Source organism: Pedobacter kyungheensis, assembly GCF_000812965.1.
In the GTDB taxonomy this organism is placed as follows: domain Bacteria; phylum Bacteroidota; class Bacteroidia; order Sphingobacteriales; family Sphingobacteriaceae; genus Pedobacter; species Pedobacter kyungheensis.
Genome location: NZ_JSYN01000010.1, coordinates 57672 through 173014, shown reverse-complemented (window position 1 = coordinate 173014; position 115343 = coordinate 57672). Strand labels below are relative to the sequence as shown.

110 protein-coding genes (2 of these 110 cut by a window edge) are annotated in these 115343 nt (G+C 39.8%); 84 read left to right on the top strand and 26 right to left on the bottom strand.

Annotated elements, in window-relative coordinates; genetic code table 11:
- On the bottom strand, positions 1–1591 hold the 5' portion of the coding sequence (gene mutL / locus OC25_RS10415) for a DNA mismatch repair endonuclease MutL (protein ID WP_039475353.1). It extends 248 nt beyond the left edge of the window; the window shows 1591 of its 1839 coding nt (coding positions 1–1591); it begins with the start codon at positions 1589–1591; the stop codon falls past the left edge of the window.
- A gap of 1554 nt (positions 1592–3145) precedes the next feature.
- On the opposite strand from mutL, the gene OC25_RS10405 reads away from it, so the two are divergent.
- From OC25_RS10405 to OC25_RS10395, 3 genes are all read left to right on the top strand, one after another.
- The gene (locus tag OC25_RS10405) at positions 3146–4780 is read left to right on the top strand and encodes an amidohydrolase (protein ID WP_039475350.1); all 1635 of its coding nucleotides are present in this window, start codon (positions 3146–3148) and stop codon (positions 4778–4780) included.
- Positions 4767–6584, top strand: a complete 1818-nt coding sequence (locus tag OC25_RS10400; RefSeq protein ID WP_039475347.1) for a serine hydrolase domain-containing protein — start codon at positions 4767–4769, stop codon at positions 6582–6584. The genes OC25_RS10405 and OC25_RS10400 overlap by 14 nt, the downstream gene beginning before the upstream one ends.
- A gap of 62 nt (positions 6585–6646) precedes the next feature.
- Positions 6647–7168 (top strand): hypothetical protein, encoded by a 522-nt coding sequence (locus OC25_RS10395; RefSeq protein ID WP_039475345.1) that lies wholly within the window; start codon positions 6647–6649, stop codon positions 7166–7168.
- A gap of 49 nt (positions 7169–7217) precedes the next feature.
- On the opposite strand, the gene OC25_RS10390 is transcribed toward OC25_RS10395, so the two are convergent.
- The 4 genes from OC25_RS10390 to OC25_RS10375 all read right to left on the bottom strand — a co-directional run bounded on the left by OC25_RS10390 (position 7218) and on the right by OC25_RS10375 (position 12076).
- Positions 7218–8642 (bottom strand): FAD-binding protein, encoded by a 1425-nt coding sequence (locus OC25_RS10390; RefSeq protein WP_039475342.1) that lies wholly within the window; start codon positions 8640–8642, stop codon positions 7218–7220.
- A gap of 311 nt (positions 8643–8953) precedes the next feature.
- Positions 8954–10216 (bottom strand): hypothetical protein, encoded by a 1263-nt coding sequence (locus OC25_RS10385; RefSeq protein WP_039475341.1) that lies wholly within the window; start codon positions 10214–10216, stop codon positions 8954–8956.
- Positions 10217–10291: 75 nt separating this feature from the next.
- Complete coding sequence (locus tag OC25_RS10380) at positions 10292–10879, bottom strand: Crp/Fnr family transcriptional regulator (RefSeq protein WP_039475339.1); 588 nt, start codon at positions 10877–10879, stop codon at positions 10292–10294.
- Positions 10880–11113: 234 nt separating this feature from the next.
- On the bottom strand, positions 11114–12076 hold the full coding sequence (locus OC25_RS10375; RefSeq protein ID WP_039475334.1) for an isopenicillin N synthase family dioxygenase: 963 nt from the start codon (positions 12074–12076) through the stop codon (positions 11114–11116).
- A gap of 265 nt (positions 12077–12341) precedes the next feature.
- On the opposite strand from OC25_RS10375, the gene msrA reads away from it, so the two are divergent.
- The 3 genes from msrA (at position 12342) to OC25_RS10360 (ending at position 15174) form a co-directional block, all read left to right on the top strand.
- Positions 12342–12941: a peptide-methionine (S)-S-oxide reductase MsrA gene (gene msrA, locus OC25_RS10370; RefSeq protein ID WP_082018570.1), complete on the top strand. Its 600-nt coding sequence runs from the start codon at positions 12342–12344 to the stop codon at positions 12939–12941.
- 15 nt (positions 12942–12956) lie between these two features.
- Positions 12957–13310, top strand: a complete 354-nt coding sequence (locus OC25_RS10365; protein WP_039475331.1) for a VOC family protein — start codon at positions 12957–12959, stop codon at positions 13308–13310.
- Positions 13311–13656: 346 nt separating this feature from the next.
- Entirely contained in the window at positions 13657–15174 is a 1518-nt protein-coding gene (locus OC25_RS10360; protein ID WP_039475328.1) for a malate:quinone oxidoreductase, read from the top strand.
- A gap of 313 nt (positions 15175–15487) precedes the next feature.
- On the opposite strand, the gene ytxJ is transcribed toward OC25_RS10360, so the two are convergent.
- The 3 genes from ytxJ to ribH all read right to left on the bottom strand — a co-directional run bounded on the left by ytxJ (position 15488) and on the right by ribH (position 16631).
- Positions 15488–15820, bottom strand: a complete 333-nt coding sequence (gene ytxJ, locus OC25_RS10350) for a bacillithiol system redox-active protein YtxJ (RefSeq protein WP_039475324.1) — start codon at positions 15818–15820, stop codon at positions 15488–15490.
- An 86-nt stretch (positions 15821–15906) separates the two neighbouring features.
- Positions 15907–16029 carry a hypothetical protein gene (locus OC25_RS28460; RefSeq protein ID WP_255420130.1) on the bottom strand — a complete coding sequence of 41 codons (123 nt, stop codon included), beginning with the start codon at positions 16027–16029 and terminating at the stop codon, positions 15907–15909.
- Between the two features lie 110 nt (positions 16030–16139).
- Entirely contained in the window at positions 16140–16631 is a 492-nt protein-coding gene (ribH, locus tag OC25_RS10345) for a 6,7-dimethyl-8-ribityllumazine synthase (protein WP_039475321.1), read from the bottom strand.
- 163 nt (positions 16632–16794) lie between these two features.
- Here ribH and OC25_RS26865 point away from each other — a divergent pair, with 163 nt between their 5' ends.
- Positions 16795–23130, top strand: a complete 6336-nt coding sequence (locus tag OC25_RS26865; RefSeq protein ID WP_052266114.1) for an alpha-2-macroglobulin family protein — start codon at positions 16795–16797, stop codon at positions 23128–23130.
- 1 nt (position 23131) lies between these two features.
- Here OC25_RS26865 and OC25_RS10335 read toward each other — a convergent pair whose 3' ends face one another.
- The 3 genes from OC25_RS10335 to OC25_RS27325 form a co-directional block, all read right to left on the bottom strand.
- Entirely contained in the window at positions 23132–23806 is a 675-nt protein-coding gene (locus tag OC25_RS10335; RefSeq protein ID WP_039475318.1) for a LytR/AlgR family response regulator transcription factor, read from the bottom strand.
- A gap of 37 nt (positions 23807–23843) precedes the next feature.
- Complete coding sequence (locus OC25_RS28365) at positions 23844–24077, bottom strand: GIY-YIG nuclease family protein (protein WP_245221956.1); 234 nt, start codon at positions 24075–24077, stop codon at positions 23844–23846.
- Positions 24078–24351: 274 nt separating this feature from the next.
- Positions 24352–25890, bottom strand: a complete 1539-nt coding sequence (locus tag OC25_RS27325) for a sensor histidine kinase (protein ID WP_039475315.1) — start codon at positions 25888–25890, stop codon at positions 24352–24354.
- A gap of 369 nt (positions 25891–26259) precedes the next feature.
- On the opposite strand from OC25_RS27325, the gene OC25_RS10325 reads away from it, so the two are divergent.
- From OC25_RS10325 to OC25_RS10255, 16 genes are all read left to right on the top strand, one after another.
- Positions 26260–26607 carry a Spx/MgsR family RNA polymerase-binding regulatory protein gene (locus tag OC25_RS10325; protein WP_039475312.1) on the top strand — a complete coding sequence of 116 codons (348 nt, stop codon included), beginning with the start codon at positions 26260–26262 and terminating at the stop codon, positions 26605–26607.
- Positions 26608–26676: 69 nt separating this feature from the next.
- Positions 26677–27420: a carboxypeptidase-like regulatory domain-containing protein gene (locus OC25_RS10320; protein WP_039475309.1), complete on the top strand. Its 744-nt coding sequence runs from the start codon at positions 26677–26679 to the stop codon at positions 27418–27420.
- Positions 27421–27520: 100 nt separating this feature from the next.
- On the top strand, positions 27521–29500 hold the full coding sequence (locus OC25_RS10315) for a M1 family metallopeptidase (protein ID WP_052266113.1): 1980 nt from the start codon (positions 27521–27523) through the stop codon (positions 29498–29500).
- Between the two features lie 115 nt (positions 29501–29615).
- Complete coding sequence (locus tag OC25_RS10310) at positions 29616–30023, top strand: RidA family protein (RefSeq protein WP_039475302.1); 408 nt, start codon at positions 29616–29618, stop codon at positions 30021–30023.
- A gap of 3 nt (positions 30024–30026) precedes the next feature.
- On the top strand, positions 30027–30638 hold the full coding sequence (locus tag OC25_RS10305) for a class I SAM-dependent methyltransferase (RefSeq protein ID WP_039475299.1): 612 nt from the start codon (positions 30027–30029) through the stop codon (positions 30636–30638).
- A gap of 20 nt (positions 30639–30658) precedes the next feature.
- On the top strand, positions 30659–30877 hold the full coding sequence (locus OC25_RS10300; protein WP_039475296.1) for a VF530 family protein: 219 nt from the start codon (positions 30659–30661) through the stop codon (positions 30875–30877).
- Between the two features lie 98 nt (positions 30878–30975).
- Complete coding sequence (locus tag OC25_RS10295) at positions 30976–31374, top strand: MmpS family transport accessory protein (RefSeq protein WP_167335385.1); 399 nt, start codon at positions 30976–30978, stop codon at positions 31372–31374.
- A 78-nt stretch (positions 31375–31452) separates the two neighbouring features.
- Positions 31453–31623, top strand: a complete 171-nt coding sequence (locus tag OC25_RS27885) for a hypothetical protein (protein WP_156131446.1) — start codon at positions 31453–31455, stop codon at positions 31621–31623.
- A gap of 447 nt (positions 31624–32070) precedes the next feature.
- Positions 32071–33303: a chromate efflux transporter gene (gene chrA, locus OC25_RS10290; RefSeq protein ID WP_039475289.1), complete on the top strand. Its 1233-nt coding sequence runs from the start codon at positions 32071–32073 to the stop codon at positions 33301–33303.
- On the top strand, positions 33300–34331 hold the full coding sequence (locus OC25_RS10285) for a sulfotransferase family protein (protein WP_039475285.1): 1032 nt from the start codon (positions 33300–33302) through the stop codon (positions 34329–34331). The genes chrA and OC25_RS10285 overlap by 4 nt, the downstream gene beginning before the upstream one ends.
- The gene (gene cysQ, locus OC25_RS10280; protein ID WP_039475281.1) at positions 34321–35094 is read left to right on the top strand and encodes a 3'(2'),5'-bisphosphate nucleotidase CysQ; all 774 of its coding nucleotides are present in this window, start codon (positions 34321–34323) and stop codon (positions 35092–35094) included. Before OC25_RS10285 ends, cysQ begins: the two co-directional genes overlap by 11 nt.
- 25 nt (positions 35095–35119) lie before the next feature.
- A complete protein-coding gene (gene cysC, locus OC25_RS10275; protein ID WP_052266112.1) occupies positions 35120–35695 on the top strand; it encodes an adenylyl-sulfate kinase in 576 nt (191 codons plus the stop codon).
- Positions 35696–35994: 299 nt separating this feature from the next.
- On the top strand, positions 35995–38988 hold the full coding sequence (locus OC25_RS10270) for a SusC/RagA family TonB-linked outer membrane protein (RefSeq protein ID WP_167335384.1): 2994 nt from the start codon (positions 35995–35997) through the stop codon (positions 38986–38988).
- 36 nt (positions 38989–39024) lie between these two features.
- Positions 39025–40542 carry a RagB/SusD family nutrient uptake outer membrane protein gene (locus OC25_RS10265; RefSeq protein WP_039475276.1) on the top strand — a complete coding sequence of 506 codons (1518 nt, stop codon included), beginning with the start codon at positions 39025–39027 and terminating at the stop codon, positions 40540–40542.
- Positions 40543–40643: 101 nt separating this feature from the next.
- The gene (locus tag OC25_RS10260) at positions 40644–42044 is read left to right on the top strand and encodes an aryl-sulfate sulfotransferase (protein WP_039475477.1); all 1401 of its coding nucleotides are present in this window, start codon (positions 40644–40646) and stop codon (positions 42042–42044) included.
- A 38-nt stretch (positions 42045–42082) separates the two neighbouring features.
- Entirely contained in the window at positions 42083–42538 is a 456-nt protein-coding gene (locus OC25_RS10255) for a hypothetical protein (protein WP_039475274.1), read from the top strand.
- On the opposite strand, the gene OC25_RS10250 is transcribed toward OC25_RS10255, so the two are convergent.
- Entirely contained in the window at positions 42522–43460 is a 939-nt protein-coding gene (locus OC25_RS10250; protein ID WP_039475270.1) for a DUF6438 domain-containing protein, read from the bottom strand. The genes OC25_RS10255 and OC25_RS10250 overlap by 17 nt on opposite strands.
- Positions 43461–43797: 337 nt before the next feature.
- Here OC25_RS10250 and rpsL point away from each other — a divergent pair, with 337 nt between their 5' ends.
- The 5 genes from rpsL (at position 43798) to OC25_RS10225 (ending at position 47730) form a co-directional block, all read left to right on the top strand.
- On the top strand, positions 43798–44211 hold the full coding sequence (rpsL, locus tag OC25_RS10245; protein WP_008244597.1) for a 30S ribosomal protein S12: 414 nt from the start codon (positions 43798–43800) through the stop codon (positions 44209–44211).
- A gap of 17 nt (positions 44212–44228) precedes the next feature.
- Entirely contained in the window at positions 44229–44696 is a 468-nt protein-coding gene (gene rpsG / locus OC25_RS10240; protein WP_025145241.1) for a 30S ribosomal protein S7, read from the top strand.
- Positions 44697–44825: 129 nt separating this feature from the next.
- The gene (gene fusA, locus OC25_RS10235; protein ID WP_039475266.1) at positions 44826–46940 is read left to right on the top strand and encodes an elongation factor G; all 2115 of its coding nucleotides are present in this window, start codon (positions 44826–44828) and stop codon (positions 46938–46940) included.
- A gap of 141 nt (positions 46941–47081) precedes the next feature.
- Complete coding sequence (gene rpsJ, locus OC25_RS10230; RefSeq protein ID WP_008244591.1) at positions 47082–47387, top strand: 30S ribosomal protein S10; 306 nt, start codon at positions 47082–47084, stop codon at positions 47385–47387.
- A 97-nt stretch (positions 47388–47484) separates the two neighbouring features.
- Positions 47485–47730 carry a hypothetical protein gene (locus OC25_RS10225; protein ID WP_156131445.1) on the top strand — a complete coding sequence of 82 codons (246 nt, stop codon included), beginning with the start codon at positions 47485–47487 and terminating at the stop codon, positions 47728–47730.
- A gap of 315 nt (positions 47731–48045) precedes the next feature.
- On the opposite strand, the gene OC25_RS10220 is transcribed toward OC25_RS10225, so the two are convergent.
- Positions 48046–48240: a hypothetical protein gene (locus OC25_RS10220; RefSeq protein WP_039475258.1), complete on the bottom strand. Its 195-nt coding sequence runs from the start codon at positions 48238–48240 to the stop codon at positions 48046–48048.
- Positions 48241–48251: 11 nt separating this feature from the next.
- Positions 48252–48632, bottom strand: a complete 381-nt coding sequence (locus OC25_RS10215) for a hypothetical protein (RefSeq protein WP_156131444.1) — start codon at positions 48630–48632, stop codon at positions 48252–48254.
- A 152-nt stretch (positions 48633–48784) separates the two neighbouring features.
- Between OC25_RS10215 and OC25_RS10210 the strand changes: the two genes are divergently transcribed.
- From OC25_RS10210 to OC25_RS10165, 6 genes are all read left to right on the top strand, one after another.
- On the top strand, positions 48785–51394 hold the full coding sequence (locus tag OC25_RS10210; protein ID WP_039475252.1) for an MGH1-like glycoside hydrolase domain-containing protein: 2610 nt from the start codon (positions 48785–48787) through the stop codon (positions 51392–51394).
- A gap of 17 nt (positions 51395–51411) precedes the next feature.
- Complete coding sequence (locus OC25_RS10205; protein ID WP_039475249.1) at positions 51412–52182, top strand: SDR family NAD(P)-dependent oxidoreductase; 771 nt, start codon at positions 51412–51414, stop codon at positions 52180–52182.
- 97 nt (positions 52183–52279) lie between these two features.
- A complete protein-coding gene (gene dgt, locus OC25_RS10200; protein ID WP_039475247.1) occupies positions 52280–53623 on the top strand; it encodes a dGTP triphosphohydrolase in 1344 nt (447 codons plus the stop codon).
- Positions 53624–53902: 279 nt separating this feature from the next.
- Positions 53903–56383 carry a hypothetical protein gene (locus OC25_RS28455; protein WP_052266110.1) on the top strand — a complete coding sequence of 827 codons (2481 nt, stop codon included), beginning with the start codon at positions 53903–53905 and terminating at the stop codon, positions 56381–56383.
- Positions 56384–56388: 5 nt separating this feature from the next.
- On the top strand, positions 56389–56892 hold the full coding sequence (locus OC25_RS10170) for a T9SS type B sorting domain-containing protein (RefSeq protein ID WP_039475245.1): 504 nt from the start codon (positions 56389–56391) through the stop codon (positions 56890–56892).
- A gap of 4 nt (positions 56893–56896) precedes the next feature.
- On the top strand, positions 56897–57784 hold the full coding sequence (locus OC25_RS10165) for a PorP/SprF family type IX secretion system membrane protein (RefSeq protein ID WP_082018568.1): 888 nt from the start codon (positions 56897–56899) through the stop codon (positions 57782–57784).
- Positions 57785–58067: 283 nt separating this feature from the next.
- Here the strand turns inward: OC25_RS10165 and OC25_RS10160 are convergent, their stop codons facing one another.
- Positions 58068–58679, bottom strand: a complete 612-nt coding sequence (locus OC25_RS10160; protein ID WP_039475242.1) for a hypothetical protein — start codon at positions 58677–58679, stop codon at positions 58068–58070.
- Between the two features lie 171 nt (positions 58680–58850).
- On the opposite strand from OC25_RS10160, the gene OC25_RS10155 reads away from it, so the two are divergent.
- From OC25_RS10155 to OC25_RS09985, 36 genes are all read left to right on the top strand, one after another.
- A complete protein-coding gene (locus OC25_RS10155) occupies positions 58851–60107 on the top strand; it encodes a prephenate dehydrogenase (protein ID WP_039475239.1) in 1257 nt (418 codons plus the stop codon).
- 60 nt (positions 60108–60167) lie between these two features.
- Positions 60168–60479, top strand: coding sequence for a hypothetical protein (locus OC25_RS10150; protein ID WP_039475236.1), 312 nt, complete (start codon positions 60168–60170; stop codon positions 60477–60479).
- 121 nt (positions 60480–60600) lie between these two features.
- On the top strand, positions 60601–60807 hold the full coding sequence (locus OC25_RS10145) for a hypothetical protein (protein WP_039475232.1): 207 nt from the start codon (positions 60601–60603) through the stop codon (positions 60805–60807).
- The gene (locus tag OC25_RS10140; protein ID WP_039475229.1) at positions 60801–61091 is read left to right on the top strand and encodes a type II toxin-antitoxin system RelE/ParE family toxin; all 291 of its coding nucleotides are present in this window, start codon (positions 60801–60803) and stop codon (positions 61089–61091) included. The genes OC25_RS10145 and OC25_RS10140 overlap by 7 nt, the downstream gene beginning before the upstream one ends.
- A 107-nt stretch (positions 61092–61198) precedes the next feature.
- Positions 61199–62032: a sulfite exporter TauE/SafE family protein gene (locus OC25_RS10135; RefSeq protein ID WP_039475227.1), complete on the top strand. Its 834-nt coding sequence runs from the start codon at positions 61199–61201 to the stop codon at positions 62030–62032.
- Positions 62032–62427: a DUF1634 domain-containing protein gene (locus OC25_RS10130; protein ID WP_039475223.1), complete on the top strand. Its 396-nt coding sequence runs from the start codon at positions 62032–62034 to the stop codon at positions 62425–62427. The genes OC25_RS10135 and OC25_RS10130 overlap by 1 nt, the downstream gene beginning before the upstream one ends.
- A 172-nt stretch (positions 62428–62599) precedes the next feature.
- On the top strand, positions 62600–63217 hold the full coding sequence (gene rplC / locus OC25_RS10125; RefSeq protein WP_039475454.1) for a 50S ribosomal protein L3: 618 nt from the start codon (positions 62600–62602) through the stop codon (positions 63215–63217).
- 4 nt (positions 63218–63221) lie between these two features.
- Entirely contained in the window at positions 63222–63851 is a 630-nt protein-coding gene (gene rplD / locus OC25_RS10120; protein WP_039475219.1) for a 50S ribosomal protein L4, read from the top strand.
- 1 nt (position 63852) lies between these two features.
- Positions 63853–64143: a 50S ribosomal protein L23 gene (gene rplW / locus OC25_RS10115; protein ID WP_025145221.1), complete on the top strand. Its 291-nt coding sequence runs from the start codon at positions 63853–63855 to the stop codon at positions 64141–64143.
- 20 nt (positions 64144–64163) lie between these two features.
- On the top strand, positions 64164–64988 hold the full coding sequence (gene rplB / locus OC25_RS10110) for a 50S ribosomal protein L2 (RefSeq protein WP_039475216.1): 825 nt from the start codon (positions 64164–64166) through the stop codon (positions 64986–64988).
- Positions 64988–65254 carry a 30S ribosomal protein S19 gene (rpsS, locus tag OC25_RS10105; RefSeq protein WP_010599906.1) on the top strand — a complete coding sequence of 89 codons (267 nt, stop codon included), beginning with the start codon at positions 64988–64990 and terminating at the stop codon, positions 65252–65254. The genes rplB and rpsS overlap by 1 nt, the downstream gene beginning before the upstream one ends.
- A gap of 7 nt (positions 65255–65261) precedes the next feature.
- Positions 65262–65624 (top strand): 50S ribosomal protein L22, encoded by a 363-nt coding sequence (gene rplV, locus OC25_RS10100; RefSeq protein WP_039475213.1) that lies wholly within the window; start codon positions 65262–65264, stop codon positions 65622–65624.
- Between the two features lie 7 nt (positions 65625–65631).
- Entirely contained in the window at positions 65632–66468 is an 837-nt protein-coding gene (rpsC, locus tag OC25_RS10095) for a 30S ribosomal protein S3 (RefSeq protein WP_039475210.1), read from the top strand.
- A 40-nt stretch (positions 66469–66508) separates the two neighbouring features.
- Positions 66509–66931, top strand: a complete 423-nt coding sequence (gene rplP, locus OC25_RS10090) for a 50S ribosomal protein L16 (protein WP_010599903.1) — start codon at positions 66509–66511, stop codon at positions 66929–66931.
- Positions 66932–67003: 72 nt separating this feature from the next.
- Entirely contained in the window at positions 67004–67216 is a 213-nt protein-coding gene (rpmC, locus tag OC25_RS10085; protein ID WP_039475207.1) for a 50S ribosomal protein L29, read from the top strand.
- 13 nt (positions 67217–67229) lie between these two features.
- Complete coding sequence (gene rpsQ / locus OC25_RS10080) at positions 67230–67484, top strand: 30S ribosomal protein S17 (RefSeq protein ID WP_010599901.1); 255 nt, start codon at positions 67230–67232, stop codon at positions 67482–67484.
- A gap of 1 nt (position 67485) precedes the next feature.
- A complete protein-coding gene (rplN, locus tag OC25_RS10075) occupies positions 67486–67854 on the top strand; it encodes a 50S ribosomal protein L14 (RefSeq protein WP_008244575.1) in 369 nt (122 codons plus the stop codon).
- A gap of 1 nt (position 67855) precedes the next feature.
- Entirely contained in the window at positions 67856–68194 is a 339-nt protein-coding gene (gene rplX / locus OC25_RS10070; RefSeq protein ID WP_039475195.1) for a 50S ribosomal protein L24, read from the top strand.
- Positions 68191–68757 carry a 50S ribosomal protein L5 gene (gene rplE, locus OC25_RS10065; protein WP_086003386.1) on the top strand — a complete coding sequence of 189 codons (567 nt, stop codon included), beginning with the start codon at positions 68191–68193 and terminating at the stop codon, positions 68755–68757. Before rplX ends, rplE begins: the two co-directional genes overlap by 4 nt.
- A complete protein-coding gene (rpsN, locus tag OC25_RS10060) occupies positions 68757–69026 on the top strand; it encodes a 30S ribosomal protein S14 (protein WP_039475193.1) in 270 nt (89 codons plus the stop codon). The genes rplE and rpsN overlap by 1 nt, the downstream gene beginning before the upstream one ends.
- A 152-nt stretch (positions 69027–69178) precedes the next feature.
- Complete coding sequence (gene rpsH / locus OC25_RS10055; RefSeq protein WP_039475190.1) at positions 69179–69577, top strand: 30S ribosomal protein S8; 399 nt, start codon at positions 69179–69181, stop codon at positions 69575–69577.
- A gap of 19 nt (positions 69578–69596) precedes the next feature.
- On the top strand, positions 69597–70154 hold the full coding sequence (gene rplF / locus OC25_RS10050; RefSeq protein WP_039475188.1) for a 50S ribosomal protein L6: 558 nt from the start codon (positions 69597–69599) through the stop codon (positions 70152–70154).
- A 5-nt stretch (positions 70155–70159) separates the two neighbouring features.
- Positions 70160–70513, top strand: a complete 354-nt coding sequence (rplR, locus tag OC25_RS10045) for a 50S ribosomal protein L18 (RefSeq protein WP_039475186.1) — start codon at positions 70160–70162, stop codon at positions 70511–70513.
- Between the two features lie 17 nt (positions 70514–70530).
- The gene (gene rpsE / locus OC25_RS10040) at positions 70531–71049 is read left to right on the top strand and encodes a 30S ribosomal protein S5 (RefSeq protein WP_039475184.1); all 519 of its coding nucleotides are present in this window, start codon (positions 70531–70533) and stop codon (positions 71047–71049) included.
- A gap of 4 nt (positions 71050–71053) precedes the next feature.
- A complete protein-coding gene (rpmD, locus tag OC25_RS10035) occupies positions 71054–71233 on the top strand; it encodes a 50S ribosomal protein L30 (protein ID WP_039475181.1) in 180 nt (59 codons plus the stop codon).
- A gap of 105 nt (positions 71234–71338) precedes the next feature.
- Complete coding sequence (gene rplO / locus OC25_RS10030) at positions 71339–71785, top strand: 50S ribosomal protein L15 (RefSeq protein ID WP_039475451.1); 447 nt, start codon at positions 71339–71341, stop codon at positions 71783–71785.
- 7 nt (positions 71786–71792) lie between these two features.
- Positions 71793–73133 carry a preprotein translocase subunit SecY gene (gene secY / locus OC25_RS10025; RefSeq protein ID WP_039475179.1) on the top strand — a complete coding sequence of 447 codons (1341 nt, stop codon included), beginning with the start codon at positions 71793–71795 and terminating at the stop codon, positions 73131–73133.
- An 8-nt stretch (positions 73134–73141) separates the two neighbouring features.
- Positions 73142–73927 carry a type I methionyl aminopeptidase gene (gene map / locus OC25_RS10020; protein WP_039475178.1) on the top strand — a complete coding sequence of 262 codons (786 nt, stop codon included), beginning with the start codon at positions 73142–73144 and terminating at the stop codon, positions 73925–73927.
- Between the two features lie 71 nt (positions 73928–73998).
- Positions 73999–74217 carry a translation initiation factor IF-1 gene (infA, locus tag OC25_RS10015; RefSeq protein ID WP_010599888.1) on the top strand — a complete coding sequence of 73 codons (219 nt, stop codon included), beginning with the start codon at positions 73999–74001 and terminating at the stop codon, positions 74215–74217.
- A gap of 1 nt (position 74218) precedes the next feature.
- The gene (rpmJ, locus tag OC25_RS27320; protein ID WP_010599887.1) at positions 74219–74335 is read left to right on the top strand and encodes a 50S ribosomal protein L36; all 117 of its coding nucleotides are present in this window, start codon (positions 74219–74221) and stop codon (positions 74333–74335) included.
- Between the two features lie 70 nt (positions 74336–74405).
- On the top strand, positions 74406–74783 hold the full coding sequence (gene rpsM, locus OC25_RS10010; RefSeq protein WP_010599886.1) for a 30S ribosomal protein S13: 378 nt from the start codon (positions 74406–74408) through the stop codon (positions 74781–74783).
- 151 nt (positions 74784–74934) lie between these two features.
- On the top strand, positions 74935–75324 hold the full coding sequence (rpsK, locus tag OC25_RS10005) for a 30S ribosomal protein S11 (protein WP_039475175.1): 390 nt from the start codon (positions 74935–74937) through the stop codon (positions 75322–75324).
- Positions 75325–75386: 62 nt separating this feature from the next.
- Positions 75387–75995 (top strand): 30S ribosomal protein S4, encoded by a 609-nt coding sequence (gene rpsD, locus OC25_RS10000; RefSeq protein ID WP_039475172.1) that lies wholly within the window; start codon positions 75387–75389, stop codon positions 75993–75995.
- An 85-nt stretch (positions 75996–76080) separates the two neighbouring features.
- Positions 76081–77073, top strand: a complete 993-nt coding sequence (locus tag OC25_RS09995) for a DNA-directed RNA polymerase subunit alpha (RefSeq protein ID WP_025145205.1) — start codon at positions 76081–76083, stop codon at positions 77071–77073.
- 104 nt (positions 77074–77177) lie between these two features.
- The gene (rplQ, locus tag OC25_RS09990; RefSeq protein ID WP_039475167.1) at positions 77178–77717 is read left to right on the top strand and encodes a 50S ribosomal protein L17; all 540 of its coding nucleotides are present in this window, start codon (positions 77178–77180) and stop codon (positions 77715–77717) included.
- Between the two features lie 278 nt (positions 77718–77995).
- Positions 77996–80965, top strand: coding sequence for a glycoside hydrolase domain-containing protein (locus OC25_RS09985; protein WP_052266118.1), 2970 nt, complete (start codon positions 77996–77998; stop codon positions 80963–80965).
- 134 nt (positions 80966–81099) lie between these two features.
- On the opposite strand, the gene OC25_RS09980 is transcribed toward OC25_RS09985, so the two are convergent.
- Both OC25_RS09980 and OC25_RS09975 read right to left on the bottom strand, forming a co-directional pair.
- The gene (locus OC25_RS09980; RefSeq protein WP_039475164.1) at positions 81100–81732 is read right to left on the bottom strand and encodes a gluconate 2-dehydrogenase subunit 3 family protein; all 633 of its coding nucleotides are present in this window, start codon (positions 81730–81732) and stop codon (positions 81100–81102) included.
- A 12-nt stretch (positions 81733–81744) separates the two neighbouring features.
- Positions 81745–83481 carry a GMC family oxidoreductase gene (locus OC25_RS09975; RefSeq protein ID WP_039475159.1) on the bottom strand — a complete coding sequence of 579 codons (1737 nt, stop codon included), beginning with the start codon at positions 83479–83481 and terminating at the stop codon, positions 81745–81747.
- 289 nt (positions 83482–83770) lie between these two features.
- Between OC25_RS09975 and OC25_RS09970 the strand changes: the two genes are divergently transcribed.
- Positions 83771–84958 (top strand): class I SAM-dependent methyltransferase, encoded by a 1188-nt coding sequence (locus OC25_RS09970; protein WP_039475155.1) that lies wholly within the window; start codon positions 83771–83773, stop codon positions 84956–84958.
- A gap of 70 nt (positions 84959–85028) precedes the next feature.
- Here OC25_RS09970 and OC25_RS09965 read toward each other — a convergent pair whose 3' ends face one another.
- Entirely contained in the window at positions 85029–85604 is a 576-nt protein-coding gene (locus OC25_RS09965) for a murein L,D-transpeptidase catalytic domain-containing protein (RefSeq protein WP_039475152.1), read from the bottom strand.
- A 66-nt stretch (positions 85605–85670) separates the two neighbouring features.
- Positions 85671–86030 carry a DUF1304 domain-containing protein gene (locus OC25_RS09960; RefSeq protein WP_039475149.1) on the bottom strand — a complete coding sequence of 120 codons (360 nt, stop codon included), beginning with the start codon at positions 86028–86030 and terminating at the stop codon, positions 85671–85673.
- A 411-nt stretch (positions 86031–86441) separates the two neighbouring features.
- Between OC25_RS09960 and OC25_RS26850 the strand changes: the two genes are divergently transcribed.
- The 10 genes from OC25_RS26850 to dnaK all read left to right on the top strand — a co-directional run bounded on the left by OC25_RS26850 (position 86442) and on the right by dnaK (position 103695).
- Positions 86442–87506, top strand: a complete 1065-nt coding sequence (locus tag OC25_RS26850; RefSeq protein ID WP_052266109.1) for a glycerophosphodiester phosphodiesterase family protein — start codon at positions 86442–86444, stop codon at positions 87504–87506.
- 20 nt (positions 87507–87526) lie between these two features.
- Positions 87527–90547: an RICIN domain-containing protein gene (locus tag OC25_RS09950; RefSeq protein ID WP_167335383.1), complete on the top strand. Its 3021-nt coding sequence runs from the start codon at positions 87527–87529 to the stop codon at positions 90545–90547.
- An 8-nt stretch (positions 90548–90555) separates the two neighbouring features.
- Positions 90556–91473 carry a PorP/SprF family type IX secretion system membrane protein gene (locus tag OC25_RS09945; protein WP_167335382.1) on the top strand — a complete coding sequence of 306 codons (918 nt, stop codon included), beginning with the start codon at positions 90556–90558 and terminating at the stop codon, positions 91471–91473.
- A gap of 164 nt (positions 91474–91637) precedes the next feature.
- On the top strand, positions 91638–92201 hold the full coding sequence (locus OC25_RS09940) for an RNA polymerase sigma factor (protein WP_039475437.1): 564 nt from the start codon (positions 91638–91640) through the stop codon (positions 92199–92201).
- A 163-nt stretch (positions 92202–92364) separates the two neighbouring features.
- On the top strand, positions 92365–93486 hold the full coding sequence (locus OC25_RS09935) for a FecR family protein (protein WP_052266106.1): 1122 nt from the start codon (positions 92365–92367) through the stop codon (positions 93484–93486).
- A gap of 173 nt (positions 93487–93659) precedes the next feature.
- Positions 93660–97052, top strand: a complete 3393-nt coding sequence (locus OC25_RS09930) for a TonB-dependent receptor (RefSeq protein ID WP_167335381.1) — start codon at positions 93660–93662, stop codon at positions 97050–97052.
- 91 nt (positions 97053–97143) lie between these two features.
- The gene (locus OC25_RS09925) at positions 97144–98466 is read left to right on the top strand and encodes a RagB/SusD family nutrient uptake outer membrane protein (RefSeq protein ID WP_052266104.1); all 1323 of its coding nucleotides are present in this window, start codon (positions 97144–97146) and stop codon (positions 98464–98466) included.
- 5 nt (positions 98467–98471) lie between these two features.
- Complete coding sequence (locus OC25_RS09920) at positions 98472–99722, top strand: ComEC/Rec2 family competence protein (RefSeq protein WP_156131443.1); 1251 nt, start codon at positions 98472–98474, stop codon at positions 99720–99722.
- 63 nt (positions 99723–99785) lie between these two features.
- Positions 99786–101426, top strand: a complete 1641-nt coding sequence (gene pafA / locus OC25_RS09915) for an alkaline phosphatase PafA (RefSeq protein ID WP_039475428.1) — start codon at positions 99786–99788, stop codon at positions 101424–101426.
- 361 nt (positions 101427–101787) lie between these two features.
- Complete coding sequence (gene dnaK, locus OC25_RS09910) at positions 101788–103695, top strand: molecular chaperone DnaK (RefSeq protein WP_039475136.1); 1908 nt, start codon at positions 101788–101790, stop codon at positions 103693–103695.
- Positions 103696–104107: 412 nt separating this feature from the next.
- Here the strand turns inward: dnaK and OC25_RS09905 are convergent, their stop codons facing one another.
- From OC25_RS09905 to OC25_RS09875, 7 genes are all read right to left on the bottom strand, one after another.
- Positions 104108–105184: a phosphotransferase enzyme family protein gene (locus OC25_RS09905; protein WP_039475133.1), complete on the bottom strand. Its 1077-nt coding sequence runs from the start codon at positions 105182–105184 to the stop codon at positions 104108–104110.
- Positions 105175–106074 (bottom strand): nucleotidyltransferase family protein, encoded by a 900-nt coding sequence (locus tag OC25_RS09900; RefSeq protein WP_039475130.1) that lies wholly within the window; start codon positions 106072–106074, stop codon positions 105175–105177. The genes OC25_RS09905 and OC25_RS09900 overlap by 10 nt, the downstream gene beginning before the upstream one ends.
- 111 nt (positions 106075–106185) lie before the next feature.
- Positions 106186–107760, bottom strand: a complete 1575-nt coding sequence (locus OC25_RS09895; RefSeq protein ID WP_039475126.1) for a helicase HerA-like domain-containing protein — start codon at positions 107758–107760, stop codon at positions 106186–106188.
- 95 nt (positions 107761–107855) lie between these two features.
- Complete coding sequence (locus OC25_RS09890; RefSeq protein ID WP_052266103.1) at positions 107856–108161, bottom strand: chaperone modulator CbpM; 306 nt, start codon at positions 108159–108161, stop codon at positions 107856–107858.
- Positions 108162–108166: 5 nt separating this feature from the next.
- On the bottom strand, positions 108167–109060 hold the full coding sequence (locus OC25_RS09885) for a DnaJ C-terminal domain-containing protein (RefSeq protein WP_039475120.1): 894 nt from the start codon (positions 109058–109060) through the stop codon (positions 108167–108169).
- A gap of 284 nt (positions 109061–109344) precedes the next feature.
- A complete protein-coding gene (locus OC25_RS09880; protein WP_039475116.1) occupies positions 109345–111762 on the bottom strand; it encodes an alpha/beta hydrolase family protein in 2418 nt (805 codons plus the stop codon).
- Between the two features lie 132 nt (positions 111763–111894).
- Positions 111895–112311 carry a DUF1801 domain-containing protein gene (locus OC25_RS09875; RefSeq protein WP_039475113.1) on the bottom strand — a complete coding sequence of 139 codons (417 nt, stop codon included), beginning with the start codon at positions 112309–112311 and terminating at the stop codon, positions 111895–111897.
- A 281-nt stretch (positions 112312–112592) separates the two neighbouring features.
- On the opposite strand from OC25_RS09875, the gene OC25_RS09870 reads away from it, so the two are divergent.
- From OC25_RS09870 to OC25_RS09860, 3 genes are all read left to right on the top strand, one after another.
- Positions 112593–113018 carry a helix-turn-helix domain-containing protein gene (locus OC25_RS09870; protein ID WP_156131442.1) on the top strand — a complete coding sequence of 142 codons (426 nt, stop codon included), beginning with the start codon at positions 112593–112595 and terminating at the stop codon, positions 113016–113018.
- Between the two features lie 165 nt (positions 113019–113183).
- Positions 113184–114305, top strand: coding sequence for a Gfo/Idh/MocA family protein (locus OC25_RS09865; protein WP_039475110.1), 1122 nt, complete (start codon positions 113184–113186; stop codon positions 114303–114305).
- 336 nt (positions 114306–114641) lie between these two features.
- Positions 114642–115343: the 5' portion of a PAS domain-containing sensor histidine kinase gene (locus OC25_RS09860; protein WP_039475107.1), read on the top strand. The gene runs 375 nt beyond the window's last position; only the first 702 of its 1077 coding nucleotides appear in the window; its start codon is at positions 114642–114644; its stop codon lies beyond the right edge, outside the window.

The following is a 115343-nucleotide window of genomic DNA, read 5'->3' as shown; positions in this document are numbered from 1 at the left end:
ATTGGGTTTCGTTAATGTTACTGCTACCTAAATCAACCGGAACACCTTCTACCACCAGGGTATTTTTACCAAATTCGCGTACATCGAAACCTAAGCTCTTAATATCATCTAACAAGCTTTTGGCCAGTTCAAAATCCTGTGCATTCAGCGTAATGGTTTGTGGAAACAAACTTTGCTGTGAAGCACCTTTGCGATCGTCGAGATGTACGAGGAAACGCTCGTAAAGGATTCGCTCATGTGCCATTTGTTGATCGATAACCATTAAACCCGATTTAATCTGCGAAACAATATAACGGTTGTGCAACTGCATATATTGCTTTTGCTTGGTCTCTAAAACGGCATCGTCAGCCTCGTAAAAGCTGGTTTGTTCTACTACAGGTTGTTCGGTAATATCGTAAAGTGTACCCCAGTTTTTAGCACTGGGCTTGGCATCGTAATTTCTTGGCGAAGAAGCATAACCCGAAGTAGAACTTTTGTCGCTGGCAAAAGGGTTAAAATCGGGATTAAAATTAATGCTCGGTGGCACAATGTCTTCAACCGCTTTATGCGTAATCATATTGCTAAAACCTGTTTCCTGATCAAAATCAAGGGTAGGGGCAATGTTATACCGGCCAATGGAACGTTTAACCGCCGATTTTAGAATGGCATAGATCGATTTCTCGTCGAGGTATTTAATTTCGGTTTTAGTCGGGTGAACGTTCACATCTATTTTTGCCGGATCAATTTCGATAAACAGTACGTATAGGGGGTAACTGTCTTCCGGTAAAAGATCTTCGAAAGCCGTGCTTACCGCATGGTTTAAATACGGATCTTTAATAAAACGGTTGTTTACAAAGAAGAACTGCTCGCCCCGGGTTTTCTTGGCAAAGGCAGGCTTCCCAATATATCCTTTCAGGTTAATGATGCTGGTTTCTTCTTCTACAGGTACCAGGCGTTCGTTATAATTGTTGCCGAAAAGATGGATTATGCGTTGTTTTAAATTACCCTTAGGCAGGTTAAAAATTTCTACGCCATCATGGTGCAGGCTAAAAAATACCTCAGGATGTGCCAGGGCCACACGTTGAAACTCATCGAGGATGTGGCGCATTTCTACCGGATTACTCTTTAAGAAATTTCTTCGCGCCGGCGTGTTAAAAAACAGGTTTTTAATCGCAATCTGTGTGCCCGGCGAAGTAGCAACTGGCTCTTGTGCAATTACCTGTGCACCTTCAATCGAAATACAGGTACCAATTTCATCTTCGTGCCTGCGGGTTTTCATTTCTACCTGTGCAATGGCAGCGATAGAGGCCATGGCCTCGCCACGGAAACCCATGGTGCGGATGGCAAATAAATCTTCGGCCTTTTTTACCTTTGAGGTGGCATGACGCTCGAAACACATGCGCGCATCGGTAACGCTCATTCCACAGCCATTATCGATAATCTGAATCAGGGCTTTACCTGCATCTTTTACCACCAGTTGAATTTTATCTGCACCGGCATCTATCGAATTTTCGAGCAATTCTTTTACTGCAGAGGCAGGTCGTTGAACAACTTCTCCGGCAGCAATCTGATTGGCAACAGCATCAGGCAATAAGTGAATAATATCAGTCATGTATAAGGGCAAAGTGAATTCGCTAAATTATGCAAAATAAGCTTAAAGAACCGGAATTGTTTAAAACTCAACATGTAAATGACTGTAGGTAAATGGGATTAATTGGTTCACTGGTCATTAGTTCATTTGTTTAATCGGTTAACTGTTTGAATCGGTTAACCGGGCATCGTCATCTGTAAATATGTCGAAATCTGTTATAAAGTGGGATGGTTTTAGGAAAGTGGGCTATCCTTTCTACTTTTTGGTATTCGGAACGAAATCGCCGGGGTTGGAAAAGTCGGAGGTCAGAGGTCGGGAGTCCGAAGTCTGGGTGTCTAATCATCGTTCGCTGCTTAGGTGTGCTTAGGTGTCTGAGGTGGTTGAGCGAGTTTGGAGTTTGGAGCTTGGAGTTTGGAGTCGGAGGTTTGGTAGTATAGAGGATGGAAGTGTAAAATGGACAATGGAATGAAGCACCCCGCTCTGCGTCCTCTGCGTCTTTTCCCTTTGCGTGCTTTGTGGTTAAAAAAGTCGGAGGTCGGGAGTCAGGAGTCCGAAGTCTCGATGCCCAATCTATCGCCCGCTACTTAGGTGTGCTTAGGTGTCTGAGGTGGTGAAAAAGCTTAAAGCTTAAAGACTAAAGCGAAAAGCTTGGGTGTCTGAGGTGGTCGAGCGAGTTTGGAGTTGAGAATTTGGAGTTTGGGAGGGGAAAAGATGGAAAATGTAAAATGGAGGATGGAATGAAACGCCCAACTCTGCGTCCTCTGCGTCTTTTCCCTTTGCGTGCTTTGTGGTTAAAAAAGTCGGAGGTCGGGAGTTGCAAAAAGGTCGCCGGGGTTCGGAACGAGGTCATCGGGGTTCGGAACGAGGTCGTTGGTGTTGGGAACATTGCCGTTGGAGTTCGGAACGAGGTTGCCGCCATTAAAATTCATCCCCCAACCCCCTTCAAAGGGGAACGTGATTTCCAACGGGTAAATGCCGCTTTGATTTCGATTAGCATCTGCATTAAAGTAGATCTTTCCCCCTTTGAAGGGGGCAGGGGGATGATAATTGAAATAATAAAGTTAAGGAGTGGTACACAAAGTTACCTCCGAACAGAGTCGCCGGGGTTGGGAAAGTTTGGTGTTTAGAGTTTAGAGTTGGGAGTTTGGAGTCTGAGGGGGATGTCGCTTGGTACTCACGTGTTCTTAGATGTCTGAGGTGGTTGAGCGAGTTTGGAGTTGGAAGTTTGGAGTTGGAGGTCTGGTAGTATAGAGGATGGAAGATGTAAAATGGACGATGGAATGAAACGCCCAACTCTGTGTCCTCTGCGTGTTTTCCTCTGTGTGCTTTGTGGTTAAAAAAGTCGGAGGTCGGGAGTCAGGAGTCCGAAGTCTCGATGCCCAATCTATCGCCCGCTACTCAGGTGTTCTTAGGTGTCTGAGGTGGTGAAAAAGCTTAAAGACTAAAGCGAAAAGCTTGGGTGTCGCCGGGGTTCTGGACCCAGCCATTTTCTAAACCTTTAATTACCCCGGATTTTGATCAATGACGCCTCACTTCCGGCTGAATACTTCCAACTAAAACACTATCTTTATCAGCATGAAATCTATGCTATGCGGCCTTTTTCTGGCTTTGTTGTTTGCCTCCTGCACCAAAAAAGAAGCAGTAGATGTAATGGTGTACAATGCAAAAGTGTATACTGTTAACGCCGGTTTTGATACGGTTGAAGCTTTTGCGGTGAAAGATGGTAAAATTTTAAACCTGGGCAAAACCAGCGAAATCCGCGATAAGTACCAGGCCAAAACAGAAATTAATGCCGAAGGCAAGGTTGTTTACCCGGGCTTTATTGATGCACATGCCCATTTTTTTGGTTACGGGCAAAGTCTGCAGACGGCCGATTTACGCGAAACCAAATCGTGGGATGATGTATTAAACCGTTTAGTGACTTTTGCCAAAACCCATCCCGATGGCTGGTTAATCGGTAATGGCTGGGATCAGAACGATTGGGAGAACAAAGCTTTCCCAACCAATCAAAAACTAACCGAACTGTTCCCGGATCGGCCAGTGTTTTTAAACCGCATTGATGGTCATGCCGCTATTGCCAACCAGAAAGCGTTTGATGATGCGGGGATCAAAACTGCTCAGAAACTAACCGGTGGCGATATGCTGACTGAAAACGACAAGCTAACCGGTGTTTTAATCGATAATGCCGTAGCCCTTGTTGAAAGTAAAATCCCTTCGCCAGATGCCAAACAGGCCGAGAAAATTTTTACAGATGCCCAGCGGAATTGTTTTGCAGCAGGTTTAACCACAATTGATGATTGCGGACTGAGTTACCTGGCTGTTGAATTTATAGAAAAACTGCAAAAGGAGCAGAAGCTCAAAATGAGGTTATATGTAATGCTTTCTGATGCACCCGAAAATTATAAATACCTTTTTGCCCGCGGCCCCATTAAAACCGACAGATTGAATGTGCGCGCATTTAAAGTTTATGCTGATGGAGCTTTAGGCTCGAGAGGAGCTTGTTTATTACATCCTTACAGCGATATGCCCAATAAAACAGGCTTCCTGTTAAGCAATCAGAAACATTTTGAAGAGGTTGCTGCCAAAATAGCCGCCAATAACTTTCAGATGTGTACCCACGCTATCGGCGATTCGGCCAACCGCGTAATGCTGAATATTTATAATAAAATTTTAAAAGGCAAAAATGATAAGCGCTGGCGCATTGAACATGCACAGGTGGTAAACGCCAGCGATTTTAATCTCTTTGGTAAAGCCAGTATTGTACCATCTGTACAGCCTACACATGCTACATCAGATATGTATTGGGCCGGACAACGCTTAGGTGCCGAAAGGTTAAAAGGTGCCTATGCCTACAAACAATTGTTGAAACAGAATGGCTGGATTCCTTTGGGAACAGATTTCCCTGTCGAAAACATTAATCCATTATTAACGTTTTATGCTGCAACAGTGAGAGCAGATACAAAAGGTTTTCCGAAAGGTGGTTTTCAGAAAGAAAATGCCTTAACACCAGAAGAAGCTTTACGCGGAATGACCATTTGGGCCGCTAAAGCCAATTTTGAAGAACAGGAAAAAGGAAGTCTGGAAAAGGGCAAATTGGCCGATTTTGTCATCCTCGATCACGATATTTTAAAAACAACACCACAAAACATATTAAAAACCAAAGTTTTAAAAACCTACCTGAACGGAGAGAAAGTATATGAAGCGAAGTAAATTGTATATCCTGGCTGCGGCAAGTTTCTTTAATGTTTTATGTTTAGCGGCCTGTGCACAAGAGCATGCCGTAAACGAGAAAAAACTCGCCATTGCCAACAGTATAACCAGTACAACTGTATTATTAAACAATCAGGATGCGGTTGTGCCGTTAAAATCGCTCGATAAAAAGAATATTGCATCGGTAAGCCTGGGCTTTGCTTACAGTACCGCTTTTGATAGTTTGGCCAATAAGTACACCAAGGTTACTTCATTTTCGGCCGATGAGTATAAAGACAGCTTAAATCTTAATAACCTGGAGGATGACCTGAAATACTTCAATACCATTTTAATTACCATTGACGATCAGCATGTAAACCAGGCCAAATACATTAATTTTATTAACAGCATCAGTAAAAGCAAACAGGTTGTCATTTCCTTTTTCGGCAACGGACCGGGCTTAAAATCTTTCGATTTATTGCAATCGCCGCTAATCTGGACGGCACAAAACAATGCCGATGCAGCCAACCTTCTACCACAGTATATTTTTGGAGGAATTGCCGCTACCAATAAATTAACCACAGCCTATTCTGCACGTTATACCATGGGGTCGGGTTTTACCACCGCCGTTACCCGTTTAAAATATACCGTGCCCGAAGATGCCGGTTTAAACTCTAATAATTTAAAGGAAATTGATGCCATTGCTGCAGAAGCCATTTCACAGCGGGCAACACCGGGGCTGGTGGTTCTGGTAGCTAAAGACGGGAAGGTAATTTTTAATAAAGCATACGGTACACATACTTACGATACCCAGCTGCCCGATAAAGTAACCGATATTTTCGATCTGGCTTCGGTAACCAAAGTTACGGCTACAACGCCTGCCGTAATGCGTTTATTTGAGGAAGGCAAACTGAAACTCGATACCAATATCGGGGCCTATATTCCCCGGGCACGTACCACGCCAATGAACAATATTCAGGTACGCGAGGTGATGTTGCACCAGGCCGGTTTCATCCCTTATATTCCCTTTCACGATTATGTGAAAACCGGCGATTACAGCAGGGATTCATCGGCAGCTTACCCCACTAAAGTAGCCGATAACTACTACATTAAAAAAGGTTTCTTTAAGGATTTTATGTGGCCAAAAATGCTCAATTCGCCTATTAAAACCCGTGGTAAATATGTGTACAGCGATATCAGCATGTATGTAATGAAAGATATTGTAGAGCACATCAGCGAAGAACCTTTAAACCAGTATACCTACGAAAATTTTTATAAACCACTGGGTATGCAAACAGCTGGTTTTCTGCCACGCAACCGGTTTAAACCCGAGCAGATTATCCCGACTGAAGATGATAAATACTTCAGAAAAACTTTACTGGTAGGTTATGTTCACGATCAGGGGGCGGCTTTGGCTGGGGGGATTTCTGGTCATGCGGGATTATTTGCCAGTGCAAACGATCTGGCCATTATTTACCAGATGCTGTTAAATCGCGGAACTTATGGCGGCGAAACCTATTTCAAAAATGCAACGGTTGATATGTTTACCTCGAAACAATCGAATGTGAGCCGCAGGGGCCTGGGTTTCGATCGCTGGGATCCTGATACCACCAAACATTATCCTTCTGATCTGGCTTCGCCGCAAACTTATGGCCATACCGGTTACACCGGTACCTGCGTTTGGGTAGATCCTTCGCGCGGTTTGGTTTATGTGTTTTTATCTAACCGCGTAAATCCAACCGTTACGGATAAGCTGTCGAATTTAAAAATCAGGGGCCGTATAGAAGATGTGGTGAATAAAGCAATTGATGATTCGAGGAAATAGCAGGATGTAAGTCTGATTATTATTTGTAAATTCAGCGCATAAACCTAAAAAAACAAATTAATATGAAATGGACTAAAACACTGGCCCTTCTGCTGCTTTTTTGTGGAACGACAGCTATCGTTAAAGCACAGCAGATTAAAGATGGAGAAACCGTAAACGTAAATGGTATTGCCGTAACCTATACCATCGTGAACAAAGAAAAGATAAATATCAAAGACCAGGACTTTGATCGTTATAAAGTACTGGCTTCAGTAAAAAACAATAGTGGCAAATCGTTTAATATTCGTCTGGCTAGTTCGCTTGATTTATCTGGCATATCCAATTCAAAAATAGTGGAGTTAGATTGTACCAATGCTACGGGCGCGAGGTTAACCTCAAAAAAGCTACAGGTTGGCATGAAAACGCATTTAATTAATGTAACCTATTACACTAAAGATAAAGATGGAAAATCAATCAGTGCGGTGATGCCGGTTACCGCCGGGTATTATTTCGATCAGGGCCAGGTAATAGAAAATGATGCTATTTTTATTGTGCCAGCTGGCGAAACCCCACAGGTTGCAGTAAGAAGTTTGTTGAAGAATTAAAAAGAGTACGGTCTGGCTTTACTGGTGTTGGATCAGTAAAGCCAGCTGTTTATTTTTGTTTATCCTGATGGTAATAAGCATCGAAAAGCTTATTCCTGAACTTATATTCCGGATCGTACTTTTGTTTTATTTTAAAAAACTGGCTTGCGTTTGGATATACCTTGTTGAACTGTTCTGTAGTGGCATTAATTTGATAAGGCAGATAGTACGAACCTTGTTCAGCTAGCGCAGCGTTAATCAAATCGCGTGTCCATTTTTTTACCGCTGCTTTCGCTGCTGTAGAAACATCTTGTTTGTAATAAATCACAAAAGCAAACACCTCTGTCTTGGCCCAAGCCAGGTAACTGCCCTCATCTTTATTGGCATGTCTGATTGAAATGTTGAGTACATTAACTTTATTGTTTTTTAAGATCTTAATCATTTTAGGTGTAAAAGCATCGAAATGTTCGACTGGAATAAAATACTCTTGCAATACATAGGTTGAATTTTTCCTTGATTTTGGTTCCAGTTCGGCAACATCGTAAGTAGCTTCGTAGTTGCGCCATTCCACAATCTCTGTATGGTAATGTATGGGGTCGAATATTTTTTTTCTGATCCACTTCCCAAAATCTGATCCCGAAGCAACTTTTACGGCAAATCTATTTACAGCATAATTTCCTGTATTGGGTTTAATCCGTTCGGTAATGGTTAAAGCTTTATTTGTTTTAACGTACGATACCGCCCTCACTTCGCTAAAATCATTGGGGTAAATATCTGCGTTGTGAAAAACAACATGAGATTGGTTCCGTATTTTTGAAACAAAAAATTTGCTGTAGCCAGAAAGTTTCATCACGCTGTCTTTTCTTTCTACCTTTTCGTTATCTGTTAACAGGAGGGTAACTTCGGTTATAACACCCACACCTCCATAACCCCCAATCGTAGCATAAAAGATGTCCATGTTTTCGTTGCGACTGGCGTTTATTAGTGCGCCATCGGCTAAAATAATTTTAAAGCTTTTTACTGATGAAATAATAGGTCCCTGGCCTACATAGCGGCCATGTACATTTACACTTAACGAACCGCCCACAGTAAAGTTGGCGTAGGTTTGCATAACCCTGACCGATAGATTGTATTTATCAATGTATTGAATGAGCTCGCGCCATCTGATTCCGGGCTGCACGGTAATTTCTTTGTCGGCTTTCGAAAAGCTGATGACACGGTTAAACTTCCGCATATCAATCTGCAATGCATTTTCCGTAGCCGTTTGTCCACCCTGACTAAATCTGCCTCCGCCGATCGAAATAGGCCCCTGATGTGTTTTAATAGCCAATGCAATTTCGGTATTGCTGGTTGGCGTAATAATTTTAGAAACTTTTATAGGGTTGAGCTGGGTAACATCGTTAACAACATTAAGAGGAGTATTGGGCTTGTTTGGATGGCAGGCTGAAAGTAAAAAAAGGAATAGTATGCAGAATTTGAGTGGGCTAATTTTCATATCAAAACAAGTTGAAAGTTAAGAATTATCAATAACCACCTTGATTTATCATTGGCATCAATACTATCAGAGCTTTAGATGACTTAAAAGAAATGAGCTCAATAATAGTGAGCTCATATTCCAGTTTTTTTAAGTTTATTTTTGAGGGGTATCTACCCGTTTAGTAATTGATACTAGAAATTAATTTCTAGTATATCTTTTAAAAGCCTTTATAAGAAAGTATATTATTAAGGCAAGAATGATTGCAATTAGTATTTTAAGAGCTAATATTTCCCATATAAAATGAGTAACTTCCATGTCTTTCATAATGTTTAATTAAATGATTTTACTTTAGTAGCTACAAATTCCCCTGATCGATGGTTAATGTCAATAATAAATGTTATTCTCATGCTATAAAGTCGACCTATATCTTTTAAAATTAGATTCAAACTTAAGTATCCTAATACTTCTACTCTAGTTATATCTCCATTAGCATTTTGACTAAAATCACTCTGCTTCCAATCCATGAATGGAGCAAATCCCCAAATATCAGAAGTGACATTTTCAACTTTATATTGTGAACTTTCGGCATTATTTAACTTAATACTAACGTCAATTCCAGAAATGCCGTCTACATTATATCTGATTCTTCCAGTTTTTTCAATGATTGCATTCTTTGAGATTTCATTTCGAATTTGTTCTAAGTAAACATTTAATTCCTCTATGGAAGAAATCTTTTTTGCTTTTTCTTTATCAATATTATCATTATTGACAAATTTATCCCCATCTTTCATGTTAACTGACGCACTTTCTCCACTTCCAACACCACCTCCCCCAGGGCCCCCACCACCAGCGTCATTTCCTCCAGGTTTGTCACATGCATAATATTCAGATAATACACTTAATATGTGCATCCGAAGCATTGCACAAGATTCGGGAGTACCACTAGTATAAAACTCATCATAAAGTCTAATTAATTCTTTTAAAACTCTGTATTTGCAAATATCTGAAGCTTCTGTCGAGCCAGTATACATAATCAAGATATATCTTGCTGCTTCTGGTGAATCTGCGAATGCTTGCAAATCATCGGGTATTTCACATGCAGTAAAATTAACGTCCTCGAAACTCCCGCCTACAGTCATTAATTTTTCCTTTTTTACGTTAGGTCTGGCCTCAGCTAAATAATTTTTCCATTTTCCGGTATCTAGTGTTGGTAGTTTATAGTTAGCATCTTTTTTGGACATATTATAAACCGACTGCAAGTGTCTGCTACTTATACTATCAAGCTCAGCTACAGTTCCCCCCAGTTGAAGCCATTGTTTTTTAATGGTGTTTTGTGCTTTACCTAATATTATGGTATTATTTAAAAAAGGTGTTATCAGGTCTTTCAATGATGAATTTGGATTATCTTTCCTTGCTTTATCAAGCATAAATATTACCCAGCGTGGATCTGATACCGTAAGCCATTCTTTTTTTAATACTTCGTTGCTCTTTATGTTTGATGATATCTGTTCTTCTTTTTTACAGGAACAAATAAGTAAGATAGTCATTGTAAATAGTACCAGTGGCCTTATTATATTCAAGCGTTTTTCCATAAAATTTGTTTTTCATTTGTGTCAAAACTAAGTGACTGTATTCGTATATTTTTTGATAAAAGTCAAAAAACAAATCTATTTTCTAATCCTGCTTAAAGTTTCCTGAGAAATACCCAGATAAGAAGCAATGTGACCTAACGAAACCCTTTGGAAAAGCTGAGGATTCCGCTTAAGTAACTGTTCATAGCGTTCTTTGGCGCTTAGTATTCTGAGGTCATTTGCCTGCATCTCGTTGCGGATGTAATAATATTCGGTTAGCTTGCGACCAATGAAATTAAAATCCATGTATTTGAGATACAGTTCATCTAATTTCTCTCTTTTTACTGCAATTAAAGTCGCATCTTCCAAAGTTTCTATGTACTCGAAACTCGGTTGTCCGGTAAAGAAACTGTAAACAGAAATCAGTAATTCATTTTCGAACAAAAACCAGGTATTGGTTTGCTTTCCATCCTTATCCAGATAATATACCCTTGCAGCACCGTTTACAATAAAGTAAATGGTATTGCTGCTCTCGCCGGCACTTAATAATGTGGTTTTTCTTTTTACCTGAATAACATTGCTGTTTTTAACAATAGCAGATTTTAGTTCATCGCTGAGCGGATGAATATTGCTAAAAACAGTAAATAAACTTTGATAATTTTCTAAATAATCCTCTTGTAGCATAATTCTTTTTTAACGGGACGCTATCATTAATTCGGGATTACTCAAATGTAGTATTTGTTATGTTAATATTGTCGGGGTTATCGATTTTTGTTTAAAATTTATAAACAATTGTTGGTTTAATGGTAGGTATGCTTTAAAAAACAAAAGCACCGGTTTTTAACTGGTGCTTTTTGATTTTTCGAATAGATTGCCACGTCTCGATGAAGGATCGAGACTCGCAATGACGATTCTTTTTTATTTTTTCAATCCAATTTCTCTCAGACGTTCATCCAGATACTCACCGGCAGTCATATCGCTGTAGGCTTTAGGATGCTCAGCATCGATAGTTGATGGTAAGCTGGTTAAATCCATATCACTGCGTGGGTGCAGGAAGAAAGGAACTGAGAAACGCGAGGTTTTCATCAGCTCGCGTGGCGGATTTACCACCCTGTGCGTAGTCGATTTTAATTTGTTGTTGGTTAAACGCTGTAACATATCGCCCACGTTTACCACAATATCGGTATGGTGTGCTTTAATAGGTAACCACTCGTTGCTGCGGGTTAAAACTTCTAAACCATCAGCGCTTGCACCAATTAATAAGGTAATTAGGTTAATGTCTTCATGGGCACCTGCACGTACTGCATCATCCGGAATCAATTCGGGGTTTTCGATCGGGAAGTAATGGATACCTCTTAAAATCGAATTTCCATTGTGCACATGCTTGTCGAAATAGTTAATTGGCAATTCCAGATAAGTAGCAATAGCACGCAATAAGTGCGTTCCGTTTTCTTCCAGTTTCTTATAAATTTCGCTGGTAACCGGATTAAATTCAGGTAATTCTGTTAAAACCTCGTTGTCCGGATATTCGTTTTTAACCGGATCGCCATCGGTAACCTCCTGACCAATTTGCCAGAATTCTTTCAAATCGGGTGTTTTGGCGCCTTTGGCTGTTTCTTTTCCGGCACTGGTATAACCACGTTGGCCAGCCAGTTCAGGTTTTTCATATTTCCTTTTTGTTTCTACCGGTAAAGCAAAAGCAGCTTTAATGTTTTCGTAAAGCTTATCAATCAGCTCCTGGCTCAAGCCGTGGTTGGTAATGGTTACAAAGCCCGAATCGTTAAATGCTCTGCCCAGTTCATCAGAAAACTTTTTGCGTTCTGCTTCGGTGCCGTTAATGTACGAGCCTAAATCTAAACAAGGGATATAAGGTGTTGACATAATTTTAAATTTAATGTTGTACGAATTTAGAAAGAATTGTTAATAACTGGTTTTGGTGTTGATGAAATGCTATTAATGGATTAATATACAGTTTTTTAAGTTATTAACAAAAACAGTAAAGGCTGTAAAATGTTCTATTGTCACACTAAATCCATTATAATTTATTCACAAACTGTCAGTCGTTTTATTTCGTATCATTAAGAAGAAATCATCCAAAGATGTACTAAGCATTTAAGGATTATTTTTAATGCAAAAATAAACACACATGAAAAAGATAATTTTAATACTATTGGCTGTTTTGGCCATCAATCAGGTACAGGCGCAAGGTAAAAAAACAGAAAAGGCAACCTTTGGTATGGGCTGTTTCTGGTGTACCGAAGCCATTTTTCAGCGCCTTAAGGGGGTGATTTCGGTTAAATCAGGTTATGAAGGCGGTACTTTGAGCAATCCAACCTACGAGGAGGTATGTACAGGCGCAACCGGACATGCAGAAGTACTCGAGATTACCTACAACCCGTTGGTAATCTCTTATGATGAGTTGCTGGAAGTATTCTGGAAAAGCCACGATCCTACGACACTTAACCGCCAGGGTGCCGACAGCGGAACGCAATACCGTTCGGTTATTTTTTACCACAATGCGGAGCAGAAAGCCGCAGCCGAGAAGTACAAGGCCGAATTGAATAAAACCAATGCTTATGGCAAAAAAGTAGTTACGGCCATTGAGGCTGCCAAACCTTTCTATGTTGCCGAAAACTACCACCAGAATTATTTTAATAAAAACGGAAGTGAGCCTTATTGCAGGTTGGTTATCCAGCCCAAAATAGAAAAACTGGAAAAAATATTTAAAGCAAAACTTAAGAATTAACCTAATCACTCTGCTGTGGTAAAAAGAATAGTAGTTAATATCAATACTCCCGAGATTGCGGCTGCAGCCCGTTTTTATCAGGATATTTTAGGGTTGGAAGTGATGATGGATCACGGTTGGATAACAACTTATGGTGCAGCAGGGCAAAAAATGGACGTGCAAATTAGTTTTGCTGCTGAAGGTGGGTCGGGCACAGCAACGCCCGATCTGTCTATTGAGGTAGAAGATGTAGATCAGGTATTGGAAAAAGTAAAGGCAGCCGGATTTCCGGTTGAGTACGGCCCTGTTAACGAAGTTTGGGGTGTAAGACGGTTCTATACGCGCGATCCCTTCGGTAAACTGGTTAATATTTTGAGCCATAACGAATAAATATGAGCGGCTTTTTGGTAAACAATTAGAATTAAACCTGTTTTACTTTTTGATGGGGTTCTTCATTAACGAACTTTTAAAAAATCAGCAGATTTTAAGGTAAAATGATAAATTTATTTGTGAAATATTGGTTGTATTTAGGAAATTAACATTAGAGCCTTTTGTTTATTGAATGTCTTTTTTGATATATCTCTGATTCGGGCGAAAATTTGGATTAAAATTTGATTAGAATCAATTAAAAAGAGAGCAGTATTTCTCGTTTTTACGCAATTTTTTTCAGATTTAATACGCTAAAATTCGTAGGATGTTTAAAATCGTGTTAAATTTGTAACTCCTTTAGAATAAGATGACAAAAAAGAAAAAGACAGTTGGTAAAACTGACGCTGATGTAATTTTAATAGGGGCGGGCATCATGAGTGCAACCCTGGGTGTTTTATTAAAACAATTAGAACCCAATTTAAGCATTGAAATTTACGAACGTTTAGATATTGCGGCAGCAGAAAGTTCTGATGCCTGGAATAACGCCGGAACGGGACATTCTGCTTTTTGCGAATTAAACTACACGCCCGAGAAGAAGGACGGTACAGTTGAAACAAAAAAGGCGGTTCAGATTGCCGAGCATTTCGAAGTTTCTAAACAGTTTTGGTCATACTTAGTAACAAAGGGATTGGTTTCAGATCCTTGTAATTTTATCCGCAACATTCCGCACATGAGTTTTGTTTGGGGTAAAAAGAATGTCGATTACCTGAAAAAACGCTACGATGCATTAACCCAATGCGATTTGTTTAGCGATATGCAGTATACCGAAGATACCGAACTCGTAAAAACCTGGGCACCATTGATTATGGAAGGCCGCAAAAAAAACGAGAAGGTTGCTGCAACTAAAATGGATTTAGGTACCGATGTTAACTTTGGTACGCTTACCCGCGATATGTTTAATAACCTTAAACAACAGCCTAACGTTAATTTGTTCTTCAACCACGAAATCCGCGATTTGAAAAAAAATAAGGATGGTAACTGGATTGTAAAGGTAAAAGACCTGGATAGTGGCGATAAACGTAAGCGTGTAGCTAAATTTGTGTTTATCGGTGCTGGCGGTGGTTCTTTGCCATTGTTAGAAAAATCTGATATTCCAGAAGGAAAAGGTTTTGGCGGTTTCCCGGTGAGCGGGCAATGGTTAAAATGTACCAACGAAGAAATTATTAAAAAACACCACGCAAAGGTTTACGGTAAAGCTGCAGTTGGTGCTCCGCCGATGTCGGTTCCACACCTGGATACCCGTATGATTAATGGCAAGCAAGCGCTGTTGTTTGGCCCTTACGCTGGTTTCTCGACTAAATTCCTTAAAAACGGTTCGTTTTTAGATTTACCAAAATCGATAAAATTTAACAATATCCGCCCGATGATTTCGGCCGGGCTGCACAATTTGGATTTAACGAAATATTTAATTGAGCAGGTTAGACAATCGCCTGAAGACAGGTTAGAAGCGTTAAAAGAATATTTACCAACTGCCGAATTAAAAGATTGGGAACTGGAATACGCTGGTCAAAGGGTACAGGTGATTAAAAAGGATGAGAAAAAAGGCGGTATTTTAGAATTTGGCACTGAAGTAGTAAACGCTGCCGATGGTTCTATTGCAGCTTTATTGGGCGCTTCTCCGGGTGCATCAACCGCCGTTTCTATTATGCTCGATTTATTGAACCGTTGCTTTGCAGAAGATTTAGCTACCGACGAGTGGCAGGCTAAAATCAGAGAGATGATCCCGACTTATGGTAAAGCTTTGGCTCAGGATCCGGTACTTTGCAAAGAAACCAGAACGAGAACATCTAAGGTGTTGAAAATAGAAAATACGGTGGTTGCTTAATATATTGCCACTATAAATTATATCAAAGGTCTGTGTTTTACACAGGCCTTTTTTGTTGGACTTATCGGCGGTGGCTCACCGATCGAAACCGGGATCAATAAAGCCCGGATCGGTAATGCTGGTTGGTGGGTCACCAACCAGTAGGTAAAAGTTCTATTCGCAACCCCATTGGTCGGTGGCCCACCGACCGAAACCGAGATCAATAAAGCTGGTTGGTTGGCCACCAACCATTAGGTAATAGGTAGCGGCCTTAAATAAAAAGGGTATCCAATTGCTTGAATACCCTCTGTTTATCAAATTATTTTTTTATTGCTTAAGCTGCAATCACTTCTGCAACTTCTTCAGCAGAAATATCGCTGTGCGAAGCTTCTAATACGCATTCACCGTGTTTAATTAATAAAATCTGCGGCGATTGGTGTGCCACCTGAAATATTTCGGCAATCTGGTTCGAAATATCGCGATAGCTAATCAGGTCTAAAAAGAAAAGTTTAGTATCCGATGGAATCACATCCCAATCAAACTCAAAGTTCTTTTTAGCCATCAGGCTGATTGAGCAACGTGTGCTGTGCTTAAAAATAAGGCTGTAGCCACTTGCATTTTTGATTTCTTCAAGTTGTTCTACTGAAGTTAAATTAACCCAATTCATGAATATATTTATTGTTTTCAGAATAACATTGGCAATGGAATAAAGTTCTGCAAATGACCTGAATATGAGAATTAAGAGATAAAAGATTAATTTCTTCTGCGCTTTCCTTCAGGATAAGATCCGTATGCAGGACAAAGTTTAGAAGAACAAGATTCTAAAATGGTAATGGTGCAAAACACCGCCAATAATAAAATGGCTACTTTTTTCATCTGTATAAGTTTGTTTCAAATTGATGAAGCTTTCATGAAAAGCATGATGGTTTCATCAGATCGGATTAATATTGAATCTCTAAGTTACAAATAATTATTAAAACGCAATGTTAAATGTTAGCAGAAAAATCGGCCATTTTAATTGCCGTAATTGCGGCTTCATCGCCTTTATTGCCATGTTTACCACCTGCACGGTCTTGCGCCTGCTCGAGGTTATTGGTTGTTAAAACTCCAAAAATTACGGGTTTACTATACTTAATGCCAACATTGGTTACTCCTTGTGCTACTGCATCGCAAATAAAATCGAAATGTTTGGTGTCGCCCTGTATTACACAGCCCAGGCAAATTACAGCATCAATATCTTTTCTTTTGCTTAACAAAATTTCGGCACCACCGGTTAATTCGAAACTGCCGGGTACAGGTAACGAAACAATGTTTTCTGCTTTAACGCCGTTGGCCAGTAAAGTTTTTAATGCACCATTGTACAAAGCGCCGGTAATTTCGGCATTCCACTCGGCTACGATAATACCGAATTTATAGTCTGCTCCGCTAGGAACCGTAGTATGAGAGAAATCGGATAGATTTTTTAGTTGTGTTGACATGCGTGCAAAGATAAGCTTATGCATTGAATGTAAAAAAACTTAATGTTTGTAACTTGTAACATTTAATCGGTTAATACTTAGATTAGTATCCAAATCGGATAAAACGCTAAATCTTTATGGAATTTTTACGTCCTGCCCATCTATATTAAAACCTCAGTTATTTATGAACCAATTTTTACGCTTTTTCGCTTCCATTTGTTGCACCTTTTTATTTTCGCTAAATGTATCGGCGCAGCAATATACTTTAGATGATTTTTACCGGGTAGATTCGATTGCCAACCGCGCCCAGCCTAAAGATGCCCTGGCATTGATTGGAAAAATTAACAAACAGGCACGCGAAACACATAACACGCCTTTAATTATCAAATCGGTAATTTATCGCATGTTGTTTCAAAGCTATCTGGAAGAAGATGCCTTTAACCAAATCCTGATCGATTTACGTCAGGATATCAACATCGCCAAACAACCCGAAAAAAGTATCCTGCAATCGCTGCTGGCCGAAACCTACTGGAATTACCTGAGAGATAATAACTGGCAGATTATGCAACGAACCGAAGTACAGGGCGAAATTGGCGATGATATTAAAACCTGGGACATCAAAAAACTGAATAAAGAAACTGTAAAATATTACCTCTTATCATTAAATGAAGTTTCGCTTTTACAACAAACTAAAGTTGATGTTTTAGATGCAGTTTTAGCAGGAGATAAAAGCAGCAGGAATTTCAGGCCAACACTTTACGATTTACTGGCACACCGTGCTATTGATGTTTTTAGCAATACACAAATCAACCTGACCAGTTACGATGATGAGTTGCTGGATAAAAACAATCCGGCATTATTGGGTAGCCGCGCTGATTTTTTAGCCGTTAAATTATCTGTTGATAGTATTTCATTTAAGATACAGGCGCTGCAGTTATTCAAAAACCTAATCAGTTTTCATCAAAGCAATAATAATTTACCTGCCCTCACCGATGTTGACCTGAGCAGGCTCAAATTTGTTCGGCAGTATTTTATGAGCGATAATCCCGAAGCTTTTGCATCAGCTTTAAGCCGTTTGGCCGAACAAAGTATGGGGAGCGAAGTTTATGCCGATGTTTTGTATGAGCAAGCTTTGATTCATAAAAATGCAGTGCTGCAGATTGATACCAACAAACAAAATCTGATCACGGCAGTTGCCCTGGCTGAAAAGGCTATCAAAAGTTATCCTAAAAGTATCGGCGCAAAAAATGCTGAAAATTTAATTAGCCAGATTAAAAGCAGCCAGCTTACCATCCAAACCAAAGGCTATTTACAGCCCGAAAAAGCTGCCCAACTGCATTTGTCATATAAAAATGTTGATACGGTATATTTCAAGCTTTTTAAAAAACCTGAAGATAAAAATGAGTATCAGCAGTTTGATAGCAAAAAGGATTTTTTCGATTTCCTGAAAAATAAAAAGACTTTAAAAGAGTGGATGGTAGTAGTACCCAAAACCAGCGATTACCAGACACATACTTTAATTGATAAAATGGAGGGTTTGCCTTTTAACGATTACACCTTAATTGCCCAGACCATTAACCGCGCACAGCAGGATACCGTTTACAGTATAATCAATTTTCAGGTCACCGGTATGGCAGTAATCAACAGGATTAATATCGATAAACACGAATATTTTGTGAGTCAGCTTAACAATGGTGCTCCTTTAAAAAACGTTAAAATTCAGCAACAGCGATACGATTACAATACCCGTAAATATGTTAACGGTGCTTTGCTCACCACTAACGATCAGGGGTATGCCAGCACCAGTGAAATCAATAATAACATATCCTGGGCACTGGTTACGCTGGGTAAAGATGAACTGAAATTCAACATCAACAATTACAATTACTATCGGGATAAGGAAGACGAAAACCGTGTGATCTTTTTTACCGATAGGCCCATTTACCGGCCGGGGCAAACTGTTTACTACAAAGGTTTATGCTTGTTATCAAACGATGGCAAAAACAAAATTGAGGTAAATAAAACACTCGAAGTTTATTTTATGGATGCCAATGGAAAGAAAATTGCCACAACCAGTGTAACGAGTAATGATTACGGTACCTTTCAGGGATCGTTCAGCATTCCAATGGGCAAATTAAATGGGCAGATGACCATCGGCACTTATGATGGTCAAATTGCCGTGCAGGTAGAAGAGTATAAGAGGCCAACTTTCGAAGTCGTTTTTGATAAACCCAACCAGCGATATAAACTAAACGACAGCATTAAGGTTATGGGCAAGGCCAACGCTTTTTCGGGATATTCGGTAAGTAACGCCAGTGTGAATTATAAGGTTTTTCGCAGGGCGCTTTACGATTATCGGTTAAATAATGTGGAGCAATCGGCTATTTATGGTTCACGTGCCTTTGAAAGAAAACAAGTGGCTATTGGTAAAACAACAACCAGGGCAGGAGGCAAATTTGATATTACATTTTTTGCAAAAGCTATTGATACGAAACTGAATTACAGTTATGATATTGAAGTAGAAGTAATCGATTTAAATGGCGAAACCCGGAGCAAAACCACTTCAGTTAATGCAGGGCGAAAAGATATTAATCTGAGCGTGAGTGGCGAACAGGTTATTTATGTGGATAGTAAGCGGGATAGCCTTGATTTTTGGGTGAGCAACTTAAATAACGAACCCATTAAGGCCAGTGTTAAAGCCGAATGGAGTTTGTTGCAGGCTCCGTCAAGGTTGATGAATAAAAGTCCGTTTTATGCCGAAAAGTATACCATGACCAAAGAGGAGTTTATCAAAATTTTCCCTGATGAAGATTATAACAATGAACTGGAAGTGGCCAAATGGCCGGTAAAATCAGTAGAACTGAAACAAAATCTTACTGTTAAAAGTGGCAGGGGCAATTTGGAATTTAGCCAGCGCGATTTAAAACCAGGCTACTACAAAATTAATTTAACAGCCATTAACGGGCAAAATGATACCATTAAAGTAGATAAATATCTGGTGGTTTACCATGAGCAGCCAGCCCAAATCCAATCCAATGCAGAGTGGGTAAGTACAGTGGCAAGTGTAATTAAACCTGGTGAAAGTGCTGTTTTTCGTTTGGCGGGTTTATCTGATAACAGTAAGGGCTATTATGAAGTGTATTACCGCGATAGTGTTACCCGTAAAGTTTGGCTTAACCTCTCAACTAAACAAAGCATCGTGACCATTAAACCCGATGCCAATTATGAAGATGGCTTTGCAGTGCAGTTTATTATGGTGCATGAGGGCATGGTTTACAATTCAATGCAACAGGTTAGGATGCTGGATCCTAAAAAAGCGCTCGATATAAAATTTTTAACCTTCAGGGATAAATTGCAACCCGGAGAAAAGGAAAACTGGAAATTGCAAATCAGCAATAGCAATGGCGAAAAGCAAATGGCCGAAATGATTGCCACCCTTTACGATGCCAGTCTGGACGACTTTAAGAAAATGGATTGGAACCCTTCTTTACAAACCAGTTTTAACTACTACTTCTACAATTGGACATTTAATACCAACAATAAGGCTAATCCAGGCTATTTATGGTTTTTAAGGTCAGGCATCGATTACGCTACCATTACCCGTAAGTACGAAAACCTTAATCTCTTTGGTTACAGTTATTATGGCGGTTACAATTACGCTTACCGCAACTACATTAGTAACCTAAAGCGGGGCAAAAAGAAAGGGTTATTGCCAGAAGCTATTCAAAAACTGGCTGAGCTTGAAAAGGGCAAGTTGACCTATGGTGTGGTGTTCGATGATCAGGGAGAAACATTACCCGGTGTGCAGATCAGGTCAGGTAAATCGGTAACCACCACCAATGTATTCGGTATATACACCATCGATGTCAAAGCCGGCGATAAGATTAGTTTTGCTTACATCGGTTTTAAGAACCAAACCGTGGTTGTGGGGAATAAAAAGAGAATGGACATAACCCTGAAGGCTGATGGACAAGCCTTAAATGAGGTAATGGTAGTAGGATATGGAACACAACGAAAGGCAAGTATGACTGGTTCTGTTACCCAGGTGTCGAGTGCACCATTGGAGGGCAAGGTGGCTGGGCTTATTGTCTCTCCAGTAGGTGAAGGTTCCAGAGATAAACTTGAATTTGCTGTTGGGGAGCCTACATTACGTCAGGAAGTTGAAGGCCGGTCAAATAAAAAAACAGAGGTGGTTGCCCGTACCAATTTCAACGAACTGGCATTTTTCTATCCGCAATTGTTAATCGATGCCAATGGCGAAATCAAGATCGAATTTACCATTCCACAATCGTTAACACGTTATAAAATGATGGGTTTTGCCCACACCAAAGATTTAAAAACGGCATCGGTTACCAAAGAGCTTGTTACTCAGAAACAACTCGCCATTGCGATTAATACACCACGGTTTTTCCGCGAAGGCGATACCATTTTGTTAAGTGCTAAGCTGAACAATTTAGCTGGTAAAAAACTGGATGGTAAGGCCAGTTTAGCCTTAACCGATGCATTAACAGGCAAACCAATTCAGATTTTTGGTCTGGCAGATAAACCTGAAAAAGCTTTTGAAGTGGACAATGAAGGTAGTTCGGTTTTAAAATGGACATTGATTATCCCATCGGGTATCAGTGCCATTACCTACAAGGTTTTGGCTGAAAGTGGCAAGTTTAGCGATGGCGAAGAAAATACCATTCCGGTGTTACCGAATGCCATGCTGGTAACCGAAAGTATGCCGGTAAACGTGCGCGGTAACAGCACTAGAACATTTAATATGGAAAAACTCGAAAAATCAGGTGCATCGAAAACTTTACGCAACCAAAGTTTAACCTTCGAGTTTACCTCCAACCCGGTTTGGTATGCCGTACAGGCCTTACCTTATCTGATGGAGTACCCTTACGAGTGTGCCGAACAAACTTTCAGCCGCTTTTATGCCAATAGCTTTGCTACGGGAATCATCAATTCATCGCCAAAAATTAAAACAGTTTTTGCGCAGTGGCAAAACACCAACAACGGTGAAGCGCTTTTATCCAATCTGGAGAAAAATCAGGAACTAAAAGCCGTTTTACTCGAAGAAACACCATGGGTACGCAATGCCGATAACGAAAGCGAACGTAAAAAACGCCTGGCTGTACTTTTCGATTTAAACCGGATGACCTATGAATTGAAGAACAATTACGATAAGCTGGTCAAAATGCAGTACAACAATGGTGCATTTCCGTGGTTTACCGGCATGAGAGAAGATCGCTACATTACCCAGCACATTGTTTTAGGTATGGGGCAGCTAAAAAAACTGAAAATGGTCGATGAAAAAGCTTATCCGGGTTTTAATACCATACTCAATAAAGCCATTGCTTATTTAGATGCGCAATTGGTTCAGGATTATAAACAGGAACTGAAAGGAAATCACTTCGGCTATCTGCCACTACATTATTTATTTGCCAGAAGTTACAGCAATCCGAAAAATACGAATGCAGACTTTGTAAAAGCGAGAGATTTTTACCTGAAAAGATTAACCGCAAACTGGAAAACTTTCGATACCTATCAGTTGGCGCAAACCGCTTTGGTTTTAAGCAGAAATGGCAGTGGGTCAGAAGCTCAAAAGATCATCACCTTACTTAAACAGACCGCACAACAAAGTGAGGAGCTGGGTATGTACTGGGTTAAAAATAAAGCGGGCTGGTGGTGGTACCAAAGTCCGGTTGAAACACAAGCTTTGCTGATCGAAGCTTTTGATGAAGTAGCCGGTGATGCGAAAGCTGTTGAGGAAATGAAAATCTGGTTGCTGAAAAATAAACAAACCAACGATTGGAAAACTACAAAGGCTACAGTTGCGGCCTGTTATGCTTTATTGATGAAAGGCACTGATTTGCTAAGTGAAAGCAATGAACCGGAAATCACTATCGGTAATCAGAAACTAAACGATTTGCAAGGTCCGGAGGCTGTAAAAGAAGCGGGCACAGGATATCAGAAAGTAACGATCGCAGGTGTAAACGTAAAACCAGAAATGGGCAGGGTGCAAGTTAAAAATAACAACCAAACCGTTGCCTGGGGTGCCTTGTACTGGCAATATTTTGAACAACTGGATAAAATTACACCGGCCAGTACAGGTGTTAAAATTAAAAAACAGCTGTTTTTACAAAAGGCCGGCAATACGGGTAATATTTTAACTCCTTTAACCGCTACTAATGTTTTAGCGCCCGGCGATTTGGTAAAAGTAAGGGTAGAAATAGTTTGCGATCGCGATATGGAGTACATCCACTTAAAAGATATGCGCTCATCTGGCTTTGAACCGGTTAATGTAATTTCGAGGTATAAGTACCAGGATGGTTTGGGCTATTACGAAAGTGCCAAAGATGCTTCGACCAATTTCTTTATCAGTTACATGCCTAAAGGTACTTATGTGTTCGAATATCCGTTAAGGGTTACACACTCCGGCAATTTTTCGAACGGTATTACCACTTTGCAAAGCATGTATGCACCTGAGTTTACGACCCATTCGGCAGGAATACGTGTGAATGTAAAGTAAGCTAGGTAAGTTGGATGCCGCTGTAGGTGGCTCCAATTGGAATAACTTTTTCTTCTATCCAGATTTGGCTGCGGTCAAATCTGGATATTTTATTTTTAGCTACAATAAACGCCCGGTGACAACGGATAAAATCTGTTTTGGGTAGTAGATCGGCCAGATCGTTAATGGTGATGCGCGAGCTTAGCAGTTTGTTTTTAAGCTGAATTTGGGTATAATTGCCCGATGCTTCGATGTATAAAATTTCATCCAGTTCTACTTTTACCTGTTCGTAGCCATCTTTAATAAAAATGTGGCTGGCTTTGGTCTCCTGTTTTTCGCTCCGCAGGTTAAACAGCTCATGTGCCTTATTGCAGGCTTTTAAAAAGCGCGAAAGGGAAAAGGGCTTGAGCAGGTAATCAACCGCATCAAGTTCGAAACTTTGTACGGCATGTTCGGTATAGGCGGTGGTAAAAACAACCATAGGTGGCTTGCTCAGGCTTTTTAAAAAATCAATCCCACTAATATCCGGCATTTTAATGTCGAGAAAAATCAGGTCAATTTTGTGTTGCTGAAGGTAAGTGATGGCCGCAAAAGCATCGGTAAAAGTCTCCTGCAAAGTGATAAACGGAACTTTTGAGGAATGCGATTTTATAATATCTAATGCAATGGGTTCATCATCTATAGCAATGGCAATCATTTTTTCTCGTCGGTGTCAGGCTGAGCGGAGTCGAAGCCTACTGTTTTTTGTAATTTTTATGGCTGGTTATATTGTTGCAAACTGAAAGTGGCCTAAGCTTATCCCAATTGTCATTTATAATCGCCTCTTTCTTTTTCCTTGACCAGCCTTTAACTTGTTTTTCAAATTCTATGGCTTCATTTACATCTTCAAAGTGTTCGCAAAATACTAAAACTAATGGTCTTCTCCCAGCAGTATAACAAGTTGGGTTTACAGCGTTTTTATGTTTTATGCTTTAAAGACGCTTTGACTCCGCTACCATTGACAGACTGCGTAGAAAAATCGTCATTTCGACTGGAGCCGGCCGGTTCTTCACCGGTGGCGGAATGGAGAAATCTATTTAGACAGGTTTCTCGACTACGTTGCCCCCGATAGCTATCGGGGCCGCTCGAAATGACGACCCCGGAAGAGGCTGTCAGTTATATTGATTTTATACAATAAATTACACCTCAGCGTGACAAGCTTTAAGAAGACATCGAATTGCCATCCTGAGTCAATTCGAAGAACTAAACCAACTCCAACGTTAAATGTACAAAAAACTCATTGGCACTTTCGCGGATAATTAATTCGTGCTTGCCTGGATAAAGCAACGAAAGACGTTGTTTTACATTTTCGAGCCCGATACCACTTTTTAATTTTTCGGGGTCATTATCAGCCTTAATGTAAATGCTGTTGCTTACATCAAAGTATAAGGTACTTTCTTTAGTCTGTAAAGTCATTTTGATGTAGGAAGGTTGTTGCAGGCTGATGCCATGTTTAAAAGCATTTTCGATAAAGGGGATCAGCAACATAGGGGTAATCTGCAGGTTGTTGATCTGCTCTTCAATCTGGGCTTCAATGCGAATATCTGCTGACCGTGAAGTGCGTAATTTTTGCAGGTCGATATAATTGTTCAGGTATTCTACTTCGCGCGTAAGAGAAATCTTATCCTGCGTGTTTTCGTGCAACATAAAACGCATCATATCGCCGAGTTTCTGGATACCTTCGCCTGTTCTCTCGGCATTTTCCTGCAAAGCCGTACCAAACAGTGTATTTAAAGCATTAAATAAAAAGTGAGGATTGATTTGAGATTTTAAGAAATTTAAACTTGCATCTGATTTGCCCAGTTCGGTTTTCAGCATCTGGATTTCCGTTTGCTTCTCGAATTTGTTTTTATAAATGTACCAGGCCAATGGGGTGGTAATACAAACCATCGCTATGGCGGCTAATATTAATGTAACCGGCACAGTCTCGCCATTGCGCATAAACGGAACCAGCATAATTAACAACAGGAGCGTGATGAGTGAACTAACAGCCACATTACCCCAAAAGTAACGGCCAAAACCTTTCTGGTTTTTACGCAGGTTTGGAATAATGTAATAAATAGAACAGAAGGCAAGAAAAATATTTACCGGAGGCGCAATTAGCCAGATAACCAGTAAATCATAATCCAGCTTAAATGAAAGCACAGCTGCAAACACCAAAAGCGAAATCAGCCAGATCCGGGTAGTAGTAAAAATCTCCTGAACAATATTGTGATTGTAATCCCTTAAAAACTGGATTTTATTTAATAGTTCAAGGCCCCTTTCGTTAAAAAAGGCGTATGCATTAAATAAAAGGTACAGGAAAAATACGTAGGTAAAGGCCTCACCAAAAAGCATATCGTAAGCATTGCTCATGTTGTCGAAGTCGACTAAGCGATAAGCCTGTGCGTAAGTATTGGCCACCATCCAGCCTACAATAGAAAAGCCGGTCACCAAAATTGAAAGTATAATGTTTAGTGCAATATTATTCTTCCTTGATAGCTGTGGCATAAAACAGAAGTTGAACAACAGAAAACTGATATACACCACACTGATTTTGAACATTTCGGGCAGGAAAAAGTTCTTCATTACGCTGTATTCGATACTGCTTGCGCTAAAATGATAGGAATATCCCGAATTATAGGTGGTTTGTGTACAAATGCTGATCAATGCCAGGATATAGAGTGTGGTTGAGATCCAGAACTCTAGTTGGTTAATGTTTTTTGCTTTTTCGGAAGCAGGATTGCCAGAAATAATTTCCATTGTGTTGATTTGTTTATGCCACAATTTTACAAAGCGCAATAATACCAATATTTAAAATGTGACAGACAGGGCTAAAAATGTGACGAACGACTACGGTCCATGTGTTGGACAGGATTTTTAGGATTGAAAGATTTTAAGATCAGATAGGATGAAACTTTGACCGAATATTCCCACTTTCCACCATACATCTTACATGAATGCATTACTGCGCCGTCAGATGTTTCCATCTGATGGTTATTTTAGTCAATCGGCTATTTGAATTAAGTCGATCGTAATCAACCGCTATCAGGTTATTTATTATCTTTGACTAAATTTTTAAGATTAAGTGTTTTCATTTAATCATTCAATAATTCACTCATTTAATTTATTATGACCGTTTACGGAATTCCAAATTGCAATACAGTTAAAAAATCGCTCGATTGGTTAAAGGCAAACCAAATTGATTTCGAATTTCACGATTTTAAGAAAAAGGGCATTACTACCGAAAAGTTAAACGAGTGGTGCAATATTTTTGGCTGGGAAACCGTGCTTAACCGCAAAGGCTTAACCTGGAAAAAGCTGACTAAAGAAGAGCAGGCAGCAATCAATAATCAGGACTTAGCTATTGCCTATTTAAAAGAAAATACCAGTGCCATTAAGCGTCCGGTTATTGAGCAAAACAACAAGGCTGTATTAATCGGTTTTGATGAGGATAATTATTTAAAAACACTAATCTAATTCCGTTTGTTATAATGTTAAAGTTTGTTAAAAGCAGATTTTAAACGAATAACTAAATTACTTTTGAATATGCGCAAACTAATCATTTTTCTATTGCTGGCTCTGCCTTTTGGTGCTTTTGCACAAACGGTTACTACAGGTACAGTTTTCGATTTTTCGAAGAAAACACTTTCATTACCTGGTGTAACCATTAGAAATCTGAACAGTAAAAAAACAACTACTACCAATAAAGAGGGAAGGTATACCATTGGGGCCAACGTTGGCGATCTGATCGAATTTTCTGCCGTGGGTTACCATACCGATACCTTATATTTAACCAATCTGTTAAACCGGACCATTTACCTGCCGGTTAAAACCAATAATTTGAAAGATGTAAATATCAGTGCGGTAAGAATGAACAGCCAGATTACTGATGCGAAAGACCCCCTGGCCGAAAAATATACCTTGCTTAGTACCGGAGGAAACCTGAACCGTAAACGAATGACAGATAAAGTTGGTGGTTTAAACCTGAACCTGGGCTACGGCAAGTACAAAAGGCAACAGCGTAAAGAAGCCGATTTAGAGGAGAAAGAGATGTACATGGAGGAAATTGACGAGAACTTTACTGCAAAGGCCATTACTGATCTAACCAAGCTGGAAGGCGAAGAACTTAAAAACTTCATGATTATTTACCGCCCTTCGGTTGAGGCTGTAAAAGGCGAAAGACCATTCCGCTATAGCTTTTATATTTCGCGGGCTTTTGTTGCCTGGAAAAAATTAACCCCACAGGAAAGAAAATTGCAGGATTTGCCAAAATTAAAGGCAGATCAATAACCAATTACTAGCTGATTGGTAACATTATAACCACATATAAATCTATATGTGGTTATTTTTTATATTTACCTCCACAATACAACCTTATTATATCATGAATATGACTAAACTATTTACTTTTTGTATGGTTTGTTGTGCTTTTGCGTTTTCAGCATCTGCCCAACAGGCTACTACACCTGCACCAACCAGCAATTATAATCCGGCTGAGGCATTTGGGCCACTATTTTATACCCAAAATGGAAATGAATTCCGTTCGGCTAACGGCACTCCGGGCGCTAAGTACTGGCAAAACCGTGTAGATTATAACATTACAGCTAACCTTGACGATACCAAGAATATGGTTAGCGGAACCGTAACTATCACCTATAAAAATAACAGTCCTGATAAATTGCCTTACTTATGGTTGCAGTTAGATCAGAATACTTTTAAAGAAACCTCGCGTGGTTATGCCATTACCCCTTCGCGCAGCCGTTATGGTGCGCAAGGCGAAAAGTTTGATGGTGGATATAAAATCCAGAACATCAGTGTATCGCAAAAAGCTGCTGCGGTAAAATTTACTTCACTGGTAGAAGATACCCGTATGCAAATCCGTTTAGATCAGCCAATGGCTCCAAATGGCGATATCATTACCATTAAAATGGATTATTCGTATATCGTACCCAAAGAAGGATCGGATAGAACCGGGCATTTAACTACTAAAAACGGGGAGATTTTTGCCATTGCGCAATGGTTTCCACGCATGTCGGTATACGACGATGTAATTGGCTGGAATACTTTGCCTTACTGGGGCGGAGGTGAGTTTTACTGCGAGTACGGTGATATCAATTTCGCAATTACTGCCCCGGCAAGCCACATTGTTATGGGTTCGGGTGAGTTGTTAAACCCTGCTGAAGTTTTTACCCCAACGCAATTGCAAAGATGGAATGCTGCTAAAACAAGCGATGCTACGGTACATATCCGCACAGAAGCCGAGGTTACCGATCCGGCATCCCGTCCGGCGAAAGATAAATTAACCTGGAAGTTTAAAATTTTAAATGCCCGCGATGCGGCCTGGGCTTCATCAAAAGCTTTTGTTTTAGATGCGGCAAGGTATAAACTGCCAAGTGGTAAAACAGGTTTGGCCGTTTCGGCGCAGCCGGTAGAAAGTAATGGTGTTGATAGCTATGGCCGTGGTGTAGAATATGTAAAATCTACAATCGAGCACTATTCATCAAAATGGTTCGAATATCCATATCCAATGGCGGTTAACGTAGCAACCAATATTGGTGGTATGGAATATCCGGGTATTGTATTTTGTGGCTGGACGGCCAAAAAAGGAAGTGCCTGGGGCGTAATCGATCATGAATTTGGCCATACCTGGTTCCCGATGATTGTAGGTTCGAACGAACGTAAATATGGCTGGATGGATGAAGGTTTCAATACGTTCATCAATGGTATCTCAAAAAGCAACTTTAACCATGGGGAGTACGCCAGTGCACCAACTGATATGAACAGGATTGGTAAAGCTGTGATCGGCAATCCGGCTTTCGAAAACATTATGCAAATGCCTGATGGAATGGCCGAACGTAATATTGGTGTTAACTTGTATAGCAAACCAGGCTGGGGATTAGATATTTTAAGAAACCAGATTTTAGGCGAAGACCGTTTCGATTATGCTTTCCGCCAGTACATTAAAAACTGGGCATTTAAACACCCAACACCTTTCGATTTCTTTCGCTCGATGGAAAACGGGGCAGGCGAAGATTTGGCGTGGTTCTGGAGAAGCTGGTGGTTAAACAGCTGGAAAATGGATCAGGGAATTGCAACTGTTGAAGCCGTTAAAAAAGACGATAAACTAGCTGGCTATAACATTAAAGTAGTAAACCTGGAGAAAATGCCAATGCCGATTATTCTGCAGATTAAAACCAAAAGCGGTAAAACTGATATCGTAAAAGTACCTGTTGATGTTTGGATGAAAAATACCAGCTGGTTGGTACGTTACCCAACAACCGAAGAAATAGAATCGGTGACTTTAGATCCTAATAAAGTATTACCAGATTCGAACCCTGATAACAATACCTGGACAGCCACAGGTAATTAAAACATTACTATCCATTGAAAGCCTCCCGATCTCCCGGATCCGGAGGCTTTTTTTATTGCAAAGTACCGACGGTTTAATCTTCCATATCACTTAGTTTAGCAATAAATTAGATGTCATGAGTAATCCACTATTAGAAATAAGCAATCCCGAAGGGATTTATGATCCACGTCCACATGGTTATTCGCATGTTGCCGCAGTTCCTGCCTGGAGCCAGCTGGTATTTGTTGCCGGTCAGGGAGGGAGCAGAACCGATGGTATTTTAAGCGCCGATTTTAGCACACAGGTGGCCATTGTGTTCGAAAATATTGCCATTGCTTTGGCCAGCAAAGGTTTAAAAATGGAAAATATTGCCAAGCTAACTACGCTGGTGGTCGATTACGACGAAGAGAAACACCAGATACTGATCGAAGAATCGACTAAAATCTGGCCCGACTTAAAGTTTCCGGTAAATACGCTTATTCCGGTGCAACGTTTGGCTTTACCCGGCATGTTGATTGAAATTGATGCAACCGCAATAGGCTAAAGGATGGAAAAAGGAGAACGCAAAAACGTTTATCAGGTTTACAATAAAATAGGCGATTGGTTTGCCGAAAACCGCTATGCCGATTCGGTAGAACGTGCTTATCTAGACGCGATTATTGAACAGCTCCCGCCAATTGCCAGCATGCTGGATGTAGGCTGCGGTAATGGAAAACCGATATTGGAATATTTCATTACCCACAATATTCGTGCTGTGGGTATCGATGGGAGCGAAAAGATGATCGAACTTGCCCGGAATAATTTTCCAGATACCCGGTTAATGCTTTTAGATATGCGCCAAATGCAACTCGGCGAAAAATTTGATGTGATTATTGCCTGGCATAGTTTCTTTCATTTGCCTGCGGAAGATCAACCTGCCATGTTCGAAGTTTTCAGGGATCACCTGAAGCCTGATGGTTTTTTATTGTTTACTTCTGGTACCGAAAGGGGAGAAGCCTGGGGTATGAACGGTGGCGAGAACCTGTTTCATGCTTCATTAGCTACTGAAGAATATCGTTTACTGCTCGAAAGCAATCATTTTGTGGTGTTAAAACACCAGGTAAATGACCCCGATTGTGGTGGCGCAAATGTTTGGATGGCAAAGTATAAACCTCAATAATTTTGCTTTAACTTTGCACCATGGCCGAACAGCAAAAAAACAATCCCCTGCATGGTATTACCTTAGAGAAAATTGTAACAGATCTTCAAACGCATTACGGATGGGAAAAACTGGGAACACTAATCAGAATTGATTGTTTTAATAACAACCAAAGCATCAAATCGAGCTTAAAATTTTTAAGAAGAATGCCCTGGGCACGTAAAAAGGTAGAAGATTTGTATCTGGATACTTTTCATTAGTGATTGCATTTTGAATGATTTTAATATCATTAAATAATTGCGGTCACCTTGCAACCTTTTCGCTAAAATGCCCGTCATCTTTTTCTAAACCTTATCCTATGAAAAATATTGCCTATTGTTTTTTGCTGATACTTGCTTTAAGTAGCTGCGCCTTTTCGACTATGACAACTGTTTATTCCAAATCGAAAGGAAAGATAGATGTACCCCTTAAAGAAAATTATACCGTAACGTATCAGGTCGGTTTTGAGGAAAACTTAAAAGCCGATGTTGCCTATACCGATGAAAGTGGTAAGCAAAGTAAATTAGAAAATATTAGCGGTGAATGGGAAAAGCAGGTAACGCTAAAGACAGGCACCCATGTAGAACTTAAAACACTGGCTAAAGCGAAAACAAAATCGCGGGCAACATACAAAATCCTGGTTGATGGAAAAGTAGTTGCCGAATACATACAAACCGGAAAAAGGTTAAGTTATATGCTTGCTTTCGATTTGCCTTAGTTCATCAAATCTTCATATTGATTTTAGAGATTTAGTAAACAAAATAACAAGGTTTATTCATCTTTAAATTAAATAGACATGAAAGCAATTAAAGTTTTAGTAATCGCATTAGTAGCCGCTTTTACCATTAATACCGTAAGCGCACAAACCACCACACCAGCCAAAACAGGAACTGAAAAAACACAGACCAAAAAAGGCCATAAACATCATCATCACAAAAAACACAAAAAAGCAGCAGCAAAAGCTTAAAATAGAAAGTCTTTCAGGTTACCTGAAAGACTTTTTTGTTACAGGCCGGATTTATGTTAAATATAAGTTGTTGACCTTAAGCTATTTTATGATACAAATGAAAAGGATTTAACGCAAACGTTTGTTTAGCATTTCAACTTAACCAATTTTGCCATTTTGTATCATAAATCAGTTCTAAAAACGAAAGATAAAAATACACGGAAAATTCGTCAATTTATTGGTTTACTATGCCTTATTCAGCTATTTAAGCAGGATTGATAATTTTATCAAAAATAGATTTTTAATCAAACGTTTGCGTAAAGTTTTAAAGCTTTTATCTCCTCCAAAATCTATAAATTAGGTTATTAGAAAACCTGATCAAAAAATACAGGCTATCCCAAACTAACTACTGTTATTTATCATCCTATAGAAAAAGAATATCAGGTTAAACCTTAAATAAATCAAAATATGGAGCTATCGGTGCAGGGAGGTTTAACTAAGGAAGCAATAACGCTGAGGTACCTCTTTTTTACCTTTTTTAAAATTGGTTGTGTAAGCTTTGGTGGGCACATGGCGCTGGTATCTTTAATCCAGACCATTATGGTAGATCAGGATAAAAGTATCGATAACGAACTTGTTTTGGATAGCGTAACCGTAGCTTCTTTTATGCCAGGGCCAATGGCAGTAAATGTTGTGGCCAACATTGGTTATACACTTAAAGGTAAATGGGGTGCCATAACGAGCATGTTTGCGGTGCTGTTACCTGCCTGCCTGCTTATCCTGTGCCTGGCTTATGTTTACTTTTCAAATGGTTTTAAAATCGAATGGACTTCGATAATGCAGTATGTTGGGGCAACCATTGGCATCATTATTTTTTCTACTGGCTTACAGTTGTTTCGAAAAGAAATAGCATTCAATTATAGTAAAATAGCGCTTTTCTTGTTAGCCATTGTACTCGATTTACTTGCCGGAAGTTATATTTTAACCATCGTTTTAATGCTGGCCGGGGCCATGGGCGGTTTGTTAATAGATAGAGAAAAGAATAACTACCGGGAGATTTTAGGCGGCCCTAAAGTGAAATACAAACTGCGTTTAAGCCCGGTTTCGTTATCGGTACTTGTTGTTTTATTTGTCAATCAGGTTTTATTTGTAAGCGGTTTTTTCAAAAGTTTTCCTAATATTTTTTTAAAAATCGGAACAGTTTTTTCAGGGATCAGTATCTCTTTATTTGGGGGAGGGTACGTTATTGTGCCAATTATGCAATCTCTATTTGTTAAAGATTTAAACTGGTTAAATACCAAACAGTTTATAGATGCCATTGCTTTTAGTCAGGTTACACCCGGGCCTATTTTAGTAAGCTCTACTTTTATCGGTTATAAACTGGCTGGCTTTTCGGGTGCCTTGCTGGCAACCTGTTGTATGTTTCTGCCAGCAGCAGCATTGATGATTATGGTCGCTAAAATCTTTAACCGTACAAAAGACCATCCCTTAATTAAAAGCATGGTTGGGGGGATTAAAGTAGTCGTAATTGGCCTCATTATTTCTTCTGCTTTTAAGATATTGTTAATGCAACCCCGCACCATTTTAGTTGGTGCTACAGCACTAATTGCATTTGTGCTAAGTTTTAAATATAAATTGAGTCCGGTATATTTAATACTGGGTGCAATCCTTTTCGGCATTTTAAACACTTTTATTTCATGAACAATATTTCCAGTCCACATGGCATCCAGATAATTGGTACGCAACGCTCAGGCTCTAATCTGTTGAGGGTGATTTTAGATCAATCTGAAGAAATTGCTTCGCCACATCCGCCTCACATTTTGGTTACTTTTGTTCCCTTGTTAAATTTATATGCCCCCTTAACAGCTGAAAGGTACCTGGAGCTGGTTAGTGATGTGGTAGACTATGTAAATGCCAATCCCGTACCCTGGGATGGGGTTGAACTGGATAAAGTCTGGATTTACGAAAACTCGAAAGAGCAGAGTTTATTTGAAATTAACCGTCTGGTGTACGAATCTGTAGCCCGTACAAAGAAAGCGAAATATTGGTGTTGTAAAAGTATGGCTAACGTACACTATGCCAGCGAGCTGGAAAAGTATTCGCCCAGACTTAAATACATCTATTTATATCGTGATGGGCGCGATGTAGCTTTATCTTTTAAAAAAGCCATCGTTGGCGAAAAGCACATTTATCATTTGGCTCAACAATGGTTTAAAGACCAAACAGCTTGTATTGAGCTGTCAAAACAAATTGAGCCCGAACGTTTTTTTGCTTTAAATTACGAAGAACTGATTGCCAACCCTGAAGAGGTGATCAAAAAGTTATGCAATTTTCTCGAGATTGAGTATTTTGAGCGTATGCTCGATTTTCATCGTTCAAAAGAATCGCTGGCTACAGCCAATGCAGGCGAAATGTGGGAGAATTTAGCTAAACCCATCATTAAAGACAATACCCGCAAGTTTTTAAAAGAACTTAGTGCCGAAGAAATCAATATATTTGAGCTAATCAACCAGCAAACTTTAACAGCACTTGGCTATACTTTGGTAAATCCTTCTGTTGAGGGGCAGTATATTCCTGAAGCAGATATTTCGCTTTTCAATAGCGAAAATGCCCAAATGAAACAGCAGTTTATGGAAAATGCCCGCCAATCGGATCTGGATAAACGCAACCCACAGCTGGAAATACTAAAACGAATCAAAAACCCGAAAACAGCAGTTCATGCAAAATAATTTTATTGAAAATATCCATCTCCAGGCCATTTTAGATATTGCCGTGGCGGCAGGTGAGGCAATATTAACGGTGTATAATCGCGAAGAAGGTTTTGAAGTAGAAACCAAAAGTGATGCATCGCCTTTAACCATTGCCGATAAAATGGCAAACGATATCATTTGTGCAGGGCTGAAAAAATTGTATCCGTCAATTCCAATTATATCCGAAGAAGGAAAAAGTATAGCCTATAAGGACCGGAAAGATTACGGGTATTTCTGGTGTGTTGATCCGCTTGATGGAACAAAGGAGTTTATTAAAAAGAATGGCGAGTTTACGGTGAATATTGCACTTATTAGAGCACAAACACCTGTTTTGGGGGTGATTTACGTGCCTGTACAAGGAAAATTATATTACGGTAGCGAAACCATCGGTAGCTGGAAACAATTGCGAGGAGAAGCACCACAACAAATTAAGGCTGTAAATACTGCTTCGTGGACCGCCGCAGTTAGCCGGTCGCATGCCGATGGTAAGGAAAAGGAAATATTGAGTCAGTACCCGGTTACAAATGCTATTGCTGTAGGTAGTTCGTTAAAATTTTGCCTTCTGGCTGAAGGCAAAGCGCAGATTTATTTAAGAACGGGCCCTACAATGGAGTGGGATACAGCTGCAGGCCATGCCATTATTTTGTTCAGTGGCTGCAGCATTACTGCCTTATCTGGAAAGCCCATGTTGTACAATAAAGAATCGCTGTTAAATGAAGGCTTTTTATGTAAAGTTGATTAATTTTAAAAGCTAACATCTCTATTTCATGCCACAACAAACAACAGTTAATCATTTATTTCCCGTTTCAGACCAAAACGGCCTGGTGATTTGGTTATTCGGCCTTTCTGGTTCTGGCAAAACAACCATTTCTAACCTGTTGAGTGAGCAATTAAAAGCAGAAGGCTTTTTTTCAGTTGCGCTTGATGGAGATGCCTTGAGAGAAGGTATCAATAAAGATTTGAGCTTTAGTGAGCAAGATCGTACAGAAAATATCAGGAGGGCTGCAGAAATAGCCAAACTGATGTTAAACAATAATATCATTACCATTTGCTCTTTTATTACCCCGTTACAGACTCAAAGAACCTTAGCTGCAGAAATCATTGGCGACCGCTATTTTGAGGTTTTTATTGACTGTCCGCTGAATATCTGCCAGGAAAGGGATGTTAAAGGTTTATACAGGGATGCCAATCAAAATTTAATAACCAATTTTACGGGAGTAAGTGCAAAATTCGAGCCTTCAACCCATGCCAATCTGGTTATCAAAACCAATACTGAAAACGCTACCCAAAGCACAAACAGACTGTTTAGTGCAATTAGTCATCAGCTTAAATCTAGTACCTAAGATTTTGCCATTTGCTGGCAGCCGCTTAAAATATCTCCATTTCTTCATTCATTTTTGATCGTTTCCGGTATTTAGGCCGATTAGTCAATCGATTGCGCAGTGTTTTGCTGTACAAGTGAATTGTTTAATGACTAATATTATATAAGCAAGAAGCAAGAGTCGTTGCTTTTTGTCTGCTATCAACTATCAAACGAATCATCATGACTAAAATTTACAGAACCACAGCTCATTATAGGGAGAGGATTCCTATAAGAAGACGCAATCTTTTTAACGCACTCTTAAAAAATATTTATTGTTGTTTGTTTCTGCTCATTCCCGTGGCTGTTAGTGCCCAAACTGTAGTAACGGGTACGGTAAAAGACGAAAAAGGTTTGCCGGCGGTCGGAGCCTCGGTAACCGAAACCGATGTGAAGAATGGCACCTCGGTTGATGCGAACGGTAAGTTTACCTTAACCTTAAAAGGAAAGTTACGTGTTTTAAATTTCACCTTAGTAGGGTATAAAACACAAAAGGTTACCGTTGGTGCTTCTAACGTGGTGAATGTAAACCTCGAAGAAGACTTAAATAAACTAAACGAAGTTGTGGTTGTAGGTTACGGTACCCAGCGTAAAACAGATTTAACCGGCTCTATCAGTTCTATTAAGAGCGACAATCTGAACTTAGGTGGTACTACATCCAATATCGGGCAGGCCATTCAGGGTAAGGCAGCGGGGGTGCAGGTACAGCAAACCAGTTTTGCACCGGGCGCAGGCATGCAAATTACCGTAAGGGGAGGTAACTCTATCAATACCACCAACAGTCCGTTGTATGTAGTAGATGGTTTTATCTCTGATAACGGAAGTACCATTAACCCGAATGACATTGAGGATATCCAGATTTTAAAGGACGCTTCGTCTGCAGCTATTTATGGTGCCAGGGGCGGAAATGGTGTTGTTTTAATTACCACTAAAAAGGGGAAAGCCGGCAGGGTAGCTATCGATTTGGATTTATCTAATGGTAACCAGTTTTTAACTTATAAACCCGCTTTATTAAATGGCCAGCAGTATACTGCCATTCAGAATGCTACAGCGCTTGAAGATGGAAAACCAGTATTATTCCCACCATCTTTCAATATTGCAAATACCAACTGGATGGATGAAGCTACGCAAAACGCTTCGGTACACAACAGAAGTTTAAGCATTAGCAGCGGCGATCAGAATTCAAAATTATATGTATCGGGTAACTACCTTAACCAAAAAGGGGTTTTAAAAGGAACCGGATTGGAGAAATATACTGCCAGAATAGGTGCCGAGAAAAACCTGAATGAAAGATTAAAATTAGGAGCAAACTTTTACGGTTCTACTGCTAAAGTATTACAGCAATCTTATTCTGCCGATATTACCGCACCATTGTTTGGTTTATTAACCGCATTGCCTAATATCCCGGTATATAATGCTGATGGAAGCTATTTCCGTTATCAGGGTAAAAATAATGCACTGGCAAGTTTGCTGGAGCCAACCAATACCAGTACCAATAAGCTGGCTAATGCCAATGTTTCTTTGGATTACCAGATTATTAAAGGACTAACCTATCACTTAGGGGCAGGTGCAGAGTATACCAACCTTAACGAAGGACAGTATATTCCAAGAACATTAACTGCTGGTGCAGTAAATAATGGAATTGCTGCTCAAAAAGCTTCAACCACATTTAGATGGCTGGTAGAGAATTATTTAACCTATAAATTTAATTTCGGTAGTCATGATTTTACTGCCTTAGCAGGGGTTTCGAACCAAAAAGATGTGAACGAATTTATTGCTGCCGGTAGTAAAGGTTTTCCAACCGACGAATTTTTATTCTACAATCTTGGCGCGGGTTCAACACCAAACGGAACTAACGTTACCATAACCAATTTGGGTAATGGCTACAATAGCTTTAAAGAGCAATCTACCTTTAACTCAATGTATGCTAGGTTAAACTACGGTTATAAAGAAAAATTACTGGCATCGTTTACCTTAAGAAGAGATGGTTCATCGAAATTCGGACCTAATAACAGTTATGGTATTTTCCCATCAGGAGCCATTGCCTATAAATTTACCGACGAGGAATTTATCAAGAACTTAAACACTTTTTCTAACTTAAAATTGCGCGCCAGTTATGGTGTTACCGGTAATGACAGGATTACGAACTATTTGTATTTACCTACTTTTACCAATTACAGTACCGTACTTAACCCTGGCGATCCATTACAAATTGGAACAGAGCCTAAAACCTTAGCAAACCCAAATCTAAAATGGGAAAGTACCAAACAATTTAACATTGGTTTGGATATGGGTTTCTTTGACGGACGTTTAAATGCCACTATCGATTTGTATGCAAAAAAGACATCCGATTTATTAATCAATATTCCAATCGAACAATACTGGGGATTTAGTTCTCAATTAGTAAACGCAGGTTCGATCCAGAATAGGGGAGTTGAATTGTTGATCAATACCGTAAATATCCGAACTGATAACTTTACCTGGAATTCTAACTTCAATATTTCACTAAACAGACAAAAAGTATTATCGTTAGGCCCAATCAATCAGATCTCCGTAAATACGGCAAATCCGAGTGGTACCGTATCCGGACGTGAATTTTCGAGAGTAATGCCAGGCAGAGAACTTGGCGAACTTTTTGGATATGTGTACACAGGCGTAATTAAAACCGGAGAAACTTATGCGCCACAACCAAATTCCAAGCCAGGCGATCCGAAATACCAGGATACCAATGGCGATGGAAAAATTACACCAGATGATATGACCTTTTTAGGTAATTCGAGCCCCCGTTACAGTATGGGTTTAGGTAACGATTTCCATTATAAAGGTTTCGATCTGAATATTTTCTTCCAGGGTGCTTTTGGCTATTCTTTATATAACATGAACAGATTGGTATTGGAATCGACCACTGGTGCCGATGCTTTGAACAGGTTTGTGGCTGGCGTTAACGAAAATACAGATATTCCACGTGAAGGATACTTTTTAAGTACCTATGGTAGTTACGTTAACTCACGTTTCGTTGAAAATGCATCGTATGTAAGGTTAAAATCTGTTTCTCTTGGTTATAGCTTACCGGCTAAAATATTCGATCGCATTAAGGTGATAAAAGGCTTGCGGGTATATGCCGAAGGACAGAATTTATTTACCATTACCAATTATACCGGAACCGATCCGGAAGTAAACTCGCACTCAGGTAGCAACTTTGGCGGCGGGATAGATTTTAACGCATTCCCGGCTTTCAGAACATTTTCGGCAGGTGTAAAATTAACCATCAATTAATAATTTCTATCCATTAGGAATAATAAAGATAAAGAGATGAAAAGATATAAGATTATTATGGCCATAGCTGCAATTGTACTTTTGCAGTATTCTTGTAAAAAGGATCTGGATCCTGTAGTATATAGCAGTTTAACCAGTACCAATGCCTTTAAAACAAAATCGGATGCCATTGCTGCAGTAAATGCAGTTTATGCCCGCTTAAAAGGCCCTTCAGTTGGCGACAATTTTGATTACTGGACAGTTAGGCACTTTGCATTAACAGATTTAACTACCGATGTAGGGCACTGTAGTTATGGCGGCGATCCTGGCCAACTATCTAATGTTCAATGGAACTCGGCAAATGGTTTAATTGCTGAAGATTGGAGACAAATTTACAAGCTGATTTCGAATGCAAATAATGCAATTTTCAATATCAGCCCCATGACCAGCCTTTCGCAGGCAGAAAAAGATCAGTTCCTGGCAGAAATTAAATTTTTAAGGGCAGTTGCCTACATGGATTTAACAGATGCCTGGGGGCCTGTAATTCTGGCTACAGAAAAAGATTTAGTAAATCCTGATTATACCAAAAATGCAACGCTAACACCACTTGATCAAATAGAAGCGTTTTTGATTAACGACTTGCAGGCAGCAGCCAATACCTTACCCGCTAGTTATGCAAACAACCCAATATATTCAACTAATGATGCCGGAAGAGCTACAAAAGGTGCAGCCCTTACTTTATTAGCTAAATTATATTTGCGCCAGCATCAATGGCAAAAAGTGGTAGATGTTACCAAGCAGGTGATGGATTTAAACATTTATTCACTTTATCCCAGCTATGCAGGTCTTTTTGCCGAAAGTAACAAATGGTGTGCTGAAAATATTTTCTCAGTATTAAGCGATGCCAATGTAAACGGAACTGAACTATTGAACCATTTTGGCCCATCAAATCACCCGGTTTTAACCGACAGATGGCAATATTATGCAGTAACCTGGGATTTTTATAACAGTTTCGATGCCGCAGATGACAGAAAAAAACTCTTTTTTGCTGAATATACAGGGGTTGATAAATTGTTGTACAAACAAGCACCAACGCTTGGCGCTACACCACCTGCTGGTGTATTTTACATGCAGGATGTAGCTACTGCTAAATATGCAGATCCGAATGGTGCCAATACCTATTATGATGGTCATAGTGTTAACATTTTGCGTTATGCCGATGTATTGTTAAGCCGGGCAGAAGCCATTAACGAATTAAGTGGCCCAACGGCAGAGTGTATTGATCTGATTAACCAGGTAAAAGGCAGATCGCATGCTAAATTATTGGTTGCAGCCAATTATAACCAAACCACCTTAAAAGATGCGCTTTTGCAGGAACGTGGCTGGGAATTATTTTATGAAGGTAAAAGAAGAGCAGATTTAATGCGCTTTGGTAAATACGAAAGTATTGTAAACGGGTATTTAAAACGCATTAACCAAACCCCAACGGTAGTTATGCCGCGCGATCAGTATTTCCCGTACCCTTTAAACCAGGTAAATATTAACCCGAATTTAAATAACTCTGGCAGACAATAATTTCATATTTTTATGATTACAAAAAGGAATATATAGTTTTTACTATGTATTCTTTTTTGTTTATAAGCAACATCCCACATATCTTTAATGATCAGAAGTTTATGAAGTATATTTTAAAATCGGCGGTTTTTTTATTGGTGCTGGCCCTTTCAGGATGCTCGGAAAAAGCCAGTATTAAAGAAATTAAAGTTGGCCTCCACAACAACAATGAATTGAAAATCCAGATTGATGTAAATACCGGTTCGGATGCTGATGTTTATATCAAATACTGGCCCAACAAAATTGCCGATTCTGCCAAACTCGTTACAACCCTGTCGAAAGGGAAAAGTAAACACACGTTGGTATTGTGCAATATTTTGCCCAAAACCAGTTATGCCTATCAGGTAATTACTGTAGATAAAGGCACCGAAACAGCTAGTAAAACCTATACATTCGAATCGCGCGAACTACCGGAGTGGTTAAAAGACCAGTTTAAAGCCAAAAGTGCCGATGATAAGTTGATTCCAAAGGAATTTAAAAATGGATTAATCCTCATCAATAAAAGGTATTCGCCGGGGATGGCCTATCTGGTCGATTATAAAGGTAGATTAAGGTGGTATCACATGATCGATAACATGGGTTTTAAGGTAATCAACTTTACCAAAGATAAAACCCTGCTCTCTATTCTGGGAAGTAATGACGAGCCCACAAGTTATGGCAGCCAGATTTTGGAAATTAACCTCAATGGTGATACGCTTTTGCATCTGAAAAAAGGACAAGGCGATTTTAAACAAACCATACACCACGAAATTTTGAAAAATACCAAAGGTGAGCTCGTAACACTTTTTGTCGATCAGAAGATAACCGATTTAAGCCACATTGGTGGAACTAAACAAGATACCATAAACGGTGATGGTATTATGGTGATGGATCAAAAAGGAAAACAAATCTGGAAATGGAGCGTATTTGATGCCCTTGATCCATTTGCTGATAAAGCGTTGCTCAAAACCAAAAAAGACTGGATGCATGCCAACAGCTTAAATTACGATACGGATGGCAATTATATCATTTCTTTCTATAACAATGGGCAGATCTGGAAAATCGATTCGAAAACGGGTAAGGTAATCTGGAAGTTTGGCAAAGGAGGGGATATAACCCTGCCTGCCGAAGCCAGTTTTTCTCAGGCACATGCCGTACACATTAATGCCGAAGGCAATTTAATGTTTTTTGATAATGGGATAGATAAACACCAATCGGGTGTGTATACCTTTAAATTAAACCAGCCGGCCAAAAGCGCAGCATTGGATATGCACATTAAATTACCCCCTCAGATTTATAACGACCGGATGGGGAGCGCTTATATGATTACCCCTGAAAATATACTCTGCTGCAGTTCAAAAAGGCACATAATGGTATTAACCAATAGAAAAGGTGTATTATTATGGACTTTAGAAGCATCAGTTCCTGCTTACAGGGCAATTTTTGTAAATTCGGAACAGCTAAGCCCCGTTTTAAAACCCTGATACCAATAACAAAATAAATAACCAATTGATTTAAGCCTATGAAAAGAACTTTACTTTTAATCACTTTCAGTACCATTTTATCCTTTTCAGGATGTAAAAAAGACCGCATCAATAACCTGAACAGCATCAGCTACGGTACCTCATTTGGGATGTGTGTGGGTTATTGTTCCAATAATCTGCTCATCAGCGATTTGAAACTTACCTTTTCCAAGTCAAAAAACGGCCAGGCTTCCGATACCAAAACCTGTAGCAAAACCATTTCTGAAGCAGATGTGAACGCCATAAAAAACGAGCTGAACATGGAAAAAATTGCTGCCCTGCCCGAAACCATTGGCTGCCCAGATTGTGCAGATGGTGGTGCCGAGTGGATTGCGATTAATGCCGATGGTAAACAATATAAAATTACCTACGAGTATGGTAAAGCACCTAAAGAACTCGAGGCTGCGGTAGCCAGGTTAAGGGTGTTGAAAGATGGTTTTAAGGATTGTAATTGAGTAATGTTGGCCAGTTAGTACCAAGTGTCATCATTTTGGAGTAGATGGCGCTTAAGCCGAAAGTTCCCTGCATACCATAATCCTTAATGACTTTTGTTGATTTGTCTTTAAAGGTAATTTTTAATGTAGCTGTCTGATCGTCGGTCCAGTTTACTGCGTAGTCATTTTTTAAACTTTTAATATTGATATAATTGGCTAAGGCGGCTAGCTCATTAAAAGTATCGGGAGATAATTTTTTTGTTGATTTGCCCGTTTGTTTGGTGTAGCCAATGCCCTCATAATAAGCCATTCCGCTTTTAACAAGCTTTAAATTAAAAGACGGGCATGTTCCAAAGCAATAACTGGTGTTAATTTCAATCGCTTCGATTTCATCTTTTTTAGCTTCATGTGCGTTAAATTCAATAAAATCATTAAACTTAAAAGTCAACGTATCAAAAACCAATAAGCTTTTATATTGGAATGGTTGGTTATTTGCTTTATCCGGTTCATTCGTTTTACGAAATATTTTAAGGTGATTTCTTGAAGCAATTCGTATCGGTTTTACAAATTCACAATTTTCGAAAGTATTTTTAGAAAAACTGTAAAACTTAAAATTGTTACTGCCATTATCTACTACTGCAGCTGAAAAATAACCACTCCAAGAGCCAATAAATACTAAATCTGTAAGGCCATCATTGGTTATATCAACTTTTTCCCAGTTTTTCATCCTCCATTTTTGGAAAATCCCTTCACAATCCAGGTTTTTGGCAAGCTGTTCTGTTGTTTGTATGCTGAAATTAGTGTCTTTGGCAAAGTCTTTATTTATTTGCTTAAGAAATCGTTCAACATCCTGGTCGGTTTTAAGCGAATCGATTTTATTTGAAAATGCATGAGTGCTAAAAAATAAAAGGATAATTAATGGTATACGAGCGTAATTATTCATGTTAATCGTTTTTTCGAATTTACATTTTAGCAATGTGTTTATAAAGAAACTGCATATATCTTTTACAAAGTAAAAAAACGTTCATCTCTGCACGCCATGACGATTGTCTGATGTGAATTAATCGGGAAAACTGATAATTGAAAACTTAAAACCGCGAACCGGCCCGCAACTTCTTAATCCTCAACTCCAAACTAAAAACTCTGGCCTCCAAACTTTTTACGCTAACCCCTTGATTTTTAAAAAGAATTGTTCTACTTTTGCAGTCCGTTTTATGGGCTATCTGTAAAGAAGCCGGGGGAGCGGTAAATTTTTTAATAAAAAAACATAAAAAAGCACAATGCCAACCATTCAACAATTAGTTAGAAAAGGTAGAGTAGCACTGGAGTTCAAGAGTAAGTCTCCAGCGTTGGACAGCTGTCCACAGCGAAGAGGTGTATGTACACGTGTGTACACCACTACCCCTAAAAAACCAAACTCAGCAATGCGTAAAGTAGCCCGTGTTCGTTTAACGAACGGTAAAGAGGTGAATGCTTACATCCCTGGAGAAGGTCACAACTTACAGGAGCACTCAATCGTATTGATCCGTGGTGGTCGTGTTAAAGATTTACCAGGTGTACGTTACCACATCATCCGTGGTGCATTAGATACATCAGGTGTAGCTGGTCGTAACCAACGTCGTTCTAAATATGGTACTAAACGTCCTAAACCAGGACAAGTAGCTGCGGCGCCAACAAAAGGTAAAAAGAAATAATCGGGAGGAAATAAGAAATGAGAAAGTCAAAACCAAAAAAGAGAATTATTCTTCCTGATCCAAAATTCAATGATGTTCAGGTAACTCGTTTTGTAAACAACATGATGTACGATGGAAAAAAATCTATCGCTTACTCAATCTTTTACGATGCTGTTGAAATTGCTGAGAAAAAAGCAGGTGAAAACGGTTTAGAGGTATTCAAACGTGCATTAACTAACATTATGCCAGCTGTAGAGGTTAAATCTCGTCGTGTTGGTGGTGCTAACTTCCAGGTTCCAACTGAGGTTAGACCAGAGCGTAAAACAGCTTTAGGTATGAAATGGTTAATTTTATACGCTCGTCGTCGTGGTGAAAAAACCATGAAAGAGAAATTAGCTGGTGAAATCGTAGCTGCTGCTAAAGGTGAAGGTGCTGCTGTTAAGAAGAAAGAAGATACGCACAAAATGGCTGAGGCTAACAAAGCGTTCTCTCACTTCAGATTCTAATTTAGGATTAACAGACTAGTAAGATTACACAGATTTAATTAGAAGATTATACTGATTAGATAATTTGCACCGATTTGTTTCTACATAATCGGTGCAATCATTTAAAATCAGATAAATCAAAAACATAACATGGCAAGAGATTTAAAATTTACAAGAAATATTGGAATCGCGGCTCACATTGATGCTGGTAAAACTACCACAACTGAGCGTATCCTTTATTATGCTGGTGTAAGTCATAAAATTGGTGAAGTGCACGAAGGTGCTGCAACAATGGACTGGATGGCACAAGAGCAAGAGCGTGGTATTACCATTACTTCTGCTGCAACTACAGTTAACTGGAAATACAGAAACCAGAACTATCACATGAACATTATCGATACACCGGGACACGTGGATTTTACCGTAGAGGTAAACCGCTCGTTACGTGTATTAGATGGTTTAGTGTTCTTGTTTTCTGCTGTTGATGGTGTTGAGCCTCAATCAGAAACTAACTGGCGTTTAGCTAACAACTATAATGTTGCCCGTATCGGTTTCGTTAACAAAATGGACCGTTCTGGTGCTGACTTCTTAAAAGTTGTTAAGCAGGTTAAAGATATGTTAGGTAGTAATGCAGTTCCATTGCAATTACCTATCGGTGCTGAAGATCAGTTTAAAGGTGTGGTTGATTTGATCAACAACCGTGGTATCGTTTGGAACGAGCACGATAAAGGTATGACCTTTACTGAAGTGCCAATTCCTGAGGATATGTTAGATGAGGTTGCTGAGTGGAGAGAGAAATTATTAGAATCAGTTGCTGATTATGATGAGTCTCTAATGGAGAAATTCTTCGATGCTCCTGAAACCATCACTGAGCGTGAAGTTTTAGACGCTTTACGTGCAGCTGTTTTAGATGCTAAAATCGTTCCTATGGTTTGTGGTTCATCTTTCAAAAACAAAGGTGTTCAAACCATGTTGGATTACGTAATGGAGTTATTGCCTTCACCTCTAGATTCAGAGGGTGTTGTAGGTACTAACCCTGATACTAACGAAGAAGTTTTATTGAAACCAAGTATTGATGAGCCATTTGCAGCTTTAGCATTTAAAATTGCAACTGACCCATTTGTAGGCCGTTTATGCTTTATCCGTGTTTACTCGGGTAACTTAGAAGCTGGTTCTTACATTTACAATACTCGTTCAGAAAGTAAAGAGCGTATTTCACGTATCTTCCAAATGCACGCAAACAAGCAAAACCCTGTGCCTAATGTGGCTGCTGGTGATATTGCTGCTGTAGTTGGATTTAAAGATATCAAAACTGGTGATACCCTTTGTGATGAGAAACACCCAATCGTTCTTGAGTCGATGGTATTCCCTGATCCGGTTATCGGTTTAGCTATTGAGCCTAAAACTCAGGCTGACGTTGATAAATTAGGTATGGGCTTATCTAAATTAGCTGAAGAAGATCCTACATTCAGAGTACAAACAGATCAGGAAACTGGTCAGACTGTAATTTCTGGTATGGGTGAGCTTCACTTAGATATCTTAATTGACCGTTTAAAACGTGAGTTTAAAGTAGAGGTTAACCAGGGTGCGCCACAAGTAGCATACAAAGAGGCAATCTTCGGTACTGCAGAACACCGCGAAGTTTACAAAAAACAATCAGGTGGTCGTGGTAAATTTGCCGATATTAAAGTGGTTATCTCTCCAATTGATGCTGACTTTGAAAAAGGTGGTTTGCAATTCGTAAACGAAATTGTTGGTGGTGCTATTCCTCGTGAATTTATCCCTTCAGTTGAGAAAGGTTTTGCTTCTGCAATGGCAAATGGTGTATTGGCTGGTTATCCGCTTCCTGATATGAAAGTACGTTTGATTGATGGTTCATTCCACGCAGTCGATTCAGATGCTTTATCATTCGAGCTTGCTGCCCGTATGGCATACCGTGAGGCTTTACCTAAATGTAGACCTTCATTGATGGAACCAATCATGAAAATCGAGATCTTAACCCCTGAAGAAAACATGGGTGATGTAATCGGTGATATGAACCGTCGTCGTGGCCAGTTACAAGGTATGGATACCCGTAACGGTGCACAGGTAATCAAAGCATTGGTACCACTTTCAGAAATGTTCGGTTATGTAACTCAGTTACGTACCATCACTTCAGGTCGTGCAACTTCTACAATGGAATTTGACCACTACGAGCCAGCGCCTAAAAACGTTCAGGACGAAGTTGTTGCTAAATCTAAAGGAAGAATCAAATCTGAAGACTAATTTCTAGTATCTAGATTAAAGTATCAAGTATCAAGACGGATCATTATCTTGATACTTGATACTGAAATACTTGAATCTACAAAAGATAAATCCGGTTTCTGTTGTTAATAGCTCTAACAGGAAACCATAATTAAAAACAAGATGAGCCAAAGAATCAGAATTAAATTAAAATCTTACGATTACAACTTAGTAGATAAATCTGCTGAGAAAATCGTAAAAACTGTTAAGCCTACGGGTGCAGTTGTAAGTGGTCCGATTCCACTTCCTACAGAGAAAAAAATCTTTACTGTATTGCGTTCTCCACACGTAAACAAAAAAGCTAGAGAGCAATTCCAATTATGCGCTTACAAACGTCTATTGGATATTTATAGCTCTAACTCTAAAACAGTTGATGCTTTAATGAAACTTGAATTACCTAGCGGTGTTGAAGTTGAAATTAAAGTTTAATTGATTTTAAAAGAAACGAAAAGTCCTGGTGTAAGCCAGGACTTTTTTTATGCCCGTATTTTTAGAACAAAAGCGATATTTCATTGGTTCTACTGATATGAAAAAGCAAGTAAAAACAGAGAACGAACCATCAGTAATTGGGCAGGATTTTGCCAATCCGGATAAAGAGGTAAATAAAAAACAGCCATCGCATGGTGAAGTGGCTAATCAAAAAGGTGGTGATTTTTCTGAGCTCGAAAAAAGCAGGATGGAAAATCCACCTCAGCATAGAGTAAACAACGGTTCTGATAAAGATGATGTGGATAACAGTAGCAGAAGCAATCAGAGCAAAGGCGTAAAATAATGAAGACCTTATTAACAGATATTGATGCAATATTAAGTGGCCTTAAATTAAAAAGGGAATATCCATAAAGAATAATCCCTTTTAAATCTTTAATGCTTTTCCGGTAGATGGAAATTAAGTAGAATTCCACAACTGAATGCGTTAATCAAGTAGCAAATGCCCTTAAATTTTAGTTGTTAATGATCGTTTAGTTAATCTTAGTCGCGAATCCTATAGCCTTGCAAATTTCACAAACAGCTGATGAATTTACAAGTACTATCAGATAAATATCTTGATTTATATCAATTTTTTGTGTCTTTAAAATTTCAAATTTTGTCAGTATAGATCACTGGTTTGTCTGTAATCATGTCTTATTCTTTCTCCAAAATCATTGACATCGTCGAGATATTGAGTGGCTTTCACCTTAAAATCATCTACCATCGATTTGCCGTCTGAACTTCTTTTTCTGGTAGCATATTTAAACCCGTAAATTGCTGCCGCGCCTAAAATGGCATATTTTAATAATCCCATGGCTTTATGTTTTATATTCCCGTGTCGAGCGCATGATCCTCATCGGCTTCATTAATGCCCGTTTTTGTTTTAAAATCATCAGACGAACTGCCCGTATGGCTTTCGGCACTTTTTAGGGTAGGGTGCTTGTCGGCACTATTGTAGGCATCGTCGCTTAAAGAATCAGCACCTTGCGTGCCGGTGTTATCCAAACCATCACGAGGTGTTGTTTTATCCAGGTGCATGGTTTCGGCGTTGTATTTGGCAATAGTGTCTCTGCCAAAGCTGGTTACCTCATTGCCCTCGTTTCCGGCCTCGTAAGCTTTCTGTACCTCCGATTTCTCTTCACTATTACCTTCCTTGCCAATATAACCTTCCAGGTGCTCTGCTTTATTATAGATGCTGGTTTTCATAATCTTAACATTAAATATGTGTATATAAAACCCTTCATCAGGTAAAAGGTTTGATTTTTGTTGGTGTTTTGCTGACATAAATTTAATATTTAAATGCGCTAAATATTTGATATTTAACTCCTGTAAATTGTTTACCTAATTAAAACATCGCTATGGCAAATGCCGAACAAAAAAGAATCGACACACAATACCAGCAAGGTGCAAAGTGGCTTAAATGGGGTTCATATGTATCAGAAAGGCAATGGGGAACCATACGCGAAGATTACAGCAATAATGGTGATGCCTGGGCATATACCACACACGATACGGCCCGGAGTAAGGCTTTTAGATGGGGCGAAGAGGGGCTTGCTGCCATAAGCGATGATCAGCAACTGTTATGTTTAGGGCTGGCCCTTTGGAACGGTAAAGATGCCATTTTAAAAGAGCGGCTTTTTGGGCTCAATAATGGCGAAGGCAACCATGGTGAAGATGTAAAAGAAGTTTATTACTATCTGGATAATACACCAACGCATAGCTATATGCAAATGTTGTATAAATATCCGCAATCACCCTTTCCCTATGCCCGGCTTGTGGAAGAAAATGCCAAACGCAGCCGGAACGAAGCAGAATTTGAATTGATGGATACCGGCATTTTTGATCAGGACAAATACTTCGATATATTGATCAGTTACGCTAAAAATGAAGAAGAAGATATTTTAATTCAATATACGGTTATTAATCGCGGTAACGAAGATGCCGAAATTCACCTGTTACCCCAATGCTGGTACCGTAACAATTGGAGTTGGGAAGGAAGTGAAGTTAAACCCACTATCAATTATCTTGGCGAAAATCAACTGCTTTTTCATTCCGAAAAGGAAGGAAAAATGTATGCTTATGTTGATGGCGCTCCTGATTTTTTATTCACCAATAACGAAACCAATAATGAACTCCTGTATCAGTCAGCCAATGCTTCACCCTATGTAAAAGATGGCATCCATAATTACATTGTTAACGGAGAAAAAGATAAAGTAAATCCCGCTAAAAGTGGAACTAAGGTGGCAGTGCACTATCATGAGAAAGTACCTGCTAAGCAAATTCTTACTTTTAAGTTAAGGCTGTCTGATAAGCCAATTGAAAAACCTTTTGAAGATTTTGAACGGATTTTTGAATCGCGGAAAAACGAAGCAGATGAGTTTTATGCAGGTAAGTATAAAGACAAGAGTAGCGTTGAGGAGCAGCTGTTGCAACGCCAGGCCTGGGCGGGTCTGCTTTGGAATAAGCAATATTACAACTACGATGTAAATGTTTGGCTAAAGGGGGATGTCGGTTTACCCAAGCCATCAGCACAACGAGCTTGCGGACGCAACTTTCACTGGAGTCATTTTATGGCAGCCGATATTATCCTCATGCCCGATAAATGGGAATATCCCTGGTTTGCCGCCTGGGATCTCGCCTTTCATTGTATTGCACTGGCGCCTATCGATCCCGATTTTGCCAAACAGCAACTCCGGTTACTGGTAAACAATAACTACATCCACCCCAACGGGCAGTTGCCAGCTTACGAATGGGATTTTACGGATACTAATCCGCCGGTACATGCCATGGCCACCTATAAGGTTTACCTTACCGATAAAAAGAACAAAGGCGTTGGTGATCTGAAATTTCTTGAAGAAGTTTTCCAGAAGCTGCTGCTTAATTTTACCTGGTGGGTAAACCAAAAGGATAGCGAGGGCAATAATATTTTCGAAGGTGGCTTTCTGGGGTTGGATAACATAGGCGTATTTAACCGGAGCGAGCCGGTACCCGGAGGTGGTTTTTTAGAGCAGGCCGATGGTACCAGCTGGATGGCCATGTATGCTTTAAATATGTTGCAGATAAGTATCGAACTGGCGCTGCATAATCCCGTTTACGAAGATATGGCCATTAAATTTTCCGAGCACTTCCTGTTTATTGCAGGCTCTATCGATAATATGGGCGAATATCATATTGGTTTGTGGGATGAGCAAGATGGTTTTTACTATGATTTATTAAGAAAGCCTGATGGAGGTTGGGATAGGTTGCGAATCAGGACATTGGTAGGCTTGATCCCAATGTTCGCCGTAATCGTTTTTAGCGATCAGGATTGGAAAGATTTACCCAAACTTAAAAACAGGCTAGAGTCGTTTATGCTGCAACGGCCGGATTTGGTTCAGCTGGTAAGCCATTGGGCTGATAAAAGTGGTAACGATAAACATCTGTTCTCCTTGTTGCGTGGCCACCGCATGAAAATGTTATTGCGGCGCATGCTTGATACAAGTGAGTTTCTATCTGATTTTGGGGTGCGTTCTATTTCGAAGAAATATGAAGCTGAGCCTTATAGTTATTGGTTAAACGGTAGTGATTATTCCGTTAAATATATTCCGGTCGAAAGCGATACCGGAATGTTTGGGGGCAACAGCAATTGGCGGGGCCCCATTTGGTTTCCCATTAATTATTTACTGATTGATGCGCTGAAACATTTTCATGAATACTATACCGACGATTTTAGGGTAGAATATCCAACTGGCTCCAATAGCTATTTTTCGCTTGCTGAAATAGCTGATATGCTCGGAAAAAGATTAAAAAGTATCTTTTTAAAAAACGAAAAGGGAGAAAGACCTGTTTTTGGTGCGTGTGCAAAGTTTAATCACGATGAACACTTTAGCGATTATATTTTGTTTTATGAATATTTTAATGGCGATAATGGAAAAGGATTGGGAGCCAGTCACCAAACCGGTTGGACAGCCTTAGTAGCCCTTTTATAATCAGTTAATGATAAACAATGGAAAGATTTAAAGACAAAATAGCACTGGTTACCGGTAGCAGTCAGGGAATTGGCGCTGCATGCGCCTTGCGTTTGGCAAGCGAGGGCGCCGATATTATTTTAAACGGAAGAAAACTGGATGAACGTGGCGAAAAGCTGATTGCTGCTATTGAGCAAATGGGCAGGCGGGCAGTCTTTGTAGAAGCAGATATTAGTCAGGTAAAAGGTGTAAACCATCTGATTACGCAGGCGATTCAAACCTATGGCAGGCTCGATATTTTGGTAAACAATGCCGGGGTTGAAAAGAACCACAACTTTTGGGAGGTTACTGAAGCTGATTTCGATCTCGTGATGGATACCAATTTGAAAGGCGTATTTTTTGGTACCCAGGCTTTTGTTAAACATTGTATTGACAGCAAGGTAGCTGGTGTTGTTGTAAATATGAGCTCAGTACATGAGGAAATTGTTTTTCCGCATTTTGCAGCTTATTGCGCCAGTAAAGGGGCATTGAAAATGCTAACCCGTAATTTGGCTACAGAGCTGGCTCCCTTCAACATCAGGGTAAACAATGTAGCGCCAGGTGCCATTGCTACACCAATTAATAAATCGTTGCTTAATGATGAGGAAAAATTAGGGAAGTTACTGGAGAATATTCCGATGAAAAAACTGGGTACGCCCGAAGATGTAGCAGCTATTGTGGCTTTTCTGGCTTCTGATGATGCGAAATATGTTACGGGTTCTACTTATTTTGTGGATGGCGGATTGACTTATCACTACGAGGAGCAATAAAAGATCCGGCAACAATGGAAACCTGCTTAGAAAGTTTTCTGGTCGGGTTTTATTAAATCCTGCTAATCCTTAACTTCGCCCAAAATTAAACTGAGCAATGGAGTGGAAATATTTACTTTCGAATAAAAGGTTTGGACAGGAACAGTATGGTGCAAGCACCGATCGGGCACGTTCAGATTTTCAGCGCGACTACGACCGCCTGATTTTTTCATCGCCTTTTAGAAGATTGCAGAATAAAACCCAGGTTTTTCCATTGCCCGGAAGTGTTTTTGTACACAACCGTTTAACCCATAGTTTAGAAGTAGCCAGTGTGGCCCGCTCTATGGCCAATATTTTCCTCAACAGCGTTGAAGAGCATAATCCCAGCCTGATTAAAGAAGTTCCGTTAATTAATGAGGTAGGCAATATTGTGGCCGCGGCAGCTTTAGCTCACGATTTGGGCAACCCGGCATTTGGCCATTCTGGCGAAGCCGCAATTTCGCGCTATTTTACCGATGGCGATGGTAAGGTTTACCAGAATGAAATGAGCGAGGCGCAATGGCACGATTTGATTAATTTTGAAGGTAATGCCAACGCCATCCGCATTCTTACCCACCCGCTTAAAGGAAAAGGGAATGATGCTTATGCGCTTACCTATTCTACTTTGGCCTCTATAGCCAAATATCCTTGTGCCTCTATTGCCGGTAAGCAAAAAGGTTTGTTGCACCGTAAAAAATATGGTTTCTTTCAGTCAGAAGAAGAGAGTTTTAAAAAGATTGCTGCAGAACTTCAGCTGGCACAGGAAGATAATGAGTACCTTATCTACAAACGCCACCCATTGGTTTACCTGGTTGAAGCAGCCGATGATATTTGTTACAGCATTATCGACCTGGAAGATGCACACCGCTTAAAAATCCTTTCGTATGAGGAAGTGAAAAATTATCTATTGCCTTTTTCAAACTCAACAACGATCGAAGATCGCCTGAAAAATGATTATGAAGATGATGATGCCAAAATTGGTTTGCTAAGGGCAAAAGCAATCAATACATTGACCAATTTATGTGCCGGTATCTTTTTTAAGGAGCAGGAAAGGTTGTTGAAAGGTGAATTGAATCAGAGTTTAACTGATATGATTCCTGAACCTTATTTATCGGCCTGGAAAGCGATTGAGCAGGTTTCGATAGAGCGCATTTATAATTTCTCATCAGTAATACAAAAAGAAGTAGCTGGTTATAAAATTATGGCTGGTTTGTTAGAAGAGTTTGTGCCCGCGCTTATTCATAATAATACACATTACTATCGTAAACTGGTTAAGCTTATTCCTAAACAATATCATACCGATTTAACTGATATTTATTCGATTATTCAAAGTGTGCTCGATTTCGTTTCGGGCATGACCGATTTGTACGCGGTCGATTTGTACCGCAATATTAAAGGCATATCTTTTCCGTCAGAAACTTAATCACCAGTAATTTCAGGGATATATAATTTTAGCCTGAACCTGTATTAGGGGCATTTTTTCTTCTGTTTTATGGCTATAAATATTGCGAAAATAGGGTGTTGGTGTAAAATTACAAAATAAGATATTGTTTATTTTGTTGATTGTCAGTATTTTACGAGTTGTCTTGTATTTGCAGATCGTCTTTTGTGTAAAGTAGCCCCCGCCGGATATACTAATTTGTAGATTTGAACGTAAGGCCATAATTTTTTAGGCCTGTCAACTTAGATCTCGTCCCGGTTCATGAAAAAATTTCTACTCATCACACTGCTGAGCTTTGCCCTGGCATTGACTGTTAAGGCACAGGCACCACAACAATTTAACTATCAGGGAGCAGCCAGGAATGCCAACGGCACACCAATGGTCAACAAGAACATTTCTTTGCGTATCAGTATTCTGGATGGATCTTCAACCGGAACAGCTCAGTATAGCGAGGTCAGAAATGTAGTAACCAATGCCTATGGCCTTTATGCAATCGCTATAGGCTCAAGTGGTGCAACTTCGGTGAGTGGAACTATTGCTGGCGTAACCTGGGCCAGTGGATTAAAATTTGTTAAAGTCGAAATCGATCCCGATAATGGAACCAATTTCAGTTTGGCCGGAACTGCGCAGCTATTGAGCGTTCCTTACGCGCTATATGCAACTAATGGCCCGGTCGGACCAAAAGGCGATACAGGAGCTATAGGCCCTGCTGGTGCACAAGGTGTAGCTGGCGTTGCCGGACCGCAAGGACCTGCAGGTGTTGCCGGAGCAACAGGCGCCCAGGGGCCTATTGGTTTAACGGGCGCGGTTGGTGCTCAAGGACCAGCCGGTGTAAAAGGAGATACAGGAGCTACAGGCCCTGCCGGAGTTCAGGGTCCACAAGGTGTAAAAGGAGATAAGGGCGATAAAGGTGATACAGGTGCCACCGGGCCAGTTGGACCATCAACCGGAGTTGCAGGTGGCGATTTAACCGGTAATTATCCAAATCCAACCCTTGCCAACATCCAGGGAAAAACCTTAAGTGCCAGCACACCGGTTAACAATCAGGTGTTATTGTTCGATGGCGCCGTTTGGAAACCAGTTACCTTAGATGTTGCCCAACTGGCAGGAGCAAAAGGTTTAACTTCTACCGATTTAGCCATAAGTGCCAATGGTGCCACTGCGCTGCTCAAAGATGTGGTTATTGATATCAATACCGGTGCCGTAACAACTGTTAAACTTGCAGATGCGGCTGTTACCACAGTAAAAATAACCGATGGAGCCATTACTACCCCTAAGTTGGCTGATGCAGCCGTTACCTCAATCAAAATCGGGAATAAAGAAGTTAAAAATGTAAATATTGCCGATGCCGCTGTAAATACCTTACAACTGACAGACGGCTCGGTTACCACGCCAAAACTGGCCGATGCAGCCGTTACCTCAATCAAAATCGGGAATAAAGAAGTTAAAAATATCAATATCGATGATGCCGCTGTAAATACCCTGCAACTGGCAGATGCTTCGGTTACTACGCCAAAACTAGCCGATGGGGCAGTTACCTCAATCAAAATCGGGAATAAAGAAGTTAAAAATATCAATATCGACGATGCCGCTGTAAATACCCTGCAACTGGCAGATGGTGCGGTAACCACGCCTAAACTTGCTGATGCCTCGGTAACATTGGCAAAATTAACTACAGCGGGTGTAGCCGATGCCAATAAAGTATATATTACCAATACCATTACCGGTAAACCCGAGCTTATTAGTCGCACCTTATTTGCTAATGCCAACGCCTGGGCATTAAAAGGAAATACGGGTAATGTCGATCAAACCAATAATTTTTTAGGCAATACTGATGATGTCGCCATCAATTTTTTAGTAAACGGGCAAAAATCTGGTCGTTTAGGTAATTCGGGCGAAACCAATGTTTCTTACGGTTATAAAACCATTGCCAGCAATGTTTCGGGTTTTTACAACAGTGCATTTGGTAAAGAAGCACTTTCGGTAAACATATCAGGCTACGAAAACAGTGCTTTTGGTCACATGGTACTGCAAAGGAGTTTCAGTGGTATTAACAACAGTGGCTTTGGTTCGCAGGCTTTAAGTGTTAGTACGGTAGGTTCTAATAACAGTGCATTTGGTACCCATACTTTAATGGCGAATGGAACGGGTATAAACAATACGGCAATAGGAAGTTTAACATTAGAAGCCAGTAACGGCGATAACAATACTGCTTTAGGCTATGCAGCCGGATCAAAAAACAATGGTTCTGGCAATATTTTTATTGGCAGCAATGCAGGCAGTACAAGTACCGGTGTGAACAATACTTTAGTTGTTGCCAATACCAATACCACCTATCCGCTAATTGCAGGCAGTATGACTACCGATGGCGGTACTTTAACGCTTAACGGCAGTAATGCAGCTACATCAACTACTTATGCGCCGGCAAATGCAAGCACGCTCAATGTAAATGGTTCAGTTTCGGCAAGTATCTTAACTTATACCACCGGTGGAACTTTAACACTAGATGCCAGTCATTATACTGTTAGACTAAAAAATACAGGTTTGGCCGTTACTTTAAATCTACCCGGACCGGTTACCTGCAAAGGCAGGATTTATGTGATTGTAAAAGCATTATCAACGGGCAATGTTACTTTAAACAATGCCATTACGATGAATGATGATACCACGCTTACTACGATTACCGGTAACAAAACATTAACCATCCAAAGCGATGGCTCATCGTGGATCTCTTTAAATTAAGCACGATGAAAAGGATATATTCCCTGTTTGTTTTTTTGCTATTGCTCTGTTTTGGGGCTCAGGTTAAGGCGCAGAGTTTGCCTTACGTACTTAATTCCGCCAGTGGCTCAGGTAAAATCAATAACCAGCTCTACGACTTCAGTATTGGCGAAATGACCCTGGTGCAAACTTTTCAGGCGAGCAATACCAGCTTAACACAAGGATTTTTGCAGCCCTTTTTAATTATCGATACACAGGCAGAAGTAAGCATTGTAAATAACATTCTTACGCCAAACGGCGATGGCAAAAACGATTTTTTTGTTATTAAAGGCCTTGATAAATATCCAAACCACAAGCTTACCATTTTTGACAGGGGAGGGCGGATGCTTTACTCTGCCGTAAACTACAAAAACAACTGGGATGGTTATGTGAACGGATCGGCGCTTGCCGAAGATACCTACTATTACATCCTCGATTTAGGTGGCGAAGGTACAGTTAAAGGGTTTATTTCTATTTTATATAAAAAGTAACGGCATGAGCAGCAGGAAAAGCATAATAACAGGGCTGTTGGTTTTATTAGGAATACCGGCATTAGCCCAGCTTAACCCGATGGGCAGTATTTATTATCAGAACCAGTTTTTAGCCAATCCGGCTATGGCAGGCATAGAAAAGGGGTTGAACCTTAACGCAGCATTAAAGACCCAGTGGACTGGAGTAGAGGGCGGACCCAGGATTCAATATTTAACTGGCGATTATGGTCTGCAAAATGATAAGGTAGGTCTGGGCATACTTTTTTATAACGAAGGTGCAGGCGCTATTAACCGTACAAGGGCAACGGTAACCTATGCTTACCATTTACCTTTAAATGGGGGCACCGAATTTATCGATTTCGGTCTCTCGGCAGGTATTATGAATGAGTGGGTAGATTTTGGCAAAGTAAAAGGCGACCTGGATGATGATGTACTGAATAGTTTTAACGACCGCAGATTGTATTTGGATGGCGATTTTGGTGTAGCATACCGTAATGATAAGCTCACTATTCAGGGTGCTTTGCCTAATCTGAAAAGGTTTTTTAAAAGAGATCAGATCAGAAATGTGGTAGATCGCTCTATCTATTTCCTGGCTGCAGGTTATAAATTTACTACCGATAAGTTGATTAATAGCATTGAGCCCAAACTGGTTTACCGCGGGGTACAGAACTACGATGGTATTTTTGATGCAGGCGTAAATCTTCAGTTTTTAGATCAGAAATTAATGCTTAATGGCATATACCACAGTACCAACAGTTTTACCGGAGGTTTTGGTGCCAACTATAAGAATCAATTTTCGATTTTGTTCCAATACACCACCAATACCTCAAAAATGCAGAATTACAGTAATGGAGAGTTTGAGGTAGGGTTAAAGTATAGCTTGAAGAATTAGCTATCGTTCGTTAGGTTTGTGATGGGGTTTAGCAGCCTACAAGGCACTACCTGGAGTAAAATAAACCAGACAGTAGCGGTTCCGATCCTTCATCGGAAATAGCGAATGGCGGGGCTGGTACAACTGATTAGCACAAGCACTGCTTTTCAAATGAAAGTGACAGTTTTTAATAGAAAGATCGTCATCTCGACTGAGCGTAGCAAATGGAGAGATCTATGTTTTGAATGATTGAATTTTGAGTGACTGAATAATCAATCATTCAAAATTCAATCCTTTGGCTTGCCTATCGGCCGCGGCCTTCGTCCCATTTATTGCGCTCATCCTGCAGCTCGCGGGCCAGCTTCATTTCTTTATCTTTGGCTTTTACCTTATGCGCCTGAAATTCATCGGCCACTTCCTGGTAAAGTTCTGTACGGTATTTGGCTTCGTGCCTTAATTTGCCCGACTGGAAAATAACAAATGCCAAACCAAGGCCCAGCACAATAATAATGGTCCAAACAATGGTATTGTAAGTGCCCTTATCAAAAGAAATTCCTAAAAACTTAATTTCATTAACCGAAGCGGTAGCATTAGCCAGCGAGCTTTCTTTTCCGCTTACTTCGCCTTTTAAACTCGAAATATTGCCGGCCTGTGCTTTAATTTCCTGCCTGGCCTCCTGCAATTGCTTGCGCTCCTTTCTCAGCGTATCGTTAACACTTTTCCATAAAGATGATAACCGGTTGGGGTTAATCAGCCTTGCGCCGTTAAAGCTTTTAGATTTCTTTAACATGAACTGATACTGGCCATTTAAGGACGGGTCGGTATTCTTAGTCGTGTCTGGTAAAGTTTGCGCAAATGCCGCATTTAGAAATAGCATGGCGCCTAAAAACAGTAGGGTGTGTTTAATTTTTTGCATAGTTTAAATATAGGTGTTATGGTGTAAAACTACATTTTTATCCATTTTCCGGGTAATAATTTTATGTGAAGTTTAGGGATGAAAGACAAAAATGTTTGTGTTTAACATGTTAAATAACAATTTTATCGAAGTTTTATTATAAAATTATTTGCGATAGGTTACATTTGTTTCATGCAAATAGGAATTATTGGTTTAGGCGATATGGGCAAATTGTACGCTGTATCGTTTGTAAACGCTGGTTATAAAGTATGTGGGGCCGATATGCCCTTGCGTTTTTCGGATTTAAAAAATGAGCTTGAACCTAAAGGAATTGAAGTTTTAATTGATGGCCATGAGGTCGCGCGCAAATCTGATTTTATAATTTACTGCGTTGAAGCCGAAAAAATTGATGAAGTAGTGGCTACTTTTGCACGCTCTACCAAGTACGGTGCAATTGTTTCGGGCCAAACATCGGTTAAGCATCCCGAAATTGCAGCTTTTGAAAAACACCTTCCGCATGATACCCAGATTGTAACATGCCATTCTTTGCATGGCCCGGCTTTTAGTCCGGAGGGGCAAACCCTGGTAGTGGTGCGCCACCGCGCTACAGACGAAGTTTATGCCCGGGCATTGGAAGTTTATCAATCTTTAAAATCGAACATCATCGAGATGGACGATTACCGTGAGCATGACCGCATTGTGGCCGATACGCAAGCTGTTACGCACATGGGTTTCGAAAGCATGGGCTCAGCATGGAAGAACGCTGGTTTTTTTCCCTGGGATAATCCAGCCTATGCTGGAGGGATCGATAACGTAAAAATTTTAACCACCTTGCGGATTTTTAGCTACAAATCGCACATTTATGCCGGTTTGGCCATCTTAAATCCTTATGCGCAAAAGCAGGTAAAATATTATGCCCAGGCCGAGTCTGAGCTTTATAAACTCATGATCTGCGAAAATGAAGTTGAGTTCAGGGAGAAAATTTATGCTGCGCGCGATTTTGTTTTTCACGAAAGCCGCCAGCTGCTGCTGCTTGATGATAACATCATGAAAGAATTCAGTCTTTCGGATGCCGATCATAAACAGAAACCCAATTCGCATTTAAGTCTACTGAGTATGGTGTATGCCTGGTATAAAATGGGCGTAAATCCGTATGATAACCTGATTTGCCAAACCCCGCCTTTTAAATTAAGGTTGGGTATTGCCGAGTATCTTTTCAAAAACCAGGAAATGCTCGAAGAGTCGATCCAAACGGCATTGTATGATAAATCTATCCGTGGGGATGACCTCGAATTTCATACGGCGGTGCATGAGTGGGCCTCGATTATCGGTTATGGGGATATTAATGGTTATAAAGCACATTTTGAAGCCGCTAAATCATTTTTCGCCAACCGGCTGAATGATGGCAGGGATTTGAGTGCAGAGATGATTAAAAGGTTGGGTAAGTAATGTAAAATGGATGATGGTGAATCCAAAATTATAAATGTTATTTCCTGTTGTTAATAGTTCATGAATTTAAGTGATGTTATTTTAAACTGTAATGAATATGTTGATGTGGATGAGTCAATTCATATGGTTTTCGCGAAAAAAATTGATAATAAATTTCAATCATCTTCTGAAGCAGTAGTTTTAAAATTATCGCCAGAAGAATTGGAACTGAAAGTAGGTCATATATCGAATTCAAAATGCCCTGGATATACTTATTTTTTAGAAATGTTTATCATTCAGGATTTTTGGGAGGGGTTAAAAGAAGCAAATGAATATTATTCCGATAAGGATATCGTGAATAGAGTTATTTATTATGCAGAATTTGATGCTTAATGTTGTCACAAAATAACGATAGAAGCATAATTAAAGCTTAAACAACAAATTGACAATAAAACGGCTTTTGATGATTAAAACCATCAGGCAATTCTGTGTTTAATTTATTAACTTTATTATTATGACAACTCTAACTGTAAACATCAACGATAAAAAGACTGAAAAGGCTGTTAAGGCCGTTTTGGATGCCTTGGGTTTAAATTATAGTATAGACAAACCTCAAACCTTGGAGCAGTATAATGCCGACCTTGACGAAGGAAATGCCGAAATAGAGAAAGGTAATTTTATTTCCGCAGATCAATTGAAAACCGAAGCCGGTAAATGGTAGTTGTTTGGAGTCATAAAGCAAAATTGGAACTAAAAAAAGTTTTTGATTACATTGCTTTAGATTCATTAAAGTATGCAGCGATGGTTCGTGATGAAATTATCGATCTAACCATTGCACTTGGCCAACACCCTGAAAAGTACGCGCTTGATAAATATAAAATAAACAATGATGGCAGTTGGAGGGCATTTGAAAAATATCATTACAGAATTTCGTATAAAATTACTTCAAATCAAATCCGAATAGTGCGTTTACGTCATACCAGTCAATCTCCTTTAAATTATTAACAAAGTTTTTTCCATCCCCCATTTTACATATTCCATATACCATATAGACTTTATTTTATTCCTTTAATCCTTCGTTTCCCCAAAAACAGTACATTATATTTGCCCGCATGTCGGTATTGCTGTTTACCATTATTGTTTTATCTGGAGCTTTTTTAGCCGGTTTATTGGGCTCATTAACAGGGCTGGGCGGGGGAGTAATTATTATTCCTTTACTTACGCTTGCCCTGGGGGTAGATATTCATTATGCCATTGGTGCTTCTATTGTTTCGGTTATTGCTACCTCATCAGGGTCGGCGGCAGCTTATGTGAAGGAAGGGATCACCAATATCCGTATCGGCATGTTTTTAGAGATTGCCACTACAATAGGTGCCATTTGTGGTGCAATTGTGGCCGTTTATTTAAATGCCAACTATATTGCCATTCTGTTCGGTTGTATTCTCATTTTTTCGGCCATCATGACCCTCAAAAAGAAAGTAGACCATACCACTTTGGATGATACCGATAAATGGGCCAGATTTTTTAAACTCAACGGCTCTTATCCCGATAGGGGCGAAGATCATCCTTATGCCGTAAAACATATTCCAGGTGGTTTCTTTATGATGCTTTTTGCCGGAACCTTATCGGGCTTGCTTGGAATTGGGAGCGGGGCTTTAAAAGTAATTGCCATGGATAATATTATGCGCCTTCCTTTTAAAGTATCTACTACTACCAGCAATTTTATGATGGGGGTTACGGCAGCAGCGAGTGCAGTGGTTTATCTGCACCGCGGTCAGATAGATCCGGGGATAGCCATGCCGGTTTGTATTGGGGTTTTAACCGGTGCTACTGTGGGCTCGAAAGTTTTATTGAAAACCAAAACCGATAAGCTTAAAATTGTATTTGCTGTAGTTGTTGCGTTCCTGGCGTTGCAGATGATTTATAAAGGAATAAGCGGATTGTAATGAATTTAGCCAATAAAGAAAATATAAAGGATAAAGATATTCAGTTGATACTGGGTACGCTTTTGCGTGCAGGCGTAATTATTTCGATGGGTATTGTACTTGTTGGTGGGGTAATTTTCCTGATCCATAACAAAGGTGTTATTACCGATTATAAAGTTTTTAAACCCGAGCTGGCCAAATTCTCTTCTATCTCAGCCATATTTAAAGGTGTGCTTACTTTACAGGGCGACGCGGTAGTACAGTTCGGCATATTGATGCTGATATTCACGCCAATAGCCCGGATTGTGTTCGCCATTTTTAGCTTTTTGGTTGAGCGTGATTACCTCTACGTGCTGATCGGATTTATCATTTTGGCGATTATAACCATCAGTTTAAATGGTGGTTTAGCACATTAACACTACTTTTAAAGTTAAATCGCATCATATCAGCAATTTATTTGAAAAAATATTTCGCTAACTATTTGAAAATTAATAATTCTTGTCTATCTTTGCCGTCCCTTTCGGGGGATGTACAACCACCTTGAACGAAGCCCTACTGCTTCGATGGGTGTTAAAAAGAAAAGATAAAATGTCAGGAATTATTGGAAAAAAAGTAGGAATGACCAGTATTTTCGATGCAGAAGGAAGAAACATTCCTTGTACTGTAATCGAAGCTGGGCCTTGTGTAGTTACACAAGTAAAGACCGAAGAAAAAGACGGGTATTCAGCTGTTCAGTTAGGATACGATGAGAAAAAAGAGAAAAACACATCTCAACCGTTAAAAGGCCATTTCGCGAAAGCAAACACAACTCCAAAACGCAAGCTGGTAGAATTCAACTCATTTACAACTGCACTTAACTTAGGTGATGTTGTAACTGTAGATGCATTTGCAGAAGGCGATTTTGTTGATGTTGTAGGTACCTCAAAAGGTAAAGGTTTTCAAGGTGTTGTAAAGCGCCACGGATTTGCCGGTGTTGGTATGCAGACTCACGGTCAGCATAACCGTTTACGTGCCCCAGGTTCATTGGGAGCATCATCATTCCCATCACGTGTATTCAAAGGAATGCGCATGGCAGGAAGAACAGGTGGAGACAGAGTGAAAATTCAAAACTTACAGGTTTTGAAAGTTTACGCTGAGCAAAACTTATTAGTAGTTAGTGGTTCCATTCCAGGAGCTAAAGGTTCTTACGTAATCTTAGACAAATAATCAGATGGAAGTTAAAGTATTAAACATTTCAGGTAAAGAAACAGGTGCCAAGGTGCAACTTCCTGAATCGGTATTTGGTATCGAGCCTAACGACCACGCGATTTATTTAGATGTTAAACAGTATTTGGCTAACCAACGTCAAGGTACTCACAAATCTAAACAACGTAATGAGATTGCTGGTTCGACCCGTAAACTATACAAACAAAAAGGTACAGGTGGTGCCCGTGCTGGTAGCATTAAATCTCCGTTATTTAACGGTGGTGGTCGTGTTTTCGGTCCTCAGCCACGTGATTACAGTTTTAAATTGAACAAGAAATTAAAATCATTAGCACGTAAATCGGCTTTAGCTTATAAAGCAAAAGATAACAACGTGGTAGTTTTAGAAGATTTCAGCTTCGATACCATTAAAACTAAAAACTTTACAAGTTTATTGGCTGCTTTAAAAGTAGATACTCAAAAAACTTTGTTGGTTTTACCTGCACAAAATAATAATATCTATTTATCAAGCAGAAACGTTCAGAAAACTAAAGTAATTGCAGCTTCAGATTTGAATACTTATGATGTATTAAACGCTGGAGTACTTGTGTTAACTGCTGATTCTGTTAAAACTTTGGAGGAGGCATTTGCCAAGTAATATGGAAATTTTAAAAAAACCAATATTAACCGAAAAAGCTTCAGCTTTAACTGAGAAATCTAACCGTTTCACTTTTAGCGTTAACCACAAGGCTAACAAAATCCAGATCAAAGCAGCTATTGAGAAATTGTACGGTGTAACCATCGTTGCAGTTAACACCATGGTTGTTGATGGAAAAGCTAAATCTCGTTACACTAAAGCAGGTTTTGTATCTGGCCGTAGCCCGAAATACAAAAAAGCAATCGTAACGTTAAAAGACGGCGAAACAATAGATTATTACGCAACTCTTTAATTTAATAATTCATTATAACTATGGGCTTAAGAAAATTTAAACCAGTTACTCCAGGTACCCGCTTCAGAGTTGGTGCTAGCTTTACGGAGATTACAGCAACCAAGCCCGAAAAATCATTGGTTGTATCATCAAAAAAGTCTGGTGGACGTAACAATACAGGTAAGATGACTATGCGCTATATCGGTGGTGGTCACAAAAAATCTTATCGTATTATCGACTTCAAACGCGATAAATTCGATATTCCTGCTACAGTTGCTACTGTAGAATACGATCCAAACCGTACTGCCCGCATCGCATTGTTAAACTATGCTGATGGCGAGAAGCGTTATATCATTGCTCCTGAAGGATTGCAAGTTGGTTCGGTATTATTATCGGGCGATACTGCAGCTCCAGAAGTAGGTAACACTTTAAAATTATCAAACATTCCATTAGGTTCTATCATCCACAACGTGGAGATTCACCCTGGAAAAGGAGCACAATTGGCTCGTAGTGCAGGTGCTTACGCACAATTAGCTGCCCGCGATGGTAAATATGCTACTTTAAAAATGCCTTCAGGCGAAACCCGTTTAATTTTAGTTACTTGTTTAGCTACAATCGGTGCGGTATCTAACTCAGATCACGCAAACGAAGTATTAGGTAAAGCAGGTCGTAAACGTTGGTTGGGCCGTCGTCCGAGAACTAGACCGGTAGCGATGAACCCAGTTGATCACCCAATGGGTGGTGGTGAAGGTAGATCATCAGGTGGTCACCCACGTTCAAGAAATGGCGTTTTAGCTAAAGGCTACAAAACCAGAGAACTTAAAAAATATTCTAATCGTTACATCATAGAGAGAAGGAAGAAATAATGGCTCGTTCGATAAAAAAAGGACCTTATATTGACCATAACGTAGAGAAAAAAGTAAACTCTATGAATGATTCAGGCAAAAAGTCTGTAATCAAAACTTGGTCTCGCAGATCAATGATTTCACCAGATTTCGTTAATCATACATTTGCAGTACACAATGGTAATAAATTTATTCCTGTGTACGTAACAGAAAACATGGTTGGTCACAAGTTGGGAGAATTTGCTCCAACCAGAACATTCAGAGGACACGCTGAAAAGAAAAAATAATTAGACAATGGAAGCAATAGCAAAATTAAACAATTGTCCAACCTCACCGCGTAAGATGCGTTTGGTTGTAGATCTTATCAGAGGTGAACGTGTAGAGAAAGCATTAAGCATTTTAAAGTTTACCAACAAGGAAGCAGCAATAAAAGTTGAGAAATTATTATTATCTGCTATCAAAAACTGGGAAGCTAAAAATGAAGGTGCCCGCCCTGAAGAAAGTCAACTTTTTGTTAAAACAATTATGGTTGATGGTGGCCGTCAGTTAAAACGCTTACGTCCAGCTCCTCAAGGCCGTGGATATAGAATTCGCAAACGTTCTAACCACGTTACGCTGATTGTAGATAGTAAAAACACAGAAACAACTCAAAACTAATTAGGAAATGGGACAAAAAGCAAATCCAATAGGTGCCAGATTAGGAATTATCAAAGGATGGGATTCTAACTGGTTCGGTGGCAACAACTACTCCGATAAATTAGTTGAAGATGAGAAAATAAGAAAATACCTTTCTGCCCGTATCGCTAAAGGCGGTGTTGCAAAAGTAGTTATTGAGCGTACCTTAAAACGTATCACTGTAACTATCCACACAGCTCGTCCGGGTATCGTAATCGGTAAAGCAGGTGCTGAGGTTGATAAAATCAAAGAAGAGTTAAAGAAATTAACTAAAAAGGAAATTCAAATTAACATCTTTGAGATTAAACGCCCTGAACTTGATGCACAATTAGTTGCAGAAGGTGTTGCAAAACAATTAGAAGCAAGGATCTCATTCCGTAGAGCAATGAAATCTTCTATCGCATCAACTATGCGTATGGGTGCTGAAGGTATCAAAATCATGACTTCTGGTCGTTTAGGTGGTGCTGAGATGGCACGTACTGAGCAGTACAAAGAAGGAAGAGTGCCTTTACATACCTTGCGTGCTGATATCGACTATGCTTTAGCTGAAGCTTTAACCACTTACGGTAAAATCGGTATTAAAGTATGGATCTGTAAAGGTGAGGTTTATGGAAAACGTGATTTGTCTCCAAACATCGGTTCGACAAACAACGGTCCAAAAGGCCAGTCAGAGAAACCAGCATTCGGTGGAAGAGATAACAGAGGTGGTGGAAGAGATAACCGTGGCGGTAACGACAGACGTGGTGGAAACCAAGGCGGTCGCCCAGGTCAAGGTGGTGCAAACAGAGGTGGTGGCGCAGGCGCTAACAGAGGTCCTCGTAAATAATTGATTTATTAACATCGTTTAACGATTAGAACAAAATAAAATGTTACAGCCAAAAAGAACGAAGTTCAGGAAGATGCAAAAAGGCAGAATGAAGGGTTTAGCTTCTCGTGGAGCTGAATTAGCATTCGGATCTTTCGGTATCAAATCTTTAGAAGCAACTTGGATCACAAGTCGCCAGATAGAGGCTGCCCGTATTGCGGTAACACGTTTCATGAAACGTGAAGGCCAGGTATGGATCAGAATTTTCCCTGACAAACCGGTAACTAAAAAACCTGCTGAGGTACGTATGGGTAAAGGTAAAGGTGCTCCTGAGTATTGGGTAGCAGTTGTAAGACCTGGACGTGTAATTTTCGAAGCTGAAGGTGTGCCTTTAGAAGTTGCTAAAGAAGCATTACGTTTAGCAGCTCAGAAATTACCAATCCAAACCAAATTCGTAGTACGTAGAGATTACGTAGAAGCATAGTAAAGTGTTGAGGTGAATGTTGTAAATACTTGTTTATTATAACCGCTACACTCAACGTAAAAGAAAAGAAAAATGAAAAATTCAGAAATCACAGGGCTTTCAAAAGAAGAATTAGTAGCTAAGATTGCGGAAGAAAAAGAGAACTTATCAAAATTGAAGTTCGCTCACACTATTTCAGCTATCGAAAATCCTTCGCGTATTGCAAAAGTAAGGAAAGACATAGCCCGTTTAAACACTCAGTTGACTAAAGTGAAAAACAGCGAGTCAGCTACTGAAACCAAATAATTTGAGAGTCGACATGGAAAGACAATTAAGAAAAACAAGAACCGGGTTAGTGGTAAGCAACAAGATGGATAAATCTGTTGTGGTGAGCGTGGAGCGTAAAGTGAAACACCCGATTTATGGTAAGTTCGTAAAGAAAACTACCAAATTTATGGCTCACGACGAGAAAAACGAATGCGGTATCGGCGATACCGTATTGATTATGGAAACTCGTCCTTTGAGTAAAAACAAGAACTGGAGATTGGTACAAATTTTAGAGAGGGCTAAATAAGATGGTACAACAGGAATCGAGATTAAACGTTGCTGATAACAGCGGCGCGAAAGAAGTATTGGTAATTCGTGTGTTAGGTGGAACCGGCAAACGTTATGCTTCAATTGGTGATAAAATAGTTGTTACCGTAAAAAGCGCTTTACCTTCGGGTAACATTAAAAAAGGTACAGTTTCTAAAGCAGTTGTTGTAAGAACTAAAAAAGAAATCCGTCGTAAAGATGGTTCTTATATCCGTTTTGACGATAATGCGGCTGTATTATTGAACGCACAGGATGAGCCAAGAGGTACACGTATCTTTGGCCCGGTTGCGAGAGAACTACGTGAAAAACAATTCATGAAAATCGTATCATTAGCACCGGAGGTATTATAAAATGGGAAACAAAGTAAATACACCAAAACTTAAAATCCGCACTGGAGATTTAGTTAAAGTAATTGCTGGCGATTCAAAAGGTCAACAAGGAAAAGTACTTTCAGTACAAACAGATAAAAACAGAGCCATTGTAGAAGGCATCAACTTAGTTGCTAAACACACTAAACCAAATGCTGCAAATCCTAACGGTGGTATTATTAAAAAAGAGGCTGCTCTTCACATTTCTAACTTGATGTTGGTTGATCCAAAATCTGGTAAAACTACCCGCGTTGGTCGTAAACTAAACGCTGATGGTAAAATCGTTAGAGTTGCTAAAATTTCAGGGGAGGAGATTAAATAATGGCTACACCTAGATTAAAAAGCAAATACAAAGAAGAAGTTGTAAATGCATTAAAAGAGAAATTTCAGTACAAAACTGTTATGCAGGTTCCTAAATTGGAAAAAATCTGTATCAATCAGGGTGTAGGTCGTTTTTCTGTTACTGATAAAAAGATTATGGATACTACAATCGTTGAGTTGACTACCATTACTGGTCAGCAAGCGGTTCCGGCACAATCAAAAAAGGATATCTCTAACTTTAAATTACGTAAAGGTATGCCGGTTGGTGTACGCGTAACATTACGTGATAACAACATGTACGAGTTCCTTGATCGTTTGATCTCTGTTGCTTTGCCACGTATCCGTGATTTCAAAGGTATTAACGATAAAGGTTTCGATGGTAAAGGTAACTACACTTTAGGTGTTACTGAACAAATCATCTTTCCTGAGATTAATATAGATAAAATCAATAAAATTTTAGGGATGGATATAACTTTCGTAACTTCGGCAAAATCTGACGTTGAAGCACTTGAGTTATTGAAACAATTCGGATTACCATTTAAAAATCAAAAAACAGCAGAATAATGGCAAAAGAAGGTGTAAAAGCACGCGAAGTTAAGCGCCAAAAATTGGTAGCTAGATACGCTGAAAAACGTGCAGCATTAAAAGCTGCAGGAGATTTCGAGGGTTTGGATAAATTACCAAAGAACTCATCTCCGGTACGTTTACACAACCGTTGTAAATTAACTGGTCGTCCTCGTGGATATATGCGTACCTTTGGTATTTCAAGGGTAACATTCCGCGAAATGGCACTAGACGGTAAAATACCAGGTGTTAAAAAAGCATCTTGGTAATATAAAGTATCAGGTACAGAGTATCAGGTATCAAGACGGAATGGTTTCTTGATACCTGATACTTATGTCTTATTACTAGAAAAAGAATTTTAACCGATAGCAGGTCCCACAGCTGGGTAGCAGAAGGAAACCACTATCAAAAACAATAAATAATGAATACAGATCCAATAGCAGATTATTTAACAAGAGTAAGGAATGCCATTAAGGCCAACCACAGAGTTGTAGAAATTCCTGCATCAAACCTTAAAAAGGAAATCACTAAAGTACTTTTTGATAAAGGTTACATCGCGAACTATAAGTTTGAAGATACTACAGTTCAAGGCACCATTAAAATTGCTTTGAAATACAATCCGATTACTAAAGTTCCTGCTATTCGTACATTAGTGCGAGTAAGTAAACCAGGTTTGAGACAGTATGCAGGCGTTGAAAATATGCCAAGAGTATTAAACGGTTTAGGTATCGCAATCTTATCTACTTCAAAAGGTGTAATGACCGATAAAGAAGCAGCCAAATTAAACATTGGTGGTGAGGTATTGTGTCACGTTTATTAATATTTAGGAGAACAACACAATGTCAAGAATAGGAAAAGCCCCAATTACAATCCCTGCAGGTGTAACCATTACAGTATCTAACGATAACGTTGTAACTGTAAAAGGCCCTAAAGGTGAATTATCACAAGCAGTTGATAAAGATATCACTGTAAGTCAGGAAGATGGAATTTTAACAGTTCAACGTCCATCAGATCAAAAGAAACACAAAGCATTACACGGTTTATACCGCTCTTTGCTTAACAACATGGTTGTTGGTGTTACAGCAGGTTATACATTAACTCAAGAATTAGTGGGTGTTGGTTACCGTGCTACAAACCAGGGTAATACATTAGACCTGGTTTTAGGTTATTCTCACCACTATGTATTCCAGTTACCAGCAGAGATTAAAGTAACTACGCAATCAGAAAAAGGTCAGACTCCTAAAATCATTTTAGAGAGTATCGACAAACAATTGATTGGTCAGGTAGCAGCGAAAATCCGTTCGTTACGTGCACCAGAGCCATACAAAGGTAAAGGTATCAAGTTTGTGGGTGAAGTGTTAAGAAGAAAAGCAGGTAAATCAGCATCTAAAAAATAGTAATCATGGCAGGTAAAAAATTATCAAGAAGAGATCGTATTAAAAAAGGGATCAGAAAAAGACTTACCGGTTCGGAAGAGCGTCCAAGGTTATCTGTATTTAGAAGCAATAAAGGGATTTATGCGCAGGTAATTAACGACGTAACCGGTACAACAATTGCTTCGGCATCATCATTATCAAAAGATTTTGCAGGTACAGGAAGCAAAAGCGACCAATCAGTTGCAGTAGGTAAATTAGTTGCTGAAAAAGCAATTGCTGCTGGTGTTAAACAAGTTGTTTTCGATAGAAATGGCTATTTATACCACGGTCGTGTAAAATCGTTGGCAGAGGGTGCCCGCGAAGCTGGTTTAGTATTTTAATCTGAAGAAAAAGTAAGATGTCAACTATTAATATAAAAAGAGTAAAAACCACCGATATCGAATTAAAGGATCGTTTGGTTAGTATACAACGTGTTGCCAAAGTAACCAAAGGTGGCCGTACTTTCAGCTTCTCGGCAATTGTTGTTGTAGGTGATGAAAACGGTATTGTAGGTTTCGGTTTAGGTAAAGCGAAAGAGGTAACTGAAGCTATTGCAAAAGGTGTGGATGATGCCAAAAAGAACTTGGTAAAAGTTCCAATTTTAAACGGTACTGTTCCTCACGAGCAAATCGGTAAATTCTCAGGTGGTTTTGTATTAATCAAACCAGCTGCAGTAGGTACCGGAGTAATTGCAGGTGGTGCGATGCGTGCTGTATTAGAGAGTGCCGGTGTACACAACGTATTGGCAAAATCTAAAGGTTCATCTAACCCACACAACGTGGTAAAAGCAACTGTTGATGCATTAACTAAAATGCGCGACGCTTATACAGTAGCTCAAACCCGTGGTATCGATTTAAACAAAGTATTTAACGGATAATATCATGGCTAAGATCAAAATAACACAAGTAAAAAGCGTTATCGACAGAAGCGAGCGCCAAAAAAGAACCGTTCAGGCTTTGGGTTTATCTAAATTGAACCAAAGTGTTGAGGTTGAAGCTACACCGCAAATTATCGGTATGATTCGTAAAGTGAATCACCTGGTAGCTATCGAAGCAATCTAATAAAAAAAGTTAAAGGTAATATGGGGTAAAATCCGTATTACCTTTATATATGTTTAATCGTTGTACCTGTTTAGTGAAAGCGAAGGGCAACACAAATTCAAAAAAATGAATTTAAGTAATTTAAAACCTGCAAAAGGTTCTACAAAAAACAGCAAAAGAATTGGTCGTGGTACAGGTTCAGGTCGTGGCGGTACTTCAACTCGTGGTCACAAAGGTGCGGGTTCTCGTTCAGGTCACTCAACCAAAATCGGTTTCGAAGGTGGTCAAATGCCTTTACAACGTCGTGTGCCTAAAGTTGGTTTCAAACCAATCAACCGTACTGAATACGTTGGTGTAAACTTAGACGTATTACAAAACTTAGCTGAAAAATTCAGCTTAACAACTATCGATTTCGCCGCTCTCCAGGCGCATGGTTTAGCTTCAAAAAACGACTTGGTTAAAATCTTAGGTCGTGGTGAAGTGAAAGCAAAATTAGAAGTTACAGCACATGCGTTTTCTGCAACCGCACAAAAAGCTATTGAAGCTGCAGGTGGTTCTATTGTAAAATTGTAATTATTAAATGAAGAAGCTATTTACTACTTTAAGTAATATCTGGAAAATTCAGGAATTAAAAGAGCGTATATTGTTTACGCTCTTAATTCTTTTGGTATACCGTTTCGTTTCTCACGTGGTTTTACCAGGTGTAGATGCAACTGCTTTAGGCAATAACGAAAAATCAGGACTTTTAGGCTTACTGGATATGTTTGCCGGAGGTTCTTTCTCTCGTGTGTCTATTTTGGCGTTGGGGGTAATGCCTTATATCTCTGCATCAATTGTGGTGCAACTATTGGGTATTGCTGTTCCTTCTTTCCAAAAAATGCAGAAAGAAGGCGAAAGTGGTAGAAAAAAAATGAACCAGATTACCCGTTACCTAACGGTAGCGATCACAATCGTTCAGTCTGTTGGTTATGTTAAAACACAGGTTCCGGCAGAAGCTATTTTATTACCAAACACTTTATTCCTGGTGTTATCTACGTTTGTATTAACGGCAGGTACCTTATTTGTAATGTGGTTAGGTGAAAAAATTACTGATAAAGGAATTGGTAACGGTACCTCACTAATCATTATGGTTGGTATCATTGCCCGTTTACCTGTTGCAATTTCTCAGGAGTTTAGTGCACGTGTGGGTTCGTCAAGTGAAGGTGGAGGTCCGGTAGCATTAGTTTTAGAAATTGTTGCCTTATTTGCAGTTGTAATGTTCACCATTTTAATTGTTCAGGGTGTACGTAAAGTGCCTGTACAATACGCTAAGAAAATTGTGGGTAACCGCCAGTTTGGTGGTGTTCGTCAGTATATTCCGTTAAAGGTTAATGCTGCCGGTGTTATGCCAATCATTTTTGCTCAGGCGTTAATGTTCATTCCAGGTGCAATTATGCAATTTGTTCCTTCATTACAAGGTTCTTGGTTAATTCAGTTTAGCAACACTACATCGTTGGCTTATAGCTTAACGTTCGCATTTTTAATTATTGCCTTTACTTTCTTCTATACTGCCATTACAGTTAACCCAACTCAAATGAGCGATGATATGAAGAAAAACGGTGGTTTTATCCCAGGTATTAAACCGGGTTTAGCAACATCAACTTTCATTGATGATGTAATTTCTAAAATCACTTTCCCAGGTGCAGTATTTTTAGCGATCATTGCTATTTTGCCATCTATTGCGGTTAAGTTCGGTATTAAACAAGAGTTTGCTCACTTCTTTGGTGGTACATCTTTATTGATTTTGGTTGGTGTTGTTTTGGATACCTTACAACAAATCGAAAGCTATTTATTGATGCGTCATTATGATGGTTTAATGAAAACCGGTAGGGTTACTGGCAGAACAGGTGTACCTGCTGCAAGTAGCAACGCTGCGTTGTAGTGTAAAGGATGTCTAAAATTTATTACAAGTCTCTTGAAGAGATCGAGTTAATAAGAGAAAGTTCCATGCTTGTTTCTAAAACTTTAGCCGAAGTGGCTAAGGTGATAAAAGCAGGCATGACTACTATTCAGTTAGATAAGTTAGCTTATGAGTTTATTGGTGATCACGGAGCAATTCCTGCATTTTTAAACTACAATGGTTTCCCTTACTCATTGTGTATTTCGCCAAATGAACAGGTTGTTCACGGTTTTCCGGGCGAATATGTAATACAGGAAGGAGATTTAATTTCGGTTGACTGCGGCGTAATTAAAAACAATTATTTTGGCGATTCGGCTTATACTTTCTCTATAGGGGAGGTTGATGCTGAAAAACAAAAACTGGTTGAAGTTACCAAGCGTTGCCTGGAGTTAGGCATTGAAAAAGCAGTAGCTGGCATGCGGATCGGTGATATCGCTTTTGCAGTTCAGCAACATGCAGAAACTAACGGATTTGGTGTAGTAAGAGAACTGGTTGGACATGGCGTAGGTGTAAAGCTTCATGAGAAACCAGAAGTTCCCAATTATGGAAAGCGTGGGGCAGGACCAAAACTTGAAGAAGGAATGGTGATTGCAATTGAGCCCATGATTAATGCAGGCGTTGCCGGTGTTAAATTCCATAAAGACGGATGGACAGTAACGAGTAAAGACAATAAGCCATCGGCACATTTTGAACACACAGTGGCTATAAAAAAGGGCAAAGCAGATGTTTTATCGACGTTTTCTATTATAGAAGAAGTTTTACAACAAAAAAAATAAATAATTAAAATTTTTTATTTAATTTTGCAACCCTGTTTAGAAGCAGCTAATTAAGTAACAATCAATAAAATATGGCTAAACAAGCCTCAATTGAACAAGACGGAGTAATAAGAGAAGCATTGTCTAATGCGATGTTCAGAGTTGAACTCGAAAATGGACATGAAATTATTGCGCACATTTCAGGAAAGATGCGGATGCACTACATCAAAATTCTTCCTGGTGATAAAGTGAAACTAGAGATGTCGCCGTATGATTTAACAAAAGGTCGCATCACTTATAGATACAAATAAAATGAAAGTTAGATCATCAATTAAAAAACGTAGCGCTGATTGCAAGATTATTCGCCGTAAAGGTAAACTTTACGTTATCAACAAGAAAAATCCTAAATACAAGCAACGTCAAGGGTAATTAGAAAATATTGTAATTTACCGTACAACGGTGGCCCGCCGTTCGGGATTACTTCAAAACAACAATAAATATGGCAAGGATTTCAGGTATTGATTTACCAAGAAACAAAAGAGGAGAGATCGGTTTAACCTATATCTATGGTATCGGTAGAACAACTGCACAACGTATTTTAACTACTGCAGGAATCGATTTAAACAAAAAAGTACAAGACTGGTCTGATGATGAGTTATCGGCAATCCGTACTATGATTAACGATGAGATTAAAGTAGAAGGTGCTTTACGCTCAGAGGTTCAGTTAAACATCAAACGTTTAATGGATATCGGTTGTTACCGTGGTTTACGTCACAGAAAAGGTTTACCTTCTCGTGGTCAGCGTACTAAAAACAACTCACGTACTCGTAAGGGTAAGAGAAAAACAGTTGCTAACAAGAAAAAAGCTACTAAATAGAAATTGATAGATATGAGATATGAGATTTTAGATATGAGACCATATCTTTAACTCTACTCAATCTGGATTAAAGATAATAATTAGATATAAAGTACCGAGGTAGAGCAATTCTCATATCTCAATTCTCATATCTAGCATCTAATACAAGAAAATGGCTAAAAGTAAAAAAGTAACAAAAAAACGTATCGTTGTAATTGAGCCTGTTGGTCAGGCGCATATCAATGCTACTTTCAACAACATCATCGTTACCTTAACAAACAACAACGGACAGACTATTTCATGGTCTTCTGCTGGTAAAATGGGCTTTAAAGGTTCTAAAAAGAACACGCCTTATGCAGCTGGTCAAGCAGCTTCAGATTGCGGTAAAGTTGCGTTTGACTTAGGTTTACGTAAAGTTGAAGTATTTGTAAAAGGTCCGGGTTCAGGTCGCGAATCTGCAATCAGAACTTTACAGGTAGCAGGTCTTGAAGTAACATCTATCAAAGATATTACTCCACTTCCTCACAACGGATGTCGTCCTCCTAAAAAGAGAAGAGTTTAATTAATTTTAAAGCTAAGAATCTCCAGCTACAGGTTGGATGATACTTTAAAAACAGAAAAAAAATGGCAAGATATACAGGCCCAAAATCAAAAATCGCCCGTAAATTCAGAGAACCAATCTTCGGTCCTGATAAGGTGTTAGACAGAAAAAATTATCCTCCTGGACAACACGGTGTGTCTAAAAGAAGAGGAAAACAATCTGAGTATGCAATCCAGTTAATGGAGAAACAAAAAGTAAAATATACTTATGGTGTATTAGAAAAGCAGTTCAGTAACTTGTTTAAAAAAGCATCTTCTCGTGCTGGTATTACCGGTGATAACTTACTTCAGTTATTAGAAGCACGTTTAGATAACACAGTATACCGTTTAGGTATTGCAACAACCCGTTCTGGTGCACGCCAGTTAGTTAGCCATAAACACGTAACCGTGAATGGTGAAGTTGTAAATATCCCTTCATATCAGTTAAAAGCTGGTGATGTGGTTGCTGTTCGTGAAAAATCTAAATCATTAGAATCAATTAGTAACTCAGTTGCAGGCAGAACAATTAACAAGTTCGCATGGTTAGAGTGGAACGCTGGTGAATTAACCGGTAAATTCTTAACTTACCCTCAACGTGATGAGATTCCTGAAAACATCAAGGAAAACTTAATCATCGAGTTGTACTCAAAGTAATAAATAAGCTAGTTAATTACCTCAAAAGGGTAATTAACTTTTTTCTTGTTACTATATATTCAATAACGAATTTAAAAAATTATAAATGGCAATTTTAGCATTTCAGAAACCTGACAAAGTGATCATGCAGAAATCAACTGATTTCGATGGCACATTTGAATTTCGTCCTTTAGAGCCCGGTTTCGGTGTAACAATTGGTAATGCCTTAAGAAGAATTTTACTTTCTTCGTTAGAAGGTTATGCTATTACTACTATTCGTTTTTCAGGCGTTTCTCACGAGTTTTCTACCATGAAAGGTGTTGTAGAAGATTTAACTGATATCATCTTGAACTTAAAACAAGTTCGTTTTAAGAAAACAGGCGATTCAGGTGATTCTGAAAAAGTTTTCATCATCGTTAATGGTCAGGATCAGTTCAAAGCTGGTGATATCACTAAATTCTCTAACAACTTTACAGTTTTAAACCCTGAGCACGTAATCTGCAACATGGATAAATCTGTTACTTTGGAAGTGGAATTAACCATCAATAAAGGACGTGGTTATGTACCTGCTGAAGAAAATAAAGTTGCTGATGCTGTTGTAGGTGTTATTGCGATCGATTCGATTTATACTCCGATGAAAAATGTAAAATACACGATCGAAAACTTTCGTGTTGAGCAAAAAACGGATTATGAAAAATTAGTATTGGATATCTCTACTGACGGTTCAATTCATCCTGAAGAAGCATTAAAAGAAGCGGCTAAGATCCTTATCCAACACTTTATGCTATTCTCTGATGAGAATTTAGTATTAGAATCTCAGGCTAAAGAAGAAACTAAAGAAGTTGACGAGGAAATTTTACACATGCGTAAAATCCTTAAAACTGAATTGGTAGATATGGACTTATCAGTTAGAGCATTAAATTGCTTAAAAGCTGCTGATATCCGTACTTTAGCTGATTTAGTTTCTTACGATGTTGCTGATATGTTAAAATTCAGAAACTTCGGTAAAAAATCTTTAACAGAGATTCAGGAACTTGTAAAATCAAAAGGTTTATCATTTGGTATGAACCTGTCTAAATTTAAATTAGACGAAGAATAAAAAGCATGGCGCCATGCGCTTAGCGCTAAGCGTTGAATAAAATAATTTATAACAGTGTATAATTCCCTCTGAGACAGAGACGGTATACACTTAATCCAAGAACAATGAGACACGGTAAAAAAGTTAATCACTTAGGCAGAACCGACAGCCACAGAAAAGCGATGTTAGCTAACATGGCTACTTCACTTATTAAAGCAAAAAGAATTACTACAACTTTAGCTAAAGCTAAAGCTTTACGTACTTATGTTGAGCCATTAATCACTAAAGCGAAAAATGACACCACTCACTCACGTCGTACAGTTTTCTCTTACCTACAGGATAAAGAAGTAATCACTATTTTGTTCCGCGAAGTGGCTGAGAAAGTTGCTAACCGTCCAGGTGGTTACACTCGTATCATTAAATTAAACAATCGTCAAGGTGATAACGCTGAGATGGCTTTAATTGAACTGGTAGATTATAACGAAGTTTACGGTAAAGAAGTAGAAGCTAAAGAAGAGAAGAAAACTACTCGTCGTGGTAGAAGCAAATCTGCTGCTGCTCCTAAGAAAGCTGCTGAAGCGAAAGCTGAAGTTGCTGAAGAGGCTGCACCAGAAGCTGCTCCTGCTGAAGAAGCTCCAGCTACTGAAGAACCAAAAGGCGAATAATTTTATTCACCTTAAAATAAAAAAAGTCCTGTTCGAAAGAGCAGGACTTTTTTGTTTTTCTAACCATTTGATCGTCATTGCTGTGCCGTCAGATGTTAACATCTGAAGGTTATTGCTGAAACTAACGCAATTTAAGAATGTACAACACTGTGTCAGTTGGAAACAACTGACACCACAAGCCCAGCAATGAACCAATAAGGCAAACGTTTGTCTCATTTTTTCATTACATGGTTTTATTTCGAGCAGCTATGCATAAATTAGCTTCAAACAAATTAAACATGAAATTTAGGTTTTTTCTATTCTCCTGTCTTCTGTGGCAGTCAACTCTCCATGCACAAACACTAAAATATACCAACGGTAACAACTCATGGAATGCCGATTCGCTGGGTAACCATAGGGCAGTGGTACAATTTTCGGGTGCGGGCAAAATTGCACATGCCAAAATTGACTGGCGCAGAAGAGATGAGCATCCGGAAGCCAAAGGACTCATTATCCAGGATGCAAATGGTAAAAATGTAGCCATTTTTGGTGCTGATAAATTAAATCGCGAAAGCGCCGATATTTATTTTGAACCTAATGGTGCCGGAAAATATTATATCTATTACCTGGCGTATAAAAACGAGGGTAGAAGCAATTACCCTAAAGGTGTTTATTTAAAACCAAAGCCGGTTGATCAGAACTGGTTAAACCAGGCTAAACGTACAGCTGTAAATACTTCGGTAGTTGAAATCCAGTCTGTTGATGCATTTAATAGCTTCTATCCAATGGAAGTGATTGCTACAGCGAAAGAAACAGCCGCGGTTAAAGCCAAATACGCTACAGATGCTTTTGTGGTGTTTCCTGAGGACAGGATGTTTCCAATCAAAATGCAAAGCGATTTACCTTACCGCTGGATCCAGAGAGGAGCTGCCAGTACATTTACAGGTACAGCAAGCAAAGGGGAAAATTATGCTTTTCAACTCGGAGTATTTGCCTTAAAAGACTTAAACAATTTAACTGTAAGCTTTGGCGATTTAAAAACAGCTACTGGAAAAGTTATCCCTTCGAAATTTATTAACTGTTTAAATACCAAAGGAACAAGCTATGACAATAAACCGCTGGTAGAAGTGGTGAATGTAGCTTCGGGTAAGGTTCAACCCATGTGGATTACCATTGATATTCCTAAAACTACAGCTCCAGGCCTATATACTGGTAATTTTGTAGTTAAAGCCAATGGTAAATCGAAAGTAATTGCCGCTAAAATTACGGTTGGTAACCAGGTTTTAGCCGATGCTGGTGTAGGATCGCCCGATAAACAAACTCGTTTAACCTGGTTAAACTCCACTTTAGCGCAACCTAATACAGTGGTTGCACCTTACACGCCGCTAACAGTTGCTGGAAATGTAATTTCGCTTTTAGGTCGTAAATTTGAGATTAATGCAGATGGTTTCCCTAAGCAAATCCAGACTTTCTTTAATGCCGAAATGACGGCTTATACCGATAAACCTAACAATATCTTAGCTGAGCCTATTCACTTTCACTTTTTTAACACCCCAAAAACACAAGAGAAATTTGTTCCTGCCAACTTGCAGATTACCAGCAAAGAGGCAGGTACTGTAAAATGGACAGCTACCAGTACTTCCGAAAATTTGAAAATGGATTTGGAAGGCGCCCTGGAATTTGATGGTTACGTGCATTATGTGGTTAAGGTTACTGCTTTAAAGGATGTAGATTTCAGCAATGTTGATTTTCATATCCCGTTTGATAAAGGTTCAACCAAATATTTAATGGGATTGGGAGAAAAAGGTGGCGTAAGACCAGATACCGTTAAATGGAAGTGGGATGTAGCCAATAAAAACCAGGATGCAGTTTGGATTGGTAACGTAAATGCAGGGTTGTACTACAACTTAAGAGATGAGCGCTATGTTCGTCCGTTAAACACCAATTTTTACCTTCAGAAGCCTTTATTACTGCCTAAATCGTGGGGTAACGATGATAAAGGAGGAATCCAGATTAATGTTAAAGGCAGTTCGATGCTGGCCGATAACTTTACCGGCGCACGAAGCATGAAAAAAGGCGATGTATTGTATTATAACTTTAATTTGCTGATTACGCCATTTCACTTGCTCGATACCGATTTTCAGTGGGATAACCGTTTTTACCATAAATATGGCGATTTAGATGCCATTAAAACTGCTGGTGCAAGTGTGGTAAATATCCACCATGCTACGCCGATTAATCCGTGGATCAACTATCCGTTTATCGAATGGAAAAAGATGAAAAGCTATATCGACGATGCACACAGCAAAGGTTTGAAAGTTAAAATCTACAATACCGTTCGGGAGCTTTCTAACCACGCTTATGAATTACCTGCTTTAAGAAGCCTGGGTACAGAAGTATATTCGCCTGGAAAGGGGGGAGGATTTAGCTGGTTGCAGGAGCATTTGGATTCTAATTACATTGCGGCCTGGTTTGTACCCGAAATTAAAGATGCAGCCGTAATTAACAGTGGAATGAACCGTTGGCACAATTACTATGTGGAGGGGATGAACTGGCTGGTAAATAACGTAGGTATTGATGGTGTTTATTTAGATGATGTGGCTTTCGATCGTGTTACGATGAAGCGGATTAAGCGTGTATTAACCCAAAATAACCACCCGGGTATTATCGATTTGCACTCAGCCAACCAGTACAACAAGAGTGATGGTTTTAACAACAGCGCCATTTTATACATGGAGCATTTCCCTTACCTGAACCGTTTATGGTTTGGCGAGTATTTCGATTATCAAAAAAACAACCCCGATTTCTTCTTAACCGAAGTGAGTGGTATTCCATTTGGTTTAATGGGCGAAATGTTGCAGGATGATGGAAATCCATGGCGTGGTATGATTTATGGCATGACAAGCCGTTTAGGCTGGTCGGAGAAGAGCGACCCACGACCGTTATGGAAAGCCTGGGATAATTTCGGGATCAAAGGTTCTGAAATGCTTGGTTACTGGAGCGAAAACTGCCCGGTTAAAACAGATAATCCAAAAGTTTTAGCCACTGTTTACAAAAAACAAGGAAAAACCATGGTGGCCTTAGCCAGCTGGGCCGAAGGCGATACAAAGGTTAATTTAACTATTGATTGGGCAAAATTAGGACTGGATGCTGCTAAGGTTAAAATAACCGCTCCGGCAATTGATAAGTTCCAAACGGCGGGTAATTATGCTGATGGAAAATCGGTTCCTGTTGAAAAAGGAAAAGGTTTGATTCTGATTGTGGAGTAATACTACGTGCCATGGTTTGTGTCTGCACGAACCATGCATTTGGACATGTAATTTTCGGTACGTGGAAACACTTACTGATGCGATAACAAAAAAAAGCTCAGGGTTTAAACCCTGAGCTTTTTTTAATGGATGAATTATACTTTCACATTTTCCATGCCGTATTGCTTCAATACATCGGCAGGCACACCAGCCCATTGGTTTGGTGCGTTACCTACATAACCAATATCTTTAACGCCCATTTCGGTGGTGTAAAAGCCCGATGCAGTTAAATCTCTCATGCGGTTAAAAAATGTTACGCCTGCCCTTACTTCCGGTTTGGCTTTTTTAGGGTAGGCAATTTCGTCTACAATTGAAATCTGTTGCTCAGCTGAAGCCTCTATAAACGGTTTCTGGAATTTATTGAAACAATATACATCCAGCCATTTTAAGCCGCCACGCATAGGCACTTTATGCTCGGGAATATCTTTTACAATAAATTCGATAAATTCAGGCACTTTGGCATCCGATGCGCTGCCCGATACATCATCTTTAGGGATAATGATATCGGCTAAAACCGTAATCGTTGCCATCTCGTGCTTGGTAAAAAATGTTTCTGCTTTCAGGTTTTTATCACGGTCTACTTCCCATTGCTCCCTGCCGGCATCTTTTGCTGTTTCTTCGGTTGCAACCGCTTCTGTTTTATTTTCGGGTTGCTTACAAGCCTCCAGGATCACTGCAGTGCTAATGGCGGTTAAACCCAATGCTTTTATGGAATCACGTCTGTTCATGTTGTAATTCTTTTAAATGTTTTGTTTTTTCTTTTGAGCTAAAATGTATTCGGCAGTACGCATAGAAAGTGCCAGGATAGTCCATGTGGCGTTTTTATCGCCTTGTTGCACAAACGGACCGGCATCTACCACAAACAGGTTTTTACAATCGTGTGCCTGGCAGTATTTGTTCAGTGCCGATTTTTTAGGGTCATCGCCCATGCGGATAGTGCCAACTTCGTGGATAATTTTACCAGGATTCAATAAACCATAATTGGTATCAGCACCCTGTATTTCTGAAGTTACCACAGCACCCATTTCTTTCATAATGTTTAAGAAAGTTTCCTGCATGTGCTTGGCCTGAAGAATTTCATCTTTATCCCATTTATAGTTAAATCTTAAAACAGGGATACCATACTTATCTACCATATTCGGGTCGATTTCGCAATAATTGCTTTCTCTGGCTATTGCAGTGCCACGACCAGCCATACCTACACCAGTGCCATAAAAGCGACGGTAATCATCTTTTAAAGATTTTCCGTAACCGCCAGCTTCTTTCATTTTGCCATCTCTGCCAGGTACCATGCCATTCATTTCGGCAACGCCACCTCCAAAACCGTAAGCAGGCATACCCATGCCGCCCCAATATTCGATGTGGTAACCACGCGGGAAGTTTAAGCGTTTGTTATCCAGCCACCATGGCGAGTAAATGTGCACACTACCCAGACCATCTTCGTTGTAGCGTTTCCGGTCCATCAATTGCGGTAAAAAACCCGATACACTGGCTCCAGTAGAGTCGTGCAGGTATTTACCTACTACGCCACTGCTATTGGCTAAACCATTGGGGTGTGAAGTTGATTTTGAATTTAATAAGATCCTTGCCGATTCGCAGGCACTGGCGCCTAAAATAACCAGCTTGCCATTAACCTGATATTCCTGCAGATCTTTGCGGTTTACATAAGATACGCCTTTTGCCGAACCATCTTTATCGGTAATTACTTCGCGTACCATGGCATCGGTAATTACAGTAAGGTTACCTGTTTTTATAGCCGGATTTACCAAACATGAAGAGGAAGAAAAATCGCCGTAAACTTTACAGCTTCTGCCGCACTGACCGCAGTAAAAACAAGGTGCACGATCATTGTTGTTCGGTAATGCTTCTGTAAGTACCGAGCCGCGCCCGGCAATTACCTTTACGCCTGCTTTTTCAGCTCCTTTTTTAATGAATAATTCATTTAAACGCGGCTTCGGTGGTTTCATAAAGATACCATCAGGTTCGCTTTCTATGCCCTCTACCGTACCATAAATACCAATCATGCGATCAACCTTATCATAAAAAGGCTTCACATCAGCATAGGTAATTGGCCAGCTATCGGTTAAGCCATCCTTAGGTTTAAAATCGTCTGGCCCCATGCGCAAAGAAATCCTTCCCCAGTGGTTGGTACGGCCACCCAGCATACGCGAGCGGAACCACTCGAATTCACTTTTGTTTTTCTGGGTATAAGGTTCGCCTTCCAGTTCCCAGCCGCCGTAAGAAGCATCGAAATCGCCAAAGGGGCGGACTGTACCGGCTCCTCTGCGGGGCGACTCCCAGGGCCATTTTAACTGGTGTGAATCTAATCGTGGATCGAAGTTTTGGCCGGCTTCGAGCAATAAAACTTTTTGACCTGCATGTGCCAATACGTATGCAGCCATTCCGCCACCGGCGCCCGAGCCAACAATAATGGCATCGTAAACGGTAGGCGATTTCTTTATCTGAAAGTCACTCATGTAAAATGGTTAGATGTTTAATACATCTAATCTAAAGTTTAATTTTTTTAAATAAAAGCAATCGCCTTCTTTGGAATCAATATAGATAATGAAGTTTTATGCGTTTCTAAATCGTATTACGTCATTCATTTGTTTAATGCAGCTTCAGCGGTTCCTCTAATAGAAATGTTTAAATTTTTCCCGCTCACATCTTCCATAAATTCCTTGCATAGTCGCTCTATTGTTACATTATTTCAAGGCTATACATTAGCCCGTAAACTTGATTATCTTTGCAGCTTAAATTTATTCAATGCCAGTATCTGCCCATACCGAACAATTTATTGCCGCTTTAAAAGCAAGTTTCGATGCCGGAACTTTTGTAAAGGTTTCTCTTGGCAATTATAAAGGAACAGAAGAAGCCTTAAAGCAAATCCTCATGCGTAGGGTGGTGATTAAACGCGAAGATAAACTGGCCTTTACCTATCGTTATAAAACCCGCGATGTGGTTAAAAACTACAATCTGGATGAAGCCATTAGTTTAATTACCGCTTACCTGGATAATGGCTTTAAAATAGCAACCTTATTTACCACCGATAAAGATCTGATTCTGGAAGAACTGAATAATGGGAAAGTGGTGCTCAGAGAAAGCAAAGCATCGGGTAAAGCGGTGCCATCGGCCAGTCATGATCAGGAAAAGGTAAGGTTGATTAAAGCAGATTCGAAACCTTATTTAACGGAATTGAAAATTACCGATGCCGAAGGAAAGGTATTTAAAAATGCACAGGATAAATACCGTCAGATTAATCACTATATCGAGATTTTAAGCGCCTTAATTAAGGAATTACCTGCAGGCACCACTAAAAAGGTTGCCGATATGGGCTCTGGCAAAGGTTATTTAACTTTTGCACTTTACGATTACCTGCATTCGGTTTTGCATCTGGAAACGGAAGTGATTGGCGTAGAATACCGCCAGGATATGGTAGATTTATGCAATCAGGTTGCTGCTAAATCTGATTTTGCCCAACTGCGTTTTGTACAAGGAACTATTGAAGATTATCAGGCAAACGATGTAAACTTGCTGATTGCGCTACATGCCTGCGATACGGCAACGGATGACGCTATTTTTAAAGGTATTAAAGCCAATGCTGAGCTGATTGTGGTTGCACCCTGCTGCCACAAACAAATCCGCAGGGAAATGGAGAAAAACAAAGCGAAAAACGATGTTTCTTTTTTAACGAAATACGGCATCTTTTTAGAACGCCAGGCGGAGATGGTTACGGATGGCATCAGAGCTTTAATTTTAGAATATTTTGGTTATAAAACCAAGGTTTTCGAGTTTATTTCTGACGCGCATACACCGAAAAATGTGCTTGTGGTAGGGGTGAAGGGAAAAGCGTTAAGCGCTGAGCGTAAAGCGGAAGTTTTAGAGAAAATTAAAGCGAGCAAAGCATATTTTGGAATTGATTACCACCATCTGGAAAGGTTGCTGGAGTTGTAATTTAACAAAATTCATCGTCATGCTGAACTTGTTTCAGCACCTCCTACTGCTTAAGCTAATTTTTGTTCATCTAAACATATATCCAAAGCAACACCGGCTTTTTCCGGTTTTTTAACAACGCGTCTACCTTTCGCATGGTAGCATCTGCCAAAACCGGACAGCCGGCACTTTGTCCAAACAGGGTTTGAGGATAAATTTCATGATCAGGAACGGGGCTATACGAATGTAAAACCACAATTCTTTTAAAGGCATTGCTGTTGCTTTCTTCCAGGCCATACATTTTGTAGTGCACATTAATGCCCCAGTTGCTATAAGCACGGCCCTGTACCTTATATTTTCCCAATGAAGTACAATAACTCCCCACTTTATTGCTAAAAATTACTTTGGTAGGCGTGCTGCCGCCACCAACGCCATGGGCACATAAGCCTTCTACAGTAATTACTTTCTGTTTAAAATCGTAAACGAAGAGCCTGTTTTTGCCAGAATGGATGCTCATATCAACCATAATGGCGATGGAAGTATCCATATTGTTTTGCTTACAAAAAGCTAAGGCCTCATTGATTTTATCGGCAGGGATGCTGTTGTTGTGGGTTGTTTTAAAACCAAACAAGGTAAATAAGAGGAGGAGAGCTGATAATTTTGGCATTTACTACGATGTTGGTTGGTAGAGCAGTTATTTCGGCTGGTGCGGACACCAGCCGCTAAGACAGGGTTACAAATGCAATAAAATAATTGCAATGAGTGCAGGGATAGATTGCACATACAAAATTTTCTTACTGGCTGTAGCTGCACCATAAATACCGGCAATAATTACGCAGGTTAAAAAGAATATCGCTACATACAGGCGCCAATGGTGATCGCTTATGCATAACGACCAGATTAAACCTGCCGCTAAAAAGCCATTGTACAGGCCCTGATTTGCAGCCAGTGTTTTGGTAGGGGCAAATAAATCTTTAGGAATGGTTTTAAAAACCCTGGGCGCTCTGGTTGTCCAGGCAAACATTTCGAGCCAAAGGATATAGATGTGGATAAGGGCAATAAGCCCGATCATGATTTGTGCTGCTATCTGCATAATAGGGAATTACACGGGTTTAAATGATTAGCATAATAACTTAATAAAGATACAAAAACTTTGATCATACAGCATCATATACGTTATGCGTTTGAAACAAAAGCCTTTAAATTGATAATCTATTTATAGCTATTTAGAATTATTATGTATCATTATTGAATAATTTTATGTATTATTTATTTTATTTCTTAATACTCTTAGTTATATGTTTCATCTAGTAATTATGCCTATTCATCGTTTATTATAGCCTTTCTATCTAGTATCTATTTTTTCATTGTCCGGTTATTTTTAGTTTAGGGTAAAATTCATTAAAAGCTGTCTTTTAAAGTTTTTTAAGCTATTTCTTATGCGCTTGCTTTCCTTTTTTAGCACAATATCGAATCTAATATATTAACCTTTAAATTCAATTTTATGACTAAATTAGCCTACTTTATCATATTATTTGTTTTATTTTTGTTTGTGCAGCAAAGCTACGCGCAAACATTCGATTGTACAGGGCCATTACCCACAGACCCTTTACAGCGGAATTTAAAACTTTTTAATTGTCCTAAATCCTTTCCCAACTACACCTTATTATCGGCACATCGCGGTTATTGGAAAGATTACCCGGAGGGCTCAATGGCAGCGTTTCAGGCCGCCGCAGACTTTGGCGTAGAAATGATGGAAGTGGATGTTAAACTAACAACCGATGATACACTCTACGTTTTTCATGACTGGACCTTAGAAAGGCTGACGAATGGCAAAGGCGTGGTAAGGGATGCTAACTGGAATTTTTATAAAAGCTGGAATGATTTAAAAAACCTGCGGCTCAGGAATACTGAAGGTGTGCTAACCAGTTCACCTATTCCAACCTTACGACAGGTATTACAGCTCTGCAAAACTAAAGGTATACTGGTAAGTATTGATAAGGCAGACCGCTTTTTTGATAAGGTATATACCCTTGTCCATCAGCTTGGAATGGACCAAATGGTTACTTTTAAAACAACCTATCAAACCTTTGGCACGCCTCAGGGCTTAAAGAATGCTTTTCCCAGTGTGCCAGGCGATCAGTTGCTCAAAATGTACACCCCTACCATTTTTGGCGAACGCTATGATGCCAGTACAGGTCTTCAGGATACGATTAAACTTTTTGTCGATGCCGGCTGCCCGGGATTTGAAATGATTTATTTTAAATCAACCGATGCCATGCTCACCCGTGCGGTTACGATAGATGGGAAATCATATACCAATATTCTGGCCTATCTGAGGGACAAAAACAGACTGGTGATCCAGTTTCCCGAATGGCCCGAAACCTGCGAGGGTAACTGGTCGCCGGGAGCGGCGGTGTGGCGTGTGTTAAAGCTCGATGGCTCTGATAATCGGGGTAACTGGCAATGGTTAATGGATACGGGAAGTCCTAATGTAGTGATTTCAGATCGGCTGGAAGTGCTCAAGAAGTTCCTCGAAGTATACGGAAAAAGAAATACAAATAATTAACCGCTTAAAATATGATTGTTATGAATACAAATAGAATAGTTCATAATTGGACCATACAACTATATAACAAAATGGCTATTTATATGCGCCCGCTGCTGATGTTCATCTTTCTGATACTTTCGGTGGCAAGCCAAAGCCATGCACAAGCTTTACCCCCACTTGTTCATCAGCTAAACCTTGACGATGGTAGTGCTTATGATGCGACCACCGGCCAAACCGGGACAGTTTCGGGAACACTGGTGGGTGCTTTCGACCGTTTTGGTATACAAAACGGAGCTACATTTTTTCAATCATCTAACCAGACTAACCAGGGAACAGGGATAAAACTGAGTAAGAGTACTTCATACCCTGATGCTTATAATACCAAATTCACGGTATCGGTATGGGTATATTGTGATTTAGCAGATTCCATACCTTCAGGTCCTGTGCCATTTCCTACCGGTAGTATTTACGAGCAAATATTTAACCTGCACGACCAAAATAGAGTGCTAAACTATAACGGCATTGCCAAAAATTGGGCTACATTGGGCCTTGACCGTTATATTAAAAATACAGCTGGTGTTTATTCAAACTGGTATTTATGGAATTACGAACCTATCCAATTTGACCAACGAGGATGGTACCATATTATTACTACTGCAAGTCAATACTTTACCAGAATATATATGTACAAACCCGATGGCAATATGGTTTGTGGCATGACCTATATGGGTACGCAAAGCATCGACAATAATTTTATCGTTACTCTGGGTGCATATAGCATGGAGGGGGGGAGTGCTATCGCCTACATGGATGATTTTAAAATGTATAGCGACACGGTAAGCAAAGCGCAGGTGCAACAAATACATAATAATGATCTGGTGCCTCCAGGCAGTAGCCCTCGCCCGGTTACCGGTAAAATATACCGGATTAAAAACGTAAATAGTGGCCTTTACCTGAGTCTGACCGATTTCAATTGGACTGATGATAATGATGCCGTACAACGCCCTGAACGTTATGCCGGTTCTAGCTGTCTGTGGCAGGTTATCCCCCTGTCATCCGGAAATGTAAGGATTAAAAACGTTTTTAATGGGAAGTTATTAGCGCTCGCCTCATACTCTACCGATAATGGTATACGTGTATCTGTATGGGAAAGGGAATCGCCGACTACGCCCGATGCAAGGTGGCACTTGATTGATGCGCCAAACGGATCGTTCAGACTGCAAAATGCATATAGTGGTAAATTTGCTGTAGTAAAAGATGCACTTCCAACTGAATGGGCAAACATTATTCAGTATGATAGTGGTGAAGAGAATTCTCAATGGATATTTGAAGAGGTATCTCTGCCTGATTTTAGCGAGGATAAGGATTTTTTCATTGTAAACAAAAGAAGTGGATTAACTACAACGCTTACCAGCTATGGTTTGAGCAATGGTACAGGTATCAATCAGAACAGCGATGGCTATGCGGGAGCGACCCAGGTATGGAAGCTAAAAAAAGATGATAAGGGGCTGTATCAAATGATTAGCAAACTGACCGATAAACAACTCCAGGTAAACGATGCTTCGTTTGATAACGGTGCTTTGATTACCCAATGGGATCAGGGTGATTACATACAAGGAAAGTGGCGGATATTTGAGCCCTCTTATTCGAATAGTTCCAACCGTTGTTATTATATCGCAAATGCCAATAGTGGCAAAATAATGGTAATAACAGGAGGATCTACCACTAGTGGCGACCCTATCTTTCAGTGGTCCGGTGAAGACGGCATGAATGGTGCCTGGTCCTTTCAGGAAAGCAATACCACACCAGTACTGGCGCCGGGGAAGGTTTATAGAATTGTTAACAGGAACAGTGGACAATACCTGAGTTTAAGTGATTTTAATAATGATAACAATACGGCAGCCAAGCAAAACATTGAAGCTTTTAGCGGTGCCGGCCATCTTTTTAAACTGATTAAAGATGGTGAAGGCAGATACGATATTGTGAATTTTTATACAGGTAAATCGCTTCAATTGGATAATAGTGTGGCTAACCTTTCAGCTGACGAGGTTGGGTTAAGACAAAAAAAACAGCAGCAAAATGATTATCAAAAATGGATTATATCTGAATTAAGGTCCACGCCAGGTTATTTTCACATTTCTAATGCACTTACAGGTAAACCGATTGTTGTTCAGAACGCGTCGTCAGCTTACGGTGCCCAGGTATTTCAATATTGGGAGAATGGGCCAAATGGCGACTGGCAGTTCCAGGAAGTTGACATCACTCCTAAAGTGAATGGACAGGTGCTAACCCAGGCAGGGTTCTCGAATAAGCATAGCGGGATGTTTCTTGATCTTAGTCCGAGAAATTCAACTAATGGAGCGGCTGCAGTACAAATTCTTGAACTTGAGGTTTTCGGTTGGAACCTCTGGAATTTAAACCGGCAGGCCGACGGCAAATACCAGTTGTTCAATTCAATGACGAATAAACTTCTGGCGGTTGAATTTAGCTCTCTAGATAATGGGGCAGTGATATGGCAGTGGCAGGCAAATCAAACAGCCGCCAATGGCAGATGGATTATTTTTCAAGCCGCGGCTCCAAACCAGGATTACTGGCGGATAGCTAACGAAAATTCAGGAAAATATGCAATAGTTAATAACTCTACAAGCTCCTCCTCAGCCGTCGTTCAATGGAATTATGGTGGTGCGGATGGTGCGCTATGGGTACCACACGTTGCTACTCCTTCATCTTCAAACACATCTGCGTTATCAATGAAAAACAGTTTGTCTGTTCCAAACAATCCGGATACACACCAGCTGGAGGCGAGTACTTTGGTCAGTCCAAATGGAGATGGTAATAATGATAAATTTATTATAAAGAACATTGAATACTACCCAAATAACAGCATTAAGATATTTGATAAGGTGGGCCGGGTTTTATACAGTAAAAAACGTTATGCAAACGATTGGGATGCGAGTATAAATGGCAGCCTGTTAAGCGAAGGAACGTACTACTATGTGATTGATCCGGGCGATGGCAGCCCTACAATTAAAGGTTTCATCAACGTCATCAGAAATTAATGGGCTATATGGGCAAGTTTAAAAAATATCAGCTGGCACTATACTTAGGGTTTGTAGCTTGGGTCGGGATTTTATTCTCCAACCAGGCCAGGGCCCAGGTACTCCCGCTCAATGCGCAATACTTCCAGAACCGTTATCTGGCAAATCCATCAATGGCAGGTATTGATCAGGGTTTTAACATCAACGGAAGTTTGCGCAAACAGTGGTCCAATATTCCAGGTGCACCGGTTACCCAAAGCATCACCTTAGATAAACAGGCAGATAAGATCGGCTGGGGCGTAAATATCTATAATGAAAAATCGGGAGGTATACAGCGTACCAAAGCAGTGGGTACTTTCGCCTATCACTTACCTTTAAACAGCGATAGCCAAAAGCTGAATTTCGGTATTTCTTTCGGTACCAGTCAGGATAAACTGGATTTAAACAGCATCACCAACAGTGATATTAACGATCCTGCTATCGCCCGTTTTAACGAAAGGGGATATTACCTTGATGGCGATTTTGGCCTTTCGTATACCTCAGAGAACTTAACTGTTGAAGGCGCAATTCCAAACCTGCGTTCTGTTTTCAGGAAAGATGACCTGAACTTTGTAGATAAACCTACATTTTACGCTGCGGTGAGTTATCGTTTTTTGCTGGGATCGGATATGAATAGTGTAACATTAGTGCCCAAAGGTGTAGTGAGGGGAATAAAGGGATTTGATAGCTTGTGGGATGCCGGCTTAAATGCGACATTTATAAATGATAAATTGTCGGCAATAATGATGTATCACAGTACCAAAAATATCACCTTCGGTATCGGGGCAACCTATAAATCTTTTTTACACTTTACCGCTTATTATAATATGGCTACTGCTGCAATAGGAGGTTATACCAACGGCGATTTTGAGATCAATGCCAGGGTAAATATTGCAAAGAAACAGTAGCTGCCAAACGGTTCTTCAGCGTATTAACCAAATGCATACAGGGATTTTACCTGTATGCATTTTTTCTGCGATGGAACAAAATGTTGAGCTTAAAGTTTGTAACGATTTGGATATGTAATTATTTAAATTCATATTTGATTTCTCCAAAACAACTGGGGCATAGTGTGATAAATTCTTCAAATAGCGATTCTGAGTTATTTTTGTTGTGGAAAGATGGCAACGAGGAGGCTTTTGGATTACTTTATAAAAAGTATGTTGTGCCAATGCTCGCTGTAGCAAAAAAAAAGTTGCCCGATAAGGAACTGGCAGAGGATCTGGTACAGGATACCTTCATTAGTTTTTACAAGAAGAAAGCAACCCTGCCTCCCGAAATTTCTATTCCAGCTTATCTGTATGTTAGTCTTAAGAATAAGATTTTCAGTTATTACAGAAAGGAATCGTCTGATCAGAAATTTATTGCGCACATTACGCATGCCGGCGCGGATGTAGATCACTCGACCATTGAACAGATCGAGGCCAAAGAATTTGAAGAACGGGTTAATCTGGAGATTAAAAAACTACCCCCACAGTGCCAGCTTGTTTTCGAATTAAGCCGGAAAGAACACCTGTCAAACAAAGAAATCGGACTCAAACTCGGCCTTTCCGAAAATACCATAGAACAGCACATCAGAAGGGCACTAAAACAGTTGAAAAACACTTTTAAAGATTATATCCATTTCATCATCTGAAAAACAGCTGTTAGTGTTAAAAAAATAAATTCTTTCAAGCCGATTTCTGGCTGTCATCAACTTTTTTAAATAAAAAAAACAAATTGACTAACGGGTAGTTAAATCCCATGCGTTATGCCAATATAAAACACTGATTATGATCGGGTAAATTATAGCATAATACATGGAATCTGCAGTACTCAAGCATTTAATAGACGGTTACGAAAAGGGAACCTTAACCAGGGAAGAATCCGATAAATTGGAAGAATGGTTTCAGTCGCTGAATTTTGATCATGGTGATTCAGTTCCCGCTTCAGCTAAAGACGGACTTGAGGAAGAACTATATGAAAAATTTAAACAGCGTTTGAAAACGCAGACAAATACCCATACCAGAAAGTTATATACGCGGATATTAGCCGCCGCCTCAATTTTGATTGTTGTTTCAGCGGGTCTTATTTTTAACCAGTACCGTTTGAGCAGTAATGCAGCTGACCGGTTTTTATCTAAGCAAAACGGTGTTAATCCACAGATTAATGCAGTAAAACATCATGCTGTTTTAAAATTTGCCAATGGGCAGGAAATGGTTTTGGGAGCGGAACGAAAAGGTCTGATCAGTTACGTGGATTCAACAGGCAATCGGGATAACCGTTTAAGTTCTATCATTACGCCTAATGGAATCCAGTTTCATGTGATCCTCGCCGATGGAACAGGCGTTTGGTTAAACGCATCCTCATCGCTAACCTTTCCTGTTTCATTTAATGGTCAGAACAACCGCTCGGTTGTTTTAAAGGGCGAAGCTTATTTTGAAGTGGCAAAGAACAAACAACAGCCTTTTCTGGTAAATGTCGTTTCAACTTCAACCTCCGGAAACGATGCCCTGGTTAAAGTGCTGGGTACCCATTTTAACATAAAGGCTTATGCAGATGAACCCGAAATTAAAACCACTTTGATTGAAGGTGCTGTGGAGTTGAGCAATAAAACAAACCATGCTTACCTGAAACCTGGTGAGCAAGGCACGGTGCATCCCGGTTTAAATCAGATCGGCCTAAAAAGTGTAGATGCACAAAGTGCGATGGCCTGGAAAAATGGAAATTTTGTTTTTGTAAAAGAAGATATCCGTAGTGTAATGCGGCAGATTGCCCGATGGTACGACCTCGAAATTATCTATCAGGGCGATTTTGAAGGGATGGAATTTACAGGAACCATATCAAAATACGAAAATGCAGCAAAAGTACTCGAAATGCTGGCGCAAACCGAAACCATAAAATTTAAGCTTGAAGGGAGGAGGGTAACGCTTATGCCATAATATTTTCTAAAAAGGATAGAAAATAACCGGGAAGCGTTGCGACCGCCCCCGGCTGTTTGTCCAGATCAATCTAAGTCAATTTAAATCAAATCCAACAAACCAAATGTATGAAATTTACCAATAAAAGCTTGGGCAGTTTTCCATGCTCCATGCCCATTAAATTAATTAAAATAATGAAGTTCGTCTGCTTCTTCCTCATCATTGGACTGATGCAGGTAAATGCATCAAGTTTAGCACAGGTTACCATTTCTGTTAAGGATGCCCCAATAGAACTGGTGCTTAACCAAATTAAAAAACAGAGCGGTTATAACCTGCTGTACAACAACAAAACGCTTGATCATGCTAAGCCGGTAAGTTTTTCTGTTACAAATGCACCGGTAGAGGAAGCTTTGCAAAAATGCATGTTTAACCAGCCACTTGCCTATAAAATTGTAGACAGCACCGTAATCATTAAGGCAAAGGAGCTTCCTTCGCCCCGTGCCGAAAAGCAGAAATTAATAGATGTAACCGGAAAAGTTTTAGATGAAACGAAACAACCGCTCCCTGGTGCATCAATAAAAATCAAAGGAACCGATAAGGGAACCGTATCAGATCCCAATGGCGATTTTGTATTGAAACAAGTAGCAGATGATGCCGTTTTGCTCATATCGTACATCGGTTATCAGCCCCAGGAGTTTGCACTAAAAGGACAAAGCAGTATTGTTGTTAATCTGGTGGCCGATGCCGCTGGTTTAAAGGAAGTTGTAGTTGTGGGCTATGGTACGCAGCAAAAGAAATTTGTTACGGGCTCTTTGAGTAGTGTAAAAGGCGAACAGTTGGGAACCTATGCAGGCAGCAATTTTGCCCAGCAGCTTTCTGGTAAATCGGCAGGTGTAGTGATTAACGATATTTCGGCACAACCAGGTGCTGACCCTAAAATTGTGATCAGGGGAATTGGTACACTAACAGCAGGCACTAATCCGCTAATTGTGGTAGATGGTTTCCCGTTAAGCGAAGGAAGCTCGCTCAATAGCATTAACCCTAACGATATCGAAAGTATGGATATCTTAAAGGATGCTGCCTCGGCAGCAATTTATGGATCGAGGGCCGCTAATGGGGTAATCCTGATTACAACAAAAAAAGGAAAGAACGAACAGACCAAAATATCATTGGATGTTTACACCGGAATTCAGCAAAGGGCCGATAAGGTAGAATATACCGATGCATACGAAACAGCAAGGTTTTTAACCAGCGCCCGCGATAATGGTTATGTATCTAAAGATCCAGGTAATAGAAGTATAAATGATGATCGGGCTACCAGGTTAGCCAAAGGGGCATCGATAAGGGAATTAAGGTTGAACTATTTAGATCCTTATTTAAATGGTACCCCAGGTTTAACAAATACCAACTGGCTTGATGAGATTTTTAGAGATGCACCTATGCAAAGTTATAACCTTTCTTTCTCTGGTGGGAATGCCAAAACCAACTATTATGCATCGGCAAATTACCTCGATCAGCAGGGGTTGGTAATCAACAATGGATTGAAACGCTATAGCGGTAATTTTAAGGTGAATTCAAAAATTTCAGATAAGCTCGATTTTGGGTTTAGCCTTAATCCATCTTATAACGAACAAAAAGTATTTGATAATACCGGCGATTTTAACGATCCGCTAGGTGCTGCGGCTGCCATGTACCCCTTTTTTAAACCTTACAATAATGATGGTAGCCTGGCCATTAGTGAGCAGATTATTGCGAATAGGGCAGAGGATGGGGCTTTAATCGAAAACCCTGTAGCTACACTGCTTAAGGTTAAAAATAACCGGGCCTATACCCGCATTTTTGGTAATACCTTTATCAGTTATAAAATTTTTAAAGACCTTACCTATAAATTATCCCTTGGCGGTGATTATTCCGGCAGGTATTTCAATTATTATAACCCGTCTGATGTTGGTGCTTACCGTACAGCTGTTGCCGGTAAATTGGCTAGCGCAAAAGAAACCGATGGATCGACACTGAACTACCTGATAGAGCATACTTTAAACTATGCTAAAGTTTTGGGTAAGCACGATTTTAATCTGCTTGCGGGTTACACTTTTCAGAAAGAAAATGGTTCAACTACCATCATCAACGGTGCCAACATTGCTGACGATAACCTACAGAATATTACCGGGGCAAGTGCTTTTACGCTTGATCCGGCTTCAGGAAAGTACCGTTGGGCGCAGATTTCCTATTTTGCGCGACTGCAATACATGTACGATCAAAAATATATTGCATCCCTTACTTTCCGTACCGATGGTTCTTCGCGCTTTGGTTTAAATAAACAATGGGGTACTTTCCCATCTATCACTACGGGATGGATATTTAGCAAAGAAGACTTTTTCCCACAAGATGCTTTCATCTCTTTTGGTAAGCTAAGGGCTACCTGGGGTAAATCGGGTAATAATCAGATCGGTAATTACGGCTCCATGTCGTTGGTTACTGGCGGACCATCGTCAAACTATGTTTTTGGCAATGCGCTTGCACCGGGTTTTTCTGCATCTACCACTGCCAACCCCGATCTGTCATGGGAAACAAAAACTTCTTACAACCTTGGTTTAGACCTCGAAATACTTAAGAAAATAAACCTTACCGCCGAATATTATAATACCGAGACGAAAGATTTACTGCTCAATGTGCCTATCCCGTATCAAAGTGGTTTTAAAACCTCCCTGCAGAATATCGGTAAAATGCGCAACAACGGTTTCGAATTAAGTATTAGCGCCAATAATGTTAAACTGGGCGATGTGAACTGGAATATTAGCGGCAACCTTTCTTACAATAAAAACAAGGTACTGGCGTTAGCACCTGGCCAGGTTCAGATTATATCCGGAAGTTCTGCAAATATCATTACCAAAGTTGGCGAACCTTTGGCTGAAATTTATGGATACCATGTAACCGGCGTTTTCAAAAGCCAGCAAGAACTGAACAGCCTGCCTAAATTACCCGGAACTTTACTGGGCGATTATATTGTAGAAGATACCAATGGAGATGGCGTTATTAACCAAAGCGACTGGAAGCCCATGGGCAGTTATTTTCCAAAATTTTCGTATGGCCTGACCAATAATTTCACCTGGAAAAATTTCAACTTAGGTTTCTCTATTGCAGCCATTTCAGGGCGTACCATTTATGCTTTCCAGCTGGCCACCCGCGAAGAATCCGGAGAGGGTTTTACCCTGCCGAGCAAATATTATTATCAAAATGCCTTCGATCCGGTGAATAACCCCAATGGAACACTGGCAGAGGCAAATTATGGCAATTTTTCGCCAGCAAGAAGATCAACCAGAACTTCGGATGTTTTTTATAAAAATGGTGACTATATACGCTTGAGAGACGCACAGCTAGGTTATACATTTTCTGATAACGCATTGAAGAAGGTAGGTATCACCAGCGCCAAAATTTATATTAGTGGGAATAACCTTATCACACTCAATAATTTTAGGGGCTTTAATCCGGAGGGTTCTCCAGAATCCATTTTGTCAAGCGGCGAAAACAATAACAATTATCCTGTTGCACGTACTTATATATTGGGCTGCAACATTACTTTTTAACCATAGGAACATGCTATTAGAGAATAAAAGAAGGCTACAGATAATCATGCTATGCTGTAGTTTAATAGGGATTTGCTCTTGTTCAAAACAATTGGATCAGGAACCCATCACAGAAAAAGTAATCAACAATTTTTTAACCAACGAAAAGGAAACAGAAGAGTATGTAAACTCAGTTTATGCCAGCTTACAATCTACCGGTCTTTATGGGCTTTACCTGCCTGCATTGGCCGAAATCCCTTCGGACAATAGTTTTGATGAAGTGCCAGCTAATGATAGCGGCATATTTGGGGATCTGGATCAGTTCAAAACCATCTCAACAAACGATATTTTAGAAAAAAACTGGTCTGACAGTTATGTTACCATACAACGGGCCAATGTGGTGATCAATAGAATAAATAACATTCCATATGCAAGCGCAACAACCAGAAATGCCCGGAAAGGGGAGGTAGAATTTATCCGCGCATTGGTTTATTTCAATTTAATACGTTTGTACGGAGATGTGCCTTTGGCCACTGCCGAAACAACCAATCCCAACCAATACTTTGGAAAAGGACGTACGCCTGTAGACGAGGTGTATCAACAGATTATTACCGACCTCAAGGATGCAATCGACAATTTGCCGGTGGCCGCTACTCAGCCGGGTAGGGTAATTAAAACGGCCGCCCAAACACTGCTCGGAAAAGTTTACCTTACCCAGGGCAATTATAGGCTGGCCAAAGAACAGGTAGATGCCGTTATTGCATCAAATGTACACGGCTTAGTACCTATCGAAACATTATTTGACCTGAATAACGAGAATAATAAAGAAATTATTTTTTCTGTACAGTTTGCTTCGGGTATTAATGGAAATACGGAAGGGAGTGTAATGTACCAGCAATTTAGTCCGTCGGGTACCGTAGATGGTGCAAAAGGACATAACCTCCCTACTAAAGAACTGTATAATCTGTATAGCAGCAGCGATAAACGGAAAACAGTTTATGTTGGTATTACCGCTAACGGAATACCTTTTAATAATAAATTGAAAAGGCCTGTCAATATAGTTGATGGCGGAAGCGATTTTGTGGTGCTGCGGTATGCCGATGTTTTGTTGATGAAAGCAGAAATAGAGAATAAGCTGGATAATATCTTGGCTGTTGCAGATCCTTTAAATATGGTGCGCAACCGCGCAGGTTTATTAAATACAACTGCAATAACCAAAGCTGCACTCTCAGCGGCAATCGAACAGGAAAGAAGACTTGAACTGGTAGGTGAAGCCGACAGGTGGTTTGATTTACTGAAGAATGGAAATGCTGTCAGTACCATGAATGCATGGTTTACTGCGCAGAATATTCCAATCAGTATTACTGAAAAAAATCTTAAACTGCCGATTCCTCAATCTCAGATCAATACCGATCCATCCATTAAACAAAATTAATGTTAATGTTAAAGCGATTTTTAATATTGCTGCTTGGTTCTGCACTTTTGCAGAACCAAGCTCATGCACAGGGCTCCTTACCTGCCTGGAAAGAAGGCTTTTGGGATATCCATTTTATTGAAACCGGAGCAGGTAATGCCAGCTTTATGGTTTTTCCCGACGGAACCACCATGCTTGTAGATGCAGGCGACCTAAATAAAAACCTATTTGATACAAAATTCTTTCCGCTAAAGTCTACCCCGATTTTGCCCGGCCGGAGCAAAAGACCCGGACAATGGATCAGTTCATACATTAAACAGGTAATGCCCGGGAACCGGAAAGCCGGTATCGATTATGCTTTGATTACCCATTATCATGAAGATCATTACGGACAGATTAACCGCAATAGCATCGAAGCCACTAACAAAGCTTACCAACTATCTGGTTTAACCGATGTTGACGAAGAGCTGCCCATCAGTAAATTGTTAGACAGGGGGCTTGATTATCCTGTAGATTTAAGAACGTATTACAGCAATAATCCTACTTTTTCAAACTACCTTAAATTTATCGGTCACCGCATAAAAAATGGTTTAACACATGAAGCTTTACAGGCCGGAAGTAGCAAGCAGATTTGTTTATTGTTTAATGCCAAAGCATTTCCAGGTTTTGTTGTCAGGAATATCAAATCCAATAATAATGTTTGGAGTGGAGAAGACGAAAAAACTTTTCAGTGTTTCCCTGATGCTTCTATGCCAAAAAATGATTTTAATGAAAATCCATTAAGCAATGCCATTAAAATTACGTACGGCAAATTTAGTTTTTATACAGGAGGTGATAATACCGGTTACGAAGGTGAAGCATTTCCCGGGCGCAAAAATGTTGAGCCAGCGATAGCCAAAGCCGTAGGTAAAATCACAGCAATGTCGCTTAATCATCATGGCAACAGAGATGCCAACAATGATGCTTTTATAAAGTCATTATCCCCCGATGTTGTAGTTCAGCAGAGCTGGTGCTCAGATCAACCAGGCCAGGATTTGGCATTTCGGCTTGTTGAAAAAAATACCCGGGATGATAGTATTGCTGTTTTCAATACCCACATGCAGCAAGAAACCCAGGCTTACCTTGGCGCCTGGATAACGAAAAAATTTAAAAGCCTTCACGGACATGTAGTGATAAGGGTAACCAATCAGGGAAATGCCTATCAAATTTTTGTTTTAGATGAAAACAAAGAAAAATTAGAAGTAGTTAAAACTTTTGGCCCTTATTTAACCAAATAAGTAACCTTTCGAATGTTTTTAGCGATGCTTAACGCTATGCCTTTATTTAAACCGTCCATTCCAATGAAGAAAATTTTCTGTTTAATTCTTTCCATTTCTATATTTTCATCCGCATTTGCCCAGACCAAAAATGCGCCCAACACATATTCTGCTGAAGTGGCCCGCCCTAAATTAGTGGTTGGCCTGGTAGTGGATCAAATGCGCTGGGATTACCTGTACCGTTATTATAACCGTTACACTCAGGGTGGTTTTAAAAGATTGATCAACGATGGTTTTTCAGTTGAAAATACATTTATCCCATATACCCCGACTTACACGGCCTGTGGTCATACCTGCATCTACACAGGTTCGGTTCCTGCAGTGCACGGTATTATCGGTAACGACTGGTACGATCCTGAAACCAAAAAGAATGTATACTGTACAGAAGATTCTACTGTATCAACCGTGGGCAGTACACCATCTTCAGAAGGAAACATGTCGACCAGAAACATGTTAACCACCACCATTACCGACGAACTGAGGCTGGCCACCAATTTCAGGGCTAAAGTAATCGGGATTTCTTTAAAAGACCGGGGATCGATTCTTCCTGCCGGTCATGCTGCAAACGCGGCTTACTGGTACCAGGCAAGTAGCGGAAACTGGATTACCAGTACTTATTACATGAAAGAAGTGCCTGCCTGGATAGCCGATTACAATAAATTGAAACTCGCCAACAGGTTTTATGCAAAAAACTGGGAAACTTTGTACCCCATCAATACCTACGTAAACAGTACCGCAGATGAGAAAGCCTATGAAGGTAAACAAAGTACCTTTCCGCACCAATTGACTCAAAATATCGATAAAAATTTCGACGCCATCAGAAGTACACCTTATGGCAATACCCTTACCTTAGATCTGGCCAAACGGGCTATTGCTTCGGAGCATCTGGGGCAGGATAATATCACTGATTTCTTAGCGGTAAGCTGTTCTTCTACCGATCATGTTGGTCATTTATATGGACCAAATTCAATAGAAATAGAAGATACTTATTTAAGGCTGGATAAAGATCTGGAAGCATTTTTCAATTACCTTGATGAAAAAGTTGGCAAAGCGAATTACATGGTGTTTTTAACGGCCGATCATGGTGCAGCGCATGTACCCGGCTTTATGCAGGAGAACAGGTTACCGGCCGGAACAGTAAACGACCGCGACATTGCGAATAAATTAAATACTTATCTGAATGACAAATTTAAGCTTAACAATGTGGTTTTAAAATCGCAGAATAATCAGATTATCTTCGATCACGGCAAAACCGATAAAGCGAGCATTAGCTTTGACATCATCAAAGCCGCATCTGTTGAATACTTAAAAAGATTGGATGGTTTCCAGAATGCGGTTGATATGGCCAAAATATCGCAGTCTACCCTTCAGGAAATCCAGAAAAAAATGATCACCAACGGCTATAATGCACGCCGGAGCGGCGATATTTATTACGTTTTACAACCAAACTGGTTTAACGGTGGCAACACCGGAACCTCACATGGCACCTGGAACCCTTACGATGCGCATATTCCTTTGGTGTTTATGGGCTGGGGCATTAAGCGGGGCACTACAAACCGTATGCACTACATGACAGATATTGCGCCAACCCTGGCCGCACTGTTACACATCCAAACCCCAAACGGAACAGTTGGCGAACCTATTTCAGAGATCACCAATAAGTAACCGTTTGATTAACAGGGGTAAAATAAAAAAAAACGAAACAAGCAGCCTAAAAACTGATTTGTTTCGTTTTGTGTTCCCCCCAAGGCTCCAATTTTCATTTTCAAAACCCATTAGCCCAGGTCACTCACTTTAGTCTTTCTGTTTTTAGTCTTTTACCCTTAGCCTTTTCTCCTTTAGTCTTTAGTCTTTCTGCTTTGGTCTTCCTTATGTCTTTTCTGTCATGCTGTCAGTATGAAGTCTGGTTATTTTTTACATTTTATCAGTCTTTTGTCCATATTATCTGCCAAAAACCAATTGGCACAAGCATTGTTTAATAGGAGTAGAAATTATAATACTTTTAAAAAGAGAAAATAAAAATACAATGGGAAAAATTATTGGAATAGACTTAGGAACAACAAACTCTTGCGTGAGCGTAATGGAGGGCAACGAGCCTGTAGTTATCGCAAACAGTGAGGGTAAACGTACTACACCGTCTATTGTTGCTTTTGCAGAAAACGGTGAGCGTAAAGTTGGCGAGCCTGCTAAACGTCAGGCTATAACCAACCCAACCAAAACGATATATTCGATTAAACGCTTTATGGGTAACAGCTACGACGAAAGTGCGAAAGAAGCTGGACGTGTACCTTATAAAGTAGTAAAAGGCGATAACAACACTCCACGTGTTGAAATCGACGACAGAAAATACACTCCACAGGAGATTTCTGCAATGATTTTGCAGAAAATGAAAAAAACTGCTGAGGATTTCTTAGGTCAGGAAGTTACTGAAGCGGTAATTACTGTACCTGCTTATTTTAACGATGCACAACGTCAGGCTACAAAAGAAGCTGGCGAAATTGCAGGTTTATCTGTAAAACGTATCATTAACGAGCCAACTGCAGCTGCTTTAGCTTATGGTTTAGATAAAGCACACAAAGACATGAAAATTGTTGTGTTTGACTGCGGTGGTGGTACACATGACGTTTCTGTATTGGAATTGGGTGATGGCGTTTTTGAAGTAAAATCTACTGACGGTGATACACACTTAGGTGGTGATGACTTTGACCACATCATTATCGACTGGTTAACTGAAGAGTTTAAATCAGAAAACAGCATGGACCTTTCTAAAGATCCAATGGCGTTACAACGTTTAAAAGAAGCTGCTGAGAAAGCTAAAATCGAGTTATCGAGCACCACTTCAACTGAAATTAACTTACCATACATTACTGCTGACGCTAGTGGCCCTAAGCACTTAGTACGTACTTTATCACGTGCTAAATTTGAGCAATTGGCTGATAGCTTAATTAAACGTACTATCGATCCTTGTAAATCTGCATTGAAAAACGCTGGTTTAAGCACAAGCGATATCGACGAAATTATCTTAGTAGGTGGTTCTACCCGTATTCCTGCAATTCAGGAAGCAGTTAAAGCTTTCTTCGGTAAAGAGCCAAGCAAAGGTGTTAACCCTGATGAGGTAGTAGCTATTGGTGCTGCAATTCAAGGTGGTGTATTAACCGGCGATGTGAAAGATGTATTGTTATTAGACGTTACTCCTTTATCATTAGGTATCGAAACTATGGGTGGTGTAATGACTAAATTAATCGAGTCGAACACAACTATCCCAACTAAAAAATCAGAAACTTTCTCAACTGCAGCTGATAACCAGCCTTCAGTAGAAATCCACATTTTACAAGGTGAGCGTCCAATGGCAGCTCAGAACCGTACAATTGGCCGTTTCATTTTAGATGGTATTCCACCAGCACCTCGTGGTGTGCCTCAGGTAGAAGTATCTTTCGATATTGATGCTAATGGTATTTTACACGTAAGTGCTAAAGATAAAGCTACTGGTAAAGAGCAAAAAATCCGTATCGAAGCTTCTTCAGGTTTAACTGATGCTGAGATCAAAAAAATGAAAGAAGAAGCTGAAGCTAATGCTGCAGATGATGCTAAGCAAAAAGAAGAAGCTGATAAAATTAACGGAGCTGATGCTTTAATTTTCTCGACTGAGAAACAGTTAAAAGAGTTTGGTGATAAATTATCTGCTGATAAAAAAGCACCTATCGAAGCTGGTTTAGAGAAATTAAAAGCAGCACACGGTTCACGTAACTTTGCAGATATCGATGCAGCTTCGGCTGAATTACAAGCTGCATGGAACGTAGCATCTGAAGAAATGTACAAAGCTGGTGAGCAGCCTCAGGGTGGTGAACAACCACAAGCTGACGGACAAGCTCAGGGTGGCGATAACGTTACTGATGTTGACTTTGAAGAAGTGAAAGAAGACGATAAGAAATAATAAATTATCAGTTTTCAATTGACAGTTTTCAATTGAATTACAATAAAAAAGCGTTTCTGATTATTTCAGAAACGCTTTTTTGTTTTAGATCAATAAACCTCGCAGGTTTTAAAAACCTGCGAGGTTTGGAAAAGTATTTAAAATGTCTTATAAGGTTCAAAATAATATGAAAACGAACGGTTCTGTACTTTTCGGAAAATGTAGCCCCGCCATTCGCTATAGCCCTCATAAAAAAATCGGGGCTGTCGCTGCTGTCGGGTTTAGGAAAGAGAGGGTAATGCTTTTGGGGATGGTTTGAATAGCGGAGGTTTATATGTTGCTATCGTCATGCTGATCCGATAGCTATCGGATTTATTTCAGCATCTTTTCAACAATTAAGACCCTGAAATAAATTCAGGGTGACGAATAATATCTAAACCAAATTATCTTCTATAATATTCTGCAGTTCCTTCTCGTTTATGGCGATTTCGTAAAGCAATTTAAACTGGTTTTTAGCCCGATCGAGGTTTTGGGTGGGGTAATCGGTAGGGTAGTATTTATTGCCGTTTAAGAAGTCGGTTAAAAAGCGTAAAGCCTGCATGTAAATGATATATTTACCAGAGAATAGGATTAACTCTTTTTCTGTTTCGGTTAAAATACTTTTCATCTCGGCTAAATAGCCTTTTATCGTGGCCTCAAAATAAGGCAAACGGATTTTAATCTTGGTTAAATCGGTTTCGTTTTCTGAATATGCGCAAAGATAAGTACGCATCATATCGCCCAGATCTGAAATAAACTTACCGGGCATAATGGTATCCAGGTCAATCACACAAATACCCTCATAGCTTTCATTGTCAAGTAAAACGTTGCTTATTTTGGTATCGTGGTGCATTACCCTGTTTGGGAAATCTTTCCGGTGGGTATAAGAAATGTAGTAGTCTAAAATGTACCTGTGGTTTATCGCATTTTCAATTTGTGCTGCTGCCTCATGCTTTAGGCCATCATTAGCCTGGTTAAGTGCCTCATTAAATTGCTCGTAGCGCAAGCTCAGATCGTGAAAACCGGGGATAGTTGGCTGCAGACTACCGGCATCAAAATTATCGAGTAACCTGCTCAGTTTGCCAAACTGTTTGGCGGCCTCATAAGCTTGTTTTGGGTCGGCCAGAACATCTAAAGAGATGGTGTTGGGTACAAAAGGAAGCATCCGCCAGTACTCGTGTTGGATATAAGCCATCTCTTCGCCTTCGGTAGTAGCAACAGGCTTAATAAAAAGATAATCGGGGTAAGCAAAACTCAGGTAATCTGCTATTGCCCGCAGGTTGCTGGCAATGGTTTGTGGCGAAGTAAAAACCTCAGAATTGATGTTCTGAAGGATGTATTTATGCTCTTCAGCAAAAGGCGAAAGCAAATAAGTACGGTTAATTAAACCCGTACCTATTTGTGTAATCGTAATATTCTCTTTAGCGTATCCGTAAGCTTCTAAAACTTCGTCAGCTAAATTTAGTCCCATAATTTTTCAGGGTATGTTCCGTCTTTAACCAATTGGTCAATACAATCCTGAACAAAAGGTTTATCTTCTTTATAGGTTACGCCAAACCATTTGTTGGTAGTTGGTACAACTTTAAAGGTAGCGATATTTCTTTTTACCAGGTTTTCGCCAATTAAGGGGATAAAGAACTCTGCTTTAGGTTTATCTTTATTAGCCATAGCAAATTCTCTGAACATATCTTCAGTAATTTTGAAAACAGCTGGTGTAAAACCCCAGAAATTCATCGATACAGGAGTATCAAAGCTTAACGGGAACTCTTCGCCATCTTCTTCATAAAAGATATTGCCATCTTTAGGGTAAACTTTAGTACGCTCTACAATTTCTTCTAAATTGCCGGCAGCATCTACTTTACAAACCCCACGCGAAACTGCGCCAAACTCAGAAAGTGTATTGCCTACCTGATAACCGATAATAGAGTAGTTGCTATCGGTAACTTCGGTAGTTAAGAAATCAACCATTTTTTTGAAAGCATCATAACCATAAAAGTCATCAGCATTGATTACACAGAAAGGTTCTTTAATTACATTTCTACCCGAAAGGATGGCGTGTGCGGTACCCCATGGTTTTTCTCTGTAAATTTCTTCTTCAATACCAAACTGTTTTAAATCGAAGTTTTGAAAAACATAATCCGTTTCAATTCTTCCGGCAAGTTTTGGTTCGAAAATAGCTTTAAACTCCGTTACAAACTCTTCTTTAATGATGAATACAATTTTGCCAAAACCAGCATTAATTGCATCATAAATAGAGTAATCAATAATGGTTTCGCCGTTCGGACCAAAGCCATCAATCTGTTTCATACTTCCGTAGCGGCTTGCCATACCAGCAGCCAATATTAATAGGGTGGGTTTCATCTATTTATTGTTAATTTATTTTAGGGATAAAGGTGATTAGCATTAAAATCCTGCACAGCTCATGGTGCGAAAATAGCAATTTGAATGTTTAAAAGGTTAATTATTTGTTTTTTAGAACCCAAAGAGTCCGCCGCCTGACTTTGATCTTGTTTTTTTACCGGTAAGCATGCCAAATATACCACGTACAATTTCTTTGCCGATTTGACGGGTAATGGTAGCGCCCATTACCTGCTCTACCAGACTTTTTTCACCGGGTTTAGGCTTACTTTCTGCTTCGGCTTGTTTTTGTGCTTCTACTTCCTGTTTCGCCTGTTCTTCGGCAGCTGCCTGATCATTAATCCGTTTGGTTAATATTTCGTAGGCACTTTCCGGATCTATTGGGTCTTTATATTTGGTAAACATTGGGCTGGCATGCACCACCTGATCAAAATCTGCAGCTGTAAGCGGCCCCATTACTGCCCTTGGTGGTGTAAGCATGGTAGCCGAAACTTCTGTCGGAATACCCTTCTCATTAAGTACGGTAACCAAAGCCTGGCCAGTACCTAAGGAAGTTAAAATCTTGTCTATTTCGTAGAAATCAGATTTAGGGTAGGTGTTTACGGTTTTCTTTAAAGCATCTACATCGTTTGGCGTAAAAGCCCTTAAAGCATGTTGTACACGGTTACCCAGTTGACCTAAAACACTTTCAGGTACATCGGTAGGGGCTTGTGTACAGAAGAAAACTCCTATTCCTTTTGAACGGATTAACCTGATAATGGTTTCAATCTGCTCTAAGAAAGCTTTTGATGAGTTTTTAAACAAAAGGTGGGCTTCGTCGAAAAAGAAAATAAGTTTAGGTTTATCCAGATCGCCAACTTCGGGCATGGTGTTAAAAAGCTCGGCCAGTAAACTCAATAAAAAGGTTGAGTATAAAACGGGTTGGTTCTGAACATCGGCAATATTTAATAAGCTGATGGTACCTTTTCCATCAACACGTTCGAAAAGATCTTCGATATCAAAAGATTTTTCGCCGAACATACCACCTAATCCTTGTTGCTCAATGGCTACAATTTTTCTTAAAATGGTTCCAGATGTAGCAGTAGAAATGCTGCCATAACTGCTTTTGATTTCAGCTGCACCAGTACCTTCTGATAAATAGGATACGAGTTTCTTTAAATCATTTAAATCGATAATTGGCATTTTATTATCATCGGCATATTTGAAGATAACCGCCATAACGCCAGCCTGGGTGTCGTTTAAATCTAAAATTTTGGAAAGCAGGGTAGGTCCGAATTCCAATACGGTAGCTCTCATTTGTGCCCCCATTTTGCCCGAAAGCGAATAAATTTCGATCGGGAAGCCGGTTGGGCTAAAAGGTTTGTTTAACTGTTGTGCCCTTTCTTCTATTTTGGGGTTAACAGTACCGGGTTGGTTTAAGCCGGATAAATCGCCTTTTACATCTAACATAAAAACAGGAACGCCCGCGTCAGACAGCTGTTCGGCCAGTAACTGCAGTGTACGGGTTTTACCTGTACCCGTTGCACCGGCAATTAAACCATGCCTGTTCATCATTTTTAATGATAAATTAACCTCGGCTTCACTGTAAACCTGTCCGTCTAAAATTCCGGCGCCTAAATAAATGTACGAACCCGTTGGGGCATAGGATGATTTTATTTTTTCGATGAATTTTGAAGACAAATCGCTCATTTTTATAAAATTAGACCGCCAATTTAAGAAACTAATCTTAAAAAGGTTGTGTTTTGGTATGCACTTTTAATGCAAATTTCTGCACAAACGGTTGATTAATGTTGTTGGTTAAATTGCTTGTAATAATTAATTTCGTTTTTAAGCGCTTGTATTTCATCCTGCATATCTTGTACCTGATTGAGCAGATGTGAAACGGCATAAATGCCTTCGAGATTGATCTCTAAATCCTGGGCCAGGCGGAGGTATTGCTCTAGTTTTGTTAATTCTGCTATAGGTAAAAAGGTTGTTTCCTTTTTTATAGTGGTATGAATCAAACCAAAATCTTCGAGAGACTGGATAAAATTAATCTCTACATGATGATAAGCGCAAATTTCTTCGACCGGAATTAGCTTATTTTCCATGATGTTTAAAGTTTAGAGAGTTTTTCGAATAGTTCTTTTTGCTCCTGATTTAGCCCCGTAGGTAATTTAACCTGCCATTTGATATATAAATCGCCAAAATGGTTTTCTTTTTTATAAACGGGGAAGCCCTTTCCTTTTAAACGTAAGGTGGCATCAGGCTGGGTACCTTCCGGTACTTTTAATTTTACTTTTCCATTTAGGGTATCTATAATTTTTTCACCACCCAATATGGCCGTATATAAATCTATTTCTTCCTGTATGTAAATGTCGTTGCCTTTCCGCTTAAATTTAGGATCATCGGTTATGCTAAACTTAATGTATAAATCGCCTGGAGGGCCATTGTTTACCCCGGGTGCACCGTAGCCGGGTAATTTAATTTTTTGCCCGATTTCTACACCTGCCGGGATAGTAATCCGTACCTGTTTGCCATTTACGGTTAGCGTTTGCTTATGGGTGGTATAAGCATCAAGTAGGTTTAGCTGTAAATCGGCATTATAATCCTGCCCTTTAAAAGGTGAATTCCTGCTACTCCGGCCACCGCCACCAAACATAGATGAAAAGAAATCGGAAAAATCTCCTCCGTCAAATCCACCACTGTAGCTACTGCCTCCGTAACCTCCGCCTTGCGATTGATATTGCCTTTGTTGCCGTTCCTGGGCATCCAATTGATCGGCATGTTGCCAATCTTTGCCATATTTATCGTATTTCTTCCGCTTTTCAGGATCGCTTAACACCTCATTGGCTTCGTTAATCTGCTGAAATTTTTTGTTGGCTTCTTCGTTGTTTGGATTAAGATCGGGATGGTGTTTCCGGGCTAATTTTCTATATGCTTTTTTAATATCCTCGGTTGTGGCATCTTTCTTTAAATCGAGAATTTTATAATAGTCTATGTAGTCCATAATGGCTTAACAAATAAGTAGGGCTAATGTTCAATGTTATAGTATAAATGTAAGGTTTTAAAGTGAAATGGCATTGTGCAAGGTGCAGAGGGCAATGAGCTTAGCGTGACGCGCGCGGGCAGGAATAGATGTGCAGTCAGCTGTTGCCAGCTGACAGATGGCCGCTGAAATATTGGATTTTGGAATGCATCAATGTTAGATAGAAATATCTGACACCATGGGAAAAAATAACAAAAAAAGTGCCCCACATGGAGGCACTTTAATCGATAAAGGTAGAGAGAAATTTATTTTTTGTTTTTTACATATTTTTCCAGCCATTGGTCTTGCTCCCACAACATGTGTAACAGGTTTTCTCTGCCACGATAGCTGTGTGCTTCGTAAGGTAAAAATACAAAACGGGTAGTGCCGCCTGCTCCTTTAATGGCGTTAAACAAACGCTCGCTGTTAATCGGGAAGGTGCCGGGGTTATCGTCAGAATCGCCGTGTATTAATAACAAAGGTGTTTTAATTTTATCGGCATAACTAAACGGACTCATTTCGTAATACAGCTGAGGTGCCTGCCAGTAGGTACGTTCTTCGTTTTGGAAACCAAATGGGGTGAGTGTACGGTTGTATGCACCACTGCGTGCAATACCTGCTGCAAAAAGATTGGTATGGGCCAGTAAATTAGCGGTCATAAAAGCACCATAACTGTGGCCACCAACAGCCATGCGTTTTTTGTCGCCTACACCTAAATCTGCCAGTTTATTAATGGCTGCTTCGGCATTTAACTGTAGCTGATCTACAAAAGTATCATTCGGTTTTTTACCGTCTTTGGCAACGATAGGCATTTCGGCATTATCTAAAACAGCATAACCACGGGTTACCCAAAATATAGGCGAAGCCCAGCTAATGGTGGTAAACTTATCTTTCGATCCACGTATTTGAGCTGCATCTGCAGCAGAGTTAAATTCGCGTGGGTAAGCCCAGATCAAAGCCGGTAAGGGACCGTCTTTTTCTTTGTTGTATCCTTTTGGTAAATACAAATCGCCCGTTAAATCAACTCCATCGGCACGCTTGTACGAAATCTTTTCTTTGGTAATACCTGCTAAAGATGGATATGGATTGCTGAAATCCGTTATCGGCCTGTCGGCAACCCGGAGTATCAGGTTTTTGATAAAATAATTCGGAACCAGCTTCTGACTTTCTTTACGGGTAAGTAACACCAGTTTATCAGGGTCAATTACTTCGCTCACATACTCAAAGGTACCTTCGGCACTGCGCCAGATAATTTCATTTTTTTTAGTAGCGAGGTCAAACTTAGCCAGAAAAGGTAAATCTCCTTTTTCTGAAGAGCCAACCGGGTTATTCATCAGTAATTTGGTGCCGTTATCTACAGTTTTAATCACCTGACGGCCATACTTATTTTTAGCCGTTACCGGAGAACCCGGATTGCCATAGGCATCGGTTTGGTTTCTGCTGTATAACTCTTCTACGGCACCAGTTGTTGGGTTATAACGACTTACAGTACTGCTTTGTTTACTGCGGAGGCCTTCCATAATTAGGGCCAGGTTAGCATCGCCCCATTGTATGCCGCGGAAACGTGTTTTGGTTTTAAACAGTTCTTTTTCTGTGCCGGTAAATGGTGCACTTAGGGCATATACGGCATCGTGATAAGGAACATCTTTTTTAATTAAACCACTGTCTAAAGGTTTAGACCACACCAGTGTTGCCGCTTCATCATCGCGCCAGTCAAATCCGTGTGCTACGTTTTGGGCATTATCATAGCCCGATGGCGTGCCTTCTGATGAGGGCAGTTCGGCAATTACTTTAACCGTTTTGCCTGTTAAATCGGTAATGGAAACAGTTGATGGAAAACCAAATGCCGAAACCAGATAAGAAAATGGCTTGCGAATGGTTTCAATCAGCATGTAGTTCTTATCTGGCGATAAGCTAACTGAACCATAAATAGCAGGTTTGCCTACTGGGGTTTCTACTCCTGCCGTATTTTTTACCAGCTGCGAAGTAGCAAAGAACTCAAACAGTTGCTCATCAAAAGGCGATTTAATCAAATCCTGATAAGTAACACTAGGTGCCGCTTTACCCAGGTTTTGCTGAATGGTTGGCCCCTTAGGCATTAGTGGTTTGGCTGGTGCAGTGTTTGCAGGTTTTGTTGCGGTACGGTAAATTACGGTATTATCGTTTAACCAGGTAATACCGCTACCTAAAACTACGTTTAAATAAGTCTTGTTGGTTTTTGTTGCTTTTTTGGTTGCCAGATCAATTATATAAAGATCAACTCCCTTTTGTGTGGTCTGCGTAAAGGCAATTTTGTTTTGAGATGGGTTCCAGCTGACGTTGCCTGCAAACAAAGGTGTGGGCAAGCCTGTAACTGCAAAGGTTTGATTAGACTTGATGTTTTTAAGGCTAAAATTATTAATATACGTTTGCCTGCTGGGCGAATAATTGTTCGGGTTTAGCCTTAAACCGGCAATCCGGTATTCGGGCATGGCCAGCTCTTCTACAGATGGATAAGAATTCCGTTCGCTGAATAAGATCCATTCGGCTTTGCCGCCTATGCTCACACCAGGTGTAGGTTTGGCCAGTAATAAATCGGCAATTTCTTTTGGCGGGGTTCGGTAACTTACCGCATCCTGCGCAGCTGCTTGCAGTGAAATGCAGGCGCCCGCTATCCATAAATAGAGGTGTAGTTTTTTAATCATTTCCAGTTAGTTTGTTCGAAATAAGGAATAATCAAATATTGTAAAAAATAAGGATGTATAGCGTAACTTCTTATTTACATCATTTTACAAAGCCATGAAGGTTGGCCAGCCTTAACCAGCATTTTGAAAAGCTTAAGGATACAAGCTTTGGATATGTGCTACAGAATTGAGGATCATTTCCCTGAGTACCGGAATGTCGATATCGCTCATTTTTTTTACATAAACGCAGGCTTTGGCTGTTTTATGTTTGCCAAATCTGGCCAGCAGCTCATCGCGGTTTTTAAAATGTGCTGATAGATAAAGTGCAATGGCATCTTTACGCGGCGAGAACCCAACCAGGGGAGCATCACCTTCGCGGCCACTTTCATACTTATAGTGATAACTGCCAAAACCAACAATTGCGGTGCCCCACATTTTAGCTTTAAAGCCTGTTGTTTCGGTTATAATGTGAGATAAGGCAAAACAATCTGTGCGTTTGGTTTCAATTGGTACGGTATTGATAAAGTCAGTAACACTTAACTCATTTTCGGTGGTTTTATTTTGTGCCATATCTTTTTTTATGATGAATATAAGGGTTTAATAGCTAATTTCCATTCTTAAGAAAGAGTATGAGTACTAATATTTTACAGGTAATGTATTGTTTATCATTATATTGATTATAAATAAGGCAAGGTTAACACTTACTTCACACAATTTTGCTGAAGTAATTTGACAAATGTCAAAAAATCAACACTTTTTATACAACGTTACACACTTATTCTTAAATTTAACCTGTCAATCGTCCCCGATATATGATTTAATTATTTTTTAATTAAAAATTAATTATCTCAATGACAACAACACTACTAAAACAAGGAGAAATTCTTGAGCGCTTAGTGCGCAGAGATCGCATGGGCATCAGCGAGCTTTCGAGAAAGCTTAATGTAAGCCGCAGAACAATTTACAATTGGTTTGGTCAAGACAGAATTGGACACGAAGTAATTTGGCAGGTAGGCAAATTATTAGGTCAGGATCTTTCTTCGTCCTTTCCGGAAGCATTTCCCAAGTACAGCTCAGAACCTACGGGCCAAACTGCCGAAACCGGCAAACAGATCGGTTCAGATTCCAACTCTGTATATTTTTGGATGAATAAGTACATTCACTTATTAGAAAAGTACAACGATTTGTTAGTAACAGAAGAAGCACATGAAAATGATCAGGTTAGCAAAGAGTTTCCGTTGAGGAACAGAAGATCTGAAACATTTTTGTACCAATAGCATCATCAGTACGCTTTAAGTTGTAATGTTTTATTAAATGAAGAACTAAATCGTCCCTTAAGTTTTTTCTTTTCCATCTCCCTATCCCGAACTTGTAATATTTTAAATGGTTTGTATTAAGCCCTTCATAAATTTCTAATTTGGTGGTTATCAATTTAGAAAAATATGATTAAGGTATCTCACTGCATTTTCAGGTCGCTGTTGCGCACCTTTAGCTTTGCCATTTGTCTGTTACCAGTTTCTCTTTCTGTGTACGCACAGCAAAAATTAAATGTGGCCATTGCAGGGCTTAATCATGATCATGTTTACCTGATCATGAACAGTTACCAAAAGGCCGAAGTGAATATCATTGGCATTGCCGAAAGTAATCCCGAACTGGTAAACCGGTTTAAAACCCGTTATAAAATACCAAATAGTATATTTTATCAGAACCTTACCGATTTACTCAGCCGTAAAAAACCGGATGTGGTTTTGGCTTATAATGCCATAAGCGATCATTTGGCCGTTGTAGAAGCAGCTGCACCATTCGGCATACCCTTAATGGTAGAAAAACCTTTAGCGGTTTCGGTAAAGCAGGCCGAACGGATAGCCGCCCTGGCCAGCAAGTATAAGGTGCATGTACTCACCAATTACGAAACAACCTGGTATCCAAGTAATCAGGAAATTTATAAAAATATTAAAACTGCCAATAGTATTGGACCATTGCGTAAAATAATTGTGCACGATGGGCATCAGGGGCCAAAAGAAATAGGGGTGAGCAAGGAATTTTTAAGCTGGTTAACCGATCCGGATAAAAACGGAGCAGGTGCACTGGTTGATTTTGGTTGCTATGGCGCTAATCTTATGACCTGGTTAATGGATGGACAATTGCCCATTTCAGTTACAGCCATTACGCATCAGATTAAACCCGATGTTTACCCAAAGGTTGATGATGATGCCACCATTTTACTTGAATACCCAACCGCTACCGGAATTATAGAAGCCTCATGGAACTGGCCTTTCAGCATTAAAGATATGGAAGTGTTTGGTACAACCGGGTACCTTCAGGCGGTTAATGAAAAAGATTTAAGGAGTAAAATTAAGGGTAAAAGCGATTATCAGGTATATAAAGCGCAACCTTTGGCCCCGGCGTATGCCAATCATTTAAGCTACTTGTCGGCTGTTTTAAAAGGTGATATCGATCCGGGTAATGATCTGTCATCACTAAAGAATAACATAGCTGTAGTCAAAATTCTCGAGGCTGCTAAAATTTCGGCCAAAACGGGTAAAAAAGTAATGTTAAAATAGTGCCCGATCCTCAATAAAAAATAGCCACCGGTTTGATGGCTATTGATGAAAGATTTTTGGTCTTCTTATGGTGTGCCTGCCCTCCGCGGATCTCCCGCTCACAGGACTTTTTTGTCGTGTTATTATGATAACAATTTAAGCAATTGTTGGTTTTGAAATGTGAAATAATTATGCACATCCTGTGGAAAATGTTAATATCTCAAAAATACATCAGATCTTTTCTCACCCGGTCTTTTTGATCGGGTAAAAACTTTTTAGCCAGCTTAGTGTTTGTCTTGTAATTATACCATGAGGAAGTGTCTCCTCAGCGCCCGGTAATCATCCAATTAGTACACTATGGCTCAAATCGATACAGCTATCTTTTGTCAGCTAGGCAGTTTATCTGCCGATGGTTATTTTATTTTTGAACTTAAGACAAGCCGGTTCGTTTATCTCAACGATTCAATTGCTAAACTTTGGGAGCTACCCCTTGACGATATTTTTGAAAAACCGGCCCTGCTTTTAAAAAATATTCATCCCGAAGATGCCGATCACGTGGTATCGTGTTATGAAGAAACCCTGGAAAGTAAAACTGAAAAGAAATACGAATTCAGGTTATTGTTTAATGACTACGAAAAGTACCTGCGTACAAGCGTTTTTACCCTCACAGATAGCACAAGCTTATATTTATTAGGTATTGTAGAAGATACCACAATAATGAGGCATAATAAAATTCATATTGAGCAGATCAACTCCCGTAAGAATATTACCCTCGAAGTTTTGGCCCACGATTTAAAAGAGCCTTTCGGGATGATAAAACTTGCAGCTTCATCAATAGAAGATAGCCTGAACCACACGGGTGATTTGAAAGTGATGGAAGCTTTGGCTTTCATTAAAGATATGTGTGCACGCAACCTGTTATTGGTTCGAAGCATGATTAACCGCGAGTTCTTAAAATCATCGGCAATAGAAATAGGAAAGGAGCGGGCCGATCTGGTTTGGGAGCTAAGAGATGTAGTGCGTTTTTACAAACGCTCTAAACTGGGCAGAACAAAAAAC

Coding starts and splice junctions, on each gene's coding strand:
- OC25_RS10405 (WP_039475350.1), top strand. CDS start 3,146: ATGAAATCTATGCTATGCGGCCTTTTTCTGGCTTTGTTGTTTGCCTCC.
- OC25_RS10400 (WP_039475347.1), top strand. CDS start 4,767: ATGAAGCGAAGTAAATTGTATATCCTGGCTGCGGCAAGTTTCTTTAAT.
- OC25_RS10395 (WP_039475345.1), top strand. CDS start 6,647: ATGAAATGGACTAAAACACTGGCCCTTCTGCTGCTTTTTTGTGGAACG.
- OC25_RS10390 (WP_039475342.1), bottom strand. CDS start 8,642: ATGAAAATTAGCCCACTCAAATTCTGCATACTATTCCTTTTTTTACTT.
- OC25_RS10385 (WP_039475341.1), bottom strand. CDS start 10,216: ATGGAAAAACGCTTGAATATAATAAGGCCACTGGTACTATTTACAATG.
- OC25_RS10380 (WP_039475339.1), bottom strand. CDS start 10,879: ATGCTACAAGAGGATTATTTAGAAAATTATCAAAGTTTATTTACTGTT.
- OC25_RS10375 (WP_039475334.1), bottom strand. CDS start 12,076: ATGTCAACACCTTATATCCCTTGTTTAGATTTAGGCTCGTACATTAAC.
- msrA (WP_082018570.1), top strand. CDS start 12,342: ATGAAAAAGATAATTTTAATACTATTGGCTGTTTTGGCCATCAATCAG.
- OC25_RS10360 (WP_039475328.1), top strand. CDS start 13,657: ATGACAAAAAAGAAAAAGACAGTTGGTAAAACTGACGCTGATGTAATT.
- ytxJ (WP_039475324.1), bottom strand. CDS start 15,820: ATGAATTGGGTTAATTTAACTTCAGTAGAACAACTTGAAGAAATCAAA.
- OC25_RS28460 (WP_255420130.1), bottom strand. CDS start 16,029: ATGAAAAAAGTAGCCATTTTATTATTGGCGGTGTTTTGCACCATTACC.
- ribH (WP_039475321.1), bottom strand. CDS start 16,631: ATGTCAACACAACTAAAAAATCTATCCGATTTCTCTCATACTACGGTT.
- OC25_RS26865 (WP_052266114.1), top strand. CDS start 16,795: ATGAACCAATTTTTACGCTTTTTCGCTTCCATTTGTTGCACCTTTTTA.
- OC25_RS10335 (WP_039475318.1), bottom strand. CDS start 23,806: ATGATTGCCATTGCTATAGATGATGAACCCATTGCATTAGATATTATA.
- OC25_RS27325 (WP_039475315.1), bottom strand. CDS start 25,890: ATGGAAATTATTTCTGGCAATCCTGCTTCCGAAAAAGCAAAAAACATT.
- OC25_RS10325 (WP_039475312.1), top strand. CDS start 26,260: ATGACCGTTTACGGAATTCCAAATTGCAATACAGTTAAAAAATCGCTC.
- OC25_RS10320 (WP_039475309.1), top strand. CDS start 26,677: ATGCGCAAACTAATCATTTTTCTATTGCTGGCTCTGCCTTTTGGTGCT.
- OC25_RS10315 (WP_052266113.1), top strand. CDS start 27,521: ATGACTAAACTATTTACTTTTTGTATGGTTTGTTGTGCTTTTGCGTTT.
- OC25_RS10310 (WP_039475302.1), top strand. CDS start 29,616: ATGAGTAATCCACTATTAGAAATAAGCAATCCCGAAGGGATTTATGAT.
- OC25_RS10305 (WP_039475299.1), top strand. CDS start 30,027: ATGGAAAAAGGAGAACGCAAAAACGTTTATCAGGTTTACAATAAAATA.
- OC25_RS10300 (WP_039475296.1), top strand. CDS start 30,659: ATGGCCGAACAGCAAAAAAACAATCCCCTGCATGGTATTACCTTAGAG.
- OC25_RS10295 (WP_167335385.1), top strand. CDS start 30,976: ATGAAAAATATTGCCTATTGTTTTTTGCTGATACTTGCTTTAAGTAGC.
- OC25_RS27885 (WP_156131446.1), top strand. CDS start 31,453: ATGAAAGCAATTAAAGTTTTAGTAATCGCATTAGTAGCCGCTTTTACC.
- chrA (WP_039475289.1), top strand. CDS start 32,071: ATGGAGCTATCGGTGCAGGGAGGTTTAACTAAGGAAGCAATAACGCTG.
- OC25_RS10285 (WP_039475285.1), top strand. CDS start 33,300: ATGAACAATATTTCCAGTCCACATGGCATCCAGATAATTGGTACGCAA.
- cysQ (WP_039475281.1), top strand. CDS start 34,321: ATGCAAAATAATTTTATTGAAAATATCCATCTCCAGGCCATTTTAGAT.
- cysC (WP_052266112.1), top strand. CDS start 35,120: ATGCCACAACAAACAACAGTTAATCATTTATTTCCCGTTTCAGACCAA.
- OC25_RS10265 (WP_039475276.1), top strand. CDS start 39,025: ATGAAAAGATATAAGATTATTATGGCCATAGCTGCAATTGTACTTTTG.
- OC25_RS10260 (WP_039475477.1), top strand. CDS start 40,644: ATGAAGTATATTTTAAAATCGGCGGTTTTTTTATTGGTGCTGGCCCTT.
- OC25_RS10255 (WP_039475274.1), top strand. CDS start 42,083: ATGAAAAGAACTTTACTTTTAATCACTTTCAGTACCATTTTATCCTTT.
- OC25_RS10250 (WP_039475270.1), bottom strand. CDS start 43,460: ATGAATAATTACGCTCGTATACCATTAATTATCCTTTTATTTTTTAGC.
- rpsL (WP_008244597.1), top strand. CDS start 43,798: ATGCCAACCATTCAACAATTAGTTAGAAAAGGTAGAGTAGCACTGGAG.
- rpsG (WP_025145241.1), top strand. CDS start 44,229: ATGAGAAAGTCAAAACCAAAAAAGAGAATTATTCTTCCTGATCCAAAA.
- fusA (WP_039475266.1), top strand. CDS start 44,826: ATGGCAAGAGATTTAAAATTTACAAGAAATATTGGAATCGCGGCTCAC.
- rpsJ (WP_008244591.1), top strand. CDS start 47,082: ATGAGCCAAAGAATCAGAATTAAATTAAAATCTTACGATTACAACTTA.
- OC25_RS10225 (WP_156131445.1), top strand. CDS start 47,485: ATGAAAAAGCAAGTAAAAACAGAGAACGAACCATCAGTAATTGGGCAG.
- OC25_RS10220 (WP_039475258.1), bottom strand. CDS start 48,240: ATGGGATTATTAAAATATGCCATTTTAGGCGCGGCAGCAATTTACGGG.
- OC25_RS10215 (WP_156131444.1), bottom strand. CDS start 48,632: ATGAAAACCAGCATCTATAATAAAGCAGAGCACCTGGAAGGTTATATT.
- OC25_RS10210 (WP_039475252.1), top strand. CDS start 48,785: ATGGCAAATGCCGAACAAAAAAGAATCGACACACAATACCAGCAAGGT.
- OC25_RS10205 (WP_039475249.1), top strand. CDS start 51,412: ATGGAAAGATTTAAAGACAAAATAGCACTGGTTACCGGTAGCAGTCAG.
- dgt (WP_039475247.1), top strand. CDS start 52,280: ATGGAGTGGAAATATTTACTTTCGAATAAAAGGTTTGGACAGGAACAG.
- OC25_RS28455 (WP_052266110.1), top strand. CDS start 53,903: ATGAAAAAATTTCTACTCATCACACTGCTGAGCTTTGCCCTGGCATTG.
- OC25_RS10170 (WP_039475245.1), top strand. CDS start 56,389: ATGAAAAGGATATATTCCCTGTTTGTTTTTTTGCTATTGCTCTGTTTT.
- OC25_RS10165 (WP_082018568.1), top strand. CDS start 56,897: ATGAGCAGCAGGAAAAGCATAATAACAGGGCTGTTGGTTTTATTAGGA.
- OC25_RS10160 (WP_039475242.1), bottom strand. CDS start 58,679: ATGCAAAAAATTAAACACACCCTACTGTTTTTAGGCGCCATGCTATTT.
- OC25_RS10155 (WP_039475239.1), top strand. CDS start 58,851: ATGCAAATAGGAATTATTGGTTTAGGCGATATGGGCAAATTGTACGCT.
- OC25_RS10150 (WP_039475236.1), top strand. CDS start 60,168: ATGAATTTAAGTGATGTTATTTTAAACTGTAATGAATATGTTGATGTG.
- OC25_RS10145 (WP_039475232.1), top strand. CDS start 60,601: ATGACAACTCTAACTGTAAACATCAACGATAAAAAGACTGAAAAGGCT.
- OC25_RS10140 (WP_039475229.1), top strand. CDS start 60,801: ATGGTAGTTGTTTGGAGTCATAAAGCAAAATTGGAACTAAAAAAAGTT.
- OC25_RS10135 (WP_039475227.1), top strand. CDS start 61,199: ATGTCGGTATTGCTGTTTACCATTATTGTTTTATCTGGAGCTTTTTTA.
- OC25_RS10130 (WP_039475223.1), top strand. CDS start 62,032: ATGAATTTAGCCAATAAAGAAAATATAAAGGATAAAGATATTCAGTTG.
- rplC (WP_039475454.1), top strand. CDS start 62,600: ATGTCAGGAATTATTGGAAAAAAAGTAGGAATGACCAGTATTTTCGAT.
- rplD (WP_039475219.1), top strand. CDS start 63,222: ATGGAAGTTAAAGTATTAAACATTTCAGGTAAAGAAACAGGTGCCAAG.
- rplW (WP_025145221.1), top strand. CDS start 63,853: ATGGAAATTTTAAAAAAACCAATATTAACCGAAAAAGCTTCAGCTTTA.
- rplB (WP_039475216.1), top strand. CDS start 64,164: ATGGGCTTAAGAAAATTTAAACCAGTTACTCCAGGTACCCGCTTCAGA.
- rpsS (WP_010599906.1), top strand. CDS start 64,988: ATGGCTCGTTCGATAAAAAAAGGACCTTATATTGACCATAACGTAGAG.
- rplV (WP_039475213.1), top strand. CDS start 65,262: ATGGAAGCAATAGCAAAATTAAACAATTGTCCAACCTCACCGCGTAAG.
- rpsC (WP_039475210.1), top strand. CDS start 65,632: ATGGGACAAAAAGCAAATCCAATAGGTGCCAGATTAGGAATTATCAAA.
- rplP (WP_010599903.1), top strand. CDS start 66,509: ATGTTACAGCCAAAAAGAACGAAGTTCAGGAAGATGCAAAAAGGCAGA.
- rpmC (WP_039475207.1), top strand. CDS start 67,004: ATGAAAAATTCAGAAATCACAGGGCTTTCAAAAGAAGAATTAGTAGCT.
- rpsQ (WP_010599901.1), top strand. CDS start 67,230: ATGGAAAGACAATTAAGAAAAACAAGAACCGGGTTAGTGGTAAGCAAC.
- rplN (WP_008244575.1), top strand. CDS start 67,486: ATGGTACAACAGGAATCGAGATTAAACGTTGCTGATAACAGCGGCGCG.
- rplX (WP_039475195.1), top strand. CDS start 67,856: ATGGGAAACAAAGTAAATACACCAAAACTTAAAATCCGCACTGGAGAT.
- rpsN (WP_039475193.1), top strand. CDS start 68,757: ATGGCAAAAGAAGGTGTAAAAGCACGCGAAGTTAAGCGCCAAAAATTG.
- rpsH (WP_039475190.1), top strand. CDS start 69,179: ATGAATACAGATCCAATAGCAGATTATTTAACAAGAGTAAGGAATGCC.
- rplF (WP_039475188.1), top strand. CDS start 69,597: ATGTCAAGAATAGGAAAAGCCCCAATTACAATCCCTGCAGGTGTAACC.
- rplR (WP_039475186.1), top strand. CDS start 70,160: ATGGCAGGTAAAAAATTATCAAGAAGAGATCGTATTAAAAAAGGGATC.
- rpsE (WP_039475184.1), top strand. CDS start 70,531: ATGTCAACTATTAATATAAAAAGAGTAAAAACCACCGATATCGAATTA.
- rpmD (WP_039475181.1), top strand. CDS start 71,054: ATGGCTAAGATCAAAATAACACAAGTAAAAAGCGTTATCGACAGAAGC.
- rplO (WP_039475451.1), top strand. CDS start 71,339: ATGAATTTAAGTAATTTAAAACCTGCAAAAGGTTCTACAAAAAACAGC.
- secY (WP_039475179.1), top strand. CDS start 71,793: ATGAAGAAGCTATTTACTACTTTAAGTAATATCTGGAAAATTCAGGAA.
- map (WP_039475178.1), top strand. CDS start 73,142: ATGTCTAAAATTTATTACAAGTCTCTTGAAGAGATCGAGTTAATAAGA.
- infA (WP_010599888.1), top strand. CDS start 73,999: ATGGCTAAACAAGCCTCAATTGAACAAGACGGAGTAATAAGAGAAGCA.
- rpmJ (WP_010599887.1), top strand. CDS start 74,219: ATGAAAGTTAGATCATCAATTAAAAAACGTAGCGCTGATTGCAAGATT.
- rpsM (WP_010599886.1), top strand. CDS start 74,406: ATGGCAAGGATTTCAGGTATTGATTTACCAAGAAACAAAAGAGGAGAG.
- rpsK (WP_039475175.1), top strand. CDS start 74,935: ATGGCTAAAAGTAAAAAAGTAACAAAAAAACGTATCGTTGTAATTGAG.
- rpsD (WP_039475172.1), top strand. CDS start 75,387: ATGGCAAGATATACAGGCCCAAAATCAAAAATCGCCCGTAAATTCAGA.
- OC25_RS09995 (WP_025145205.1), top strand. CDS start 76,081: ATGGCAATTTTAGCATTTCAGAAACCTGACAAAGTGATCATGCAGAAA.
- rplQ (WP_039475167.1), top strand. CDS start 77,178: ATGAGACACGGTAAAAAAGTTAATCACTTAGGCAGAACCGACAGCCAC.
- OC25_RS09985 (WP_052266118.1), top strand. CDS start 77,996: ATGAAATTTAGGTTTTTTCTATTCTCCTGTCTTCTGTGGCAGTCAACT.
- OC25_RS09980 (WP_039475164.1), bottom strand. CDS start 81,732: ATGAACAGACGTGATTCCATAAAAGCATTGGGTTTAACCGCCATTAGC.
- OC25_RS09975 (WP_039475159.1), bottom strand. CDS start 83,481: ATGAGTGACTTTCAGATAAAGAAATCGCCTACCGTTTACGATGCCATT.
- OC25_RS09970 (WP_039475155.1), top strand. CDS start 83,771: ATGCCAGTATCTGCCCATACCGAACAATTTATTGCCGCTTTAAAAGCA.
- OC25_RS09965 (WP_039475152.1), bottom strand. CDS start 85,604: ATGCCAAAATTATCAGCTCTCCTCCTCTTATTTACCTTGTTTGGTTTT.
- OC25_RS09960 (WP_039475149.1), bottom strand. CDS start 86,030: ATGCAGATAGCAGCACAAATCATGATCGGGCTTATTGCCCTTATCCAC.
- OC25_RS26850 (WP_052266109.1), top strand. CDS start 86,442: ATGACTAAATTAGCCTACTTTATCATATTATTTGTTTTATTTTTGTTT.
- OC25_RS09950 (WP_167335383.1), top strand. CDS start 87,527: ATGAATACAAATAGAATAGTTCATAATTGGACCATACAACTATATAAC.
- OC25_RS09945 (WP_167335382.1), top strand. CDS start 90,556: ATGGGCAAGTTTAAAAAATATCAGCTGGCACTATACTTAGGGTTTGTA.
- OC25_RS09935 (WP_052266106.1), top strand. CDS start 92,365: ATGGAATCTGCAGTACTCAAGCATTTAATAGACGGTTACGAAAAGGGA.
- OC25_RS09930 (WP_167335381.1), top strand. CDS start 93,660: ATGAAGTTCGTCTGCTTCTTCCTCATCATTGGACTGATGCAGGTAAAT.
- OC25_RS09920 (WP_156131443.1), top strand. CDS start 98,472: ATGTTAAAGCGATTTTTAATATTGCTGCTTGGTTCTGCACTTTTGCAG.
- pafA (WP_039475428.1), top strand. CDS start 99,786: ATGAAGAAAATTTTCTGTTTAATTCTTTCCATTTCTATATTTTCATCC.
- dnaK (WP_039475136.1), top strand. CDS start 101,788: ATGGGAAAAATTATTGGAATAGACTTAGGAACAACAAACTCTTGCGTG.
- OC25_RS09905 (WP_039475133.1), bottom strand. CDS start 105,184: ATGGGACTAAATTTAGCTGACGAAGTTTTAGAAGCTTACGGATACGCT.
- OC25_RS09900 (WP_039475130.1), bottom strand. CDS start 106,074: ATGAAACCCACCCTATTAATATTGGCTGCTGGTATGGCAAGCCGCTAC.
- OC25_RS09895 (WP_039475126.1), bottom strand. CDS start 107,760: ATGAGCGATTTGTCTTCAAAATTCATCGAAAAAATAAAATCATCCTAT.
- OC25_RS09890 (WP_052266103.1), bottom strand. CDS start 108,161: ATGGAAAATAAGCTAATTCCGGTCGAAGAAATTTGCGCTTATCATCAT.
- OC25_RS09885 (WP_039475120.1), bottom strand. CDS start 109,060: ATGGACTACATAGACTATTATAAAATTCTCGATTTAAAGAAAGATGCC.
- OC25_RS09880 (WP_039475116.1), bottom strand. CDS start 111,762: ATGATTAAAAAACTACACCTCTATTTATGGATAGCGGGCGCCTGCATT.
- OC25_RS09875 (WP_039475113.1), bottom strand. CDS start 112,311: ATGGCACAAAATAAAACCACCGAAAATGAGTTAAGTGTTACTGACTTT.
- OC25_RS09870 (WP_156131442.1), top strand. CDS start 112,593: ATGACAACAACACTACTAAAACAAGGAGAAATTCTTGAGCGCTTAGTG.
- OC25_RS09865 (WP_039475110.1), top strand. CDS start 113,184: ATGATTAAGGTATCTCACTGCATTTTCAGGTCGCTGTTGCGCACCTTT.